General features: G+C 61.6%; 113 protein-coding genes, 1 tRNA gene and 2 pseudogenes (1 of these 116 running past the window's edge). 69 read left to right on the top strand and 47 right to left on the bottom strand.

The features are described from left to right. Positions 1-214, bottom strand: the 5' portion of a protein-coding gene (locus M5B96_RS00575; protein WP_248794580.1) for an MGMT family protein. The gene continues 137 nt to the left of window position 1, outside the view; the window shows 214 of its 351 coding nt (coding positions 1-214); the start codon lies at positions 212-214; its stop codon lies beyond the left edge, outside the window. Positions 215-288: 74 nt separating this feature from the next. On the opposite strand from M5B96_RS00575, the pseudogene M5B96_RS00570 reads away from it, so the two are divergent. The 8 genes and pseudogenes from M5B96_RS00570 to M5B96_RS00535 form a co-directional block, all read left to right on the top strand. Further along, a pseudogene (locus M5B96_RS00570) lies at positions 289-411 on the top strand (DUF481 domain-containing protein); the annotation flags it as partial. 87 nt (positions 412-498) lie between these two features. Next, the gene (locus tag M5B96_RS00565) at positions 499-1,224 is read left to right on the top strand and encodes a HugZ family protein (protein ID WP_248794579.1); all 726 of its coding nucleotides are present in this window, start codon (positions 499-501) and stop codon (positions 1,222-1,224) included. 71 nt (positions 1,225-1,295) lie between these two features. Next, entirely contained in the window at positions 1,296-1,763 is a 468-nt protein-coding gene (locus tag M5B96_RS00560; protein ID WP_248794578.1) for an FxsA family protein, read from the top strand. 251 nt (positions 1,764-2,014) lie between these two features. Beyond that, the gene (locus M5B96_RS00555; RefSeq protein WP_248794577.1) at positions 2,015-2,308 is read left to right on the top strand and encodes a co-chaperone GroES; all 294 of its coding nucleotides are present in this window, start codon (positions 2,015-2,017) and stop codon (positions 2,306-2,308) included. 49 nt (positions 2,309-2,357) lie between these two features. Continuing rightward, the gene (gene groL / locus M5B96_RS00550; protein ID WP_248794576.1) at positions 2,358-4,004 is read left to right on the top strand and encodes a chaperonin GroEL; all 1,647 of its coding nucleotides are present in this window, start codon (positions 2,358-2,360) and stop codon (positions 4,002-4,004) included. A 165-nt stretch (positions 4,005-4,169) separates the two neighbouring features. Then, a complete protein-coding gene (colR, locus tag M5B96_RS00545; RefSeq protein ID WP_248794575.1) occupies positions 4,170-4,853 on the top strand; it encodes a two-component system response regulator ColR in 684 nt (227 codons plus the stop codon). Then, the gene (locus M5B96_RS00540; protein WP_248794574.1) at positions 4,843-6,123 is read left to right on the top strand and encodes a sensor histidine kinase; all 1,281 of its coding nucleotides are present in this window, start codon (positions 4,843-4,845) and stop codon (positions 6,121-6,123) included. The genes colR and M5B96_RS00540 overlap by 11 nt, the downstream gene beginning before the upstream one ends. 175 nt (positions 6,124-6,298) lie before the next feature. Further along, positions 6,299-6,523, top strand: a complete 225-nt coding sequence (locus M5B96_RS00535; RefSeq protein ID WP_248794573.1) for a hypothetical protein — start codon at positions 6,299-6,301, stop codon at positions 6,521-6,523. A 507-nt stretch (positions 6,524-7,030) separates the two neighbouring features. Here the strand turns inward: M5B96_RS00535 and fdxA are convergent. Both fdxA and mutS read right to left on the bottom strand, forming a co-directional pair. Continuing rightward, the gene (gene fdxA, locus M5B96_RS00530; protein WP_191485389.1) at positions 7,031-7,354 is read right to left on the bottom strand and encodes a ferredoxin FdxA; all 324 of its coding nucleotides are present in this window, start codon (positions 7,352-7,354) and stop codon (positions 7,031-7,033) included. Between the two features lie 142 nt (positions 7,355-7,496). After that, the gene (gene mutS, locus M5B96_RS00525; protein ID WP_248794572.1) at positions 7,497-10,076 is read right to left on the bottom strand and encodes a DNA mismatch repair protein MutS; all 2,580 of its coding nucleotides are present in this window, start codon (positions 10,074-10,076) and stop codon (positions 7,497-7,499) included. Between the two features lie 187 nt (positions 10,077-10,263). On the opposite strand from mutS, the gene M5B96_RS00520 reads away from it, so the two are divergent. From M5B96_RS00520 to recX, 21 genes are all read left to right on the top strand, one after another. Then, entirely contained in the window at positions 10,264-11,007 is a 744-nt protein-coding gene (locus M5B96_RS00520; protein ID WP_248794571.1) for a helix-turn-helix transcriptional regulator, read from the top strand. Between the two features lie 603 nt (positions 11,008-11,610). Further along, entirely contained in the window at positions 11,611-11,958 is a 348-nt protein-coding gene (locus tag M5B96_RS00515) for a phage holin family protein (RefSeq protein WP_248794570.1), read from the top strand. Positions 11,959-12,117: 159 nt separating this feature from the next. Then, positions 12,118-12,702 carry a hypothetical protein gene (locus M5B96_RS00510; protein WP_248794569.1) on the top strand — a complete coding sequence of 195 codons (585 nt, stop codon included), beginning with the start codon at positions 12,118-12,120 and terminating at the stop codon, positions 12,700-12,702. Continuing rightward, positions 12,699-12,881, top strand: coding sequence for a DUF2635 domain-containing protein (locus M5B96_RS00505; RefSeq protein WP_248794568.1), 183 nt, complete (start codon positions 12,699-12,701; stop codon positions 12,879-12,881). Before M5B96_RS00510 ends, M5B96_RS00505 begins: the two co-directional genes overlap by 4 nt. Further along, positions 12,881-14,377: a phage tail sheath subtilisin-like domain-containing protein gene (locus M5B96_RS00500; protein ID WP_248794567.1), complete on the top strand. Its 1,497-nt coding sequence runs from the start codon at positions 12,881-12,883 to the stop codon at positions 14,375-14,377. Before M5B96_RS00505 ends, M5B96_RS00500 begins: the two co-directional genes overlap by 1 nt. A 66-nt stretch (positions 14,378-14,443) precedes the next feature. After that, positions 14,444-14,791, top strand: coding sequence for a phage tail tube protein (locus M5B96_RS00495; protein WP_248794566.1), 348 nt, complete (start codon positions 14,444-14,446; stop codon positions 14,789-14,791). Continuing rightward, on the top strand, positions 14,788-15,084 hold the full coding sequence (locus M5B96_RS00490) for a phage tail assembly protein (protein ID WP_248794565.1): 297 nt from the start codon (positions 14,788-14,790) through the stop codon (positions 15,082-15,084). The genes M5B96_RS00495 and M5B96_RS00490 overlap by 4 nt, the downstream gene beginning before the upstream one ends. Before the next feature lie 130 nt (positions 15,085-15,214). Then, the gene (locus M5B96_RS00485; protein ID WP_248794564.1) at positions 15,215-16,972 is read left to right on the top strand and encodes a phage tail protein; all 1,758 of its coding nucleotides are present in this window, start codon (positions 15,215-15,217) and stop codon (positions 16,970-16,972) included. After that, on the top strand, positions 16,962-18,248 hold the full coding sequence (locus tag M5B96_RS00480) for a DNA circularization protein (protein WP_248794563.1): 1,287 nt from the start codon (positions 16,962-16,964) through the stop codon (positions 18,246-18,248). The genes M5B96_RS00485 and M5B96_RS00480 overlap by 11 nt, the downstream gene beginning before the upstream one ends. A 3-nt stretch (positions 18,249-18,251) precedes the next feature. Next, positions 18,252-19,298, top strand: a complete 1,047-nt coding sequence (locus M5B96_RS00475) for a phage baseplate assembly protein (protein WP_248794562.1) — start codon at positions 18,252-18,254, stop codon at positions 19,296-19,298. A 166-nt stretch (positions 19,299-19,464) separates the two neighbouring features. Further along, positions 19,465-19,974: a phage baseplate assembly protein V gene (locus M5B96_RS00470; protein ID WP_248794561.1), complete on the top strand. Its 510-nt coding sequence runs from the start codon at positions 19,465-19,467 to the stop codon at positions 19,972-19,974. Beyond that, positions 19,974-20,372 (top strand): phage GP46 family protein, encoded by a 399-nt coding sequence (locus M5B96_RS00465; RefSeq protein WP_248794560.1) that lies wholly within the window; start codon positions 19,974-19,976, stop codon positions 20,370-20,372. The genes M5B96_RS00470 and M5B96_RS00465 overlap by 1 nt, the downstream gene beginning before the upstream one ends. Then, on the top strand, positions 20,362-21,402 hold the full coding sequence (locus M5B96_RS00460) for a baseplate J/gp47 family protein (protein ID WP_248794559.1): 1,041 nt from the start codon (positions 20,362-20,364) through the stop codon (positions 21,400-21,402). Before M5B96_RS00465 ends, M5B96_RS00460 begins: the two co-directional genes overlap by 11 nt. Then, on the top strand, positions 21,390-22,004 hold the full coding sequence (locus tag M5B96_RS00455) for a YmfQ family protein (RefSeq protein WP_248794558.1): 615 nt from the start codon (positions 21,390-21,392) through the stop codon (positions 22,002-22,004). Before M5B96_RS00460 ends, M5B96_RS00455 begins: the two co-directional genes overlap by 13 nt. 11 nt (positions 22,005-22,015) lie before the next feature. Next, positions 22,016-23,317, top strand: a complete 1,302-nt coding sequence (locus M5B96_RS00450; protein WP_248794557.1) for a hypothetical protein — start codon at positions 22,016-22,018, stop codon at positions 23,315-23,317. A 12-nt stretch (positions 23,318-23,329) separates the two neighbouring features. Further along, complete coding sequence (locus M5B96_RS00445) at positions 23,330-23,704, top strand: tail fiber assembly protein (RefSeq protein ID WP_248794556.1); 375 nt, start codon at positions 23,330-23,332, stop codon at positions 23,702-23,704. A gap of 59 nt (positions 23,705-23,763) precedes the next feature. Next, positions 23,764-24,327, top strand: coding sequence for a glycoside hydrolase family 19 protein (locus tag M5B96_RS00440; protein ID WP_248794555.1), 564 nt, complete (start codon positions 23,764-23,766; stop codon positions 24,325-24,327). Next, the gene (locus M5B96_RS00435) at positions 24,309-24,845 is read left to right on the top strand and encodes a lysis system i-spanin subunit Rz (protein WP_248794554.1); all 537 of its coding nucleotides are present in this window, start codon (positions 24,309-24,311) and stop codon (positions 24,843-24,845) included. Before M5B96_RS00440 ends, M5B96_RS00435 begins: the two co-directional genes overlap by 19 nt. A 128-nt stretch (positions 24,846-24,973) precedes the next feature. Next, a complete protein-coding gene (locus tag M5B96_RS00430; protein ID WP_248794553.1) occupies positions 24,974-25,474 on the top strand; it encodes a CinA family protein in 501 nt (166 codons plus the stop codon). 83 nt (positions 25,475-25,557) lie between these two features. Beyond that, on the top strand, positions 25,558-26,622 hold the full coding sequence (recA, locus tag M5B96_RS00425; RefSeq protein WP_103499726.1) for a recombinase RecA: 1,065 nt from the start codon (positions 25,558-25,560) through the stop codon (positions 26,620-26,622). Positions 26,623-26,630: 8 nt separating this feature from the next. Next, positions 26,631-27,098, top strand: coding sequence for a recombination regulator RecX (gene recX / locus M5B96_RS00420; RefSeq protein ID WP_103499725.1), 468 nt, complete (start codon positions 26,631-26,633; stop codon positions 27,096-27,098). 13 nt (positions 27,099-27,111) lie between these two features. On the opposite strand, the gene M5B96_RS00415 is transcribed toward recX, so the two are convergent. Next, positions 27,112-28,227, bottom strand: coding sequence for an LOG family protein (locus tag M5B96_RS00415; RefSeq protein WP_248794552.1), 1,116 nt, complete (start codon positions 28,225-28,227; stop codon positions 27,112-27,114). A 239-nt stretch (positions 28,228-28,466) separates the two neighbouring features. Continuing rightward, complete coding sequence (locus M5B96_RS00410; RefSeq protein ID WP_248794551.1) at positions 28,467-28,892, bottom strand: PA3611 family quorum-sensing-regulated virulence factor; 426 nt, start codon at positions 28,890-28,892, stop codon at positions 28,467-28,469. A 228-nt stretch (positions 28,893-29,120) separates the two neighbouring features. Between M5B96_RS00410 and M5B96_RS00405 the strand changes: the two genes are divergently transcribed. The 3 genes from M5B96_RS00405 (at position 29,121) to M5B96_RS00395 (ending at position 30,974) form a co-directional block, all read left to right on the top strand. Next, the gene (locus M5B96_RS00405) at positions 29,121-29,831 is read left to right on the top strand and encodes a tRNA-uridine aminocarboxypropyltransferase (RefSeq protein WP_248794550.1); all 711 of its coding nucleotides are present in this window, start codon (positions 29,121-29,123) and stop codon (positions 29,829-29,831) included. A gap of 53 nt (positions 29,832-29,884) precedes the next feature. After that, on the top strand, positions 29,885-30,535 hold the full coding sequence (gene erdR / locus M5B96_RS00400) for a response regulator transcription factor ErdR (RefSeq protein WP_248794549.1): 651 nt from the start codon (positions 29,885-29,887) through the stop codon (positions 30,533-30,535). A 73-nt stretch (positions 30,536-30,608) separates the two neighbouring features. Continuing rightward, positions 30,609-30,974: a diacylglycerol kinase gene (locus M5B96_RS00395; RefSeq protein WP_248794548.1), complete on the top strand. Its 366-nt coding sequence runs from the start codon at positions 30,609-30,611 to the stop codon at positions 30,972-30,974. Here the strand turns inward: M5B96_RS00395 and M5B96_RS00390 are convergent. Beyond that, entirely contained in the window at positions 30,971-31,897 is a 927-nt protein-coding gene (locus M5B96_RS00390; protein ID WP_248794547.1) for a LysR family transcriptional regulator, read from the bottom strand. The genes M5B96_RS00395 and M5B96_RS00390 overlap by 4 nt on opposite strands. Positions 31,898-32,019: 122 nt before the next feature. Between M5B96_RS00390 and fpr the strand changes: the two genes are divergently transcribed. Beyond that, positions 32,020-32,799 carry a ferredoxin-NADP reductase gene (fpr, locus tag M5B96_RS00385; protein WP_047526369.1) on the top strand — a complete coding sequence of 260 codons (780 nt, stop codon included), beginning with the start codon at positions 32,020-32,022 and terminating at the stop codon, positions 32,797-32,799. A 212-nt stretch (positions 32,800-33,011) separates the two neighbouring features. Here the strand turns inward: fpr and tsaA are convergent, their stop codons facing one another. The 4 genes from tsaA to M5B96_RS00365 all read right to left on the bottom strand — a co-directional run bounded on the left by tsaA (position 33,012) and on the right by M5B96_RS00365 (position 36,940). Beyond that, complete coding sequence (gene tsaA / locus M5B96_RS00380; RefSeq protein WP_248794546.1) at positions 33,012-33,707, bottom strand: tRNA (N6-threonylcarbamoyladenosine(37)-N6)-methyltransferase TrmO; 696 nt, start codon at positions 33,705-33,707, stop codon at positions 33,012-33,014. Between the two features lie 10 nt (positions 33,708-33,717). Next, positions 33,718-35,331, bottom strand: a complete 1,614-nt coding sequence (locus M5B96_RS00375; RefSeq protein ID WP_248794545.1) for an NAD(P)/FAD-dependent oxidoreductase — start codon at positions 35,329-35,331, stop codon at positions 33,718-33,720. A gap of 108 nt (positions 35,332-35,439) precedes the next feature. Beyond that, positions 35,440-36,111 carry a COG3650 family protein gene (locus tag M5B96_RS00370; protein WP_248794951.1) on the bottom strand — a complete coding sequence of 224 codons (672 nt, stop codon included), beginning with the start codon at positions 36,109-36,111 and terminating at the stop codon, positions 35,440-35,442. Positions 36,112-36,340: 229 nt separating this feature from the next. Beyond that, the gene (locus tag M5B96_RS00365) at positions 36,341-36,940 is read right to left on the bottom strand and encodes a short chain dehydrogenase (protein ID WP_248794544.1); all 600 of its coding nucleotides are present in this window, start codon (positions 36,938-36,940) and stop codon (positions 36,341-36,343) included. A gap of 104 nt (positions 36,941-37,044) precedes the next feature. Between M5B96_RS00365 and M5B96_RS00360 the strand changes: the two genes are divergently transcribed. After that, complete coding sequence (locus M5B96_RS00360; protein ID WP_248794543.1) at positions 37,045-37,953, top strand: LysR family transcriptional regulator; 909 nt, start codon at positions 37,045-37,047, stop codon at positions 37,951-37,953. A gap of 150 nt (positions 37,954-38,103) precedes the next feature. Here the strand turns inward: M5B96_RS00360 and M5B96_RS00355 are convergent, their stop codons facing one another. The 10 genes from M5B96_RS00355 to M5B96_RS00310 form a co-directional block, all read right to left on the bottom strand. After that, positions 38,104-38,607 (bottom strand): DoxX family protein, encoded by a 504-nt coding sequence (locus M5B96_RS00355; RefSeq protein WP_248794542.1) that lies wholly within the window; start codon positions 38,605-38,607, stop codon positions 38,104-38,106. Further along, entirely contained in the window at positions 38,604-39,380 is a 777-nt protein-coding gene (locus M5B96_RS00350) for a DNA-binding domain-containing protein (RefSeq protein ID WP_248794541.1), read from the bottom strand. Before M5B96_RS00350 ends, M5B96_RS00355 begins: the two co-directional genes overlap by 4 nt. After that, the gene (locus M5B96_RS00345; protein ID WP_248794540.1) at positions 39,377-40,261 is read right to left on the bottom strand and encodes a DUF692 domain-containing protein; all 885 of its coding nucleotides are present in this window, start codon (positions 40,259-40,261) and stop codon (positions 39,377-39,379) included. Before M5B96_RS00345 ends, M5B96_RS00350 begins: the two co-directional genes overlap by 4 nt. 46 nt (positions 40,262-40,307) lie before the next feature. Beyond that, positions 40,308-40,616 (bottom strand): DUF2282 domain-containing protein, encoded by a 309-nt coding sequence (locus tag M5B96_RS00340; RefSeq protein ID WP_248794539.1) that lies wholly within the window; start codon positions 40,614-40,616, stop codon positions 40,308-40,310. Positions 40,617-40,832: 216 nt separating this feature from the next. Continuing rightward, positions 40,833-41,534 (bottom strand): ABC transporter ATP-binding protein, encoded by a 702-nt coding sequence (locus M5B96_RS00335; protein WP_248794538.1) that lies wholly within the window; start codon positions 41,532-41,534, stop codon positions 40,833-40,835. Next, positions 41,535-42,302, bottom strand: a complete 768-nt coding sequence (gene livG, locus M5B96_RS00330) for a high-affinity branched-chain amino acid ABC transporter ATP-binding protein LivG (protein ID WP_103496315.1) — start codon at positions 42,300-42,302, stop codon at positions 41,535-41,537. It abuts the gene before it with no gap. Further along, positions 42,299-43,552 (bottom strand): high-affinity branched-chain amino acid ABC transporter permease LivM, encoded by a 1,254-nt coding sequence (locus M5B96_RS00325; protein ID WP_248794537.1) that lies wholly within the window; start codon positions 43,550-43,552, stop codon positions 42,299-42,301. The genes livG and M5B96_RS00325 overlap by 4 nt, the downstream gene beginning before the upstream one ends. Beyond that, positions 43,549-44,472, bottom strand: coding sequence for a high-affinity branched-chain amino acid ABC transporter permease LivH (gene livH, locus M5B96_RS00320; RefSeq protein ID WP_248794536.1), 924 nt, complete (start codon positions 44,470-44,472; stop codon positions 43,549-43,551). Before livH ends, M5B96_RS00325 begins: the two co-directional genes overlap by 4 nt. Next, positions 44,472-44,654, bottom strand: a complete 183-nt coding sequence (locus tag M5B96_RS00315) for a hypothetical protein (protein WP_248794535.1) — start codon at positions 44,652-44,654, stop codon at positions 44,472-44,474. The genes livH and M5B96_RS00315 overlap by 1 nt, the downstream gene beginning before the upstream one ends. Positions 44,655-44,699: 45 nt before the next feature. Beyond that, the gene (locus M5B96_RS00310) at positions 44,700-45,818 is read right to left on the bottom strand and encodes a branched-chain amino acid ABC transporter substrate-binding protein (RefSeq protein ID WP_248794534.1); all 1,119 of its coding nucleotides are present in this window, start codon (positions 45,816-45,818) and stop codon (positions 44,700-44,702) included. A gap of 361 nt (positions 45,819-46,179) precedes the next feature. On the opposite strand from M5B96_RS00310, the gene M5B96_RS00305 reads away from it, so the two are divergent. Beyond that, positions 46,180-46,485: a DUF2288 domain-containing protein gene (locus M5B96_RS00305; RefSeq protein WP_248794533.1), complete on the top strand. Its 306-nt coding sequence runs from the start codon at positions 46,180-46,182 to the stop codon at positions 46,483-46,485. 189 nt (positions 46,486-46,674) lie between these two features. On the opposite strand, the gene M5B96_RS00300 is transcribed toward M5B96_RS00305, so the two are convergent. After that, the gene (locus tag M5B96_RS00300) at positions 46,675-48,849 is read right to left on the bottom strand and encodes a hypothetical protein (protein WP_248794532.1); all 2,175 of its coding nucleotides are present in this window, start codon (positions 48,847-48,849) and stop codon (positions 46,675-46,677) included. A gap of 353 nt (positions 48,850-49,202) precedes the next feature. After that, entirely contained in the window at positions 49,203-49,571 is a 369-nt protein-coding gene (locus M5B96_RS00295) for a YkgJ family cysteine cluster protein (RefSeq protein ID WP_248794531.1), read from the bottom strand. A gap of 265 nt (positions 49,572-49,836) precedes the next feature. Between M5B96_RS00295 and M5B96_RS00290 the strand changes: the two genes are divergently transcribed. Then, the gene (locus M5B96_RS00290) at positions 49,837-51,183 is read left to right on the top strand and encodes a spinster family MFS transporter (RefSeq protein ID WP_248794530.1); all 1,347 of its coding nucleotides are present in this window, start codon (positions 49,837-49,839) and stop codon (positions 51,181-51,183) included. A gap of 146 nt (positions 51,184-51,329) precedes the next feature. Here M5B96_RS00290 and rapA read toward each other — a convergent pair whose 3' ends face one another. After that, positions 51,330-54,176, bottom strand: coding sequence for an RNA polymerase-associated protein RapA (rapA, locus tag M5B96_RS00285; RefSeq protein WP_248794529.1), 2,847 nt, complete (start codon positions 54,174-54,176; stop codon positions 51,330-51,332). Positions 54,177-54,422: 246 nt separating this feature from the next. Between rapA and M5B96_RS00280 the strand changes: the two genes are divergently transcribed. The 3 genes from M5B96_RS00280 (at position 54,423) to ccoM (ending at position 55,302) form a co-directional block, all read left to right on the top strand. After that, positions 54,423-54,764 (top strand): aspartate-semialdehyde dehydrogenase, encoded by a 342-nt coding sequence (locus M5B96_RS00280; RefSeq protein WP_248794528.1) that lies wholly within the window; start codon positions 54,423-54,425, stop codon positions 54,762-54,764. 115 nt (positions 54,765-54,879) lie between these two features. Continuing rightward, positions 54,880-55,041 carry a hypothetical protein gene (locus tag M5B96_RS00275; RefSeq protein ID WP_248794527.1) on the top strand — a complete coding sequence of 54 codons (162 nt, stop codon included), beginning with the start codon at positions 54,880-54,882 and terminating at the stop codon, positions 55,039-55,041. Between the two features lie 144 nt (positions 55,042-55,185). Beyond that, complete coding sequence (gene ccoM, locus M5B96_RS32580) at positions 55,186-55,302, top strand: cytochrome c oxidase subunit CcoM (RefSeq protein WP_007906619.1); 117 nt, start codon at positions 55,186-55,188, stop codon at positions 55,300-55,302. A gap of 183 nt (positions 55,303-55,485) precedes the next feature. Here the strand turns inward: ccoM and M5B96_RS00270 are convergent, their stop codons facing one another. Together M5B96_RS00270 and M5B96_RS00265 are read right to left on the bottom strand one after the other, a co-directional pair. Then, positions 55,486-56,961 carry an inorganic phosphate transporter gene (locus M5B96_RS00270; RefSeq protein ID WP_248794526.1) on the bottom strand — a complete coding sequence of 492 codons (1,476 nt, stop codon included), beginning with the start codon at positions 56,959-56,961 and terminating at the stop codon, positions 55,486-55,488. A gap of 215 nt (positions 56,962-57,176) precedes the next feature. Then, entirely contained in the window at positions 57,177-57,377 is a 201-nt protein-coding gene (locus tag M5B96_RS00265; protein ID WP_040064907.1) for a hypothetical protein, read from the bottom strand. A gap of 621 nt (positions 57,378-57,998) precedes the next feature. On the opposite strand from M5B96_RS00265, the gene pcaR reads away from it, so the two are divergent. The 7 genes from pcaR (at position 57,999) to M5B96_RS00230 (ending at position 65,320) form a co-directional block, all read left to right on the top strand. Further along, on the top strand, positions 57,999-58,841 hold the full coding sequence (pcaR, locus tag M5B96_RS00260; protein ID WP_248794525.1) for a pca regulon transcriptional regulator PcaR: 843 nt from the start codon (positions 57,999-58,001) through the stop codon (positions 58,839-58,841). Positions 58,842-59,150: 309 nt separating this feature from the next. Beyond that, entirely contained in the window at positions 59,151-60,008 is an 858-nt protein-coding gene (locus M5B96_RS00255) for a CoA transferase subunit A (RefSeq protein WP_248794524.1), read from the top strand. Beyond that, complete coding sequence (locus M5B96_RS00250) at positions 60,005-60,787, top strand: CoA-transferase subunit beta (RefSeq protein ID WP_248794523.1); 783 nt, start codon at positions 60,005-60,007, stop codon at positions 60,785-60,787. Before M5B96_RS00255 ends, M5B96_RS00250 begins: the two co-directional genes overlap by 4 nt. Further along, a complete protein-coding gene (pcaF, locus tag M5B96_RS00245) occupies positions 60,784-61,989 on the top strand; it encodes a 3-oxoadipyl-CoA thiolase (protein ID WP_248794522.1) in 1,206 nt (401 codons plus the stop codon). The genes M5B96_RS00250 and pcaF overlap by 4 nt, the downstream gene beginning before the upstream one ends. Before the next feature lie 128 nt (positions 61,990-62,117). Then, the gene (locus M5B96_RS00240; protein ID WP_248794521.1) at positions 62,118-63,413 is read left to right on the top strand and encodes an MFS family transporter; all 1,296 of its coding nucleotides are present in this window, start codon (positions 62,118-62,120) and stop codon (positions 63,411-63,413) included. Between the two features lie 83 nt (positions 63,414-63,496). Continuing rightward, positions 63,497-64,291, top strand: coding sequence for a 3-oxoadipate enol-lactonase (gene pcaD / locus M5B96_RS00235; protein WP_248794520.1), 795 nt, complete (start codon positions 63,497-63,499; stop codon positions 64,289-64,291). 129 nt (positions 64,292-64,420) lie between these two features. Further along, positions 64,421-65,320 (top strand): polysaccharide deacetylase family protein, encoded by a 900-nt coding sequence (locus tag M5B96_RS00230; RefSeq protein WP_248794519.1) that lies wholly within the window; start codon positions 64,421-64,423, stop codon positions 65,318-65,320. 12 nt (positions 65,321-65,332) lie between these two features. On the opposite strand, the gene M5B96_RS00225 is transcribed toward M5B96_RS00230, so the two are convergent. The 4 genes from M5B96_RS00225 to M5B96_RS00210 all read right to left on the bottom strand — a co-directional run bounded on the left by M5B96_RS00225 (position 65,333) and on the right by M5B96_RS00210 (position 72,650). After that, positions 65,333-66,595 (bottom strand): OprD family porin, encoded by a 1,263-nt coding sequence (locus tag M5B96_RS00225; RefSeq protein ID WP_248794518.1) that lies wholly within the window; start codon positions 66,593-66,595, stop codon positions 65,333-65,335. A gap of 287 nt (positions 66,596-66,882) precedes the next feature. Further along, positions 66,883-68,334: an AdeC/AdeK/OprM family multidrug efflux complex outer membrane factor gene (gene adeC, locus M5B96_RS00220; RefSeq protein WP_248794517.1), complete on the bottom strand. Its 1,452-nt coding sequence runs from the start codon at positions 68,332-68,334 to the stop codon at positions 66,883-66,885. Next, complete coding sequence (locus M5B96_RS00215; RefSeq protein WP_248794516.1) at positions 68,331-71,483, bottom strand: efflux RND transporter permease subunit; 3,153 nt, start codon at positions 71,481-71,483, stop codon at positions 68,331-68,333. The genes adeC and M5B96_RS00215 overlap by 4 nt, the downstream gene beginning before the upstream one ends. Positions 71,484-71,486: 3 nt before the next feature. Beyond that, a complete protein-coding gene (locus M5B96_RS00210; protein ID WP_248794515.1) occupies positions 71,487-72,650 on the bottom strand; it encodes an efflux RND transporter periplasmic adaptor subunit in 1,164 nt (387 codons plus the stop codon). 254 nt (positions 72,651-72,904) lie between these two features. Here M5B96_RS00210 and M5B96_RS00205 point away from each other — a divergent pair, with 254 nt between their 5' ends. After that, positions 72,905-73,537, top strand: a complete 633-nt coding sequence (locus tag M5B96_RS00205) for a TetR family transcriptional regulator (protein WP_248794514.1) — start codon at positions 72,905-72,907, stop codon at positions 73,535-73,537. 159 nt (positions 73,538-73,696) lie between these two features. Beyond that, positions 73,697-74,581: a DMT family transporter gene (locus M5B96_RS00200; protein ID WP_248794513.1), complete on the top strand. Its 885-nt coding sequence runs from the start codon at positions 73,697-73,699 to the stop codon at positions 74,579-74,581. 93 nt (positions 74,582-74,674) lie between these two features. Here M5B96_RS00200 and M5B96_RS00195 read toward each other — a convergent pair whose 3' ends face one another. The 4 genes from M5B96_RS00195 to M5B96_RS00180 form a co-directional block, all read right to left on the bottom strand. Continuing rightward, entirely contained in the window at positions 74,675-75,193 is a 519-nt protein-coding gene (locus M5B96_RS00195) for a DUF4523 domain-containing protein (protein ID WP_248794512.1), read from the bottom strand. A 272-nt stretch (positions 75,194-75,465) separates the two neighbouring features. Then, entirely contained in the window at positions 75,466-76,515 is a 1,050-nt protein-coding gene (locus tag M5B96_RS00190) for an alkene reductase (RefSeq protein WP_248794511.1), read from the bottom strand. 37 nt (positions 76,516-76,552) lie between these two features. After that, the gene (locus M5B96_RS00185) at positions 76,553-77,719 is read right to left on the bottom strand and encodes an MFS transporter (protein ID WP_248794510.1); all 1,167 of its coding nucleotides are present in this window, start codon (positions 77,717-77,719) and stop codon (positions 76,553-76,555) included. A gap of 15 nt (positions 77,720-77,734) precedes the next feature. After that, positions 77,735-78,037: an ArsR/SmtB family transcription factor gene (locus M5B96_RS00180; RefSeq protein WP_248794509.1), complete on the bottom strand. Its 303-nt coding sequence runs from the start codon at positions 78,035-78,037 to the stop codon at positions 77,735-77,737. A 156-nt stretch (positions 78,038-78,193) separates the two neighbouring features. On the opposite strand from M5B96_RS00180, the gene M5B96_RS00175 reads away from it, so the two are divergent. Then, positions 78,194-78,787: an ACP phosphodiesterase gene (locus M5B96_RS00175; RefSeq protein WP_248794508.1), complete on the top strand. Its 594-nt coding sequence runs from the start codon at positions 78,194-78,196 to the stop codon at positions 78,785-78,787. A gap of 135 nt (positions 78,788-78,922) precedes the next feature. On the opposite strand, the gene M5B96_RS00170 is transcribed toward M5B96_RS00175, so the two are convergent. After that, the gene (locus tag M5B96_RS00170) at positions 78,923-79,714 is read right to left on the bottom strand and encodes a lysophospholipid acyltransferase family protein (protein WP_248794507.1); all 792 of its coding nucleotides are present in this window, start codon (positions 79,712-79,714) and stop codon (positions 78,923-78,925) included. Beyond that, a complete protein-coding gene (gene olsB, locus M5B96_RS00165) occupies positions 79,714-80,469 on the bottom strand; it encodes an L-ornithine N(alpha)-acyltransferase (RefSeq protein ID WP_248794506.1) in 756 nt (251 codons plus the stop codon). The genes M5B96_RS00170 and olsB overlap by 1 nt, the downstream gene beginning before the upstream one ends. 361 nt (positions 80,470-80,830) lie before the next feature. On the opposite strand from olsB, the gene M5B96_RS00160 reads away from it, so the two are divergent. From M5B96_RS00160 to M5B96_RS00120, 9 genes are all read left to right on the top strand, one after another. Then, positions 80,831-81,931, top strand: a complete 1,101-nt coding sequence (locus M5B96_RS00160) for a serine hydrolase domain-containing protein (protein WP_248794505.1) — start codon at positions 80,831-80,833, stop codon at positions 81,929-81,931. Beyond that, the gene (locus M5B96_RS00155) at positions 81,928-82,257 is read left to right on the top strand and encodes an amidase (protein WP_248794504.1); all 330 of its coding nucleotides are present in this window, start codon (positions 81,928-81,930) and stop codon (positions 82,255-82,257) included. Before M5B96_RS00160 ends, M5B96_RS00155 begins: the two co-directional genes overlap by 4 nt. A 64-nt stretch (positions 82,258-82,321) precedes the next feature. Next, positions 82,322-82,900, top strand: coding sequence for a YceI family protein (locus tag M5B96_RS00150; RefSeq protein ID WP_248794503.1), 579 nt, complete (start codon positions 82,322-82,324; stop codon positions 82,898-82,900). A gap of 1 nt (position 82,901) precedes the next feature. Beyond that, positions 82,902-84,059, top strand: a complete 1,158-nt coding sequence (locus tag M5B96_RS00145; RefSeq protein WP_248794502.1) for a phospholipase D-like domain-containing protein — start codon at positions 82,902-82,904, stop codon at positions 84,057-84,059. A 40-nt stretch (positions 84,060-84,099) separates the two neighbouring features. Beyond that, complete coding sequence (locus M5B96_RS00140) at positions 84,100-84,738, top strand: LysE family translocator (RefSeq protein ID WP_248794501.1); 639 nt, start codon at positions 84,100-84,102, stop codon at positions 84,736-84,738. Positions 84,739-84,820: 82 nt separating this feature from the next. Beyond that, entirely contained in the window at positions 84,821-86,098 is a 1,278-nt protein-coding gene (locus tag M5B96_RS00135) for a diguanylate cyclase domain-containing protein (RefSeq protein WP_248794500.1), read from the top strand. 104 nt (positions 86,099-86,202) lie between these two features. Beyond that, on the top strand, positions 86,203-86,634 hold the full coding sequence (locus tag M5B96_RS00130; RefSeq protein ID WP_248794499.1) for a hypothetical protein: 432 nt from the start codon (positions 86,203-86,205) through the stop codon (positions 86,632-86,634). Positions 86,635-86,779: 145 nt separating this feature from the next. After that, positions 86,780-87,589: an alpha/beta hydrolase gene (locus tag M5B96_RS00125; RefSeq protein WP_248794498.1), complete on the top strand. Its 810-nt coding sequence runs from the start codon at positions 86,780-86,782 to the stop codon at positions 87,587-87,589. A 264-nt stretch (positions 87,590-87,853) separates the two neighbouring features. Next, entirely contained in the window at positions 87,854-88,978 is a 1,125-nt protein-coding gene (locus M5B96_RS00120; protein ID WP_248794497.1) for an HPP family protein, read from the top strand. On the opposite strand, the gene M5B96_RS00115 is transcribed toward M5B96_RS00120, so the two are convergent. The 7 genes and pseudogenes from M5B96_RS00115 to M5B96_RS00085 all read right to left on the bottom strand — a co-directional run bounded on the left by M5B96_RS00115 (position 88,979) and on the right by M5B96_RS00085 (position 94,175). After that, positions 88,979-89,842, bottom strand: a complete 864-nt coding sequence (locus tag M5B96_RS00115; RefSeq protein WP_248794496.1) for a LysR family transcriptional regulator — start codon at positions 89,840-89,842, stop codon at positions 88,979-88,981. A 118-nt stretch (positions 89,843-89,960) separates the two neighbouring features. Then, positions 89,961-90,089, bottom strand: a pseudogene (locus tag M5B96_RS00110) (transcriptional regulator); the annotation flags it as partial. A gap of 84 nt (positions 90,090-90,173) precedes the next feature. Beyond that, positions 90,174-90,247, bottom strand: a tRNA-Gly gene (locus M5B96_RS00105). 294 nt (positions 90,248-90,541) lie between these two features. Further along, entirely contained in the window at positions 90,542-91,429 is an 888-nt protein-coding gene (locus tag M5B96_RS00100; RefSeq protein WP_248794495.1) for an alpha/beta fold hydrolase, read from the bottom strand. Positions 91,430-91,746: 317 nt separating this feature from the next. Further along, positions 91,747-92,439, bottom strand: coding sequence for a pseudouridine synthase (locus M5B96_RS00095; protein WP_248794494.1), 693 nt, complete (start codon positions 92,437-92,439; stop codon positions 91,747-91,749). Between the two features lie 34 nt (positions 92,440-92,473). Further along, positions 92,474-92,692 carry a cysteine-rich CWC family protein gene (locus tag M5B96_RS00090; protein WP_248794493.1) on the bottom strand — a complete coding sequence of 73 codons (219 nt, stop codon included), beginning with the start codon at positions 92,690-92,692 and terminating at the stop codon, positions 92,474-92,476. Then, positions 92,685-94,175 (bottom strand): sensor domain-containing diguanylate cyclase, encoded by a 1,491-nt coding sequence (locus tag M5B96_RS00085; RefSeq protein WP_248794492.1) that lies wholly within the window; start codon positions 94,173-94,175, stop codon positions 92,685-92,687. Before M5B96_RS00085 ends, M5B96_RS00090 begins: the two co-directional genes overlap by 8 nt. Positions 94,176-94,344: 169 nt before the next feature. Here M5B96_RS00085 and M5B96_RS00080 point away from each other — a divergent pair, with 169 nt between their 5' ends. After that, entirely contained in the window at positions 94,345-95,193 is an 849-nt protein-coding gene (locus M5B96_RS00080; RefSeq protein WP_248794491.1) for a cache domain-containing protein, read from the top strand. Positions 95,194-95,218: 25 nt separating this feature from the next. On the opposite strand, the gene M5B96_RS00075 is transcribed toward M5B96_RS00080, so the two are convergent. Together M5B96_RS00075 and M5B96_RS00070 are read right to left on the bottom strand one after the other, a co-directional pair. Beyond that, positions 95,219-96,736, bottom strand: coding sequence for an MDR family MFS transporter (locus tag M5B96_RS00075; protein WP_248794490.1), 1,518 nt, complete (start codon positions 96,734-96,736; stop codon positions 95,219-95,221). A gap of 158 nt (positions 96,737-96,894) precedes the next feature. Then, complete coding sequence (locus tag M5B96_RS00070) at positions 96,895-97,800, bottom strand: LysR family transcriptional regulator (protein WP_248794489.1); 906 nt, start codon at positions 97,798-97,800, stop codon at positions 96,895-96,897. A 112-nt stretch (positions 97,801-97,912) separates the two neighbouring features. On the opposite strand from M5B96_RS00070, the gene M5B96_RS00065 reads away from it, so the two are divergent. Together M5B96_RS00065 and M5B96_RS00060 are read left to right on the top strand one after the other, a co-directional pair. Then, complete coding sequence (locus M5B96_RS00065; RefSeq protein ID WP_248794488.1) at positions 97,913-98,797, top strand: MBL fold metallo-hydrolase; 885 nt, start codon at positions 97,913-97,915, stop codon at positions 98,795-98,797. A gap of 107 nt (positions 98,798-98,904) precedes the next feature. Further along, the gene (locus tag M5B96_RS00060; protein WP_248794487.1) at positions 98,905-99,519 is read left to right on the top strand and encodes an NAD(P)-dependent oxidoreductase; all 615 of its coding nucleotides are present in this window, start codon (positions 98,905-98,907) and stop codon (positions 99,517-99,519) included. On the opposite strand, the gene M5B96_RS00055 is transcribed toward M5B96_RS00060, so the two are convergent. Then, complete coding sequence (locus tag M5B96_RS00055) at positions 99,513-100,457, bottom strand: LysR substrate-binding domain-containing protein (protein WP_248794486.1); 945 nt, start codon at positions 100,455-100,457, stop codon at positions 99,513-99,515. The genes M5B96_RS00060 and M5B96_RS00055 overlap by 7 nt on opposite strands. 142 nt (positions 100,458-100,599) lie before the next feature. Between M5B96_RS00055 and M5B96_RS00050 the strand changes: the two genes are divergently transcribed. From M5B96_RS00050 to M5B96_RS00025, 6 genes are all read left to right on the top strand, one after another. Then, positions 100,600-102,237 carry a 5-guanidino-2-oxopentanoate decarboxylase gene (locus M5B96_RS00050; protein WP_248794485.1) on the top strand — a complete coding sequence of 546 codons (1,638 nt, stop codon included), beginning with the start codon at positions 100,600-100,602 and terminating at the stop codon, positions 102,235-102,237. Beyond that, entirely contained in the window at positions 102,237-103,685 is a 1,449-nt protein-coding gene (locus tag M5B96_RS00045) for an aldehyde dehydrogenase family protein (RefSeq protein WP_248794484.1), read from the top strand. Before M5B96_RS00050 ends, M5B96_RS00045 begins: the two co-directional genes overlap by 1 nt. 322 nt (positions 103,686-104,007) lie before the next feature. Continuing rightward, positions 104,008-105,111: an extracellular solute-binding protein gene (locus tag M5B96_RS00040; protein ID WP_248794483.1), complete on the top strand. Its 1,104-nt coding sequence runs from the start codon at positions 104,008-104,010 to the stop codon at positions 105,109-105,111. 194 nt (positions 105,112-105,305) lie between these two features. Further along, positions 105,306-106,214 carry an ABC transporter permease gene (locus M5B96_RS00035; RefSeq protein ID WP_248794482.1) on the top strand — a complete coding sequence of 303 codons (909 nt, stop codon included), beginning with the start codon at positions 105,306-105,308 and terminating at the stop codon, positions 106,212-106,214. After that, entirely contained in the window at positions 106,211-107,059 is an 849-nt protein-coding gene (locus tag M5B96_RS00030) for an ABC transporter permease (protein WP_248794481.1), read from the top strand. The genes M5B96_RS00035 and M5B96_RS00030 overlap by 4 nt, the downstream gene beginning before the upstream one ends. Before the next feature lie 18 nt (positions 107,060-107,077). Then, the gene (locus M5B96_RS00025) at positions 107,078-108,136 is read left to right on the top strand and encodes an ABC transporter ATP-binding protein (protein WP_248794480.1); all 1,059 of its coding nucleotides are present in this window, start codon (positions 107,078-107,080) and stop codon (positions 108,134-108,136) included. 3 nt (positions 108,137-108,139) lie between these two features. Here M5B96_RS00025 and M5B96_RS00020 read toward each other — a convergent pair whose 3' ends face one another. Beyond that, positions 108,140-109,069, bottom strand: coding sequence for an AraC family transcriptional regulator (locus M5B96_RS00020; RefSeq protein WP_248794479.1), 930 nt, complete (start codon positions 109,067-109,069; stop codon positions 108,140-108,142). Between the two features lie 342 nt (positions 109,070-109,411). On the opposite strand from M5B96_RS00020, the gene M5B96_RS00015 reads away from it, so the two are divergent. Together M5B96_RS00015 and M5B96_RS00010 are read left to right on the top strand one after the other, a co-directional pair. Further along, on the top strand, positions 109,412-109,777 hold the full coding sequence (locus M5B96_RS00015; RefSeq protein ID WP_248794478.1) for an antibiotic biosynthesis monooxygenase family protein: 366 nt from the start codon (positions 109,412-109,414) through the stop codon (positions 109,775-109,777). A 42-nt stretch (positions 109,778-109,819) separates the two neighbouring features. Then, on the top strand, positions 109,820-110,059 hold the full coding sequence (locus tag M5B96_RS00010; RefSeq protein WP_248794477.1) for a hypothetical protein: 240 nt from the start codon (positions 109,820-109,822) through the stop codon (positions 110,057-110,059). Between the two features lie 134 nt (positions 110,060-110,193). On the opposite strand, the gene M5B96_RS00005 is transcribed toward M5B96_RS00010, so the two are convergent. Next, positions 110,194-110,817 carry a flavin reductase family protein gene (locus tag M5B96_RS00005; protein ID WP_248794476.1) on the bottom strand — a complete coding sequence of 208 codons (624 nt, stop codon included), beginning with the start codon at positions 110,815-110,817 and terminating at the stop codon, positions 110,194-110,196. Between the last annotated feature and the right edge of the window lie 269 nt (positions 110,818-111,086).

The following is a 111,086-nucleotide window of genomic DNA, read 5'->3' as shown; positions in this document are numbered from 1 at the left end:
CGCCGGCACCCAGCACCCGGTGCCAGGGCAGCCGGGTGTCGGCGGGTAATTGGCTCAAGGTCCGTCCGACCCAGCGCGCGGCGCGTCCGAGACCGGCCAGCTCGGCGAGTTGGCCGTAGGTTACGACCCGGCCTGCGGGGACTTGCGCCAGGGTCAGGTAAAGCGCCGTGCGGCGCATCTGCGCGGGGCTTTCGGCGGCGCTGTCTTCTGTCATCGTGGGCAATCCTGTTCAGGGATTTGGCTGTAGATGCAGGTTCCCTCGCGCAAACCCGAATCCTCTTTCTGCTTATATTATCCAGAACCTTGCCGTATCTTGCGATTTTCAGCGCCTCGACGGCGTTGCTGGTCGATAGTGTCTGGTTGAAGAACGGTGATCGCCTGGGCGCGAAGATCCGTCTTGCCAACCCTGGCATCCGTCGCGGATAACGTTTATTTTGTCATTGATTTTCATTCGCGGGTCTCAGGGCTTGTCGACGGTTTCAGGCGAGGAGTCAAAAGGTGAGTGTTGAAGTTGCCAAGAATGCCCGCGAGCTGTTGCTCAAGGAGTACCGGGGGGTGTTGTCCACGCACTCCAAGGCCATGCCCGGTTTCCCGTTTGGCTCCGTGGTGCCTTATTGCCTCGACGACCAGGGCCGGGCGCTGATCCTGATCAGCCGGATCGCCCAGCACACCCATAACCTGCAGAAGGACCCCAAGTGCTCCTTGCTGGTGGGCGAACGCGAAGCCGAAGACGTGCAGGCGGTCGGTCGCCTGACCTACCTGGCCGAAGCCGAAAAGCTCTGCACTGCCGAGGCGATCGAAGCCGCGGCCGAACGCTACTATCGCTACTTCCCCGACTCGCAGAATTACCATCAAGTCCACGATTTCGATTTCTGGGTGCTCAACCCGGTGCGGCATCGCTACATCGGCGGTTTCGGCGCGATCCACTGGCTCGATCAGGTGACCCTGGCCAATCCGTTCGCCGGCAAGGCCGAGACCAGCATGGTCGAGCATATGAACCACGATCACGCCAAGGCCATTGCCCATTACGTCGCCCTGGCCGGGTTGCCGGATGCGCTGCCGGCGCAACTGGCCGGTATCGACAGCGAAGGCATGCACCTGCGTATCGGCCAGGCACTGTACTGGTTGCCCTTCGAGTTACCTTGCAATACGCCGACACAAGTTCGCGAAGCCTTGGTTTCCCTGGCTCACGCCGAGCATTGGCCAAAAAACCAGGTGGCTTGAGCTTGAATTCACCAACTGCCGACGTCATCTATGGTGAAGTGGAAGGCATTCTTCCGTAGAGGAACCATTTGATGCGCGCTTTTCTATTGCTCTTTCTGCTGTTTCCGGTGCTAGAGCTGTATGTATTTTTCCAGGTCAGTACCGCGATCGGGTTTTTCCCGGCCCTGGCGCTGATCATTCTCGGCTCGATGCTGGGGGTGCTGGTCCTGCGGATCGCCGGGATCGCCACGGCATTGCGGGCGCGGGAAAGCCTGAACCGCGGCGAGCTGCCGGCGCAGACCATGCTCGAGGGGCTGATGCTGGCCCTGGGGGGCGGCCTGCTGCTGCTGCCGGGGTTTGTCAGCGATATTATCGGCCTGCTCCTGCTGCTGCCGATGACCCGCCGCCTGCTGGCCGATCGGATGCGCCGGCGCGTCGAAGAGCAGGCGTTGCGCCAACGCGCCTTCGCCGACGACGTGCAGGCCCGTGGTCCATCGGCGCCGGCCAATAGCCGGCAACCCCAGGTCATCGAAGGCGAGTTCGAACATCGCGATTCCTGAGGCGCACGGCGTTGACACGGCACCTTCGGGTGCCGTGTTGGTTTTCGGCACTCCCAGGTAAAAAAAACGTCACCTTGCCCTTGAAATCGCCTTTGGCGACCTTATGTAACGGTCACCGCAAGGTTTTTGGCGAAAATCGCCAGACAGTCTTTCGCGGTTCGCTTGGCGAGCCGCAACCGGCAACGCCGGATTTGCTAAACCGGTCGGTATCGACATCGGCCCTTGAAAACCATAATTAGGAGAGATCGACAATGAAGCTTCGTCCTCTGCATGACCGCGTCGTCATCCGTCGCAGCGAAGAAGAGAAGAAAACCGCGGGTGGCATCGTGCTGCCTGGTTCGGCCGCCGAGAAAGCCAACCACGGTGTCATTCTTGCTGTGGGTACCGGCCGCGTGCTGGACAACGGTGAAGTCCGTGCGCTGGCCGTGAAAGTGGGTGACAAGGTGGTGTTCGGCCCTTACTCCGGCAGCAACACTGTGAAAGTAGACGGTGAAGACCTGCTGGTAATGGCTGAGAACGAGATTCTCGCTGTTATCGAAGGCTGATTCCCGCTCATTTTTCCCGCTACGACAAAGTATTCAAGGAATTACGATCATGGCTGCTAAAGAAGTTCTGTTTGGCGACTCCGCCCGCAAAAAAATGCTCAAAGGCGTCAACGTCCTGGCTGACGCGGTAAAAGCCACCCTGGGCCCGAAAGGCCGTAACGTGATCATCGAGAAGAGCTTCGGCGCTCCGACCATCACCAAGGACGGCGTTTCCGTTGCCAAGGAAATCGAGCTGGAAGACCGTTTCGAAAACATGGGCGCGCAGCTGGTCAAGGATGTTGCTTCCCGTGCCAACGATGACGCCGGCGACGGTACCACCACCGCCACCGTACTGGCTCAGTCGATCGTCAACGAAGGCCTGAAGGCTGTCGCTGCCGGCATGAACCCGATGGACCTGAAACGCGGCATCGACAAGGCGACCATCGCCATCGTCAAAGAGCTCAAAGCCCTGTCCAAGCCTTGCGCTGACACCAAGGCTATCGCTCAGGTCGGCACCATCTCCGCCAACTCCGACAGCTCCATCGGCGACATCATTGCCGAAGCCATGGAAAAAGTCGGTAAAGAAGGCGTGATCACCGTCGAAGAAGGCTCGGGCCTGGAAAACGAACTGTCGGTTGTAGAAGGCATGCAGTTCGACCGTGGCTACCTGTCCCCGTATTTCGTCAACAAGCCGGACACCATGGTCGCCGAGCTCGACGGCCCGCTGATCCTGCTGGTGGACAAGAAGATCTCCAACATCCGCGAAATGCTGCCAGTGCTGGAAGCCGTTGCCAAAGCCGGCCGCCCACTGCTGATCGTGGCTGAAGACGTTGAAGGCGAAGCCCTGGCGACTCTGGTTGTGAACAACATGCGCGGTATCGTCAAAGTCGCAGCCGTCAAGGCACCGGGCTTCGGCGATCGTCGCAAGGCGATGCTGCAGGACATCGCAGTCCTGACCGGCGGTACCGTGATCTCCGAAGAGATCGGCCTGAGCCTGGAAAGCACCACCCTGGACCACCTGGGCAGCGCCAAGCGCGTGACCCTGTCCAAGGAAAACACCATCATCGTCGACGGTGCTGGCATTCAAGGCGACATCGAAGCGCGTATCACCCAGATCCGTGCCCAGGTTGCCGAGACTTCCTCCGACTACGACCGTGAAAAACTGCAAGAGCGTCTGGCCAAGCTGTCCGGCGGCGTTGCGGTGATCAAGGTTGGCGCCGGTTCCGAAGTCGAAATGAAAGAGAAGAAAGCCCGCGTTGAAGACGCCCTGCACGCGACCCGTGCAGCCGTTGAAGAAGGCGTGGTCCCTGGCGGTGGCGTGGCGCTGATCCGTGCCCTGCAAGCGATCAGCGAACTGAAAGGCGACAACGCCGATCAGGACGTCGGTATCGCTGTACTGCGTCGCGCGGTTGAAGCACCGCTGCGCCAGATCTCCGCGAACAGCGGTGACGAGCCAAGCGTCGTGGTCAACGAAGTCAAGAACGGCAAGGGTAACTTCGGTTACAACGCTGCGACTGGCGAATACGGCGACATGATCGAAATGGGCATCCTGGACCCAACCAAGGTGACTCGTTCGGCACTGCAGGCTGCTTCCTCGATCGGCGGTCTGATCCTGACCACCGAAGCGGCAGTGGCTGAAGCGCCGAAGAAAGACGGCGGTGCTGGCGGCGGTATGCCAGACATGGGCGGCATGGGCGGTATGGGCGGCATGATGTAAGTCGGCCCCACCTGCTACAAAGAAACCCCGCCTTGTGCGGGGTTTCTTTTTTTCCGGCATACCCTTTTGGTGCTGCTTTTGTCATGCGGCTTGTAGCTGCCACAGGCTTGCCCTTAAGCTGCGCGGGCCAAGACACGGCCGTTACCGCGTACAGAGAGAGTACCCATGCGAATTCTACTGGTTGAAGACAACCGCGATATCCTCGCCAACCTGGCCGATTACCTGGGACTTAAAGGTTATACCGTGGACTGTGCGCAGGACGGCTTGTCGGGCTTGCATCTGGCCGCCACCGAGCATTACGACCTGATCGTGCTGGACATCATGTTACCCGGGATCGATGGTTTCACCTTGTGCAAGCGCCTGCGAGAAGATGCCCGGCGCGACACTCCGGTGATCATGCTCACCGCCCGCGACCAACTGGATGACCGTCTGCAGGGCTTCAAATCCGGAGCCGATGACTACCTGCTCAAGCCGTTCGCGCTGTCGGAGCTGGCGGCGCGGATCGAAGCTGTCCTGCGCCGGGCCCAGGGCGGCGGTCGAAGGGCCCTGCAGGTCGGCGACCTGAACTACGACCTCGACACCCTGGAAGTGACCCGCGAAGGGCGCTTGCTCAAGCTCAACCCCGTAGGCCTGAAACTGCTGGCAGTGTTGATGCAGAAAAGCCCTCATGTGTTGCGCCGGGAGGTCCTCGAGGAGGCGCTGTGGGGCGACGATTGCCCGGACAGCGACAGCCTGCGCAGTCATGTCCACCAACTGCGCCAGGTGATCGACAAGCCCTTCGAAAAGCCTTTGCTACACACCGTGCATGGTGTCGGCTATCGCCTGGCCGAAGGCCGCGATGGAGTTTAGACAGAGCCTCGCCCAGCGGATCATCATTGCCTTTGCGCTGATGAGCGCCTTGGTGGCGGGGGCCTTTGCCATGGGCATCGTCGCCACGGTTCACCTGGTTGAGGAAAAACTGATTTCCGCAGGCCTGGGCGGCGATCTCCAGCGTCTGCTGCTGATGGACAGCGTCAGCGACTGGAACCACCGGCCCGAACCCGACCAACTGTTCTACTTCAGCGGCGGCCCGGGCGATTTCGCCTTGCCCGGGGATCTTCGCCACCTGGACGCCGGCTTCCATGAAGTGTTTCGCGAGCAGGTGTCCTACCACGCCATGGTCGAGGTGGTCGACGGTCGGCGTTACGTGCTGCTGCAGGACCAGAGTGATTTTGAAGAGCGTGAGCGGGTGCTGTTTGCCGTGGTGCTGGTGGGATTCGTCCTGGCCCTGGTCCTGGCAGTGTTCCTTGGCTGGATCCTGGCCCGGCGGGTGATGGCCCCGGTGGTGCGTCTGGCCCGCCAGGTGCGTCATCGCGATCAGTTATTGGGGCTGGCGCCGCCCTTGGCTCCCGATTACGCCGCCGATGAAGTGGGTGAGCTGGCGGTGGCGTTCGATGCCACCCTGGGTCGGTTGCGCGATGCCTTGACCCGCGAGCGCCTGTTCACCAGCGATGTCAGCCATGAACTGCGCACGCCGTTGATGGTGCTGGCGACCTCCTGTGAACTGTTGCTGGAGAACCCGGCCATCGACACGCGCGGACGCAATCAGGTTGCGCGTATTGCCCGGGCCAGCGAGGAGATGCGCGAGCTGGTGCAGACCTTCCTGATGCTGGCCCGGGCGCAGCGCGAGGATGCGAGCATGTCGCCGCGGGTTTCCCTGAGCACGGTGGCGGAGGATCTGCTCGCGTTGTGGCGCGACCCCATTGAAGAGAAAGGCCTGAGGTTGATCGTCGATCCTGGCAAGCCTCTGGATATCCGCTACAACGCTATCTTTTTGCACGCGGTGATGGGTAACCTGCTGCGCAATGCCTTGCACTACACCGACCAGGGCTTTATCCGCTTGAGCCTGGAGCCTGCCGGGTTCGTGGTGGAAGACAGCGGCGTGGGGATTCCTGAAGAAAAACGCGAAGCCATGTTCCAGCCTTTCGTTCGCGGTAACGAAAAGCGCGGTGAAGGCCTCGGACTCGGCCTCTCGCTGGTCCAGCGCATCTGCGAGAACCAGGGTTGGCATGTCAGCCTGACCACCACGCAACCCAACGGCTGCCGTTTTCATGTCGATCTGCGCGGGCCTGATGCCTGATCGGAGCGGAAATTTTCACCTGGGACGCTTAGTTTTTGTGCCCCAGGCAAGCGCTGAGACACGCAGGATGATCTCAAAAGGCTACGACGCCATTCGTCGTTGAGTGCCACGGCCCAAGGAAAACTCAGCTACTTTGAGGATAGGTGTTCAGCAGTATCATCAAAGGCTTATGGTAATGAAGTTAGAAGTCGCTCGAGGTTTGTTTCTGGTCAGCGCGCTGGCGGTGGTATCCCTGGCCCTGGTGGCCTGGGAGCAGCCAGGTCCTAAGGTGCTGACCGCGGCTGTGGGGGCTGGGCATTGTCCTCTGCCCCGTGTCTCCAAGGCGACCGATGCCAAACCCGACCACGACCTGCTGTTGTTCATGTTCGGCCTTTCCCAAGGGCTCAAGCCGCAAAGTTGAAATCGTCCGGCTCGCCGCGCAGGCCTCGCATTGATCGAGGCCTTTTTTATGGGCGCCGTTTGCTCGGCTCCGCACATGCTCCAGGCGTGGATTGGATCCAGAAGTTCTTTTTTATCTGCTTGAGCGTGTAAGCCATTGCTTACATCTTGCGTAAGCGATCGAGGATAATTTGCCGTCTCAATTACTGGGTATTTATATTAACTAATTGAAATATATGGATTTTATGTATCTTCATTGGATCCAATCATGAAGAAATGGCCTTTTGGATCCTGTTGCGGCGACTCAGAAAGTCTTTAATATCGCCCCTGTGTCGACGGATAGACACGGCGATCAAGGACAGATTGCTGGAAGGAACATCGCAGGATGCGATTCATCAGGACGATGAAAGGGAAAAAAGGGACTAGGGAAAAAATGTGGGCGGGTCATACCGCCCCTTTTTTTTGCCTGTAGAAAAGTGAAAGCATAAAAAAAGGCCCGCAAGGGGCCTTTTCGTCGAGCACGCTGCAATCAGCGTTCGAGATCCTTGAGCTTGCCTTTGACACCGTCCCACTCTTCGGCGTCCGGCAGCGACTCTTTCTTTTCAGTGATGTTGGGCCAGATCTCGGCCAGCTCAACGTTCAACTGAATGAACTCCTGCATGTCCTCCGGGACTTCATCCTCGGAGAAAATAGCCACAGCAGGGCATTCCGGCTCGCAAAGCGCGCAGTCGATGCACTCATCCGGGTGAATGACCAGGAAGTTCGGGCCTTCGTAAAAGCAGTCCACCGGACAGACTTCTACGCAGTCGGTGTACTTGCACTTGATGCAGTTGTCGGTGACGACGAAGGTCATTTCTAGTTCTCTCCTCAGGCGGCGGCAGCGAAACCCTATCAGAATGGGCTCGCCAGGTTTGGGAGCGATAGTCTGCGAACCAGGCTAATCGTTCACAGCATCCCAAACCGCGCGAGATTCTAGCAGCTTGTCGTCCGTTACGTTAGATCCGTGTCTTTAATGTATAGAGCATTTCCAGCGCACGACGCGGCGTCAGGTCGTCGAGGTTGAGCTTGGCCAGTTCATCGAGGACCGGATGCGGCAGGCTGGCGAACATGTCGCTCTGCATTGGCGCGGCCGGTTTCCCTGGTTTGGCGACCGGCTGTTCGTGGGGCAGGCTGGTGGTTTCCAGGCGGCTCAGGTGCTCGCGGGCCCGGCTGATCACATCGCTCGGCACGCCGGCCAACTGTGCCACTGCCAGGCCGTAGCTCTGGCTGGCCGGACCGGGCAACACGTGGTGGAGGAAGACGATCCGCTCATTGTGCTCGGTGGCATTGAGATGCACGTTGGCCACCAGGGGCTCGCTTTCCGGCAGCACGGTCAGTTCGAAGTAGTGGGTGGCGAACAGGGTGTAGGCCCGCAGGTGGGCGAGACGTTCCGCCGCCGCCCAAGCCAGGGACAGGCCGTCGAAGGTGCTGGTGCCGCGACCGACTTCGTCCATCAGCACCAGGCTGCGCTCACTGGCATTGTGCAGGATGTTGGCGGTTTCGCTCATTTCCACCATGAAGGTCGAACGCCCGCCGGCCAGGTCGTCGCTGGAACCGATCCGGGTGAAGATCCGGTCCACCAGGGACAACTCGCAGCTGGCCGCCGGCACGAAACTGCCGATATGGGCCAGCAGCACGATCAGGGCGGTCTGGCGCATGTAGGTGGATTTACCGCCCATGTTGGGACCGGTGATCACCAGCATGCGGGTGTTGTCGTCGAGCGCCAGGTCGTTGGCCACGAACGGCGTGGTCAGTACCTGCTCGACCACCGGGTGGCGTCCCTGAGTGATGCGCATGCACGGCTCGTCGACAAAGCGCGGGCAGTTCAAGTCGAGGTTCAGGGCCCGTTCGGCAAGGTTGCTCAGCACGTCCAGCTCGGCCAGGGCCGCGGCGGTGTCCTGCAGTGGCGGGAGTTCGCCGATCAGGGTTTCCAGCAAGGCTTCGTAGAGCATCTTCTCCCGGGCCAGGGCGCGACTCTTGGCCGACAGGGCCTTGTCCTCGAATTCCTTGAGTTCCGGGGTGATAAAGCGCTCGGCGCCCTTGAGGGTCTGGCGCCGGATGTAGTCCGCCGGGGCCGATTCCGCCTGCTTGCTCGGCAACTCGATGAAGTAGCCGTGGACGCGGTTGTAGCCGACCTTGAGGTTGGCCAGGCCCGTGCGGGCTTTTTCCCGGGCTTCCAGGTCGATCAGGAACTGCCCGGCGTTTTCGCTCAGCGACAGCAGTTCGTCCAGTTCGGCGTCGTAGCCGGTTTTCAGGACGCCACCGTCGCGGATGATCGCTGGCGGGTTGTCGATGATGGCGCGCTCCAGCAGGATCGCCAACTCCGGGTAGGTCTTGGTGGTGACGGCCAGTTGCTTGAGGTGCGGGGCGTCCAGTTCGAGCATTGCATCCTGAAGCTGTGGCAGGGCGCCGAGGGCATCGCGCAGGCGGGCCAGGTCGCGAGGACGGGCGTTGCGCAGGCCGATCCGGGCGAGGATCCGCTCGATGTCGCCGATCTCCTTGAGCTGCGGTTGCAGTTTTTCGAAGCGGTAGCTTTCCAGCAGGCAAGTGATGGAGCTCTGGCGGGCCTGCAGGACACGCAGGTCGCGCAACGGGCGGTTCAACCAGCGGGTCAGCAGGCGGCTGCCCATGGCGGTCTGGCAGCGGTCGACCACCGATTGCAGGGTGTTTTCGCGGCCACCGGCGAGGTTGGTATCCAGTTCCAGGTTACGGCGGCTGGCGCCGTCGAGCACCACGGTGTCGTCCAGGCGTTCATGACGCAGGCTGCGCAAATGCGGCAGGGCGGTGCGCTGGGTTTCCTTGGCGTAGCTGAGCAGGCAGCCGGCGGCGCCGATGGCCAGGGTCAGGGTTTCGCAGCCGAAGCCCTTGAGGTCCTGTACGGAGAATTGCTGGCAGAGGCTTTTGAGCGCGGAGTCCCGTTCGAAATCCCACGGCGCGCGCCGACGTGTGCCACGACGCTTTTCCGCGGGCAAGCCCTGTGGCCAGTCGTCCGGAATCATCAACTCGACCGGATTGATCCGCTCCAGCTCCGCCAACAGGTTTTCCCAGCCCTTGATTTCGAGGACGGTGAAGTTGCCGCTGGTGATGTCCAGCACGGCCAGGCCGAACAGGCGCTCGTCGCCGAGCACGGCGGCGATCAGGTTGTCGCGGCGCTCATCGAGCAGGGCTTCGTCGCTGACGGTGCCGGGAGTGATGATCCGCACCACCTGGCGTTCGACCGGCCCCTTGCTGGTGGCCGGATCGCCGATCTGCTCGCAGATCACCACCGACTCGCCGAGCTTCACCAGCTTGGCGAGATAGCCCTCGAGGGAGTGGTAAGGAATCCCACACATCGGAATCGCCTGTCCGGCCGATTGCCCACGGGCGGTGAGGGTGATATCGAGCAGCTTGGCGGCCTTCTTCGCATCTTCATAGAAGATCTCGTAGAAGTCGCCCATGCGGTAGAACATCAGCTGGTCGGGGTGCTGGTTCTTCAGGCGCCAGTACTGCTGCATCATCGGGGTGTGGCTGGACAGATCGGGGCTATTTTTACTCATCGGATACTTAGGCGGATTCGTTTTGAGTGGAGTGCGAAGTCGAGCGCCTGGCGCGGGACTTTTCGATGGCGGCAAGGTTAACACGGGCGCTCCGGCGTCCGCAGGCGTGGCCTTTTGAAGCTTGTGCAAATGTATATGCATAAAATATGCAAATCAGCATTTGCCAATCTCAAAAAGCCCAAGCAATATGCGCGTTATGCAAATACGCAACGTTTCTACTGTCCTACGAGCACTGCTCGATCGCCACGGGATCTCCCCCACGGAGCTTCACCGTCGTACCGGCGTGCCCCAATCCACCCTGTCGCGGATCCTCAGCGGGAAGATCGTCGATCCTTCGGACAAGCACATCTCGAAGATCGCCGGGTACTTCGGCATCAGCACCGACCAACTGCGCGGACGCACACCGGTTGCTGTTGCCCGGGATCAGGAGCAGGGCACGCCGCACTCCGAACTCAAGGATATAAGCCTGTGGGACGACGATACGCCCGTCGATGAAGACGAAGTGTCCGTCCCCTTTCTTCGCGAGGTTGAATTGGCTGCTGGATCAGGAAGATTCGTCATAGAGGAAAGCGAGAAGGCCAGCCTGCGCTTCGGCAAGCGCAGCCTGCGCCACAATGGCGTGCAGTTCGACCAGGCCAAATGCGTGACCGTGCGCGGCAACAGCATGCTGCCGGTGCTGCGCGATGGGGCCACGGTCGGGGTCAACGCCGGCAAGAGCGCCATCGGCGATATCGTCGACGGCGACCTTTACGCCATCAACCACAACGGTCAGCTGCGGGTGAAGCAGCTCTATCGCCTGCCGACCGGGATCCGCCTGCGCAGCTTCAATCGCGACGAGCATCCGGATGAAGACTACAGCTTCCAGGAGATCCAGGAGGAGCAGATCACCATCCTCGGTCACGTCTTCTGGTGGGGCATGTACGCCCGCTAACCCTTCCTGATCCGAAAAAACCCACAGCGATGTGGGTTTTTTTACGCCTGTAACAAAGCCCAAACCCTTGAACGACGTGGTCTCCATGCGTGAGCGCATTACAAATGCATAAATAAATGCATTTGTGCATTGACTGTATATGCATACATGCATATTCTTTGTCTCAAGCCGGCCAGAAAGGTCGGTGACAGGCAGAGATGCCAGGGGCAACCCACCGCTCTTTAGTGGCACCGCTTCAAAGAACAGGCAGCGATGAACCGGCCTTGACGGTTCAGAGGGTTGGCAACTGACCCGGGTGTGCAGCGTAAAGCACCGTAAGCAGTTATCCGGCGGACAGGGTCGCGGTCGGAGGAACAATTTGACTCGATCCGTACCGCGCCAGTAGCGCCGAAAGATCAGGTGTCCGGCCAGGAACCGCCATCGCCGAAAACGCGAGCGGCTCCGGGACCGGGCATCAGGACCGCATTACTGAAAAGCCTGGGTGACCGGGCTTTTTGGAATGCCCACCGAACGCGGGCTCTGAAGAGAACCCTTCACCTTGAACGACAAGCCCAAACCATCACCGGCCAATGAATGGCCCTTTTTTATTGCAGGAGGCGTGACATGACGAGCGAGCAACAAGCGTTGGTGGACATGCCTATCTGGCTGGTCATCTTGCTGGCCGTGGTCGGCGGGGTTTCCGGCGAAATGTGGCGCGCCGACAAGGACGGTGCCCGTGGCTGGGTACTGCTGCGCCGGCTGGTACTGCGCTCCGGGGCCTGCATGGTCTGCGGCGTGTCGACCATCATGCTGCTGTATGCCGCCGGGGTGTCGATCTGGACCGCCGGCGCCTTTGGCTGCCTGACCGCCATGGCCGGCGCCGATGCCGCCATCGGCCTTTATGAGCGCTGGGCGGCCAAGCGTCTGGGGGTGGACGAAACGCCTCCCCCGGAGACCCGGCCGGAGCAATAGCCGGACTAAGCGCTCATGAGCACCTCGGATATCACCAAAGGACTGGAGCTGGCGGGCCCGAGAGCAGGACCCAGCCCGCAAGGACGCGGGCTTTCTGGAGGCGAATGATCGTCTGTCGAACCCGTCAATCGACGGGTTTTCAATTACCCGGTGAACCCCATGAACATCACCCCGATTCTCACGCAACTGCGTGCTCAATGCCCCAGTCTTGCCCAACATATCTCGACCGGCCTTGATCTCGACCTGCTGCAAAGCAACACCACGCTGCAAACCCCGGCGGCCTTCGTCACCGTGATGACCGACCTGGCAAGCAAGGACGCCTCGCAAAACGTCACCCGCCAGACCCTGACCGATCGCCTGGAACTGATCCTGGTGCTCGACGCCAGCAACGGCGCCCAAGCCTTCGACCAACTCCACAGCCTGCGCGCCGAACTCTGGCGCGCGCTGGTCGGCTTCAAACCCGACACCTATTACAACCCCATCGAATACGACGGTGGCGAACTGATCTCGATCAGCGCCAGCCGCCTGCTCTATCGCCTGCATTTCTTCGCCGAGTTCCAGTTGGGGCGCAATCGCTCCACGGATCCGGCCGAAACCTGGCACGAGCGTGAATTGGACGGCTTGCCGTCTTTTACCGGGGTCACGGTGAAGGTCGATGCCATCGATCCCGCCGATCCCAATCTGCACCGCCCAGGCCCCGATGGGCGCCTGGAGCTGACTTTTTCAGGAGACGTAACGCAATGACCCAACGCATCACCGTAGTGCCGGCCCCGGGCCGCGCCGTACCGGATCCGGAAGCCGGCGACCTGCTACCGCTCGAAGGCCGTGAAGTCGCCGACGGCGCCTGGTGGCGCCGTCGTCTGGCCGATGGCGATATCACCCTCAATGCCGTGCAAGCGGCACAACCACAGGATGCCCAATAATGGCTATCGGATTCAGCAACATCCCCGCGGACCTGCGTGTTCCGCTGTTCTACGCCGAAATGGACAACTCGGCGGCCAATAGCGCGTCGTCGACCCTGCGGCGCCTGATCGTCGCCCAGGTCAACGACAACGCCACCAGCACCGAAGTCGGCAGCCTGGTGCTGGTCTCCAGTGTCGCCCTGGCGAAAAGCATCGGTGGTCAGGGCTCGATGCTCGCTTCGATGTACGACACCTGGCGCAAGACCGATCCGGTCGGCGAGATCTGGTGCCTGCCGCTGCGCAGCAGCGTGGGCAGCATCGCCAAGGCCGACCTGAAACTGACCGGCACCGCCACCGAAAGCGGCGCGCTCAACCTGTATGTCGGTGGTGTGCGGGTCCAGGCTGCCGTGGTCAACGGGGCGACCGCCGCTCAGGTTGCCACTACCCTGGCGCTGCAAGTCAACGCCGCGACCGACCTGCCGGTCAGCGCCGTGGCCGTCGACGGCACCGTGACCCTGACCTGCAAATGGACCGGGGACAGCGGCAACGATATCAGCCTGCAGTTCAATCGCCTGGGCAAGAGCAATGGCGAGCAGACCCCCGCCGGCCTGACCATCGTCTCCGCGGCAATGGCCGGCGGTGCCGGGGTGCCGGATCAGGTTGCCGCACTCGCGGCACTCGGTGATGAACCGTTCGAGTTCATCTGCCAGCCCTGGTCCGATGTGGCCACCCTGAATGCCTGGCAAGCGGCGATGGACGACAGCGTCGGTCGCTGGTCCTGGTCCAAGCAGCTGTTCGGTCATGTCTACAGCGCCAAGCGCGGCACCGTCGGTACCCTGGTGGCCGCCGGCCAAACCCGCAACGACCAGCACATGACCCTCCTGGCCATGGAGCCGGGTGTGCCACAACCGGTCTGGGTCCAGGCCGCGGCCCTGGCCGCGCGGACTGCGGTGTTCATCTCCGCCGACGCCAGCCGTCCGACCCAGAGCGGCAGCCTGCCGGGTATCGATCCGGCTGCCGCCAGCGAGCGTTTCACCCTGACCGAACGTCAGTCGCTGCTCAGCTACGGTCTCGCCACCGCGTACTACGAAGGCGGTTATGTGCGCATCCAGCGGGCGATCACCACCTACCAGAAAAACGCTTACGGCCAGGCGGACAACTCCTACCTGGACAGCGAGACGATGCACCAGTCGGCCTTTATCGTGCGCCGCCTGCAAAGCGTGATCACCAGCAAGTACGGTCGCCACAAGCTCGCGGCCGATGGCACCCGCTTCGGCGCCGGCCAGCCGATCATCACCCCGAGCACCATCCGCGGCGAGCTGATCGCCCAGTACGCCAAGCTCGAACTGGAAGGCCATGTGGAGAACGCCGAGATGTTCGCCGAGCACCTGATCGTCGAGCGCGACAGCCAGGACCCGAGCCGGGTCAACGTGCTGTTCCCGCCGGACTACATCAACGGCCTGCGAGTATTCGCGCTGCTCAACCAGTTCCGCCTGCAGTACGACGCGGCGGCCTGATCGCCTGCCCACACTGCGTAACCCCAGCCCGCTCGATGCGGGCTTTTTATTGTAAGGAGATACACCATGGGTCAACTGATTGCGGGCACCTGCTACGTCAAAGTGGACGGCGCTCAACTGACTATCAACGGTGGTTGCGAAGCGCCGCTGATGTTCGTCAAACGGGAAACGGTCGTGCCGGGTTTCTACAAGGAAACCGACGTCGCTCCGACTTTCGCGGTAACCGCGCTGTACACGCCGGACTTCCCGCTCAAGCAACTGGTCGCCGGCACCGACATGACCGTCACCTGCGAATTCAGCAATGGCAAGGTCTACGTCCTGGCCGGTGCCTATCTGACCGATACACCGTCCGCCAAGGGTGACGACGCGACTATCGCGCTGAAATTCGAAGGCATCAAGGGGACCTGGCAATGACTGATCCGGTGAAGTTGCAGGTGCCCATCGAGGCCCACGGCGAACCCCTGGGCGAACTCACCCTGCGCCGTCCGACGGTGCAGGAAGTGCGGGCGATCAAGGCGCTGCCGTACAAGATCGACAAGGGCGAAGACGTCAGCCTCGACATGGACGTCGCGGCCAAGTACATCGCGGTCTGCGCCGGCATCCCGCCGTCGTCGGTCAACCAGCTGGACCTGTCCGACCTCAACACTTTGAGCTGGGCGGTGGCGGGTTTTTTCATGAGTGCGGCATCGCAGCCATCGGCGAGCTGATTGCGGTCGCCTATGACCTGGCCTGGTTCTGGAAGGTTGACCCCGAACAGATGATGGCCAGGCCACTGGATGTGCTCCGGGAATCCCTGGAGCACGCGCAACGGATCAATGCGATGCAGCAGGTGCAGTGATGGCTACGACCAATAATACGCTCACGGCGAATACCCAGACGGTTGTGAACATGGCCCTTGTCGTGAATGGTGTCCAGAAAATGGACGACGACCTGTCAGGGGTCAGCAAGAAAGTCGAAAGTTTCAAGAAGAGCCTGGAGGACAGCGGTCTGGGCGAGCTGGATCTCTCGGCGCTGTTCAAGGGCGAAGGCCTGGCGGCGCCTTTTGTCGAGGGCGTCAAGTCAGCGATCGAGGCGGAAAACAAGCTGGCCGAGGCCCGCAAGGGCGCCGAGGGATCTGATTCAGGGCCCACGGCAAAAAATCTGGCGAGCTTGAGTGAGGCGGTCGACAAGGTTTCCCTGAAGTTCGGCCAGGGCTTGTTGCCTGTGGTGAATTCCGTAGTGACGGCGTTGGTGCCGCTGGTGAGCCGAGTCGCCGAGTTCGTGGCGGCCAATCCGAATCTGGTCCAGGGCCTGGCGGCGGGGGCGGTGGCGTTCACCGTCCTGCAAGGTGCGGTGGCCGGGGTGGCAGCGGTGGTGGGTGTGCTCGCTTCGCCGATCGGTTTGGTCGTGGTGGGCTTTGCCCTTGCCGCGGCGCTGATCGTTGCTTACTGGAAACCGATTTCAGGCTTTTTCAGTGGGCTTTGGGACAGCATCAAAAGCATGGCGGCCAGCTTCATGTCGGGATTGCAGGCGGTGCTCGACTGGTCGCCGATGCCGATGATCAGCGCGGGCTGGGAGACGATCAGTGTGTTTTTCGCCGGCTTTTGGCAGTCGATCAGCATGGCAGCCGCCTCGGTATTCGACTTTTTCAAGGCGTTGTTTTCCTGGACTCCGCTGGGCCTGGTCATCGACAACTGGGGGCCTGTAACGGGACTCTTCGATTCGATCTGGCGATTGCTCAAGGCACTGGCCGTGCCGGTGATGGACTTTCTCAAGGGCGTGTTCGACTGGTCGCCGCTGGGGTTGATTGTCAATAACTGGGGGGCGATTAGCGCTTTTTTCGAGGAGACCTGGAACACGATCAAAGTACTGAGCGCACCGCTGGTTGACTTTCTCAAGGCACTGTTCGACTGGTCGCCGGTAGGGTTGGTCGTCAACAACTGGGGCGCTATCAGTGCCTACTTCGAGACGATCTGGGCCGCACTGCAAGACCCGGCGCAAATGCTCAAGGAGTTCTTCCAGACCTTGTTCGACTGGTCTCCCGTCGGGCTGATCGTTGCCAACTGGGAGCCCATCAGCAAGGTCTTTTCTGCCTTGTGGGAGGTACTGCAAAGCCTGGCGGCCCCGGTCATGGACTTTTTCCAGACGATGTTCGACTGGTCGCCGCTGGGGATGATCATCAAGAACTGGGATCCGATTGTCGCCTGGTTCGCCGGCTGGTGGAGCAAGTTGCAGAGCTTTATCACGCCGATCAAGGAGTTGTTCAGCGGTGGTTTCGGTGACTTTGTCGCCAAGGTCACCGGCAAGGTCGATGGCCTGGCGCAGCAGCAAGAGGCCAGTAATGCCAAGGCAGCCAATGGCGGCGCTTCTTCTTTCTGGAGTTGGAGCGACCCGTCGGGCAGTACCGACTCCGGTCTGACCAGCAACGCCAACGGCCTGGTCCAGCAAACGGCCGCGAATAACCGCACGCAACTTGAAGGCGGCTTGACCGTGAGCTTCAAAGACGCGCCAGCGGGCTTGCGCGTCGACCAGGCGCAAACCAACCAACCGGGCCTGGACCTGACGCCTCGCGTCGGCTATCGCTCACTTTCCCTCGGAGGTGTCTATGGCGACTAACTGGCGTGATCGGTTGTTGCCGGCGTCGTTTCGCGGCGTGCCATTCTGGGTCGACCAGGCGAAAAACCCGGTCGGCCAGAAAGGCCAGTTGCATGAATACCCGCAGCGCGACCGAGCGTTTTTTGAAGGGCTCGGCCAGCAGTCGAAAATCTATGAACTGACGGCCTTCATCGTTGGCGCCGATTGCCTTGAGAAGCGTGACGCGCTGCTCAAGGCCCTGGAGGAGGGCAGCGGCGAACTGGTTCACCCGTGGCAGGGACGGTTGCAGGTCAAGGTCGGCGAATGCGAGATGACCCAGACCCGCAAGGATGGCGGGTTGGTCACCTTCAGCCTGAAGTTCTATCCGGATGAACCGCTGCAGTTCCCCAAGGTCGTCGTCGACACCCAGAAGCAATTGCAGGTGGCGTCGGACAAATTGCTCGACGCTTCGGTGGCGCGTTTCGATGGGGCGATGTCGCAGATCAACCAGGCGCGGATCGGCCTGGAAAACCTGCGCAAGGGGATTACTCTGGCGTATCACGTGATCGAGCAGGAGTTGCAACCGCTGATCGAGACGTACGCGAACATCTATGCCCTGGTTCGCACGGTCAAGGAGTTCCCCCGGCAAGTGAGTGCCGCGGTTAAAAGCGTGCTGGGCGAATTCAACGGATTGGTCGGTGAAGTCAAAAGCGTTGTGGGCGAAGTTCGGGGCCTGAAGGACTTTGCCGTCCAGGGCTATCACGGAATGCTGGCGGACCTCTCGAAACAGGTCGAGGACGCCAAGTCCCTCGACGCGTCAAAACTGACCATCGGCAAGGACTCCGCCGCGGCTTCGCAGGCCACGGTGAACCTGATCCAGGATGCCTTGCTGGTCCAGATCTCCCAGTTGGTGTCAATGATACCGGTGGCGACGCCGGCGGTGAAACTGACGACCACACCGTCACTGGCCCAACAAGCCCAGCAGCCGGTGCAACGCGCCGATGTGCCGGTGGTCGACGATGTGCTGGCGCTGCGTGACAGCCTCAACGATATGATCTGGCAGGCGGCGCTCAAGGCCGACGCGGTGCAGTACCAGGCCCTCAGTAGCGTTCGTCAGGCGTTAACGCAGCATCTCAATGCGGTGGCGTCCAACGGGGTGCGTCTGGTTGACCTGACTCCCAAGAGCACCCAGCCGGCCCTGGTCGTGTCTTACCAGAAACTCGGCGATGCCACGCGAGTGGGTGAGGTGGTGCAGCGCAACCGGATTTCGCACCCCGGTTTCATACCGCCGGTGCCGTTGCAGATCTCCCAGGAGTAAGCCATGAACGACATCGACAATGCTGTCGTCCTGTTGGTCGATGGCCTGAGTTATGAGGGCTGGAAGAGCATCGAGATCAGTGCTGATCTCGAGCGTCAGTTCCGTACCTTCAAGCTCGGTATCACCTGGAAATGGCCGGGACAGACCGTGGCCGTGCCGATCAAGGCCGGCGCCCGTTGTTCGGTGCTGATCGGCTGCGACCTGGTGCTGACCGGTTACGTGTTCAAGGCGCCCATCAGCTATGACGGCAATCAGATCAGCCTGACCGTCGAGGGCAGTTCGCTGACCCGGGACCTGGTGGATTGCGCGGCCGTCAACCAGCCAAGCCAGTGGCGTGAACAGAGCCTGCTAAAGATCGTCGAGGCGCTGGCCAAACCCTACAAGGTCAATGTGCGCAGCGAGATCCCGGAAACCACCAAACTGCAAACCCACAGCATCGTGCCGGGTGAGACGGTGTTCAAGTCCATCGATCGGTTGCTGACTTTGTATCGGGTATTTTCCACCGATGACGCAAGCGGCAACCTGGTACTTGCCAAACCTGGCAGTGCCGGGCGGGCGACTGATGTACTGGAGCTGGGCAAGAACATTCTTTCGGCCAATACGCCGAGGGACTACAGCGCGGTATTTTCCGAGTACCGGGTGATTGGTCAGCACAAGGGCAGCGACCAGAACAGCGGTAGCGCGGTGAGCGAGGTTTCCGGGGTGTCCAGCGAGGTCAATCCGGATCGCAAGCGGGTCACGGTGATCAGCGAAAGCGCGCAGATCACTCCGCTGTTGGCCCAGCAACGGGCCGACTGGGAGCGGGCGACGCGTGGCGCCAAGGCCCTGACGACCACTTACAGCGTGCAGGGCTGGCGACAGTCCAACGGTGACCTGTGGCGACACAACCTGACCGTGCGGGTGAAGGATCCGGTGCTGGACGTGGACCAGGACATGCTGATCTCCAAAGTGACCTGGTCGTTGTCCGCCCAGGGCTCGATCACCACCCTGGTAGTGGCGCCGCCGCAGGTCTTCGATGCCACGCCGGCACCTGCGAAGGCCACGAAGTAGTTATCCCCATCTTATTCGGATGCTGTTCCACCGCCTTCGCGGGCAAGCTCCGCTCCCACAATGTCCGTGTTTGGCCGAAAGTTCGCGGCGTGACATCAACCCTGTGGGAGCGGAGCTTGCCCGCGAAGGCGGCCTCCCTGACACACCGCTTGCCCAAGGACCCCTTATGAGCCTACTGACACGCCTGCTGGCGCGCGGCACTGTCGTGCTCGCCAATTCGGCCAACAAACTGCAATCGCTGCAAATGCGCCTGACCGCCGGTGAAGTGAGCGACGACATGGAGCACTTCGAGCCCTACGGTTTCACCAGCAACCCGCTGGCTGGCGCCGAAGGCATCGCCACCTTTCTCGGCGGCGACCGTTCCCACGCTATCGTCCTGGTGGTCGCCGACCGCCGCTACCGCCTGCAGAACCTCGCCCCCGGCGAAATCGCCCTCTACACCGATGAGGGCGACAAGATCCACTTCAAGCGTGGCCGGATCATCGATATCGAAACCGGCACCCTGAACATTCGCGCCGGTACCGCGGTGAACATCGACACACCGAGCCTGACCCAGACCGGCAAGATCGTCTCCCAGGGCGATCAGGTCGCCGGCGGCATCAGCCAGATGAAGCATGTGCACGGCGGCATCCAGCCGGGCAGCGGCCAGACCGGCACGCCGACGGGAGGTGCCTGATGTTCGTGTCCAACGACCTGAAGACGGCGCTGACCCGTTCGGTACTGATCAGCCTGTTTACCTGGCGTCGCGCCAACAGCGATGACCCGATCGATGACGATGAGCGTTTCGGTTGGTGGGGCGACAGTTTCCCCTCGGTAACCGACGACCGTATTGGCTCGCGGCTGTGGCTGTTGCGGCGGGTCAAGCTCTCCGCGCAGACCCAGCTCGACGCCGAGTTCTATGCCCGCGAAGCCTTGCAATGGCTGCTCGACGACGGTCATTGCAGCGCCATCGAGATTCAAACCGAACGGCTCGACGCCCAGCGACTGAACCTGCGCACGGTTCTGACCCTGGCCAGCGGCGAGCGCCTGGATATCAACCCGAACCACAGTTGGCAGGTGACTTATGCCGTTTGAAACCCCTTCGCTACCGGTGTTGATCAACCGCACCCAAGGCGACCTGGCCGGCGATTCGCTGCGCCAGTCCGATGCACAGGTCCTGGCCCGCACCCTGAGTGGCGCGGCCTTCGGCCTCTACGGTTACCTCGACTGGATCGCCGAGCAGATCCTGCCCGACACCGCCGATGAAACCACCCTGGAGCGCATTGCCGCGCTGCGTTTGCATCAACCACGCAAGGCCGCGCAATCGGCCAGCGGCAGTGTCAGCTATACCGCTGCGGCCGGTGCGGTGCTGGATGCCGGGACCCTGCTGCAGACCAGTGACGGGCGCAGCTACACCGTGACGGTTGGTGGCACCACCAACGGTGGGACCAATACCGCGCAGATCCAGGCGCTGGATGCTGGCAGCCTGGGGAATGCCGATGCGGGGTTGACGCTGTTTCCGGTGCAGCCGGTGCAAGGGATCGGCAATACCTTCACGGTGCTGGACCCGGGCTTGAGCGGTGGTGTCGCGGCGGAAAGTGTCGAATCGTTGCGGGCCCGGGTGATTCGTTCCTATCGCATTATTCCCAATGGCGGTTCGGCGGCCGATTACGAAACCTGGGCGCTGGAATGTCCGGGGATTACCCGGGCCTGGTGCCGTGGCAGCTACCTGGGGCCGGGTACCGTCGGCTTGTTCGTTATGCGCGACGACGATCCGGTGCCGCTGCCGGACGATGGGCAACTGGCGCTGGTCCAGGCCTATATCGACCCACTGCGTCCGGTGACCGCCGAGTTGCATGTGCTGGCGCCGGTGTTGGTCCCGGTGACCTACACCCTGCGCCTGATTCCGGATACCAGCGCCATCCGCGCCGCCGTCGTGGCCCAGTTGCAGGACTTGCACGACCGTGAGGGCGGCCTGGGTGAAACCTTGTTGCTGACCCATATTGCCGAGTCCATCAGCAGTGCCGGCGGCGAGCAGGATCACCTGCTGGTCTCGCCGTCCGCCGATGTGCCCGCCGCCACCAATCAGTTGCTGACCTTCGGAGGTTGCGTATGGCTGCAGTAAGAACCGCCGCGCAATACCAGGAGCAACTGCGCAGCCTGCTGCCGGCGGGCCCGGCCTGGGACCCGGAGCAAGTGTCGGAGATACAGCAGGTGTTGCTGGGTATCGCCCAGGAGCTGGCGCGGGTTGATGCCCGGGCCGTGGACCTGCTCAACGAAGTCGACCCGGTGACGGTCAGTGAACTGGTGCCGGATTGGGAGCGGGTGATGAATCTGCCCGACCCGTGCCTGGGGCCTAATCCGTTGTTTGATGATCGCCGTGTGGCGGTGCGTCGGCGGTTGCTGGCGGTGGGTGATCAGAGCATCGGTTATTTCATCGATATCGCCCGCAGCCAGGGCTATCCGAATGCCAGCGTGACCGAACTGCAGACCCCGCGCATGGGCCGGGCGCGGTTCGGCAAGGCGCGCTTCGGCAAGGCGCGCTTCGGCACCTGGCAGGCGCAGTTCATGTGGACGCTGAATACCGGTGGGCGACTGCTTATGGGGCGGCGTTTCGGCGCGAGCTATTGGGGAGAGCGGTTTGGCGCTAATCCCGGCAGCGCCCTGGAATGCCTGATACATCGTGCTGCACCAGCGCACACGCTTGTACACATCAATTATGACTAGAGGATAGAAACGTGGATTACCCAAAAAGCGTGCCCAGCGTTGGGCTGGTGAATGGCAAGTTTGTCGATGAAAACCTGGTGAATGGAACGCCGGGATCGTTGATTCCTTCCAGTTGGGGGAATGCGGTGACTGACGAAATTTTGTCGGTCATTCGTTCAACCAATGCTGTTCCGACGGAAAGTAATAATGCGCAGCTGACAGATGCCATTGTCAGCATTGCTGATCTGCGAGCCTCTCAAGCGGTTTCAAAAGCCGTGGCCCAAGCCACTGAAAGCGCTTCAGGTGTGGCGAAAGTTGCAAGTCAAGCTCAGACCAATTCAGGTGTTGATGATACGACCATCGTCACGCCCAAAAAAATGGCTGGAGCAGTCCAAGGCCAGGCTCTGGTTGCTTTCACGACTGCTGGCACTGCGCCCTTGTTCACGTTAACCCCAGTGCCGCCGATCACCGCCTATACGGCAAACCAGCGGTTTCAGGTGAAGTTCCACTCGGGTGGCGCGGGTTCTGACAAGATGAACATCTCGGGCCTCGGCGCGAAGAGTATCCTGCAATACGATGGCAACGGCAACAAAGTTGCTGCGGTCATCCAAAGCCAACTGACGGATGCTGTATATGATGGTACTGACATCGTTTTGCTCGATCAGTTGCCAAGTGCGTTTGGTGTAACCCCATCACAATTCGACAACTCAACCAAGCTTGCAACCACTGCATTTGTTCAAGGGGTTGGACTTCAGTTTAGCTCTGTTGTCGCTATCGGTACGAACACCGCACTGACTGTGGCTCATGCGGGGGCACTCATTATCGGTAGTAGTACAGCTGCATTTAATGTGAGCTTGCCGTCAACGTCTAGTGTGCCGTTAAGGACGGTTATAAAGCTTTGGAATTATGGTATCGGAACAATGAGTTTAATCTGCGCTGGGGCGGAAAATCTCGCAATTCCATACAGTGTGGCAGCGTATTCTGTTCAAACCGGGGCTTCAATAACACTGGTTAGCGGTAACGGGATTTGGTACGCCATTGATATGCCAAGCATTGGGCGCTGCCAGACGTGGCAGAACGTCACTGCCAATCGGGTGTCGGGAACCACTTATACAAATACAAGTGGTAACCCCATTATGGTTTTAGTCAGTGTTTCGGGGCAGCCTTATCAGGTTTTTTCCATGGGGGTCAATGGTGTTACAGTTTCGACAAGTAACTCTGGGGGGGTTAACTATAGTCAGATCGGGTGTGTTTCTATCGTTGTGCCGGCGGGTTCTAATTATGTCGCTAACGTTAATGCTGGCAGTATTATTACTTGGTTTGAACTTCGTTGAGGGTATAAGTTGATGAAATATTATATAAGGCGGGCGACTGGTGAAGTATTTGCCTATGAGTCTGACGGCTCGCAAGACTCGTTTATCAGTCCTGACCTCGAATTGCTCGACGACAAGGGCTTGGCTGAGGTTCGTGCCGCTCAGGAAGCGGCAGCGGCTCCGACACCTGAGCAGGTTTTGCAGTCTGCCAATGCTCAGCGTGATGCGTTGCTGGCGTCCGCCGGGCTGCGCATTGCACCGTTGCAGGATGCCGTCGACCTGGACGTCGCGACCGGCGCCGATACGGTCAACCTGAAACTCTGGAAACAGTACCGGGTAGCCATCAACCGTGTATCCGAGCAACCTGGCTTCCCCGCAACCATTGATTGGCCCACACCGCCGGCCTGATCAAAACCCAGACCAACACACGCCGCCATCGAGCGGTTTTTTTGTGCTCGGAGAAAGCCATGCCGATTACCCAGCAGCAGTTGCTACAGATCCTCCCCAGCGCCGGCCTCAACGCCGGCGTTTTCGTATCTCCCCTCAATACCGCCATGTCCGATCACCAGATCAACACCCCGAAACGCATCGCCGCATTCCTGGCCCAGGTGGGCCATGAATCCGCGCAGCTGCGCTACGTACGGGAACTGGGCAGTGATCAATACCTGAGCAAATACGATACGGGGCCTCTGGCCCTCCGCCTGGGGAACACCCCGGATGCCGACGGCGATGGCCTGCTCTATCGCGGTCGCGGGCTGATCCAGATCACCGGTCGCAGTAACTATCGCCAATGCAGCCTCGGGCTGTTTGGCGATGAACGCCTGTTGCAGCAACCGGAACTGCTGGAGCAACCGCAATGGGCCGCCGAGTCGGCGGCCTGGTTCTGGGAGCAACAAGGGTTGAACGCACTGGCCGATGCCGATCAGTTCAACAGCATCACCCGCAAGATCAACGGCGGCCTGAACGGCCTCGAGGATCGACTGCAACTCTGGGCCCGGGCGAGGGCGGTGCTATGCGCCTCCTCGACCTGATCCCGGCGCCCTGGCGCCTGGGCGTTGTCGTCGCACTGCTGGCCTTGCTGGCTGGTGGTGCGGCGGCCAGCGCCTGGCATATTCAAGACTGGCGCTACGGTCAGCAACTGGAGCACCAAGCCCGGTTGCAGGCCGACACACTCAACCAGATTTCCCTCGCCGCGGCCGCGCAACAGCGCGCCGAGCAGGATAGACGCCTGGCCCTGGAGCAACGGCTCCAGGTCAGCGACCAAACCCATTCCAAGGAGCTGAACGATGTGCAACAGGATCAAGCTCGCCTGCGTGATCGTCTTGCCACTGCTGATCTGCGGCTGTCAGTCCTTATCGACGCCAACGATCCCGCCAGTGGCTGTGATGTGCCAGCCGCCACCGCCGCCGGCGGCGTGGTTCATGCAGCCCCAAGAGCCCGACTTGACCCGGCGCATGCTCAACGAATTATCGCCATCACCGACGACGGCGACCGCGCCCTGATTGCCTTGAAGGCCTGCCAGGCGTATGCCGGGGCGGTTTCTCGCTGACATCCGGATGCAATCTCGTGTCTTGAAAGTGTGATCTGCTCGTGTAGGGTGTTCATTTTGATCCAATACAGATTGGCCTGCGCCGCCTACAGGGTAGGTGCGGAGGGCTGCCTAACCCGGAGAGGAACATGGATGAAATCACCCGGCTTGCCGCCGAACTCGGCAAGCGCTTGCAGACGCTCAAGACCGATGTCACCACCGCCGAGTCCTGTACCGGCGGCGGCATCGCCGAGGCGATCACCCGGATTCCCGGCAGCTCGGCCTGGTTCGAAGCCGGCTATGTCACCTACTCCAACCGGCAGAAGAGCCTCCAGTTGAAGGTGCCCGAGAGCCTGTTCGACCAGGTCGGCGCCGTCAGCCGGGAAGTGGTCGAAGCCATGGTCCGCGGCGCCCAGGCCCACAGCAACGCGCGCTTCGCCGTGGCGGTCAGTGGCGTGGCCGGGCCGGATGGCGGCTCTGCCGAGAAACCGGTAGGCACCGTCTGGCTGGCCTGGGGGTGTGGCGACGACGTGAGCGCCGAACTCCGGCACTTCCCCGGCGACCGCGACGCCGTCCGTCGACAGACGGTGCAGGCCGCGCTGGAAGGCCTGTTACGACGGGCGGATGCAGAAATCGCAAATCAGGGGTAGGCGATCCGCCAACGCTGTGGAATAATACTGGCTACTTATACAGGTGTTGGCCGTCAGGCCTTATTGATTACGTGAGGACTTTAATGGACGACAACAAGAAGAAAGCCTTGGCTGCGGCCTTGGGTCAGATCGAACGTCAATTCGGCAAGGGTGCCGTAATGCGCATGGGCGATCATGACCGTCAGGCGATCCCTTCGATCTCCACCGGTTCCCTGGGCCTGGACATTGCGCTGGGCATCGGCGGCCTGCCGAAAGGCCGTATCGTCGAGATCTACGGTCCGGAATCCTCGGGTAAGACCACCCTGACGCTTTCCGTTATCGCCCAGGCGCAAAAAGCCGGTGCAACCTGCGCTTTCGTCGACGCCGAACACGCCCTGGACCCTGAATACGCCGGCAAGCTGGGCGTGAATGTCGACGACCTGCTGGTATCCCAGCCGGACACCGGCGAACAGGCCCTGGAAATCACCGACATGCTGGTGCGCTCCAATGCGGTGGACGTGATCATCGTCGACTCCGTGGCCGCCCTGGTGCCGAAAGCGGAAATCGAAGGCGAAATGGGCGACATGCACGTCGGCCTGCAAGCCCGTCTGATGTCCCAGGCCCTGCGCAAGATCACCGGTAACATCAAGAACGCCAACTGCCTGGTGATCTTCATCAACCAGATCCGCATGAAGATCGGCGTGATGTTCGGCAGCCCGGAAACCACCACCGGTGGTAACGCGCTGAAGTTCTACGCCTCGGTACGCCTGGACATCCGCCGTACCGGCGCGGTGAAGGAAGGCGACGAAGTGGTCGGCAGCGAAACCCGCGTCAAGGTCGTGAAGAACAAGGTCGCTTCGCCGTTCCGTCAGGCCGAGTTCCAGATCCTTTACGGCAAGGGCATCTACCTCAACGGCGAGATGATCGACCTGGGCGTGTTGCACGGTTTCGTCGAGAAGTCCGGTGCCTGGTACAGCTACAACGGCAGCAAGATCGGTCAAGGCAAGGCCAACTCGGCCAAGTTCCTGGCGGACAACCCGGAAATCGCCGCGACCCTCGAGAAGCAACTGCGTGACAAGCTGCTGACTCCAGGTGTCGACACCAAGGCCAACTCCGGTGCGGCCGCTGTCGTCGCAACCGAAGACGACCTGGCTGACGCTGATCTCTGAGTAAGACGATGACCGCCGTACTGGATACCCCGGTCGCCGTACGGCGCACTGCCATGGACCTGCTCGCGCGACGCGAGCACGGTCGAGTCGAGCTGACGCGTAAACTGCGTCAGCGCGGCGCCTCCCCTGAAATGATCGACACCGAACTCGACCGCTTGACGGAAGAGGGGCTGCTGTCCGAATCCCGTTACCTCGAAAGCTTCGTGTCCTACCGTGCCCGTTCCGGCTACGGCCCTTTGCGTATTCGCGAAGAGCTGGGCCAACGCGGTCTGCAACGTGCCGATATCGAGTTGGCCCTGCGTGAAAGCGGTTTCGACTGGCAAGCCCAGCTGGAAGACACCTGGCGCCGAAAGTTCGCCGGGCATTTGCCCACCGACGCCCGTGAGCGTGCCCAACAGGGACGCTTCCTGAGTTATCGGGGTTATTCCATGGAGATGATCGGCCGCCTGTTCAGCGGCCGAGGGCTGGATGACTGAGGCTGGGTGGTAATCACGTCGCCTTGATGGGCTCGCGGGTGCGCTCCTGCGCCGGCACCTTGGCCTTGCTCCAGTTTTCCGAGCGGTTGATAAAGTCCACCAGCTCCCGCAGGCGCCCCTGGTCCCGAGCGGTGAAGGCGAACGACAAGCGCGTCAGGTGACTGAACTGGGGTTCATCGTGTTCCGGTTCGCTGCAGGGGCCCTGATAGAAGTATCCACTGAGGCACAGGTCGGCAAAGTCCTTTTGCATCTGCTCCATCGCGTGCTCATTGAGCGGATGATTCATGCGGATCACGAACTGCTTCTTCAGCCAGCGGCTGGAGTGGAAGTTGCTGTAGAACTGCTTGATCTCTTCCACGGCCTCGTCGGCACTGTAGACCAGGCGCATCAGCTTGAGGTCGGCAGGCAGGATGTAGTGGTGGGCCTCCAGTTGATTGCGGATAAAGTCCAGCGCGCCCTGCCAGAAATTGCCTCCCGGGGCATCCAGCAGAATCACCGGAACCAGCGGACTCTTGCCGGTCTGGATCAGCGTCAGTACTTCCAGGGCTTCATCGAGGGTGCCAAAGCCGCCCGGGCAGAGCACCAGTGCGTCAGCCTCCTTGACGAAGAACAGCTTGCGGGTGAAGAAGAAGTGGAAGGACAGCAGGTTGTGCGTGCCGCTGACGGTTGCATTGGCACGTTGCTCGAAGGGCAGGGTGATGTTGAACCCGAGGCTGTGTTCCAGGCCGGCACCTTCGTGGGCCGCGGCCATGATGCCGCCACCGCCACCGGTAATGACCATCAGGTTGGACTGGGCCAGCGCGGCTCCCAGCGCGCGGGCTTGTGCGTAGAGCGGGTGTTCGGCGGGCGTTCGCGCCGAGCCGAACACGGTGACCTTGCGCCGGCCCTTGAACTGGTCGAGCACGCGAAAGGCATTCTCCAGTTCACGCAGGGTCTGCAGGACGATCTTGGCATTCCAGCGGTTGCGGTCATCCTGGGCCATGCGCAGCACGGTCAGCATCATGTCACGGTAAAGCTCAAGATTCGGACTATTGGGCGCAACCTGCTCAAGTTGCTCTTCGACCCGGCTGAGGTCGATCCCTTTGCTCTGGAAATGACGGGACAGCAAGTCATTCGGTTCGTAAGGCATTCAACGTCTCCTTCTGCACGGAACCCTTGGCTTGGCCGAAAGAAAAGTTCGCCAAGGCCGCGTCACTGCATGTGTCGCATGCGTGCCATGTCGATTTGATGATGAGCCTATAAAGTCATGGCTGGCAACCGCTTATTGCCCTTTTGCAAAGGACTTTAGCAGCTCGTCAGAGGCGCTGCGCGGGCGCTGAGGGAGGAACTGCGCGCCGATCATGAGCGGCGGCGCGCGACGCGATAAGATTACTTTTTCTTCGCTGGTGTTTCTTTCGGGCAGTCGCTTTCCACGAACCGGGCGGAGGTGACAGGGCGGTTGCTCTTGTTCTCGGTGAACTCGTAGCGCATCACCGCACCCTTGGCCATCAACTTGCGGTAGTTGGCATTACGGCAGACGCTGGCCCCCAGTTGCAGATAAACCGCCTTGGCGTTATCGCGCATGGTCGGTGCGTAATCGGCCTGGACGCTCAGGTGGTCGATCAGTTCGTTGCCCTCAACGGTGTAGCCGACATCGAGGATATTCTCGTCGAGTTCGTGGGGCAGGCCTTCGTTGCTCTGCTCGGCCACGTCCTTGAGCATCTTGTTCAGTTCGAAATCCTTCAGCGACGCCGCCTGGGCACTGAAGGGCAGGGCCAGCAAAAGGGCCAGGGACGGTACGATAAGGCGCAGCATGCAACTCTCCTGATTCGGTAACTGGTGCTTCGACCCGTTACCGGGGCGAGCGTTCAGTGGTCGCGAAGTATAGAGGGCAGCTGTAGGCCCTACTAGGGTGAGGCTGACGGAAATGTCGACGGATGAAGGCTCAAACGCAGCCTGGCTCTCTGGTAGACTCCGCGCACTTTTGCTCTTGCGAGTCGTATTGTTCGTGTTCAGCCCTTCCTCCCGCCGGTGTCTTTCACGATGAGCCACGCCGTCTCCCGCTTGCGTGCCGAGCGCCTGGCCCGTGCCAAAGCGCCTTTCGTCGCGCGCGGCTCACGCGCCGAGCGCTGCCCGGGCTGCCGTGTGATTCCACAGTATTGCCTGTGCGCCTGGCGCCCGAGAGTGGCGTCGCATTCGGCCATGTGCCTGCTGATGCACGACGTCGAACCGATGAAACCGAGCAATACCGGCTGGCTGATCGCCGATGTGATCGCCGACACCAGCGCCTTCAGTTGGTCGCGGACCGAAGTCGATCCGCAGCTGCTGGCCTTGCTGGATGACCCGCAGTGGCAGCCGTTTATCGTGTTCCCGGGGGAGTTCGTCGCGGCGGAACGGGTGGTGACACAGGTACCGTCGGTGCCGGGCAAGCGCCCGTTGTTCATCCTGTTGGACGCGACCTGGACCGAGGCGCGCAAGATGTTTCGCAAGAGCCCTTACCTGGAGCGTTTCCCGGTGCTGAGCCTGGAATCGGAACAGTTGTCCCGCTACAAGCTGCGTCGTTCCAAGCGCGATGATCATTTCTGCACCGCGGAAGTCGCGGCCCTGTGCCTGGAACTGGCCGGGGATAGCCGCGCGGCCCAGGGGCTGGATGCTTTACTGGATGTGTTTACCGCGCATTACCTGGGTGCCAAGTTTCAGTTGCCGATCAACACTGCAGATGAAGCCCACGAGCATCTGAAGACTTTCCTGTAATCTAGTGGCCGCATAGCGTCTAGCCTGACGCATAAAACAGGATCATTGGAAAAATGACCATGTACGAAATCCTGATTGCCGACGACCATCCTCTGTTTCGCAGTGCCTTGCATCAGGCACTGACCCTGGGCCTGGGGCCCGACGTCCGACTGGTGGAGGTGGCCAGCATTGCCGAGCTGGAAACCCGCCTGACCGAGAAAGCCGACTGGGACCTGGTCCTGTTGGACCTGAACATGCCGGGTGCCTATGGCTTTTCCGGCCTGGTGCTGCTGCGCGGGCAATACCCGCAGATTCCGGTGGTGATGGTCTCGGCCCAGGAGGAGGCTTCGGTGATGGTGCGCTCCCGTGAGTTCGGTGCCAGCGGCTTCATCCCCAAGTCGAGCTCCCTGGAAGTGATCCAGCAAGCGGTGCGCAGTGTCCTCGAAGGCGATGTCTGGTGGCCGCCGCAGGCGTTCGAAGCGGTCAGCGTGTCCGCCGAGGCCAAGGCCGCCAGTGCTGGCCTGGCCAGTTTGACGCCCCAGCAGTTCCGGGTGTTGACCATGGTCTGCGAAGGTCTGTTGAATAAACAGATTGCCTACGAGCTGAGCGTTTCCGAGGCGACCATCAAGGCCCACGTCACGGCGATTTTTCGTAAGCTGGGAGTCCGCACCCGAACTCAGGCCGCGCTGCTGTTGCAACAACTAGAGTCAATTTCGAGCCAGTAACCCTGGCTCTTTCATCTTTGTTTGATACTGGTTGGGTTAGATTTCCTACTCCATTTAGCGCAGTTGCCTACCTATGCCGTCGCCTTTCAAAGGTCAAACCGGTTTTAAACGCATGCTCAACGCCGCGGGTTACTCTTTCGATGGCCTGCGGGCGGCTTTTCGCGGCGAGGCGGCGTTTCGCCAACTGGTCTGGCTCAACCTGGTATTGATTCCGCTGACGTTGTTTTTCCAGGTCAGCCGGGTCGAGCGCGCGTTGTTGATGGCCGTGTGCTTGCTGGCGTTGATCGTCGAATTGCTCAATTCGGCGATCGAAGCGGCCATTGACCGTATCTCCCTCGATCGTCATCCCTTGTCCAAGAATGCCAAGGACATGGGCAGTGCCGCGCAATTCGTGGCCCTGAGCATGATTGCCCTGGTCTGGGCGGCGATTCTGCTTTAAGCAATATTCGGCAGGACGATCTCGTCGCTGCGCTGCACCCCGGCAGTGAAGGAGCGGCATAGTTCAAGGAACTCACGCATGGCCGAGGTCTGGTATTTCTGCTTGTGCCAGATGAAATAGAACTGTCGCGACAGGTCCAGGTCCGGGGTTTCCAGCGCCACCAGGCTGCCCCGACGGAACGCATCGCGCAGGGCCAGGCGCGAAATGCAGCCGATCCCCAGGCCCGACTCCACCGCACGCTTGATCGCCTCGGTGTGCTCCAGTTCCAGGCGGATATTCAGCGCGCTGCGATGATGGCGCATCGCCTGGTCGAAGGTCAGGCGCGTGCCGGAACCCTGTTCGCGCAGGATCCAGGCTTCATGGGTCAGTTCCTCCAGGCTCGCCTGGCCGCGCCGGGCCAGCGGATGCTGGGGGGCGCAGAACACCACCAGTTCGTCCTCGACCCAGGTTTGCACCTCGATGTCCGGGTGGCCGCAATCGCCTTCGATCAGACCCAGGTCAATTTCGTAGTGCGCGACCTGTTGCACAATATTGGCAGTGTTCTGCACATGGAGCTTGACCTGGCTTTCCGGGTGCGCCTGCATGAAGCTGCCGATCAGCAGGGTTGCCAGGTAGTTGCCGATGGTCAGGGTGGCGCCCACGGCCAGCGAACCGAAGCCGGACTTGCCGTTGAGCAGGTCCTCGATTTCCTTGGCTTGGTCGAGCAGGGCCACGGCCTGGGGCAACAGTTGTTTGCCCAGGGCGTTGAGGCTCAGGCGCTTGCCGGCGCGGTCGAACAATTGACAGCTCGACTGGCGTTCCAGCTCGGTGATCGAGGTGCTCGCGGCGGATTGTGACAAGGCCAGCAGCCCGGCAGCCCGGGACACGCTTTCCTGCTGGGCGACGGCGACGAAGACCTGAAGTTGACGGAGAGTAAATCGCATATCTATATAACCGATAACCCTTATCTTGATAATTCAGTTAACAGATATTGTCGCCGCCATTAGAATGCTATGCAATTGCGCTCACTGACGGCGCAGGCCAAATTTCCAGGAGCCCTATCCCAATGAGCAACATGAATCACGAGCGTGTCCTCAGTGTTCACCACTGGAACGACACTCTGTTCAGCTTCAAGTGCACCCGCGACCCGGGCCTGCGCTTTGAAAACGGTCAGTTCGTGATGATCGGCCTGCAACAGCCCAACGGCCGACCGCTGATGCGCGCTTATTCGATTGCCAGCCCGAATTGGGAAGAGCATCTCGAATTCTTCAGCATCAAGGTGCCGGACGGTCCGCTGACTTCCCAGTTGCAGCACCTGAAGGAAGGCGACGAGATCATCATCAGCAAGAAGCCTACCGGCACCCTGGTGCTTGACGACCTCAAGCCGGGCAAGCATTTGTACCTGCTCAGCACCGGTACCGGCCTCGCGCCGTTCATGAGCGTGATCCAGGATCCGGAAACCTATGAGCGTTTCGAGAAGGTGATCCTGTGCCATGGCGTGCGCTACGTCAACGAAGTGGCTTACCGCGAGTTCATCACCGAGCATCTGCCGCAGAACGAGTTTTTCGGCGAAGCCCTGCGTGAGAAGCTGATCTACTACCCCACCGTGACCCGCGAGCCGTTCGAGAACGAAGGCCGGCTGACCGACCTGATGCGCAGCGGCAAGCTGTTCCGCGACATCGGCCTGCCACCGATCAACCCGCAGGACGACCGTGCCATGCTCTGCGGCAGCCCGAGCATGCTCGACGAGACCAGCGAAGTACTCAACAGCTTCGGCCTGAAGGTTTCGCCGCGCATGCGCGAGCCGGGCGATTACCTGATCGAGCGTGCGTTCGTCGAGAAATAGGCCTGTCTGATTCGACTTCGTGGCGAGCGGGCTTGCCCGCGTTCGGCTGCGAAGCAGTCGTAAACCATGCTCTTGGTTGTTTCTGATAGACCGCGATTGCAGGTTTTCAGGGGCGCTTCGCACCCCAACGGGGGCAAGCCCCTCGCCACGGAGTTACGCAAAAGCCCGCGTTGTCTGAGAAGGCAGCGCGGGCTTTTGCGTTTCTGGCGTTTCTATCGGGCCGGGATCACTTCCAGTACGCGTATCGTTCCGGTTTCGGGGTAATGCCAGCGCACATCCAGGTCCCAGAACTGGGCGCCGTATTCCCGTTCGGGTTTGGGCGCCTGGTAGGCCGGACGCGGGTCCTGGGCCAGGCATTGCTCGATCAGTTCGACCAGGGGTTCTGCCAGGCGCTGGGCATGTTCATGAGCCTGTTGCAGGGCGTTGTCCGTCCAGAGCACGGGAATCAGTGCCGGCGCAGCGCTGGCGATGCCATTGACGGCGCCAGGGATGATGTCGGCGTAGGGCACGTACGGCTTGATATCGAGAATCGGCGTGCCATCCAGCAGGTCTATTCCGGAAATCCACAGGCGCTGGGCCTCGACCCGGTCCAGCTTGACCACCGACTGGCCGATACCGTTCGGCCGGTGGGTCGCCCGGGTGGCGAAGACCCCCATGGACTGGTTGCCGCCAAGGCGCGGCGGGCGCACCTTCAAGCGTGGCTTGTCTTCCAGGGCCTGATGGAACAGGAACAGCAGCCAGACATGGCTGACCTGTTCCAGCCCCTGCACCGCCTCGCCCTGGTTGAACGGCGCGACCAGTTCCAGTACGCCGCGCGCGGCCGGCGCCAGTTGTGGCTGGCGCGGGATGGCGAACTTCTCCTTGAAGCAGGAGCGCACGAAACCGATGGGCGAGACGCTATAGCTCATGGTCCGGCCCTCAGGCCCCGAGCCCCAGCATGTCCCGGGCCACGGCTTCGGCAATGCGAATGCCGTCGACACCCGCCGAGAGGATCCCGCCGGCATAACCGGCGCCTTCGCCCGCCGGGAACAGGCCCTTGACGTTCAGGCTCTGCATCGACTCGTTACGGGTCATGCGCAGCGGCGAGGAGGTGCGGGTTTCAATCCCGGTCAGCACCGCGTCATGCAGGGAATAACCCTTGATCTGCCGTTCGAACGCCGGCAAGGCTTCACGAATGGCTTCGATGGCGAAGTCCGGCAGCGCCAGGGCCAAGTCACCGAGGGCCACGCCTGGCTTGTAGGACGGCTCCACACTGCCGAGGGCGGTGGACGGCTTGCCGGCGATAAAGTCGCCGACCAGTTGCGCCGGGGCTTCGTAGTTGCTGCCGCCGAGGACGAAGGCGTGGGACTCCAGGCGCTCCTGCAGCTCGATACCGGCCAGCGGACCGCCCGGATAGTCGACTTCCGGGGTGATGCCGACAACGATCCCGGAGTTGGCGTTGCGCTCATTGCGCGAGTACTGGCTCATGCCGTTGGTGACTACCCGGTTCGGTTCGGAAGTCGCCGCTACCACGGTGCCGCCCGGGCACATGCAGAAGCTGTAGACCGAACGGCCGTTCTTGGCGTGGTGCACCAGCTTGTAGTCGGCCGCGCCGAGTTTCGGGTGCCCGGCGTACTTGCCCAGGCGCGCCCGGTCGATCAGCGATTGCGGGTGTTCGATACGGAAACCCACCGAGAACGGCTTGGCTTCCAGGTACACGCCACGGCCGTGGAGCATACGGAAGGTGTCGCGGGCGCTATGCCCGAGGGCCATGATCACGTGCCGGGAGTGGATCTGTTCGCCGCTGTCGAGCTGCACGCCGGTCAATTGGCCGGCGTCGATCAGCACGTCGGTGACCCGCTGCTGGAAGCGCACTTCGCCGCCCAGGGCTTCGATCTGCCGGCGCATGTTCTCTACCACGCCGGTGAGGCGGAAGGTGCCGATATGCGGTTTGCTGACGTAGAGGATTTCTTCCGGCGCGCCGGCCTTGACGAACTCGTGCAGAACCTTGCGGCCGTGGTGGTTCGGGTCCTTGATCTGGCTGTAGAGCTTGCCGTCGGAGAAGGTCCCGGCGCCGCCTTCGCCGAACTGCACGTTGGATTCGGGGTTGAGCACGCCTTTGCGCCACAGGCCCCAGGTGTCCTTGGTGCGTTCGCGCACTTCCTTGCCGCGTTCGAGGATGATCGGCTTGAAGCCCATCTGCGCCAGCAACAGCCCGGCGAAGATCCCGCAGGGGCCGAAGCCCACGACCACGGGACGTTCCGTCAGGTCCGCGGGCGCCTGGCCGACCACCTTGTAGCTGACATCCGGAGCCGGGTTGACGTTGCGGTCCTCGGCGAACTTTTTCAGCAGGGCCTCTTCGCCACGGGCGCAGAGGTCGATGGTATAGATGAAGCAGAGTTCGGAGGATTTCTTGCGGGCGTCGTAGCTGCGCTTGAACAAGGTGAAATCGAGCAGGTCATCGCTGGCGATGCCCAGGCGCTGGACGATGGCCGGGCGCAGGTCTTCGTCGGGATGGTCGATCGGCAGCTTGAGTTCGGTGATTCGTAACATGACAGGGTCCAGTGTGCGGGCCACGCGGGCGCGCCGGCTTTACATCAAACCGGTGATTATAAGCCCCAACGGCCGGATTCCGTGAGGCTAAAACAGCAGCTCGTCGAATCAGTCGTTGCGGGCGCCGCCGAAATAGCCGCAGCCGCGCTGGACCTGGCCGTTGACCCGCAGTTCGGCGCTCAGGTGACGGACGCTGCCGGTGCTGCTGTCGACGCAGGACTGCGGCGCGACCCACAGCTCGATGCGCTGCGAATTGGCTTCGCTGCTCAGGCTGAAGCGCCCGTCACCCAGTTGTTCTTCCAGGTAGGGCAAGGCCAGGGGCGGCTGGTTTTCGCGTTGCAGGATCATGCCGTTGCCGCCGACCTTCAGGCTCCAGTCCGGGCCGTGGCCGCTGGCGATCACGGTCTGGAATTTGAAGTCGGGTTCGTTGCAACTGCCGGTGCCGCGTTCCAGGCGATAGTACTGCTGCAGGTCCAACTGGCCGTCGCCAGCATTGGCCGGGCTGGAGGAGAAGCGCCCACGCAGGTCGGCGAACAGCTTGCCCGATGGGCCGGAGAGGCTGGCGGCTTGCTGCAGGACGCTGGTGTTGCCGCTGTCGCTGACGACAAAACGGCGTTGTTCCTGGCAGGGCTGGAACATCAGCTTGCCATCGACGCTGGCGAGTTCGCCTTGCATCCGGCTCAGGCCCGCCGTGGGCTGCGAGGTGGCTGGCGCAAGCATCTGGCAGCCGGCGGCGAACAGCGGCAAGGCGAAAATCATCAAGGAACGGGCGGCGCGCATCATGGGGTCTCCTGGCAAGTGCCGCCACGTTACTCAGGCCGGGAGAGCTGCACAAGCCTTGGCGCCAGTCTCCACGTTTTGCACGAGCCTTTGGGGGCCTCTTCGCGGGCAAGCTCCGCTCCCACAGTCGTTCGCGTCGAACCTCAAGTCGGTGTACGACCGAGAATCTGTGGGAGCAGAGCTTGCTCGCGAAAGGCCCCTGAAGGCCGACAAAAAAACTCGTGGGCATTCAACCGACGTAATAGGTCTGACCGGTTTGCAAACCTTCCACGCTCTTGGCGTAGGCCAATGCCACATCCGCCGCTGGCACCGGCTTGAATCCGCGGAAGTAGGGGGCATAGCTGCCCATGGCTTCCACCAGCACGTTCGGGCTGACGGAGTTGACCCGCAGACCGCGTGGCAGCTCGATGGCGGCGGCCTTGACGAAGCCGTCGATGGCGCCGTTGACCAGGCTGGCCGAGGCGCCGCTGCGGATCGGGTCGCGGTTCAGAATACCGCTGGTCAGGGTGAACGAGGCGCCATCGTTGGCATACTCACGACCGATCAGCACCAGATTGACCTGGCCCATCAACTTGTCCTGCAGACCAAGGACAAAGTCCTTTTCGCTCATGTCGGCCAAGGGCACGAAGTTCACGTTGCCGGCGGCGCAGACCAGTGCATCGAACTTGCCGGTCTGTTCGAACAGCTTGCGAATCGACGCGCTGTCGCTGATGTCCACATGCAGGTCACCGCTGCTGCGGCCGATCTTGACGATCTGGTGACGCTGGCCCAGTTCGTCTGCCACGGCCGAGCCGATGGTGCCATGGGCGCCAATCAATAGGATTTTCATGCTGCGGTTCCTCCGGTGGGTGATTGAACCTTCAGTCTAGAGTGGATTTTTCCATTGATAAGCGCACTAATAGGCAACCTTTGGTTTTCTTTTGGAAACAATTCATGAGTGAGATGGATGATCTGGCGGCCTTTGCGGTGCTGGTAGAGGCCGGCAGCTTTACCCTGGCCGCCCAGCAATTGGGCTGCAGCAAGGGACAATTGTCCAAGCGTATCAGCCAATTGGAGGCACAGTTTGCCGTGGTGTTGTTGCACCGCACGACGCGGCGCCTGAGTCTCACCGCCGCCGGTGCGGCTTTGTTGCCCCAGGCCCAGGCGCTGGTGGTGCAAGTGGAGCGGGCGCATCAGGCCCTGGCCCGGCTCAAGGACGATATCGCCGGGCCCGTGCGCATGACGGTGCCGGTGTCCCTGGGGGAAACCTTCTTTGACGGCCTGCTGCTGGAGTTTTCCCGGGATTATCCCGATGTGCAGATCGAACTGGACCTGAACAATGGTTTCCGCGATCTGGCCCGGGAAGGCTTCGACCTGGCCATTCGTACCGAGGTCGGTAGTGACGAACGGCTGGTGGCGCGGCCATTGCTGGTGATGAACGAGCTGACCTGTGCCAGTCCGGCTTATCTGGAACGTTACGGTGAGCCGCGCACGCCCCAGGACTTGGCCAATCATCGTTGCCTGCTCAACAGCCATTACGGTGGTCGCGAGGAATGGCAATACCACCGGCAGCATGAGCTGCTGCGGGTGCGGGTGGGCGGCCCCTTCGCCAGCAATCACTACAACCTGCTGAAGAAAGCGGCGCTGGTGGGGGCCGGTATCGCCCGCCTGCCGTCCTACGTCCTGCCCGCGGAGCTGGCCGATGGTCGCCTGCGCTGGTTGTTGCGCGACTACCGCACCCGCGATATGCCGTTGTACCTGGTGCACCCTTACCAGGGTGGCCTGCCGCGCCGTACGCAGGTGCTGGCGGACTATCTGATCGGCTGGTTCATGCGTAGCGGCGAGGCGCTGGAGCGGCTGTAGGTTCCAATCTTGAAAGTGCCGCGAACCCTTGTGGAGCCTGGCTTGCCAGCGATGAGGCCCTTGAGCCTTATGCTGTCTGTCTGGAAGCCATCGCCAGCAAGCCGGCTCCAAGGACCGCGTCAGGCCTTGATTGACGAGGGGCGCAACCGATCAGCGATAACGCTTGGCGATCAGGTGATCGATGGAGAACACACCCGGTCCCTTGGCCATCAACAGCAACAGGATTGCCATCCAGGTGCCATGGGTCGGGTAGGCGCCCGGGTAGACGAACAGCTGGATGGTCAAGGTCATGCCGAACAGCCCCAGCGCCGAGAAGCGCGTGGCGAACCCCAGTAGGATCAGTATCGGGAAAAAGTGTTCGCCAAACGCCGACAGATGGGCGGCAATTTCCGGCGACAGCAGCGGCACCTTGTACTCACTGGCGAACAACGGGACGGTGGAGTCCGCCAGGCGCGGCAGGCCGATATCGAAAGTGCCGGAGATCAGGTCCACGGCAAAGCCCTCGACCTTGGTCTGACCGGATTTCCAGAACACCGCGGCGATGGAGAACCGTGCGATAAAGGCGATCAGGCTGTAGGGGATCATCTCGAAGAGCTGGATGATTCGCCCTATCAGGCGCGCGATGGGGTTCTGCGATTCAGTATGAGTGTTCATGGACGGGCCTTTTCTTCTGGGTGCAGGTGGATGATGGCGCTGTAGCGAATCAACAGGGCCAGGGCATGGCTCGGCTCGAATGCCGCGCTGGCGTCACAGGCATAGGCTATCGCCAGTTCCAGCGGACAGTGGTTTTGCAGGCTCTGGATAAACATCAGGGTACCGAAATCGATCCTGAATACCTCGACCTGCCAGTGCCGGCGCAGGACCAGCGCGGCCTCGCCCTGTGTTGGGTCGACCTGTTCCAGCTGGCCTTCACCTTGATGGGCGCTCCATAACGACACGACGGCATGGGCCGAATTGAGTACGGCGAGGCTGGGGTGCAGGCGAACCTGCAGGCGGCCGAGGGCCTCGGGGTCAGCCAGGTGAGCGCCAATCTGTTCCGGGCTCAGCGGGGGCGCATCGGCAGCGTGATAGGCATTGATCCGCAAGCGCTCGAGCCGGGCCACGTCGGCCAGGTAAGGCACGTTCGCCGCCGGGGCGAAGCCCTGGATAAAACCGCCGAAGTCCCGGCCGTACTCGTTGAGGATCGGGCTGACCGGCGGGAAGTGCTGGACATACAGGCCGGCCATGGCGCGGAAGAATTCCTCGCCGACCAGAGCCATGACCACCGGATAGCTGTCCGCCAGGGCATTGATCAGCGAGCTCTGGACATTGTTGCGATACACCGCGAAACGACTGGCCGGGTCGGCCCCGTTGGCGCTGCATAGACCGGGCGGGCAGGGTTGCTCGGTGTCGAGCAGGGCGGCGCTGAAGCTGGCTTGATCGCTCATGGTCGCTCCCCGGCTTGCTGCAGGAGGTGTTGGGCCTGCTCGGCTTCGGCGTGAAGGACCGCGAAGGCAGGCACTTGATTGTCGCGTTCGATCAGCGTGGCGACCGGGCCGATTTTCGCCAGGACCTGGCGATACAACGCCCAGACCGCCTGATCGACCGGCGCACCGTGATCGTCGATCAGCAGGCGGTCACCGAGGTTGTCGGCATCTTCGGCAAAGCCGGCCAGGTGGATTTCGCCCACGGCGCGCAGCGGCAGGGCCTCGATGTAGGCCAGCGGATCACGCTGGTGGTTGATACTGGAAACATAGACGTTGTTCACGTCCAGCAGCAGCCCGCAACCGGTGCGGCGGATGATTTCACTGATGAAGTCCGCCTCATCCAGGGTCGAGCACTGGAATTGCAGGTAAGTCGCTGGGTTCTCCAGCAGCATTGGACGCTTCAAGGTGCTTTGCACCTGGTCGACATGCTCGCAGACCCGCTGCAAGGTGGCCTGGTCGTAGGCCAGCGGCAGCAGATCGTTGAGAAACACCGGGCCGTGGGTCGACCAGGCCAGGTGTTCGGAAAAGGATTGGGGTTGATAGCGCTCGATCAGTGTCGCCAGGCGCTTGAGGTGTTCGCTGTCCAATGGGCCTTCGGCACCAATGGACAAACCGACGCCGTGCAACGACAGCGGATACCGTTCGCGGATCAAACCCAGGTAATGATGAAACGGCCCGCCGGCGACCATATAGTTTTCGGCGTGGACCTCGAAGAAACCGAGGTCGGGGCAGGTTTCGAGTATCGTCTGGAAATGTTCGGTCTTGAGCCCCAGCCCTGCACGGGGCGGGAGCCCGGGCCCGAGGGCCTGAGCGCGGTGAAGAGGGGGAGGTTGCAGTGACATGGGCATCTTCGGCGCTCAGGCTGACGGGTGGCAGGGCTCTGGTTGATCAGGCCTTGGGGGTGAAGGCTTCCAGCTGACCCTTGCCGGTGGGCGAGGTCTCGCTTTTCGTGCTCAAGCAGGTGCCTTTTGGCACGGACTTCCAGGAGTTTGCCTGGTAATCCTTGGTCGAAGTGCCTGCACAGGTGGTGCCGGCACCTGCGGCGCAATCGTTTTTGCCGGCCATGGCGACGCCGAAGCATTTTTCCATGCTGTCGGCGGCGTGGGCGCTCATCGGCAATGCCGCCATGCTCAGGGCAGAACCCAGGGCCAGGGCGAGGGTGGCGGCGGACAGGGCGCGGGTGGTGGAAGTGCTCATGGTCGATCTCCGATGTGTCTTCAATGATGAAAGCAGGGGTTGGTTGGGTTGCATTGCTTTCTTGCTTTACTTGAGCCCCGGGGCCAGTGGTTGTTACAGCCTTGCGGCCAAAATAATCGATTATTTTTCGTCACGGTACCCGGCCAGGCTTTCCCGATGTTTCACGGTCAAAGAAAAGCCCCGATAAATCGGGGCTTTGCGGGTTTCGCCGGGGCATCAACCGCCCAGATACGCCTCACGTACTTTCGGATCGGTCAGCAGGTCGTTGCCGCTGCCCTCCATCACCACCCGGCCGTTTTCCAGCACGTAGGCCCGGTCGGCGATTTTCAGCGCCTGGTTGGCGTTCTGTTCCACCAGGAACACCGTCACACCGTCCTTGCGCAGCTGTTCGATGATATCGAAGATCTGCTGGATGATGATCGGCGCCAGGCCCAGGGACGGTTCGTCGAGCAGCAAGAGTTTCGGCTTGCTCATCAGCGCCCGGCCAATGGCGAGCATCTGCTGTTCACCGCCGGACATCGTGCCGCCGCGCTGGTTGAAACGTTCCTTGAGACGTGGAAACAGTCCGAGGACCTTGTCCATCTGCTCCTGGTAATCGCCCTTGTCGGTGAAAAAGCCACCCATTGAAAGGTTCTCTTCCACGGTCAGGCGGGAGAACACCCGACGGCCTTCCGGCACCACCGCGATGCTCTTGCGCATGATCTGCGAAGACTCCTGGCCCACCAGTTCCTCGCCCATGTAGCGGATGCTGCCGCTATGGGCCTGCGGTGAACCGCACAAGGTCATCAGCAGGGTCGATTTGCCTGCGCCGTTGGCGCCGATCAGGGTGACGATTTCACCCTGGCGAACTTCCACATTGACGCTGTGCAGGGCCTGGATCTTGCCGTAGAAGGTGGAAACGTTTTCGAATTGCAGCATTTACGCTTCCCCCAGGTAGGCTTTGATCACATCGGGATTGTCGCGGATCTGTTGTGGCGTGCCGTCGGCCAACGGTGTGCCCTGGTTGATCACGACGATATGGTCGGAAATGCTCATGACCAGCTTCATGTCGTGCTCGATCAGCAGCACCGTGACGTTGTGCTCTTCTCGCAGCACACTGATCAGCGCCTTGAGGTCGTCGGTCTCCCGCGGGTTCAGGCCGGCCGCGGGCTCGTCGAGCATGAGGATCCGCGGACGGGTCATCATGCAGCGGGCGATTTCCAGGCGCCGTTGCTGACCATAGGCCAGGGTGCCCGCCGGGCGGTTGGCGAACTCGGTCAGGTTGACCTTGTCCAGCCAGTACTCGGCGTATTCCATGGCTTCACGTTCGCTCTTGCGGAACGACGGGGTCTTGAACAGGCCGGCGAGAAAGTTGGTGTTCAGGTGCCGGTGCTGGGCGATCAGCAGGTTTTCCACCGCAGTCATGTCCTTGAACAGACGCACGTTCTGGAAGGTCCGCACCACGCCCTTGCGGGCAATCTCATGGCCGGCCAGGCCCTGGATCGGCTGGCCGTCGAGCAGGATGCTACCGGCACTCGGCTTGTAGAAACCGGTCAGGCAGTTGAACACCGTGGTCTTGCCGGCGCCGTTCGGGCCGATCAAGGCCACCACTTGTTTTTCCTGGACGGTCAGGGCCACGCCATTGACCGCCAGGAGGCCGCCGAAGCGCATGCTCAGGTCGGTTACTTTCAGGATCTCACGGCTCATTTACGCAGCTCCATGTGAGGACGTTGCATGGGCAGCAGACCTTGTGGACGCCAGATCATCATCAGCACCATCAGGGCGCCGAACATCAACATGCGGTATTCGCTGAAGTCGCGCATCAGCTCCGGCAGCAGGATCATCACCACGGCGGCGAGGATCACCCCCAGTTGCGAGCCCATGCCACCCAGCACGACGATGGCGAGGATGATCGCCGACTCGATGAAGGTGAACGACTCCGGCGTCACCAGGCCTTGGCGAGCGGCGAAGAAGCTGCCGGCGAAACCGGCGAAGCAGGCGCCCAGGGTGAAGGCCGAGAGCTTGATTACGGTCGGATTCAGACCCAATGCACGGCAGGCGATTTCGTCTTCGCGCAGCGCTTCCCAGGCACGGCCGATAGGCATGCGCAGCAGGCGATTGATCACGAACAACGCCAGCAAGGCCAGCAACAGGGCCACCAGGTACAGGAACACCACCTTGCTCACCGGGTTGTATTCCAGCCCGAAGAACTCGTGGAAGGTCCGCATGCCTTCCGCGGCGCTACGTTCGAACGACAGCCCGAAGAACGTCGGCTTGGGGATGTTGCTGATGCCGTTGGGGCCGCCGGTGAGGTCGGTGAGGTTACGCAGGAACAGCCGGATGATCTCACCGAAGCCCAGGGTCACGATGGCCAGGTAGTCACCGCGCAAGCGCAGGACCGGGAAGCCCAGCAGGAAGCCGAAGGTGGCCGACATCAGGCCGGCGAGCGGCAGGCAGATCCAGAAGCTCAGGCCGAAGTAGTGCGACAGCAGTGCGTAGGTGTAGGCGCCTACCGCGTAGAAGCCGACATAACCCAGGTCGAGCAGGCCGGCCAGGCCGACCACGATGTTCAGGCCCAGGCCCAGCAGCACGTAGATCAGGATCAGGGTGGCGATGTCGACCGCGCCGCGCGAGCCGAAGAACGGCCAGATCAAGGCGGTCACGATCAGTGCGATGATGATCCAGCGCTGGGTGCGCGGCAGGGTCAGGAACTGGCCGACCTTGGGCGAGACCAGCGGGCCACGGGACGACTTGAACAGCGCGTTGAACTGCTGGCTGAAGAGCACCCGCAGGAACATCAGGACCGAACACAGGGCGATGATGCCCAGGGTGACGGGACCTGTTCCCTCCACTGCGAGGTTGATCCCGACGATGCTCAGCTTGAGCCCGAGCACCGGGAAAGCCACGGCCCACACCAGCAAGGCACTGAACAGTGCCGATTTGAGATATCTAGTCATACTTTCTCAACCTCCGGACGGCCCAGGATGCCGGTCGGCCGGAACAACAGCACCAGAACCAAAAGACCGAATGCCACCACGTCCTTGTACTGGTCGCCGAAGATGTCGGCGCCAAAGGCTTCGGCCACCCCCAGCACCAGCCCGCCGAGCATGGCGCCCGGAATACTGCCGATGCCGCCCAGGACTGCCGCGGTAAAGGCTTTCAGGCCCACCAGGAAGCCGGCGTTGGGGTTGATCACGCCGTATTGCATGCTCAGCAGCACGGCCGCCACCGCCGCGAGGGCGGCGCCGATGACGAAGGTCAGGGCGATGATGTTATTGGTGTTGATGCCCAGCAGGTTGGCCATCTTGATGTCTTCGGCGCAGGCGCGACAGGCGCGGCCCAGGCGTGAACGGGAGATGAACAGCGTCAGCCCGGTCATGGCCACCAGGGTGACGACGAATACCAGGATCTGCATGTAGGAAATCAGCACTTCCTCTGCGCCGCCTGGACCGAAGGAGAAACTCCCCGGGATCAGGTTGGGGATGGACTTGTCCTTCGAGTCCTGGGACAGCAGTACAGTGTTCTGTAGGAAAATCGACATGCCGATAGCTGAAATCAGCGGGATCAGGCGGTTGCTGCCACGCAAGGGACGGTAGGCAACGCGCTCGATACTGTAGCCATAGGCACTGGTCACGACGATCGTCGCGACGAACGCGGCGGTCATCAACAGCGGCAGTGAATGGATACCTAGCATGGCCAGCCCGGCAAGGGCAATGAAGGCCACGTAGGAACCAATCATGTATACCTCGCCATGGGCGAAGTTGATCATTCCAATAATGCCGTAAACCATTGTGTAGCCAATGGCAATCAAGGCATAGGTGCTGCCAATGGTCAGACCATTAACCAGCTGTTGGAAGAAGTGATAGATCTCAGGCATTACAGCGCTCCTAAAAACCCGATACGCATTTCACTGGTGGAGTCATGTTCCGGCCCGGTGCCGTGGTCTGTGGCCACGTCGGCACGAGCGTTTGCCAGCGAACCGCTGGTGACGGTTTTAAGATTTTCAGGTGAGCCAGCTCCCGGATCGCGGGTGTCGGGCTCATAAACCTCGTAAAACAAAGCCCACTGCTTGCACAGTGGGCTTATTGACCGGTCAGGCCTGACTTACTGAGGGGATGCTTCGGTTTTCGGTTTGCCGAAGTGCCATTGGTAGACCACGAACTTGAAGTCCTTCAGGTCGCCCTTCGCGTCGAAGCTGAGGTCGCCGGTCGGAGTCTTGAAGGTACCGGCGTGGATGGCGGCTGCCACCTTGGCGGTGTCTTCGCTCTTCGCGGCCTTGATGCCTTCGGCGATGACTTCCACAGCCGAGTAGGCCGGGAACACGAATGGACCGGTCGGGTCCTCTTTCTTGGCAGTGAAGGCATCCACCAGGGCCTTGTTGGCCGGATCCTGGTCGAAGGACTTCGGCAGGGTCACCAGCAGACCTTCGGAAGCGTCCTGGGCGATCTGCGAGATGGAGTCGTTGCCGACGCCTTCCGGACCCATGAACTTGGCGTTCAGGCCTTTTTCCTTGGACTGACGCAGGATCAGGCCCAGTTCCGGGTGGTAGCCGCCGTAGTAGACGAAGTCGACGTTGGCTTGCTTGAGTTTCTGGATGATCGAGGAGAAGTCCTTGTCGCCGGCGTTCAGGCCTTCGAAGACGGCAACCTTCACGCCTTTCTTCTCGAGGGTCTGCTTGACTGCGGTGGCGATGCCTTCACCGTATTGCTGCTTGTCGTGCAGGACAGCAACGATCTTCGGTTTGACGTGATCGGCGATGTAGTTACCGGCGGCAGGGCCCTGGGCGCTGTCCAGGCCGATGGTACGGAACACCATCTTGTAGCCGCGAGCGGTGATTTCCGGGCTGGTGGCGGCCGGAGTGATCATGATCACGCCTTCGTCTTCGTAGATATCCGAAGCCGGCTGGGTAGAGCTGGAGCAGAGGTGACCGACTACGAACTTGACGCCGTCGTTGACCACTTTGTTGGCCACGGCTACGGCCTGTTTAGGGTCGCAGGCATCGTCGTATTCCTTGGCCTCGAGCATCTTGCCGTCGACGCCGCCCTTGGCGTTGATCTGTTCGATGGCCATTTTCGCGCCCATGAACTGCATGTCACCGTACTGGGTCACAGGACCGGTTTTCGGGCCGGCGATGCCGATCTTGATGGTGTCTGCAGCGAAAGAATGGCTGGCAATACCGGCCAGAACCATAGCGGCGAACAGTTTGGAAATCTGCTTAGTCATTAGTGCTCCACTCTTGCTGTTGTAGTTTTTAGAGTCCTACGGCCGAGGCTGTGGGACCGGGTCAGATTCAACGCCGATATCCCGGTTCTTGCCCCGGCAACTGTACCGATACAGTTTAGTGTGCGCCCTCATCGATTGGATAGCGGGCAGCCGGAGGCAAAATCGAGAAATGTCGCTTAAGTGAAAGAAAAAGACAGAATAGCGGCAGATTGTCATGCAGATTTTTATCTGGATGTTGCTGGCTTTCAGCTGCAATCCCTGGCGCCTTCCATCCCCTCGATCACCCCTTCAGTTTCATCTGGGTGTTTCCACGCGAGTCTCGACGTTATCATTGCGCCGATTTTTTCTCAGGTGGACCCCCATGATTCAAGAACCTAGCACCCTCTATGCCAAGCTGCTTGGTGAAACCGCATCTATTCGCTGGGAAGAGCTGCAGCCGTTCTTTGCCCGGGGTGCCCTATTGTGGGTCGAACCGGCACTGGATCTGATCGCCGCCGCCGAGGCCGTAGCCGAGAACCAGGCCGCGAAAGTCAGCGCGTGGCTGGACAGCGGGGAGCTCGCCAAGGTGTCTGAATCGCGGGCGCTGGATCTTTTCGAACGCGATCCGGAGCTGTGGGCGGTGGTGGTTTCGCCTTGGGTGATGATCCAGGAAAGGGCAACAAAATAATTCAATGCACTGTGATTGTGCATAAGCCTTGTGCGTTTATAGCCTAGCGGTGTGTAGGTCCGTAACTGCGTTGCGCAGTAATGGCAGTTTGCCCGTAGAGAAAATCTACAGTCTTCCGGGCATTGCGGATTTTCTCGAATACGATGCCGTACTGTGGGAGCCGGCTCGCCGGCTCCCACAAGATCATGCTCAGTACTCGGTCTTGCCGGTGTGGTTGTTCAGCGAAATGACCTTGGTCTTGCCGATGCGGTGACGGTAGATCTCACGCAGGTACTTGATGGCCTTCTTCACGCAGTCGCGGGACAGACGGATATCGTTGATCGAGACGAACTTTTCCTTGTCGTTGATCAGCTCGCGGTACTTCTTCTCGTACATCGGCTTGATCGCGTACCAGTTGGTGTCGAGGATCTTCGCCGGGTTTTCGAATTCGTTGAGCAACTCGTCGAGGCTGTCTTCATCGAACTCGTCACGGGTGATGAAGTCCAGCATCGAGTTGTCCAGCGTATCGTCGAAACGGTACGGGTTGCGCGCGAAGCAGCGCTTGATAAAGGCCACGATCAGCGTCAGGAAGTCGTCCGACAGGCACGGGCTCTTGGCGATCAGGGTGGTCAGCGACAGGTTCGCCGAGGCGCCGATCACCAGGGCGTAGCGCTTGAGCGTAGTGTTGGGGAACAGGCTGTTGAGGTGGGTCTTGAGCCGGTTCAGGTCCATATAGGACAGTTTGTAATCCTTGGGCAGGGAAACGATCGAGACCACCGACGAGCAGTTCTTGAAGAAATGCAGGTCGTGCAGCGCCGCCGCGTCGTAGCCCGAGGTCTTGTACTGGTCGAGGGCTGCGCGATAGCGCTTGGACTCGATCGGCAGCAGGCTGATGCCTTCGATCGCCTGGGTCACCTTGTTGAAGTGCGGCAGGTCGATGGAACGGAAGAACAGGTCGTCGATGTTCAGCCGCTGGGGCTCTTTCTCGAACACTTTGAACTTGTCGCCGGTTGGCGTCGGCTGTTCCGGTACCACGGATTCAGCATAGGCAATGGCCACCGGACCGGCCAGGCTCATGAACAGGTCGTTGGCATCCAGGCGAATGGTCTCGCCGATGTCGATGCCGGCCCGTCGGAAATAGTTCTGGTCGTAGTCGGTGGTCACCGCCTGGGCGGTGAGGATGTTGAAGATCTGCTGGGAGATGTACTGGTTGGCGTGCTTCTCCATGGCATTGACATCGATGTTCTGGATGTTGCCGTCATCGCTTTCTTCGGCATAGCGCATGATGTCGTTGGAGATCAGCATCATCGCGTTCCACGGGCGAATGCGGCCCATGACGCTGGCTTCGCTGCTGTCGTCATTGTCGAAGTTGTACGAGAAATCCCATTCTTCGGACAGGTACTTACAGAGCAGGCGGCCGGCGTTGATGTGCAGTGCTTCGGACATTTCACTGCGGTGATCGGAAATGTTCGGCAGTACGCAGATACCGCTGGTGAAGATCGGCTCGAAGACGAAGGAGTGGCCGCTCTTGCTGTCGTGCTCGTCGGCCGGCTTGGTATCGAAGGTCTTGTTCATGTAGGAATATTGCTGGGCCAGGCCGAACTCCGAGGCCATGCCCGAACCGGTACCGCCACCGGCGCTGAAGATCGAGAAGTACAGGCGCGACTGGTTGGCCTTGATCCCGCAGGAGTCGATCAGGTACGAGTGGATCATCTTCCAGTCGGGGCTGGAGAAGCGCTGGGTGTCCTTGTTCAGGATGATCTTGGCCAGGTACTGGCCGAGGATCGGCGCGTTGCCCGCACCACCGGCATGGACTTCCGACAGGTCCATGATCTTCATCTTGCTGTAGTCGCGGATAAAGCCGCTTTTTTCGCCCTTGCGCGAGAAACGGATGCGCCCGGCGATGTCCTTGTCCAGGTCGCCGAGCATCACCAGCGGTTCCACCAGGAACACCGGCTTGGCCGATTTGTTCTGCACCAGGCGCAGGTTGTTGCGAATCCACTGCGCGGGACGGTAGCCCTTGTCGCTGACCTTGTCGTCGTTGTTGAACTCGTTGAGGTAGAACTTACGCGCGTTGTACACCAGTTCCGCGACGTCCAGCGCAATGTTCGAACCGCAACGACCCAGGCCGATCAGGCACACCGAGGGGAATTCCTGGTCGCGACGCGCCTCACTTTCACCTTCGGTATGGGCTGAACGGGGGAATACCATGTCGCGCAGGCCGTCGAGGTTGTCGAGGATGCGGTCGGTGTTGGTTTCGGTGAAGTACAGATACTGCTGAGTCGACAGCGGCCGGGGAGTGGAATAGGCCTTGTAGGTTTTTTCCGCGACCGGGGGCAACGTTAGATCGGATACTACGTTGGCTGGAGTATTTTTAGAGGTCATTGTGCGCCATTTGCCTGGTCTGGTTCGGCGGTCGAAAGGATATCAACGCGCCATCACGGAGTGAGAGATCGCGACTGTACCTCGCGATATTGGCCTGAGCGATAGGGTTTATCCCTAGGCTGCCCTAGGGGGGATCCTTGTTTGTCTTACAGATGGATCGGCCAAAAAATGGCGTTCTTTAATTGGCGGGGAACTTTTTATGAATTTTGTACTACCAGCGGATGGAACGCGGTGCTGGGGAATTGCCGGCGCTGGTTGAGTTGACGCGGCACCGAGCAACGCGTTGGAGTATAGAGGTTCAGCCCAGGCTGCAAGGGCTCACGGCAGAATGATGCCGATTATTTGCCAATGATCTAAATAGCGATTGGTACCAAGAGCTCGGCCGGTTCCGGCTCAAGGGGCGGCAGCCCGAAAGCGGCGCGCGCCTTGTCGCAGTGCTCGTTGTGTACACTGTCGACCCATGAAGCCTCGAACTCCCGGCAGGTGCTCGAACGCTGATGGTAGATCGAGCAACTGACCTGCTGGCCGACTTCACCCTCCAGGGCCGTGCAGCGCGGGGCGCGGCGTTCGGTGCCGAGCATGGCCACGTGGTTGGGACTGACCTGGGTGACCAGTTCGTCGGGCACCAGGCCACCGGCCGAGGCACATTCTCCCCAATAGAAAGACACGCGGAAATACGCACAGCAGGCACCACAATTCAGACACGGATTAGCGTCGGGCATGGAAGGTCACGGAGAAAGTGGGGAGGAGGTGATCGGCGACTATTCTAGGCTTCGGCCCGGGCTTTGGAAGGTATTTTTTTGCCTGACCGTCACCGGAGCCCCGGCATCGTGGTGATCGGGCCCCGGGGCAGGGCGCGCAGGGCATTGCCGGGTATCAGCGTCACGAATGGTGGCAGACAGTCCGGGCGCCGCTCACTAGATTGAAGGTTCCGGGCTCAACGCGTCTGGCGGGCCAGCCCCTATAACAATAAAAGAGACGGACCCCATGCAGAACTCGACCCAAGCGGCGAATGCCTGGCGCATTCTGTTCCTGTTGTTCCTCGCCAACCTCTTCAATTTCTACGACCGCACCCTGCCGGCGATCATTATCGAGCCGATCCGCATGGAGTGGCACCTGAGCGACTTCCAGATCGGCATCATCGGCACCGCCTTCACCATTGTCTATGCCATTGCCGGCCTGCCGTTGGGACGACTGGCCGACAACGGCTCGCGCAGCAAGCTGATGGGCTGGGGCCTGGCAGTCTGGAGTGGGTTGACGGCGGCGAACGGCCTGGTGGGCAGTTTCGCGACCTTCCTGCTGGTGCGCATGGGCGTGGGCATCGGTGAGGCCGCTTATGCGCCGGCGGCCAACTCGCTGATCGGCGATCTGTTCCCGGCGCACCGTCGGGCGCGGGCCATGGGGATCTTCATGCTTGGCTTGCCGCTGGGGCTGGTACTGGCGTTCTTTACCACCGGCGCCATGGTCAAGGCCTTCGACAGCTGGCGCGCGCCGTTCTTTATCGCGGCGGTGCCAGGGCTGCTGCTGGCGGGTTTCATGTTCCTTATCAAGGAGCCGAAGCGCGGCGCGGCGGAAACGGTGAGGGTGTCGCAGGAGCGGATTGACCGGCCGGTGCGTCGGCTGATGGCGATCCCGACGTTTCTCTGGTTGGTGCTGGCGGGGCTGACCTTCAACTTTGCCACCTATGCCTGCAACTCGTTCCTGGTGCCGATGCTGCAGCGTTATTTCCTCATGCCGTTGCAGGAAGCGGCGGTGGCGACCGGCTTTATTGTCGGGGTCACCGGGCTGCTGGGGTTGACGCTGGGGGGCTGGGTTGCGGACAAGCTGCACCAGCGCATCGCCAATGGTCGACTGTTGTTCGCCGCGGTGAGCCTGGTGATCTCGACGTTGACCACGGCCTGGGCACTGCATGCCGGGCGGATCGAGATTGGGCTGTTTGTCGTGGTGTTCAGTGTCGGTTGGCTGTTTGCCTACAACTTCTACACCTGTGTTTATACGGCGATTCAGGATGTGGTCGAACCGCGGCTGCGGGCGACGGCGATGGCCGTGTATTTTGCCGGCTTGTATTTATTGGGTGGTGGCTTGGGGCCGGTGGTGGTCGGTCTGCTGTCCGATCATTTCGCCCATGCGGCGATGCTGGCGGCGGGGGCCGAGCAGATGAGCGAGGCGTTCAAGGCCGTCGGTCTGCATGATGCGATGTACCTGATCCCGGGCGCCTTGTTGTTGACGTTGGCGTTCCTGTTCCAGGCGGCGCGCTGTTTCAGCAAGGATGCGCAGCGCATGCGCGAGGGGATGGCGGCGGATGCGCCGGGTGCGGCGCCTGTGACCGCTTGAGGCCGAGTCGCCTGCTTCGCGGGCAAGCTCCGCTCCCACAGTATTGGGGGCGTTCTTCTATTTTGTGTACGGCATAAAACTGTGGGAGCGGAGCTTGCCCGCGAAAGAGCCCTCGAGCACGCCGACTCCCACAGCGACGGGTTAGATCAACCCGCCACCAACACCCGAATCGCTTCCAGGCGCAGCGCGGCCTTTTCCAGCATGGCCAGGCCCTGTTCACGCTGTTGACGCAAGGCCGCCAGCTCGCTGTCACGCACGCTTGGGTTGACCGCCTGCAACGCGGTCAGGCGTGCCAGCTCTTCATCGGTATCCGCCGCCAGGCGCCGTTGGGCCTCGGCCACGCGCTCGGCGTGACGCGGTGCGATCTTGGCTTCGCCAGCGTTGATCTTCGGCGTCAGGCTGTCGCGCTGGGCCTGGATGAACTTATTGGCGCTGGCCCGTGGCACGCTTTCCAACTGGTCGTTCAGGGTTTCGAAGGCCACCCGGGTCGACAGGTCGTTGCCGTTGGCATCCAGCAGGCAGCGCAGCGCCGCTGGAGGCAGGTAGCGGCCCAGTTGCAGCGAGCGCGGCGCGACCACTTCGCTGACATAGAGCAGCTCCAGCAAGACGGTGCCGGGCTTGAGCGCCTTGTTCTTGATCAGCGCCACGGCGGTGTTGCCCATCGAGCCGGATAACACCAGGTCCATGCCGCCCTGCACCATCGGATGTTCCCAGGTGATGAACTGCATGTCTTCGCGTGACAGCGCCTGGTTGCGGTCGTAGGTGATGGTCACGCCTTCGTCGTCGCCCAGCGGGAAGCTGGCGTCGAGCATCTTCTCGCTCGGCTTGAGGATCAGGGCGTTTTCCGAATGGTCCTCGCTGTCGATACCGAAGGCGTCGAACAGGGTTTCCATATAGATGGGCAGGGCGAACTGGTCGTCCTGCTCATGGATCGCCTCGACCAGCGCATCACCCTCGCCGGCACCGCCGGAGTTGAGTTCCAGCAGGCGATCGCGACCGGTGTGCAACTCGGCTTCCAGGCGTTCGCGCTCGCCACGGGCTTCGTCGATCAGCGCTTGCCACTGGCCATCGTCGGCATTTTCCAGCAGCGGCAGCAGGCGCGGGCCGAACTGGTGCTGCAGGGCGTTGCCGGTCGGGCAGGTGTTGAGGAAGGCGTTCAGCGCCTCGTGGTACCACTGGAACAGGCGCTCTTGCGGGCTGGTTTCCAGGTATGGCACGTGCAGTTCGATCACGTGTTTCTGGCCGATCCGGTCGAGACGGCCGATGCGCTGCTCCAGCAGGTCCGGGTGGGACGGCAGGTCGAACAGAACCAGGTGGTGGGAGAACTGGAAGTTGCGACCTTCACTGCCGATTTCCGAGCAGATCAGCACCTGGGCGCCGAACTCTTCGTCGGCGAAGTAGGCGGCGGCGCGGTCACGCTCGAGGATGTTCATGCCTTCGTGGAACACCGTGGCCGGAATGCCGGAGCGCACGCGCAGGGCATCTTCCAGGTCCATGGCGGTTTCGGCATGGGCGCAGATCACCAGGACCTTGGTGCGCTTGAGCATTTTCAACTGGTCGATCAGCCACTCGACGCGCGGGTCGAAGCGCCACCAGCGGGCTTCGTCATCGGTGTCCGGCTGGGCCTGGAAGCTGACTTCCGGGTACAGCTCGGCGTGATCGGCCAAGGGCAATTCGAGGTATTCGTCCGGGCACGGCAGCGGGTAGGCGTGCAGCTTGCGCTCCGGGAAGCCCTGCACCGCGGCGCGGGTGTTGCGGAACAGCACGCGACCGGTGCCGTGGCGGTCGAGCAGTTCGCGTACCAGGCGGGCGCTGGCATCGCTGTCGCCGGCGTTGACGGCGCTCAGCAGGGCTTCGCCTTCGTCACCAAGGAACCCCAGGATGGTTTGGTGCGCGGCAGGCGACAGGCGGCCTTTGTCCAGCAGTTCCTGGACGGCTTCGGCCACCGGGCGATAGTTCTCGCTCTCGGCGCGGAAGGCCTTGAGGTCGTGGAAACGGTTCGGGTCGAGCAGGCGCAGGCGGGCGAAGTGGCTGTCCTGGCCCAGTTGCTCCGGGGTCGCGGTCAGCAACAGGACGCCGGGAATGGTTTCGGCCAGTTGCTCGACCAGGGCGTATTGCGGGCTGACCTGGTCTTCGTGCCAGACCAGGTGGTGGGCTTCGTCGACCACCAGCAGGTCCCAGCCGGCGGCGAACAGCGCGTCCTGGGCCTTCTCGTCTTCCACCAGCCACTCCAGGGCGACCAGGGCCAGCTGGGTGTCTTCGAACGGGTTGCTGGCATCGCTTTCGATAAAGCGCTCGGCGTCGAACAGCGCGACCTGCAGGTTGAAGCGCCGGCGCATTTCCACCAGCCACTGGTGCTGCAGGTTCTCCGGCACCAGGATCAGCACACGGTTGGCGCGACCCGAGAGCAGTTGGCGATGGATCACCAGGCCGGCTTCGATGGTCTTGCCCAGGCCCACTTCGTCGGCCAGCAAGACCCGTGGCGCGATGCGGTCGGCGACTTCACGGGCGATGTGCAACTGGTGGGCGATCGGTTGCGCACGCACGCCGCCCAGGCCCCAGAGCGAGGATTGCAACTGGCGGCTGGTGTGTTCGAGGGTGTGGTAGCGCAGCGAGAACCAGGCCAATGGGTCGATCTGCCCGGCGAACAGGCGGTCGCTGGCCAGGCGGAACTGGATGAAGTTCGACAGCTGGGTTTCCGGCAGCGTGACGGCTTCGTTCTGCGTGTTGAGACCGTGGTAGACCAGCAGTCCGTCGACGTCGTCGACTTCACGCACAGTCATCTTCCAGCCTTCGAAGTGGGTGATGGTGTCACCCGGCGAGAAGCGCACGCGGGTCAGGGGCGCATTCCGTAGCGCATACTGGCGGGTGTCGCCAGTCGCCGGGTAGAGCACGGTCAACAAGCGGCCGTCCTGTGCCAGAACGGTGCCTAAACCCAACTCCGCTTCGCTGTCACTGATCCAGCGTTGCCCCGGTTGATACTGCTGCGCCATGCTGCCTGACTCCCGCCTTGAAAAAGCCGACTATGTTAACGGAATCGACGCTTTCAGGCTAAAAGAAGCTCACAAATACCGCGCTTTTAGCGAGCATCCCGCTTTTTTACAGGTGTGAGACCTGCAAGAAAGGTTAGCTCATCGGCGTCGCGGCACCTTTGTCTGTTAATCCGGTCACAGTTTGACCATCCTGGGCTCAAGTCGCCGAGCGCGCCGCCGACAGCCTGACGACAGGAGAATGCCATCATGCTGCCACCGATACTGCCCCTGAGTGTCGTACCGATTACGTCCCAGACGGATCCGATTCGACCGCGACCGGACATTCCCCCCGTGGTGCCGGTGCAACAAAGCTCCAACGAGAGCACCATTGACCTGCAAAAACGTGACCCGGACGAGGCCGGCTGGCTCCTGCGCGAAGAGCAGCGGCGACAGCAGGAGCAGCAGCAACGCCGTCGCGAAGCCGACGATGACCCCGAGCTGCATCTGGCCGTCCCGGGGGATGAGTTGAATGCCGACAACACCGTACCCGTGGTGGCGCTGATGGAGGATCAACCGCGCCAGGGACTGCTGGTGGACGTCGAGGTCTGACGGCGTCCGTTTGCCTGCGTGCCCGCTTGGCTGCATTATGAGTCCATGGCACCTGTCGAAGACGGCCGACAGTGGCCCTTCGATGGAACTCGACGGATAGCGATGTAATCTGACCATGAACCAAGATGACAAGTTGATCGACCTTAATAGCGAAAGGGCCAAGCGGGTCCACGATCTCAATGAAAAGCGCCTGAATGAAGTTCGCCAGGCCTTCGAGCAGGCCCTGCCGCTGGGCAAGGGCAAGAAAAAACCGAAGAACAAGCCGAAAAAACGCTGATACCCCCACTGATTCTTGATATGGATCAGTTATTCCCCTTCTCCCGCGCCCTGCCTTGGGCGGCATTGACCCTGGTCAATTTTTCACTGTGCCTGCTGGGCTAACTTAGCTCCATCGCAACAAGGCAAGTGCAGGAGGCCAGTCATGTTTTTCGATAACGTGGTGATCGCCGGAGTACTGACAGTAGGTCTCATGGTGCTGTTCTTCGCCGGTTTTGGATTTTTTATCTGGAAAGACTCACATAAACGGAAAAAACCGTAGAGCTTCCAGGGAACGAGCACGCAAGGCATTTTGGGCGACTTCGGTCGCCCTTTTTTTTGCCTTTGTTTTATGGGCGTGGGCACTGTCGAGGCGGGTACTGGCGTTCGAGCCCAGTCATACCTGGAAATAAAAAAAGGTGCGGTCCTGGACAGGAACGCACCTTTTTTTGTTATCCGCCCGGGATCAGCTGCCGAGCACTTTCGTCGCCAACCAGAACAGACCGGCGGACAGGCCGATGGTCATTGGCAGGGTCAGCAGCCAGGCCAGCAGGATGGTCTTGATGGTGCTGCCTTGCAGGCCGCTCTTGCTGGCAATCATGGTCCCGGCCACACCCGATGACAGCACGTGGGTGGTCGAGACGGGCAGGGCGACGATATTCGCCAGGGCGATCAAGCCGGCGGTGGTGATTTGCGCCGACATGCCCTGGGCATAGGTCATGCCCTGTTTGCCGATTTTCTCGCCGATGGTCAGGACCACGCGCTTCCAACCGATCATGGTGCCCAGGCCCAGGGCCAGTGCTACCGCCATGATCACCCAGAACGGCGCGTATTCGGTGGTGGCGGTCAGGTCCTTGCGCAGTTTTTCCAGGTCGGCCTTTTCACGGGAGTCCAGGCCCGGCAACTTGCCGACTTGCTTGGCGGTGTCATCCAGGCAGAGCAGGTCGCGACGCACTTCAATGCGTTTTTCCGCGGACAGCGAATGATAGTCGGTCACGCCCGTGAGGTTGCTCATCAGCGCGTTGATGTTGGCTTCGGTCCGCTGCGGGTTGCAACGGAATTTGCCGGGCATATCGTCGGTGACGTTTTTACCCAGGGCGAGGAACTCGCTCAGGGTTGCGTTGTTACGCTGATAGAACTGGCTCAGGTGCAGGGTCGCGTCGCGGGTGCGTTCGATCTGATAAGTTGTGGTGCTCAGGTCGAGGACGAACTGCGCCGGAACGATACCGATCAGCACCAGCATGATCAGGCCGATACCTTTCTGGCCATCGTTGGAACCGTGCACGAAGCTCACGGCCATGGCGGACAGCACCAGCACCAGGCGGTTCCAGAACGGCGGGTGTTTCTTGTCGTCGATCTTGCGCCGTTGTTCCGGTGTCTTGTGCATCTTCGACAGCGGTCGCCACCATTTCAGGCCGACCAGTATCAGGCCTGCCACCAGCAAGCCGGCAATCGGCGAAAAGATCAGCGAGGCGCCGATGTCCACGGCTTTCTGCCAGTTCACCCCTTCGCTCACGGGAATCCCATTGAGCAGGGCATTGGCCAGGCCGACACCGAGGATCGAGCCGATCAGGGTATGGGAGCTGGAGGCCGGGATACCGAAGTACCAGGTGCCCAGGTTCCAGGCAATGGCCGCCGCAAGCAATGAAAACACCATGGCCAGGCCGTGTCCGGTGTTGACGTTGATCAGCAGCTCGACCGGCAGCAGGTGGACGATGGCGTAGGCGACGCCGACCCCGCCCAGCAGCACGCCGAGGAAGTTGAATACACCGGAAAAGAACACCGCCAGATGCGGCGGCATGGCTTTGGTGTAGATCACAGTGGCCACCGCGTTAGCGGTGTCATGAAAGCCGTTGATGAACTCGAAGCTGAGGACAAAGGCCAGGGCGAGCACCAGGCTCACAAGCACCCAGGCATCCAGTCCGCTGAATAAATCGATCATGAAGGTTTTCTGACCCGGTCATAAGGGGGCGCGATTATGCCAGAAAACTTTCAGGTGAGGGCCTGCCTGACGCCATTTGACCCGAGCGGCTGGTCAGCGCCGACGGTTGACACGCGGATGGCGTAAGTCTTGGCGTCCAGCGGGCCTGGTGTTGTCCGGATAGGAAAGACCAGGCGACGAAGGGCAGGGCCCGGCAAGGTTCAATAGCGATAAGCCTAAGGCTCTTCGGCCTTGAGTTCCTTTTCCATCTTTTGCAGTTCCTGGGTAAACGCCTGGTCCAGAAGACTGGCTCGTTTGCGCCAGGGTTTGCGTTCCGGATCGGGTTGTGCGGCGTAGGTGGTGACAGCCCCGCCGTAAACATCCTTGTAACGTTGTTCCTGGCGCTCAAGTTCCGCGCGCAGTTCGTCTTTCGTCACAGTACTACCTAATTTGAGTTGAGTGATTGTGTTCCATTAAACACAACCGCCCTGGCGAGACGTTCAATCCCGGGATTGAGCGCTGACAGTCGGAACCCCTGTCGGGCCAGACGGCCTTGAGGTCGTACAGGGAGTTATAGCGGTTGGTTTGACTGATACTATCGCGAAGATAAGGGAGTTCGTCAACTTTGTCGGTGAGTTTTGTGATGTAGGAGTTTTTAACTGTACTTTGAGGGCGGGCTAACCACCGCCTATTTTTTGGCGACAGTTATCAATTCAAGTTGCATTGCAATAAGCCCGATACTTGGAAATAGAATCCGGATGCGCTGAACAACGGCGGTTCAACTTATTGATCGCCGCGCTTTGCCATGATCCCAGGGGGGGTAAAAAAAACGGCCTCACTTCGTGGGTGAGGCCGAACCGGCGGAGCTCCCGGTGGGTACCTGACCAGTATCCCGGGAAATCCGCAGCGGCGCGCCCAAGGTATAAGCTGCGACGATCAGGGTCAATTGCGATTATCGGTCATTGGTTCGATAATCGCCCAAAGTCGAGCGGCCCCGGCTTGTCTATTCGCCCGGGCTCGGCTTGTAATGGGGCTCCACGGCAGACAAGGAATTTGTAATGAACGACCAATTGCGTGATGCCTTCGCCTCCGTGGCGCCGCCCATCGTGGCCTCGCCGGCCAAGCGTATCCAGGCGTTGACCGGCGACCCGGACTTCATGACGTCGCTGGCCCGTGGCCTGGCGGTGGTGCAGGCGTTCCAGGAGCGCAAGCGGCACCTGACCATTGCGCAGATCAGTCACCGCACGGAAATTCCCCGTGCGGCGGTGCGCCGTTGCCTGCATACCTTGATCAAGCTTGGCTATGCCACCACCGACGGCCGCACTTATTCGCTGCTGCCCAAGGTCCTGACGCTGGGCCACGCGTACCTGTCGTCCACGCCCCTGGCGGTGTCGGCGCAACCCTATCTCGACCGTATGAGCGAGCAACTGCACGAAGCCTGCAACATGGCGACCCTGGAGGGCGACGACATCCTCTATATCGCCCGTTCCGCCACCACCCGGCGGCTGATCTCGGTCGATCTCTCGGTGGGCGGCCGGTTGCCGGCCTATTGCACGTCCATGGGCCGAATCCTCTTGGCGGCGCTGGACGATGCGTCCTTGCACGAGTACCTCGAACACGCCGACTTGCACGCCAAGACCAGCCGGACGCTGCATACCCCGGAAGCCTTGCTCGAATGCCTGCAACAGGTTCGCCGGCAGGGTTGGTGCATTGTCGACCAGGAACTGGAGCAGGGCTTGCGCTCGATTGCGGTGCCGGTCTACGACGCCTCCGGGCAAGTGCTGGCGGCGCTGAACGTCAGTGCCCATGCCGGGCGTGTCAGTTGCAGCGAACTGGAGCAGCGTTTCCTGCCGAGCATGCTCAAGGCCAGTCGCGAGCTGAGCGCGCAGCTGTTTTCCTGAGTTGTGGTTCTGCTGGCAGGAGACCGCGTTATCGTTCATCGCGAGCAGGCTTGCTCGTATATTTCCGTGTCGCGCGCATAACCTGTAATCGACGCGAAACCTGTAGGCGCAAGCTTGCTCGCGATGCGGTTTGCCAGGCGCCGAATGACTTGGAGGGAAAACGATAGCCTACAAACAATTTGTTCGATTATCGAACGGTTAATCGATTATCGGATTGTTTGGCGGCCGACCCCCGGCTTACCCTGAGCTCATCACGGCGCTGAATCTCGCGCTGTCCCTCAGGTCTGTTGAAACCGGGAGTCTGCACCCATGGCTGAAATCCTTTCGCTGCATGACGCGGTGAAGCAGTTCGTCAACGACGGTGATACCGTCGCGCTCGAAGGCTTTACCCATCTGATTCCGACGGCGGCGGGTCATGAAATCATTCGTCAGGGTAGGAAAGACCTGACGCTGGTGCGCATGACCCCCGACTTGGTCTATGACCAGCTCATCGGCGCCGGTTGTGCCCGCAAGCTGATTTTTTCCTGGGGGGGAAACCCTGGCGTAGGTTCGTTGCACCGTCTGCGCGATGCCGTCGAGAAACACTGGCCACAGCCGCTGGAAATCGAAGAGCACAGCCATGCCGACCTGGCCAACGCCTATGTGGCCGGTGCCTCTGGCTTGCCGTTCGCAGTCCTGCGGGCCTACGCCGGTTCCGACCTGCCGAAGGTCAACCCGCTGATCAAGACGGTCACCTGTCCGTTCACCGGCGAAGTGCTGGCCGCCGTGCCTTCGGTACGCCCGGACGTCACCGTGATCCATGCGCAGAAAGCCGACCGCAAGGGCAATGTGCTGCTCTGGGGCATTCTCGGCGTGCAGAAGGAAGCGGCCTTGGCGGCGAAACGCTGCATTGTCACAGTCGAGGAAATCGTCGATGACCTGCAGGCGCCGATGAACGCCTGCGTCCTGCCGACCTGGGCCCTGAGCGCGGTTTGTCATGTCCCTGGTGGTGCCCATCCGTCCTACGCCCATGGCTATAACGAGCGCGATAACCGCTTCTACCAGGCCTGGGACCCGATTGCCCGCGACCGCGCGACCTTTACCGCCTGGATCGATGAGTACATCCATGGCACCGCGAACTTTGCCGAGTTCCAGCGCAAACTGGCCCACGCTTCGGAGGTTAAGTGATGACCTACACCACCAATGAAATGATGACGGTGGCCGCTGCCCGTCGGTTGAAGAACGGTTCGGTCTGCTTTGTCGGCATCGGCCTGCCCTCCAAGGCCGCCAACCTGGCACGGCTGACTTCTTCGCCGGACGTGGTACTGATCTACGAATCGGGCCCGATTGGCGCGAAGCCCAGTGTACTGCCGCTGTCCATCGGCGACGGCGAGTTGGCGGAAACCGCCGACACCGTGGTGCCGACCGGCGAGATCTTCCGCTACTGGCTGCAAGGCGGGCGCATCGATGTCGGTTTTCTCGGCGCGGCCCAGGTCGACCGTTTCGGCAATATCAACACCACCGTGGTCGGCGATTACTTCTCGCCCAAGGTTCGCCTGCCCGGTGCCGGTGGTGCCCCGGAAATCGCCGGTTCGGCGAAAAGCGTGCTGATCATCCTCAAACAGTCGGCGCGCTCCTTTGTCGACAAGCTGGACTTCATCACTTCGGTCGGTCACGGCGAAGGCGGCGACTCGCGCAAACGCTTGGGCTTGCCGGGTGCCGGTCCCGTGGGGATCATCACTGACCTGTGCGTCATGGAGCCGGAAGCCGGCAGCCACGAGTTCATTGTCACGGCGCTGCACCCGGGGGTGACCCGTGAGCAAGTGATCGCCGCCACCGGCTGGCCCGTGCGCTTCGCCGAACAGGTCGACAGCACGGCGGCGCCGACCGAGCTCGAGCTGAGCGCCTTGCGCGACCTCGAAGCCCGTACCGCCGCGGCCCACGGTCAAACCCCCGGAGAAGCATGATGCGCGACGTCTTTATCTGCGATGCCATTCGTACCCCCATCGGTCGCTTCGGTGGTGGCCTGTCCGGTGTGCGTGCCGACGATCTGGCGGCTGTGCCGATCAAGGCGCTGATGGAGCGTAATCCGTCGGTGAACTGGGACGCGGTCGACGAAGTGTTTCTCGGCTGCGCCAACCAGGCCGGCGAGGACAACCGCAACGTCGCGCGCATGGCGCTGTTGCTGGCGGGGTTGCCGGAGACGGTGCCCGGCGTGACCCTCAATCGCCTCTGCGCCTCGGGCATGGACGCGATCGGTACGGCGTTCCGCGCCATTGCCAGCGGCGAGATGGAGCTGGCGATTGCCGGCGGCGTCGAGTCCATGTCCCGTGCGCCCTTTGTGATGGGCAAGGCGGACGCGGCGTTCTCGCGCAACATGAAACTGGAAGACACCACCATCGGCTGGCGTTTTATCAACCCGCTGATGAAGGCCCAGTACGGTGTCGATGCGATGCCGCAGACCGCCGACAACGTCGCGGACGACTATCAGGTGTCCCGCGCCGACCAGGATGCTTTTGCCCTGCGCAGCCAGCAGCGCGCGGCTGCCGCCCAGGTCGCGGGTTTCTTCAGTGAAGAAATCGTGCCGGTACGTATCGCCCAGAAAAAAGGCGAAACCCTGGTCGAGCACGATGAACATCCACGGGCCGACACGACGCTGGAGACCCTCGCCAGGCTCAAGCCCGTCAACGGCCCGGACAAGACCGTGACCGCAGGGAATGCCTCTGGTGTCAACGATGGCGCCGCCGCACTGATCCTGGCCTCCGCCGAGGCCGTGAAGAAGCATGGCCTGACCGCCCGGGCCCGGGTGCTCGGCATGGCCAGTGCCGGAGTCGCGCCGCGGGTCATGGGGATCGGCCCGGTACCGGCGGTGCGCAAGTTGATCGAGCGCCTGGGACTGGCGGTCAGCGACTTCGACGTCATTGAACTGAACGAAGCCTTTGCCAGCCAGGGCCTAGCGGTACTGCGTGAACTGGGCATCGCCGACGATGCGCCGCAGGTCAACCCGAACGGTGGTGCCATAGCCCTCGGCCATCCTCTGGGTATGAGCGGCGCACGCCTGGTACTGACAGCGCTCCACCAGTTGGAAAAGACCGGCGGCAGCAAGGGCCTGGCGACCATGTGTGTCGGCGTCGGGCAGGGGCTGGCGCTGGCGATCGAGCGGATCTGAGATCCACGGGCAATAAAACAGGCGCCCGAATGATGGCCACGTACTGTCATTCGGGCGATTGTTCTTGCAAAGCAGGTCTGTTGCAAAGTATGTCTAAACTGCAACTTACCTCCTTCGAGTGATGAAATATGACAACAACAACGATGCCGTACACCCCCGAAGAACGTAACAAGAGGATTTTTGCGATTGTCGGTGCTTCTTCCGGCAATCTGGTCGAGTGGTTCGACTTCTACGTCTATGCCTTCTGCGCGATCTACTTCGCCCCGGCGTTTTTCCCCTCCGGCGACCCCACGGCGCAGTTGCTCAACACCGCCGGGGTATTCGCCGCCGGCTTTCTGATGCGGCCCATCGGTGGCTGGCTGTTCGGCCGCGTGGCGGACAAACATGGCCGCAAGAACTCGATGATGATCTCGGTGCTGATGATGTGCGGCGGCTCGCTCGTCATCGCCTTTTTGCCCACCTATGCGGCCATCGGGGCCTGGGCGCCGTTCCTGCTGCTGGTGGCGCGACTGTTCCAGGGCCTGTCGGTGGGCGGTGAATACGGCACCACCGCGACCTATATGAGTGAGGTGGCCCTGCGCGGCCAGCGCGGCTTCTTTGCTTCGTTCCAGTACGTGACCCTGATCGGCGGCCAGTTGCTGGCGGTGCTGGTACTGGTAATCCTGCAGCAGTTCCTCAGCGAGCCGGAGCTCAAGGCCTGGGGCTGGCGGATTCCGTTCGTGATCGGTGCCGTCGCGGCGCTGATCTCGCTGCTGCTGCGTCGCGCCCTGAAGGAAACCACCAGCAAGGAAACCCGCCAGGACAAGGACGCCGGTAGCATTCGGGCGTTGTTCCGCGATCACAAGGCCGCCTTTATCACGGTGCTCGGCTACACCGCCGGCGGCTCGCTGATTTTCTACACCTTCACCACGTACATGCAGAAGTACCTGGTGAACACCGCTGGCATGACGGCCAAGACCGCCAGTTTCATCATGACCGCCGTACTCTTCCTCTATATGTGCATGCAGCCGTTGTTCGGCCTGCTCTCGGATCGGATCGGCCGGCGTAACAGCATGCTCTGGTTCGGCGCCCTGGGGACCCTGTGCACCGTGCCGATCCTGCTGACCCTGAAGACCGTGACCAGTCCGTTCCTGGCCTTTGTGCTGATCACCCTGGCACTGGCGATCGTGAGTTTCTATACCTCCATCAGTGGCCTGGTCAAAGCCGAGATGTTCCCGGTCCAGGTGCGCGCATTGGGCGTGGGCCTGGCCTACGCGGTGGCGAATGCGCTCTTCGGCGGCTCGGCGGAATACGTGGCCCTGAACCTGAAGTCGGTGGGGATGGAAAACGTCTTCTACTGGTATGTGACGGCGATGATGGCCATCGCCTTCCTGTTCAGCCTGCGCCTGCCTAAAGAGGCGGCCTACCTGCACCACGATCATTGATCGGTTCGCGCGTCCTTGAGGGGCGCGCCTGACCGCTGCAACCAGCGGGCAATACATTGGTTTATTACTTGAAGGGGATGAACGTGGGTTTCGTACGACTTGCCGAAGGTGAACTGCATTACCAACTGGAGGGTCCGCCAGGGGCTCCGGTACTGGTGCTGTCCAACTCGCTGGGGACCGATCTGGGGATGTGGGATACCCAGATGCCGGCGTTTACCGAGCACTTTCGGGTTTTGCGTTACGACACCCGCGGCCATGGCCGTTCGCTGGTGACGCCGGGGCCTTACAGCATCGAGCAATTGGGCCGTGACGTCCTGGCGTTGCTCGATGCGCTGGATATTGATCGGGCGCATTTCTGTGGCCTGTCCATGGGCGGTCTGATCGGCCAGTGGCTGGGCATCAATGCCGGCCAGCGCCTGTACCGGCTGATTGTCTGCAACACGGCGGCGAAGATCGGCGATGCGGCCGGCTGGAATCCGCGGATCGAGGCCGTCTCGACGGGCGGCCAGGCGGCGATGCTGGCCTTGCGCGATGGGGCGGTTTCACGCTGGTTCACCGCGGAGTTCGCCGCGGCGCACGCGGATCGGGTCAAGCCGATTACCGAGATGCTCGCCGCCACTTCGCCTGAGGGTTATGCGGCCAACTGCTGTGCGGTGCGCGATGCGGATTTCCGCGATCAGCTGGCGCGGATTCAGCTGCCGCTGCTGGTGATTTCCGGCAGCGAGGATGCGGTGACACCGCCTTCGGGCGGCCTCTTTATCCAGCAGCACGTCGAGGGCGCCGAATACGCCGAGTTCCATGCCGCGCACTTGTCCAATGTGCAGGCCGGCGATGGGTTCAGCCAGCGGGTGCTGGACTTTCTGTCCGCCGGCAGGTGAGAGCGTTCGAGCGAAACCCTTCTCTTTTAGATGAAAATTTCGCGTCGGCCTGAACGCCACTCGGCTGTTGTGCTCTGATGATTGCCATGGCTCTTCTGCCATGGCTTTGATCCGGACCTGACCAATCTCATGAAGTTGTTTGCCACACTGCTGTCGGGGTTCGTGCTTGCCACGAGCCTTGCCGGTTGCATCGGTCCGCCGATGCCCCTGACACCACAAACCGAACAAGCCCTGCGCTCGCAGCCGCCGATCCGTTTTCTGCTGAGTTTCGATGACGGTCCCAACGCCTCGAGTTTCTGGAACCCGACGGCATCGGTGCTCGACGACCTGGCCCACAACCCGATTCAACCGGGGATCAAGGCGATATTTTTCGTCCAGACCCGCGCACCCAGGGCCGGCAACAGCGACATCGGCCGGGCGCTGATGCGTCGCGAGCATGCCGAGGGGCATATCCTCGGCTTTCATACCGCGACCCACTGGCACACCAATCACCGTTCCTTGAGCCCGCAAGAGCTGGAGCAGTCGCTCAACGATGGCAGTGCGGACATTGCGGCGATCACCGGCGCGCCGCCGACGATCCTGCGTCCGCCGTTCTGGAACTACGACAAGCGCACCTTCGCCGCCTACCAGCGGCATGGCTTGCATGTGTTGCTGACCGATCTGAGTGCCAATGACGGCAAGGTCTGGGGCATCACCGCCAGCCCGCAGCGGCGGGCCAACCTGCTCAAGCACCTGGCCGAAGTCCGCGAGCAGATCGCCCGTGGCGAAATGCCGGTGGTCGATGGTGTGATCCCGGTGGTGGTGACCTTCCACGACCTCAATCGCTACACCGCCAGGCATATGCAGGAATACCTGCAGATCCTGATGGACTGCGCCCGGGACACAGGCGTGCGGACCGCCGAGCAACCCTTCTACACGGATCGCCCGGCCTTGTTGCGAGCCATCATGGCGCGCACGGTACATGACAGCGCGGTGCCGGTGCACCTGCCCGGATTCTGGAACTGGTGGTGGGACGGTGACTCTCACTAGGCTGTTGGAGGCCTACAGCAACGAAATCGGGTAGCTGATGATCAGGCGGTTTTCGTCGAATTCGTTGCTGTTGAACGTCTTGCGCAGACTGGAGTTGCGCCAGCGCAGGCTCAGGTCACGGAATGTGCCGCTCTGGATGGTGTAGGCCAGTTCGGACTCGCGTCCCCACTCCTTGCCGTTGCTGATGGTCCCGGTGTGCACATTGTCGCCGCTGATATAGCGGTTCATCAGGGTCAGTCCCGGCACTCCGAGGGCAGCGAAGTTGTAGTCGTGGCGCAACTGCCAGGACTTCTCCTGGGCGTTGTCGTAGCTGTTGTTGTAGCTGTCGTTGGCCAGGGTGCCGCCGCTGGTGCCGTTGACGCGCATCCAGGCGCTGTTACCGGTGAGTTTCTGCAAGCCGACATAGAAGGTGTTGCCACCGTACTTGGCCGAGAACAGCCCGGACCAGGTCTTGTTCTCCAGTTCGCCGGCCTTGGCGCTACCGTCGTCCTTGCCGTAGAAAAAGCCCAGGTTGGCGCCCAGGGTCCAATCGCCCAGCGGCTGGCTATGCAGCAGATTGAGGTACTGCTGGCTGTAGATGTCCTTGAGCTGGGCATTCCACACTCCGATCATCGTGCGATTGTCATTGAAGCTGTATTCGCCGCCCTGGAAGTTGAAGCGGTCGGAAGTAATGCCCGGCTTACCGTTCATGAACATGGCGGTCATGCTCGAGTCGTTGCGTGGGCTGTTGTCCTGGAACTGGCCGCCGTAAAGCGTCAGGCCAGAGATTTCCTTCGAGGTGATCTGGCCGCCACGAAAGGTCTGCGGCAGCGAGCGGCCGTCGTCCGAGCGCAGGATCGGCAACACCGGCATCCATTCGCCGACCTTCAGTTCCGTCTTCGAAATCCGCGCCTTGAGGGCTACGTCCAGGCGTCCGAAGTCGCTGGCCGGGCGCCCGTTGCCGTCCAGTGGCAATAACTGTGTACCGCCGGTGCCTTTGCCGCCGTCGAGCTTCTGCGAGTAGGTACCGAGCACATCGGCACCGAATCCCACGGTGCCCTGGGTGAAACCGGATCGGGCATCGAGGATGAAACTCTGTGTCCATTCCTCGGCCTTGCCTTGGGCGAAGGCCGGGTTGGTGAAGTTGCGGTTTATGTAGAAGTTACGCAGGTTCAGGTTGGCCTGGGCATCCTCGACGAAGCCATGCTCCTCGGCCATTGCCGACAGGCTGGCGCTGGCCATGGCGATGGCCAGCAAGGTATGGGAGAAAAGCTTGCTCGTGTTCAGTGGCTTCATGGATCGGTCTCTCTAATTGTTAGGGGTGCAGCAGGACGCCGCCGCAACCGGTGGTGGCAGACAAGCGCTTCGAACGGCGAACGGGGGGTGTGATCAGTCGCTGGGGGCGGGGTATCGAGACATGGCGGACGAACCTGTTGTTATGGCTATGGGGCTGTGCGGGGGATGGTGCGGGGAATTAACCAGGTAGTTCAATTGAGGTTTGTGGGTTCTGGGCGATTATCGAACGAAACAGTTCGGGCATAAAAAACCCGCCGGCGGCGGGTTTTCATCTTGCGTGAAAGGTCTCAGCCCTTCGGTGGTGTCTCGTCGATCGGACGAGCCTGAGCGCTTTGCTCGTACCAGCCACCGCCGAGGGCCTTGTACAGGTTGACCTCGCTGGTGAGCTGCGACAGGCGATCGCTGATCAACGATTGCTGGGCACTGAACAACGAGCGCTGGGCATCGAGGAAGGTCAGGTTGCTGTCGACACCGATGCGATAGCGCCGCTCGGCCAGGCGGTAGTAGTCCTGGTTGGCGGCGACCAGGTCGCGTTGGGCCTGCAACTGCTGGTTGAAGGTCTGGCGTGCCGCCAGGCCATCGGAGACTTCCTGGAAGCCGGTCTGGATGGCTTTCTCGTAGTTGGCGACGCTGATGTCTTTCTGGATTTTCGAGTAATCCAGGCTGGCTTTCAGGCTCCCGGCGTTGAAGATCGGAATGTTGATGCTCGGCGCGAACGACCAGGTCCCCGAACCGCCCTTGAACAGGCCGCCCATGTCCGGGCTCAAGGTCCCGGCATTGGCGGTCAGGCTGATGCTCGGGAAGAACGCCGCACGGGCGGCACCGATATTGGCGTTGGCCGCCAACAACTGGTGCTCGGCGCCGAGAATATCCGGACGCCGTTGCAACAGCTCGGATGGCAGGCCGGCCGGCATCTCGCTGAGCAGCTTGGCCGACAGCGGTTGGGCCGCCGGCAGGTTGGCCGGCAAACCACTACCGAGCAGCAATATCAGGCTGTTCTGGTCTTCGGCCACCTGGCGGGTGAACTGCGCCAGTTTGACCCGCGCACCTTCCACCGAGGTCCGCGACTGGCTCAGGTCCAGGGCGGAAGCCACCCCGACTTCATTGCTGCGGGCGGTCAGCTTGTAGCTTTCCTCGTAGGCCGCCAGGGTGTCCTGGGTCAGCTTGAGCAGTTCCTTGTCGGCCTGCCAGGTCAGGTAGGCGTTGGCCACACTGGCCACCAGACTGATCTGGGTGGTGCGGCGTGCTTCTTCGCTGGCGAAATAGGTCTGCAACGCTTTTTCGCTGAGGCTGCGGACACGGCCGAACAGGTCCAGCTCATAGGCACTGACGCCGAGGGTCGCCGAGTACTGGCCATTGATCGTTGCCTTGCCGGTACTCGAAACGTTGGCCGGCACCCGTTGCCGACTGCCGCTGCCAGTGGCGCTGACCGCCGGGAACAGGTCCGCGCGCTGGATCTGGTACTGGGCGCGGTAGGCGTCGATGTTCAGCGCCGCGACCCGCAGGTCGCGGTTGTTTTCCAGGGCCACCTGGATCAGCTGTTGCAGCGCCGGGTCGTTGAAGAACTGGCGCCAGCCCTGTTCGGCGGCCGCGACATTCGCCGCCTGGGCCGGCGAGTAGGCCGGTCCTTGCGGGTACTGTGCCGCTACCGGCGCGGCAGGGCGCTGGTAGTCGGGGATCAACGAGCAACCGCTGAGCACGAAGGCCGCGACCGCTACACTGAGAAGGGACTTGCTCATTGGCCAGCCTCGTTGCTTGGAGTTTCAGTAGTGTCTGACTGCTTGTGCTTCTTCTCGCCGCCGATGGACGACACCGACACGAAGAACAGCGGGACCCAGAAGATCGCCAGAATCGTCGCGGTGATCATACCGCCAATCACGCCTGTACCGATGGCGTGCTGGCTACCCGAACCGGCACCGGTGGAAATCGCCAGCGGCACCACGCCGAGGATGAACGCCAGGGAGGTCATGATGATCGGACGCAGACGCATCCGGCAAGCCTCGACGGCGGCATCGATCAGGCTTCGACCCTGCTCATGCAGTTCCTTGGCGAACTCGACGATCAGGATGGCGTTTTTCGCCGCCAGGCCGATGGTAGTCAGCAAGCCCACCTGGAAGTACACGTCATTGGACAGCCCGCGGAAGGTCGTTGCCAACAGCGCACCGATGATCCCCAGCGGTACCACCAGGACCACGGCGATTGGAATCGACCAGCTCTCGTACAGCGCGGCAAGGCACAGGAACACCATCAGCAGCGACAGGGCGAACAGCGCCGGCGCCTGGGAACCGGAGAGCTTCTCCTCGTACGACAGGCCGGTCCAGGAAATCCCGACGCCGGCCGGCAGTTTCGCGGCAATCGCTTCGACTTCCGCCAGGGCCTGGCCGGTACTGTAGCCAGGTGCCGGGGCACCGAGGATCTCGACGGCGGCGACGCCGTTGAAACGCGACAGTTTCGGCGAACCGTAGACCCACTCGCCCTTGGCGAACGCGGAGAACGGCACCATGACTCCGCTGCTGTTACGCACGTACCATTTCTGCAGGTCTTCGGGGCTCATCCGCGAACTCGGCTTGCCCTGCACGAACACCTTCTTCACCCGACCACGGTCGATGAAGTCGTTGACGTAGCTGGCCCCCAGGGCAATCGACAAGCTGTTGTTGATGTCCGAGAGGGACAGGCCCAGGGCACTGGCGCGCTCGTCGTCGATGCTCAGTTGGTACTGAGGTTCGTCGTTCAGACCGTTTGGACGCACCTGGGCGAGCACCTTGCTCTGCGCGGCCATGCCGAGGAACTGGTTACGCGCGGCCATCAGCTTGTCGTGACCGATACCGGCCTTGTCTTGCAGATAGACGTCGAAACCGATGGCGTTACCCAACTCCAATACGGCCGGCGGGGCGAAGGCAAACACCATCGCATCGCGGAACGAGAAGAAGTGCTGCTGCGCACGGGCGGCAAGGCTGAACACGGTGTTTTGGCTGGAGCGCTCATGCCATGGCTTGAGCATGATGAAGCCCAGGCCCGAGCTCTGGCCATTACCGGCGAAGTTGAAGCCGTTCACGGTAAACACCGAGGCCACGGTGTCGGATTCCTTGGTCAGCAGATACTCACGCATTTCATTGAGTACCGCCTGGGTCCGCTCGGCACTGGAGCCCGATGGCGTCTGTACCTGGGCGAACAGTACGCCCTGGTCTTCTTCCGGGAGGAACGAGGTCGGAATGCGCATGAACAACCAGATCATGCCGGCAAAGATGATCACGTAGACCAGCAGGTACGGCGCCTTGTGGCGCAGGATGCTGCCGACGGTGCGCTCGTAGCCGCGCACGCTACGGTCGAAGTTGCGGTTGAACCAGCCGAAGAAGCCGCGTTTGGCCGTGCCGTGGTCACCCTTGGCGATCGGCTTGAGCATGGTCGCGCACAGCGCCGGGGTGAAGATCAGGGCAACCATCACCGACAGGGCCATGGCCGAGACGATGGTGATCGAGAACTGCTTGTAGATCACCCCGGTGGAACCGGCGAAGAACGCCATGGGCAGCAATACCGCCGAGAGCACGAGGGCGATACCCACCAGTGCGCCCTGGATCTGGCCCATGGATTTCTTGGTGGCCTCCTTGGGTGACAGGCCTTCCTCGCTCATGACCCGTTCGACGTTTTCCACCACGACGATGGCATCGTCCACCAGCAAGCCGATGGCCAGTACCATACCGAACATGGTCAGGGTGTTGATGCTGAAACCGGCGGCGGCGAGGATCCCGAAGGTCCCGAGCAATACCACCGGTACGGTCATGGTGGTGATGATGGTGGCGCGGAAGTTCTGCAGGAACAGGAACATCACCAGGAACACCAGCACGATTGCCTCGACCAGGGTTTCAACCACGCCCTTGATCGATTCGGTCACCACCGGGGTGGTGTCGTACGGGTAGACCACTTGCATGCCCGGCGGGAAGAACGGCTCCAGCGTGGCGATGGTCTGGCGCAAGGCCTTGGCGGTGTCCAGGGCGTTGGCGCCGGCAGCGAGTTTCACTGCCAGGCCGGAGGCCGGCTTGCCGTTGTACTGCGCGTTGATACTGTAGTTTTCGCCGCCGAGGGCGACATCGGCGACATCCCCCAGGCGCACTTGCGAGCCGTCCTGGTTGACCTTCAGCAGGATCGCCTTGAACTGTTCGGCGGTCTGCAGGCGGGTCTTGCCGATGATGGTGGCATTCAACTGTTGGCCGGGCATGGCCGGCAGCCCACCGAGTTGCCCGGAGGCGACCTGGACGTTCTGCGCGGCGATGGCGGTTTTCACGTCCACCGGGGTCAGCTTGAAGTTGTTCAGCTTGGCCGGGTCGAGCCAGATACGCATCGCATACTGGGCACCGAACACCTGGAAGTCACCGACACCGGTGGTCCGCGAGATCGGGTCCTGCATGTTGGAAACGATGTAGTTGGCCAGGTCGTCGCGGTTCATGCTGCCGTCTGTCGAGACAACACCAATCACCATCAGGAAGTTCTTCACCGACTTGGTCACGCGAATACCCTGCTGCTGCACTTCTTGCGGCAGCAGCGGGGTGGCCAGGTTCAGTTTGTTCTGGACCTGGACCTGGGCGGTATCGGGGCTGGTGCCCTGATTGAAGGTCGCGGTAATGGTCATGCTGCCGTCGGAGTTACTCGACGACTCGATATAACGCAGGTTGTCGATACCGTTGAGCTGCTGCTCGATCACCTGGACCACGGTGTCCTGCACGGTCTGCGCCGAAGCGCCCGGGTAGGTCACGGCAATCGCGATGGCCGGCGGGGCAATGGCCGGGTATTGGTTGATCGGCAACTTGAGGATCGATAGAGCCCCGACCAACATGATCACCAGGGCGATAACCCAGGCGAAAATCGGGCGGTCGATAAAAAATTTCGACATGGTTTACTCCCCTTTGCTGCCTGCGGCTTTATCTGTGGCCGGGGCAGGTGCCGGGTTGGCTGCCTTCACGTTAGTGGCTTCGCTGGCCTTGACTTCAACGCCAGGACGGACGAACTGGAGACCTTCGGTAATCACGCGATCGCCGGCTTTCAGGCCGTCTTCGATCAACCATTGGTTGCCGACGGTGCGGCTGGCCTTGAGCTGACGCAGTTCGACCTTGTTGTCCGGGCCGACGACCATCGCGGTCGGGCTGCCTTTCAGATCACGGGTCACGCCTTGTTGCGGGGCGAGAATCGCCGCGCTGTTCACTCCGGCCTGCAGCCGGGCATGCACGAACATACCAGGCAGCAGGGTGTGATCCGGGTTCGGGAACACCGCGCGCAGGGTCACGGAGCCGGTGGTTTCGTCTACTGTGACTTCGGAGAACTCCAGCTTGCCGTCCTGCTTGTACTGGCTGCCGTCTTCCAGGGTCAGCTTGACCGAGGCGGCATTGTCGCCGGCTTTCTGCAGGCGCCCGCTTTCCAGCTCGCGCCGCAGTTGCAGCAGCTCGGCGGTGGATTGCGTAACGTCGACGTAGATCGGGTCGAGTTGCGAAATCGTCGCCATGGCAGTGGTCTGGCCACTGCTGACCAGCGCGCCTTCGGTCACCGAAGAACGACCGATGCGTCCGGACAATGGGGCGTAGACCTTGGTGTAGCGCACGTTGATCTGGGCGCTTTGCAGGGCCGCTTCCGATTGCAGGCGATTGGCCACGGCGGTGTCGTATTCCTGACGGCTGACGGCCTGTTCATTGACCAGCTGCTTGTAGCGATCGGCAATCGACTTGGTCGATTGCAGGTTCGCTTCGGCGCTTTTCAAGGTCGCCTCATAGACCGACGGGTCGATCTGATACAGCTGCTGGCCGGCTTTGACATCGCCGCCTTCCTTGAACAGACGCTTGAGAATGATGCCATTGACCTGTGGACGGACTTCCGCGATGCGGTAGGCCGTGGTGCGACCGGGCAGGTCGGAGGTCAGGGTAAAGGCCTGGGTTTGCAGGGTAACGACGCCGACCTGAGGCGCGGGAGGGGCGGCTGGCGCAGCAGCCTTTTCCTCTTTACATCCGCTGAGCAGCGATGCCAGGGCGACGGCAGTGACCAGAGCGGTAACAGCTGGCTTGAGTTGCATGAAGATCCTCGGGTCAGGCGCGCACGATGCGCACAAGAAAAGTGGAAGGGTAAGAAGGGTGATCCGGGTGGATAAATAGGTTGCTAATGAATATACTTACATTCATGGTTGTTTGTAAATACTTGCGCTTTGCGCAGAAATAGTTACAAAGCATGTAATTCAGCCCGGGAAAAGGCACAACGATCGCCTCCCGTCATTAAGTCCTGATGAAGCCCGGCATTGCTCCGTGGCACCCTGATTGAGGTTTTACTGCCATGGTCCGTCGCACCAAAGAAGAAGCTCAGGAGACCCGGAGACAGATACTCGAAGCTGCCGAAAAAGCCTTCTATGAGCGTGGTGTGGCGCGTACGACCCTGGCCGATATCGCAACCCTGGCGGGGGTGACCCGGGGGGCCATCTATTGGCATTTCAGCAACAAGGCCGAACTGGTCCAGGCGATGCTGGACAGCCTCCACGAACCCTTGGATGCGTTGGCCCGGGCGAGCGAGAGCGAAGAGGAAAGCGATCCGCTGGGCTGTATGCGCACGTTGCTGATTCATGTGCTTCGTCAGGTTGCGATGGACCCCCAGACCCGGCGAATCAATGAAATTCTGTTTCATAAGTGCGAGTTCACCGATGAAATGTGTGACCTGCGCCGTCAGCGCCAGGCCGCCAGTGTGGACTGCAATCTGAAGATCGGTCTGACCCTGCGCAATGCCGTTGCCCGCGGGCAATTGCCGGGAGATCTCGACCCGCCCCGCGCCGCCATCGCCATACACGCGTATATCCATGGGATCATTGCTCAATGGCTGCTGGTCTCCGACAGCTTTGAACTGCAATCGGAAGCGGAACGTCTGGTCGATACCGGGCTGGATATGCTGCGCTTGAGTCCCGGCCTGCGCAATTAAGTCAAAATGCGTAATTGATTCTAGTTGTATCAGGGTCGGACGCGAGTAGAGTTGACGCGTCGTGTCGACGGACAGCAGCGGGCTATTATCTACCCGAGCGCGCTATCTTGGTAGTTAGTAAGCTACGTATTTTGTAGCGAATGTGTTGCGAGTTTGTGAATGAGTGTGCCCGATTTGTTGCACAAGGGTTCCGAGCAGCCGCTCAAGGGCATTGCCCTGATCGGCCTGGCGGTGCTGATGTTTGCCAGTCACGATGCCTTGTCCAAGTACCTGTCCGGGTTCTATCCCATTGTCATGGTGGTTTGGGCGCGCTACGTGGTGCACACCTTTCTGATGCTGGTGATCTTTGTCCCCCGCAGCGGCTTCTCCGCCGTGGTCCGGACCAAACGGCCAGGCCTGCAATTGTTGCGGGCGTTGTGCCTGATCGGTACCAGCCTGTTTTTCACCACGGGACTGCGCTACATCCCCTTGGCCGAAGCCACGGCGGTCAACTTTCTCGCGCCCTTGCTGGTGACGGCCTTGTCCGTGCCACTGCTGGGTGAACGGGTCGGTCGCGGTCAGTGGGCGGCGGTGATTGCCGGTTTTGTCGGCGTGCTGATCGTGGTGCGTCCCGGTGGTGCCCTGTTCACCCCGGCGATAGCCCTGCCACTGTGTTCGGCGTTGTGCTTTGGCTTCTATCAATTGCTGACGCGGATGCTCAGTGGCGTCGACAGCCCGACCACCAGCAACTTTCTCACGGGTATTCTCAATAGCCTGATCATGACGGCTTTACTGCCGTTTTTCTGGAGTACCCCCACCTGGGGGCATGGGCTGTTCATGCTCGGCCTGGGCACCTGCGGCATGCTCGGCCACATGCTGTTGACCCAGGCGTTCCGACATGCGGCGCCAGCGATGCTGGCACCGTTCAGCTACGGGCAAATTCTCTTCGCGGGGATGTACGGCTATCTGGTCTTCGATCACATGCCGGATGCATTCGGCGTAGCGGGCATTTCGGTGATCTGCCTCAGTGGGCTCGCAGTGGCCTGGGGCCAGCGCAAGCGCTGAGAACCGGGCTGTTGGCGAGATTGGCGTTTCTCTTGGCAATGGCTGATCCAGCTCTTGGACGCAATGGTCATTTGCTGTGCCTGCTGCTCCCGCTCAACTCATGCTGAACTTGACGTTGTAGCTGTAGGGCGGTGCCTTGAGGGTTTTGCTCAAGCGTGCCCTGCAGGACGCTTGGCGTTCACCGATGGACTCGGCCTTCCTGATCCAGATGGGCAGGTAGTTCGGGCGCTGGGTGTGGGCGAAGCGTTCCTGCAGCCTGTGTTGGGCGACAAATCGGCACTTGCGCGGCCCGGCGCCGTAGATGAACCAGGCCCTCGGACCGTCCAGTACCAGTTCACGGCTCTCGCCGCTGGCAATGTTGAAACTTGACGGCGAAGCACCCGCCAAGTCGAGGCCGGTACCGAGGAGTTCGAGGGCCTCGGGGGAGTTGTTGCTGATTTCGATGGACGTGATTATTTTGGATAAGCCCGGTTTTGCCGGATCGGGTTCTGACGCACCAGAGCCGAAGTGCTCGGTGCCAGGGCTGCCCGTGGCGAAGGCGGTCAGTGAAATCAGGCCCGAGAGCATGGCGCAGAACAGGGCGAGGCTGATGGACTGCAAGAGGGGAGTCATCGGATTAATTCCTTTTAATGAGGTCTTTGAGGCAGCGTCATCCCATGACCCTGCGCGCCTGGCCGATTCCGACCCGGCATTGGGTAAGTATGGGGTTTGTTCCCGGAAATACGCGGAGCAAAGGGCAGTTCCGTGTGTAGGCTTATTCCTCAATATAGGTGGGTCGTATCAATAAGGCGGCGAGTTGAAGGCGCTTGCCTTGCCATCGTCCACGAAAAAGCCCCGACGCTTGCGGGCCGGGGCTTCTGCTGGCGGGTCTTGCCGGGTGCGGCTTACAGCGTCGGGTAGTCGATGTAGCCGACCGGGCCTTTGCCGTAGAAGGTTTCCGGGTGCGCCGGGTTCAACGGCGCATCGCTCTTCAGGCGGGCTGGCAGGTCCGGGTTGGCGATAAACGGCACACCGAAGGCCACCGCATCGGCCTTGCCGCTGGCCAGCCAGGCGTTGGCGCTGTCCTTGGTGAAACGTTCGTTGGCGATGTAAGGGCCGCCGAATGCCTCCTTCAGTTGTGGGCCGAGGCTGTCGTCGGCCTCTTTCTCGCGGGAGCAGATAAACGCGATACCGCGCTTGCCCAGTTCACGGGCGACGTAGGTGAAGGTCTCCGAGAGGTTCTCGTCACCCATGTCATGGGAGTCGGCGCGTGGCGCCAGGTGCATGCCGACGCGGCCGGCGCCCCAGACTTCGATCACCGCATCGGTCACTTCGAGCAGCAGGCGCGCACGGTTTTCCAGGGAGCCACCGTAGTTGTCGGTGCGCTGGTTGGTGCTGCTTTGCAGGAACTGGTCGAGCAGGTAGCCGTTGGCGCCGTGGATTTCCACGCCGTCGAAGCCGGCGGCCTTGGCGTTTTCCGCACCGACGCGGTAGGCATCGACGATGTCGGCGATTTCAGCGGTTTCCAGGGCGCGCGGGGTCGGGTAGTCCGACAGCGGGCGCACCAGGCTGACATGGCCCTTGGGTTGGATGGCACTCGGCGCGACCGGCAGTTCGCCGTTCAGGTACGAGGGGTGGGATACACGACCCACGTGCCACAGTTGCAGGAAAATCCGTCCGCCCGCCGCGTGGACGGCCTTGGTCACGTTGGCCCAGCCACGGACCTGGTCGTTGGACCAGATACCCGGGGTGTCCGGGTAGCCGACGCCCATCGGGGTCACGGAGGTGGCTTCGCTGAGGATCAGGCCGGCGGAGGCGCGCTGTACGTAGTACTCCGCCATCAGGGCGTTGGGTACACGGCCTTCATCGGCGCGGCAGCGGGTCAGCGGAGCCATGATGATGCGGTTCGGCAGTTGCAGGTCGCCGAGTTTGATCGAATCGAAAATAGTTGCCATGTGTACAAGCCTCGTGGGTAACAGTTGATAGCAGCAGTCAGTGGGTAGCGGGAGCGAGTTCGTCGTTGTCGTTCTGGCGAAAGGTGATCAGGGTCACCAGCAGTGCGAGGACCGCCAGTGCCGCGGCGGCCAGGGGCACGCTGGTGAGGCCGAAGCCGTGGGCGATGACGCTGCCGCCGACCCAGGCACCAAGGGCGTTGCCGACGTTGAAGGCGCCGATGTTCAGGGTCGAGACCAGGTTGGGCGCGGCCTGGCCGTAGGTCACCACGTTGATCTGCAGCGCCGGCACGGCGGCGAAGCAGGCCGTGGCCCAGAGGAACAGGGTGAGTTCGGCGGGGATCAGCAGCAGGCTGCTCCAGGTCAGCACGGTGGCCAGCACGGCCATGGCGATGAACACGCCGATCAGGGTCGCGGCGAGGTTCTTGTCCGCCAGCTTGCCGCCGATGATGTTGCCGACGGTCAGGCCCAGGCCCATCAGCACCAGGGTCCAGGTCACGCCCCGTGGCGAGACGCCGGTAACTTCGCCGAGCAGCGGTGCGATGTAGGTGAACAGGGCGAACACGGCGGCGGCGAACAGTGCGGTCATGCTCAGGGACAGCCAGAGTCCGGCGCCCTTGAGCGCGGCCAGTTCGGCGCGCATATCGAGTGTTTCCTCGTCGCGTTTGGCCGGCAGGTAACGGATCAGGCCGATCAGCGCGATCACACCGATCACGGTCACCGCCCAGAAGGTCGAGCGCCAGCCGGCCTGTTGGCCCAGCGCGGTGCCCAGCGGTACGCCGAGCACGTTGGCGAGGGTCAGACCGGTGAACATCAGGGCCACCGCCGAAGCACGCTTGTCCGGGGCCACCAGGTTGGCCGCCACCACCGAACCGATACCGAAGAAGGCACCGTGGCACAGGGCGGTGATGATCCGGGCGAACATCAGCACGTTGTAATCACTGGCGATGGCACAGAGCAGGTTGCCGACGATAAAGATCCCCATCAGCGCGACCAGGGCTACCTTGCGCGGTAGCCGCGCGGTGGCCATGGCCATGAACGGTGCGCCGATCGCCACGCCCAGGGCGTAGCCGGTCACCAGCCAGCCGGCGCCGGGAATCGACACCCCGAGGTCCGCCGCCACGTCGGGCAACAGGCCCATGATGACGAACTCGGTGGTGCCGATGGCGAAAGCGCTCAGGGCCAGGATGAGTAACGAAAGGGGCATCTTGTACCGTCCTTATTAGAGCTCTTGGCTCATGATGCGGAGGAACTCCTGGATGGTTTCCTCGTTGCGTTTGAAGAAGTGCCATTGGCCGGATTTCTGGCTGGTGATCAACCCGGCGCGCTGCAGGGTCGCCAGGTGCGCGGACACAGTGGATTGCGACAGACCGCAGCGCTGGTCGATCTGTCCGGCGCAGATGCCGTACTCATGGTTGTGGTACTGCTCGGGGAACTGGTTTTTCGGGTCTTTCAGCCAGCTGAGAATGTCTCGGCGTACTGGGTGTGCCAGCGCTTTTATTATTTCGTCGAGGTCAAGGGGCATGGTCGTTGCTCAGGGTGGGTAAAACGTTATATCGCGATGGAGCGAAATATATATCGGTATTTCGCGATACACCAATATGATTTTGATCTGATCTCAGCGTTGTTCGCTATATCGGGTTATAACGATATAGGCTGGCGGGGTGCTAAGCTGTCGCTCATGAATTATCTCGCACACCTGCATCTGGGCGGTCAGCGCCCGGAACAACTGCTCGGCAGCCTTTATGGCGACTTCGTCAAAGGTCGCGTGCAAGGGCAATTCACGCCATCGATCGAGGCGGCGATTCAGCTGCATCGTCACATCGATGTGTTTACCGATCGGCATCCCTTGGTGGGGCAGGCCTTGTCGCGGTTTTCCCAGACGCGGCGACGTTATGCCGGGATTGTCCTGGATGTGTTTTTCGACCACTGCCTGGCACGGGATTGGGCGCTCTATGCCGAGGGCGAGTTGGACAGCTTTACCGCCCAGGTCTATCGCGTGCTGGAGAGCGAGCGCAACCTGCCGGGGCGCCTGGCCGAGATCGCGCCCTATATGGCGGCCAATGACTGGCTGGGTTCCTACCGCGATTTCGAGGTGCTGGGGCCGGTGTTGCGGGGGATTTCGCGGCGCTTGTCGCGTCCCGAGGAGTTGGTGCACGCGATGCGCGAGCTGGAAGGGCTGTATGAGCCGCTGAGCGAGGACTTTCGGCTGTTCTACCCCGAGCTGCAGGCGTTTTCCCACGCTCATATCCTGAATGCACGCGATCCCCTGTAGGGAGCCGGCTTGCCGGCGATGGCGATTTTTCAAGCGACTACGATGTCGACTATCAGATAGCTATCGCCAGCAAGCTGGCTCCTACAGGTTACGCGGTGTTCGAGTATTCCAGTCGAGTGCGGGCGAACGCGTTGATCAGGCCGCCTCGGCCTGGCGCGGTACCGAACGCTTCACTTCCACCACCTCGCCGAACAACGCCATCTGCACCGCCTGCTGCGCCTGGAAGGCCAGTGCCGCACGTTCCTGGCCGTTGCAGGCGATCGGTTCGAGTATCTGGATTTCCACGTCGCCCTGGTCGTTGGAAAACAGGCGCATCAGGTGCGAGAGCAAATCGTCGTCGCCAATGAACGGGGCCAGCAGGTCGGGCTTGCCGTCGCGCAGATAACGAATGGCCACCGGTTGCAGCGCCACGTCCGCATCGATCGCCGCCGACAGCAGGCGACCATGGAAGGTGCGCAGCGAACGACCGTCAGTGGTGGTGCCTTCCGGAAACATCAGCAGTGGGTGCTCTTGCTCCAGATGACGGGTCATCTGCTTGCGGATCAGTTGGCTGTCCCCCGAACCGCGGCGAATGAACAGGCTGCCGGCTTTCGCGGCCAGCCAACCGGCTACCGGCCAGGTGCGTACTTCGGCCTTGGACAGGAAGGACAGCGGAGTCAAGCCGCCGAGCAAGGCGATATCGGTCCAGGACACGTGGTTGCTGACCCACAGCATCGGCTGGCTCGGCAGCTCGCCGCGCACGGTGACGCGAAAGGGCAGGGCATTGCTCAGGCGCGCCATGAAAAAGCGCGACCAGCGTTGCCGCCGGACCATGGAGTTGGCGATCTTCAGGCGTTCGAACACGCCGAAGATGCTGGCCATGCTCAGGCCGAGCGCCACCACCAGCAGCACCCGGGCTATCCGGGCGTAAACCCGTAGGCGGCTCATCAGACTGCCGCCTTGAAGTGCCGAGCGTAGCGCGGGCACAACTCGTCGCGCTTGAGCAGGATAAACACGTCGGCCACCTGGAAATCCTCATCCCAGCACGGCTCGCCGCAGATCTTCGCGCCCAGGCGCATATAGGCCTTGAGCAGCGGGGGCATTTCGGCGATGACGTTGCCGGGAATATCCAGTGACGGCAGCGGTTTTTTCGGTTCGGCGCGCAAGTGCTCGGTGCACAGGTAACGTTCGCGCAGGCGTTGCATGATCGCCTGGGCCTGGATCCCACCGTCCTGCATGGAGATGCTGGCGCAGCCCATCAGGTAGCTGTAGCCGCCTTCATTGAGGACTTCGGCCAGTTCGCCCCAGAGCACGGCGATGGTGCCGCCGTTGCGGTAGGCCGGATCGACGCAGGTACGGCCGATTTCCAGGATCGGCCCTTGCAGATGACCCAGGCCGTGCAGGCTGAATTCTTCTTCGCTGTAGTAGCGGCCCAGGGTGTTGGCGGCCTTGTGGTCGAGCAGGCGGGTGGTGGCCACCAGGCGGCCGCTGTTCAGGTCGCGCACGCCGATATGGGCGCAGTGCACATCATAATCATCCATGTCCAGGCCCAGTTCAGCGCCCTTGAGCTTGGCATTGAATTCGCCGCTGAAGACGTTGAAGCGCAAGGCCTGGGCTTCTTGCAATGCCGCGGCGCCCAGCAGGCGTTCGGCTTGCAGGCGGCGTTCACTGCCGGTGTCGCTGATGCGGGCGATCTGGGTCATTACGAGTCTCCGGTTGCCGGCCAGGGGTGCGGCCAGTCGACTTTGTTGTGCAAAGTCAGGCTATTTAGCCCCGGTGTCATCGCCATGAAGCTTTGGTGATGCTTATATGACAGGGGGCTCGGGAGCGGACACTCAAGGTGTTGATATCTTGAATACGCCACAAAACCTCTAGGAGCAGGGCTTGCTCCGGGCGGCGTTCCGACGAAGCTTTTGGCGTTCTCAAGGACGCCTTCGCGGCGGTGCGGTGATCAGACAAGCCCCGCTCCTACAGGATCTGTGTCCAGCCTCGGAGAATCCGTGCACCCGGATTGTCATCAAATGCGCTTAGGCTGGTGCGAGGCTATTTCCTCGAGCGGGCTCCATGTCCAAGGGTTCGACCTTTTTTCCTGCCTTGTTGTTGGCGTTGAGCATGACCGCGCGGGCCGAGGTCTGGCCGGCTGAAGATTGGTCCCAGGGGCCACAGGTGTCCGGGCCGGAGGTTGCAGCCCTGGAGTCCTACGCATTCCCAGCTCGCGACGATGACACGCGAAAAGGTGTTCGCAGTGATGCGCTGCTGGTGATCCGCCACGGCCAGATCGTCTACGAGCGTTATGCCGGTCCCACCGACGTCAATACCCCGCACCTCACCTGGTCCGTCAGCAAAAGCGTGATGGCCTGCGTGCTCGGCGTGGCCTATGGCCAAGGCTTGTTCCAGTTGCATGACTCGGCGGCACGCTTCTACCGCCCGATGCGCGCCCATCCCCATGTGAGCCTGGAACATCTGATGAATTGGTCCTCCGGTATCGATTGGCAGGAGGACTACGAATACGCGCCGCTGAAGTCTTCGGTGGTGGCGATGCTTTACACCCTGGGACACGCCGATATGGCCGGTTATACCGCGGCACATGGCGAGTACAGCCGGCCAGGGCGGGTCTTCCGTTATTCCAGCGGTGACAGCAACGTGCTGTCCGCCGCCTTGCGCCGGATTGTCGGCGCCAAGCGTTATCCGAACTATCCCTGGACCGCCCTGTTCGACCCGCTGGGCATTCGCAGCGCGGTCTGGGAACGCGATGCCAGCGGTACTTTCGTCGCATCGTCCTACGTCTATATGACGGCCCGGGACCTGGCGCGCATCGGCCTGCTGATGGAGCGCGAGGGACGTTGGGGAGAGCGGCAGTTACTGCCCAGGGCCTGGGTGAATTTCAACCGGCGCCCCTTCGCCGGCTATAAACCGGGCCAGGACGAAGCCGTGGGCGGCGGCCAGTGGTGGCTCAATCGTTCGCTCAAGGGCGCCGCCAAGCCCTGGCCGGATGCTCCTCCGGACACCTTCGCCGCCCTCGGCCACTGGGGCCAGGTGTTGTACGTGATCCCCAGCGCGGACCTGATCATCGTGCGCTACGGCGATGACCGCGACGGCAGCTATCGCCACAACGAACTGCTCAAGCGCGCACTGGCGGCGTTCGCGCCGACGGTGACGCCGTGAGTCTCCGGGGATTTGTACGCCGGCGTCCGTGGGTCAGCCTGCTGCTGGTGCTGTTGCTCGCCCTGGGCGCCTGGACCTGGCATGAGCGGCTGGCCTTGCAGGCTTTTCCGCGAATCATCAGCGCCTATACCGCCAAGGAGTACTGTTCCTGCCGTTATGTGATGAACAATTCGGCGGACTATTGCCTGGGCTACGTCAAACAATCAGTGCCAGTCAGTGACTTCCACGATGATCCCCAACAGCACCGGGTCACCGCCCGGGGGCTGGGACGGAGCAGCAGCGCTGTCTGGGTCGGCCCGCGCGAGGGCTGCCGGTTGGAGCCCTGATCGCTGGTTTGCCACCTCTATCCCGGGCGGGTAAGGTGGTGCCTACGTTCAATCAGGAGCTTGCATGCACCGATCCCGCCTGTTTCTGGCCCTGCTCGGGGTGCTCGCCCTACCGGCCCAAGCCAACTGGTACCTGGACAACGAGTCCTCGCGGCTGTCGTTTGTCACCACCCACAGCGCCGATATCTCTGAAGTCCACCGTTTCCTGACCCTGCACGGCAAGGTTGATCGCCAGGGCGTGGCGACCCTGGAAGTGGAGCTGGAGTCGGTCAGCACCGGCATACCCCTGCGTGACGAGCGTTTGCGTCGCGACCTGTTCGGGATCAAGACCTGGCCCGAGGCGCAAATCGTCGCACAGATCAATATCCAGCCCATCAACGACCTGGCCCCCGGCGCGCAACTGGAGTTGCGCCTGCCGCTGCTGGTGAAGCTGCGCGGCAAGGAGCACAGCTACAACGCCGAACTGCTGGCGACCCGCCTGGATGACCGGCGGTTCCAGGTGGTGACCCTGGAGCCGTTGGTACTGCATGCCGAGGACTTCGACCTGGTACCGGGGGTGTCGGTGTTGCGCAAGGCCGCCGGTCTGGCGGCCATCAGCTTGTCGGTACCGGTGGGCGCGGTGCTGATTTTCGCGGCGCGCTGACATGGCCGGCGCGATCTTCCCCTGGCGGGCCGACAACGCTTTCGAACTGTTGATCGACGGCCCGAATTTCTTCCCCTTGATGCTTGAGGCGATTGCCCGGGCCGAATGCCAGGTAGAGCTGGAGCTTTACCTGGTGGAGGCCGGCGCTTGCGCCGAAGCCATGGTCCGGGCGCTGGCCGAGGCGGCTGAACGTGGTGTGCGGGTGCGCTGCTTGTTCGATGATTACGGCAGCCTCGCGTTTACCCTGGGCCTGCGTCGACGCTTGGTCGAGGCCGGGGTCGAGTTGCGCTTCTACAATCGCCTGAGTTGGCAGCATTGGGTGCGCAATCTCTACCGTGATCACCGCAAGCTGCTGTTGGTGGATCAGTCCATGGCCGTGGTCGGTGGTACCGGCGTCACCGATGAGTTCTGGACCCCGGGTGAGGACGGCTTCGAATGGCATGAGGTCATGGTGCGGATCAGCGGCCCGCTGGTGCTTGACTGGCAACTGCTGTTCGACCGTCAATGGCTGGCCAACGAGCAGCGTGCCGCCTGGAAGCCCCTGGCGCCTTTCGGCCTGCCACGCCTGCCGCGGGTTCCGCCGGCCGGACAGGGCCTGGGCCGGGTGGCTTATGCCGATGCCCGGCAGCATCGCGACATCCTGCGTTCCCTGGTGCGGGCGCTGAACAGCGGCAAGCAACGGATCTGGCTGGCAACCCCGTATTTCCTGCCGACCTGGAAAGTCCGCCGCTCCCTGCGCCGGGCCGCCAACCGCGGCATCGATGTGCGACTGTTGTTGACCGGGCCGCGTACCGACCATCCGTCGGTGCGTTATGCCGGTCATCGTTATTACCCGCGTTTGCTCAGGGCCGGAGTGCGGATTTTCGAGTACCAGCCTTGTTTCCTGCATTTGAAAATGGTGTTGATCGATGACTGGGTCAGCATTGGCTCGTGCAATTTCGACCACTGGAACCTGCGCTTCAATCTTGAGGCCAATCTCGAAGCCCTCGACCCGCCGCTGACCCGGGCGGTGGAGGCCAGCTTCCTCAACGATTTCGCCCTCAGCCAGCCGGTCAGCTTGCAGGACTGGAAGGCCCGGCCGCTGTGGCGGCGGGTCAAGCAGCGGCTGTGGGGTTGGGTCGACCGCCTGGTAGTCAATGCGCTGGATCGGCGGGATTGATAGACTCCGATCCCGCACGCCCCGCGCCCAGGAACTGCCGATGACTTCTTCGTTGCTCATAGCTGTGCTCGCTTCCGGCTTTATCTATGGCATTACCCCGGGGCCTGGCGTGCTGGCGGTCTTCGGCATCGGTGCGGCACGCGGACGGGTGGCCGGTGCGGGGTTTCTCTGCGGGCACCTGTTGGGAGACGTGATCTGGTGTAGCACGGCGCTGGTGGCCATCGTCGGCGCTCGGGAAATCGGCAGCAGTGCGTTCGATATCCTCGGTGTGCTCAGCGGTCTTTACCTGTTCTGGCTGGGGCTGCGGGCGATCCGTACCCGCCGCTCCAGCGCCGAGGCGCCCCAGGGCGCGGCCCGGCAACCCTTCGTGCACGGCATCCTGTTCGGCCTGACCAACCCCAAGGCCTACCCGGTGGCGGTCGCGACCTTCACCGCCTTGCTCTCCAGTCGTGCCGAGCTGTTGCAGTGGTCAATGCTGCCGTGGCTGATTTTTCTCAGTTTCCTTGGCGGTGTCGTGGCATACGCTATTCTCATCGGTGTGGTCGGCGCTCGGCGGGTCAGGGCGTTTTACCAGCGGCATGAGTTGATAATCACCCGCTTATGTGGCGTGATGTTTATCGGCTTCGCCATCAATGCGCTGGTCCATGCACTGCCGGGGTTGATGCCGCACAAGGCTTGAATCTGCTGCAAGGGGAGGGCAGGAAGCCGGTATTTCCATGGATAGACGTTGACGCTTACTTTTTTTGGGCGATCTCTTTCTGATGGAATCCAAGACTGTCACACCGTTGGCCAGCTTTATCGACCTGTTGATGGACGCCGTGTGCGCGGTCGATATCGAAGGGCGGTTCGTTTTTGTCAGCGCCGCCTGTGAGCGGATCTTCGGTTACACCCAGGATGAGTTGATCGGCATGCCGATGATCAACCTGGTGCTTCCGGCAGACCGGGAGCGCACGTTGATGGCCGCCAGCGAAATCATGGGCGGGCAGCCCAAGCCGTATTTTGAGAACCGCTATGTGCGCAAGGACGGCCAGGTGGTGCATATCATGTGGTCGGCCCGCTGGTCCGAGGTCGACCAGTTGCGCATCGCCGTGGCCCGGGATGTCACCGAACGCAAGCTGGCGGAGTCCCGACAAGCTGCGCTCTACGCAATTTCCGAAGCAGCCCATGCCACCGAGGATCTGTTGGCGCTGTTCCAGCGGGTGCACCGGATCATCGGCGAATGGTTGCCGGCGGAGAACTTCTGCGTGGCGCTTTACGATCAGCAGCGCGACCAGCTGAGTTTCCCCTATCACATTGATGATCGACGCCCGCCGAATGCGCTCGACCATAATTGTGCCGAGGTCGTGCGCAGCGGCCAGCCACTGCTGTTGAACATCGAAGGCGCGCCTTCCTGCCTGGGTGTGCCGTTGAATTCACAGAACGGCACCATTGGTGCGCTGCTGGTGAAAAGCAGCGGCGGCGAGCGCTACACCGAACACGACCAGGAACTGCTGCAATTCGTCTCGGCCCAGGTTGCGGCGGCTATCGAGCGCAAGCAACTGCAGGCGCGTCTGGAGTACATGGCGCGCTACGATCAACTGACTCACCTGCCCAACCGGGCGTTCCTTCAGGAGCGTCTGAAGGCTGCGTTGGTCCGGGCTCGGCGCGAGGGCGGGCTACTGGCGTTGCTTTATGTCGATCTGGACAAATTCAAACAGGTCAATGACAGCTTCGGGCATGCGGTGGGCGACTTGCTGTTGCAGGAAGTGGCTCGACGCCTGCAACAATGTGTCCGGGATACCGACACCGTGGCGCGTATTGGCGGCGACGAATTTGTCATCCTGCTGGAACATTTGCAGCAGCCGGAGCATGCGAGCCGAGTGGCCGACAAGGTTCGCCACCTGCTTGGCGAGCCCGTGCCAGGGGCGGTTTTCGACCTGAGCATCGTGGCGAGTATCGGGATTGCGCTGTATCCGGAAAATGGCGAAGAAGCGCAGCAACTGTTCAAACATGCGGATGAAGCGATGTATGGCGTCAAGCGGGGTGTGGTGACGCACTGACGGCGGCGATTGCCGGTGGTTGTATCTGGATTTGTACAATATCGCTAAAGTTCGTTGATTTCAGGTCGATGTCTTGGAGACACAAACCTGAATGAGTTCTGGTCATGGTTTCCATCAGCAGCGTCAACATCAATACTCCCAGTGTCGTCCCCGCGCCGTCCCCGTTCGATACCGAGCCGTCCAAGGGGGCTGATAAGGACAGCAAGGTCGAGGCCGGCAGCTCGGCAGGGGTCAAAGTCAACCTGTCCGGTGCCGGAATCAGCGCGTCCAAAGCCGACCAGGCCCAGGCGGCCAGTTCGGAGCCGGAACATATCAAGCAACTGCGCAAGCAGATCGAGCGGTTGCAGAAGATGATCGCCGAGAAACAGGCCCAATTGCAGCAGCTTCTGGCGAACAAGAACATGAGTCCGGAGCAGAAGGCGCAGCAAGTCACCGCGCTGAATGGTGAGTTGTCGACCCTCTACGGGTCGTTGGCCACGATAAATGGCGCGTTGATCTCGGCCTTGAAGAAGCAGGCTGAAGGCAACAAAGGCTGATTCAGGCGGCAAGGCTTGATCACGATCTTGTGTTGGTATGCCCTTTGGGGGACGACCTTTCTTTGTTCAGTTTTGTGTCTACTCTCAAGAGTGGTCACTTTGCCATTACTCCCACCAAAGGATCTGAACAGGTCAGAGGTCGTTCATGGCATTCTTCGCAAAGCTCACCCGTTTCGCTGTCCTGCTGCGCCTGTCTTGGATTGTCAGAGTACTACTGATCAGCTGCGTTGCCGTTCCGGCGTTGGCGGCGATGACGACAACCACAAATACCCTGGCTACGCGGCCAGGGGTGACGGAACGATTTATTCTAATAACACCAGAGCACCCGCTAGCCAGTTTGATTTTGTTTTCTGGGGGGGATGGTCAACTTGGTATCAGTGATAATGGGGATATCCGCACGGGCAAGAATAACTTTCTAGTCCGGACGCGCGATCAATGGGCGGCTCAAGGGTTTCAAGTTGCAGTCGTCGATATGCCCTCAGACGGGCTTGCGCGGGACAGTTATAGATACGCTCAGGATATTCGTTATGTCGCCGAGTTTCTGAAGAAGAAATCCAATATCCCGCTATGGCTGGTCGGTACGAGTCGTGGAACGACTTCCGCAGCATCGGTCAGCGTAAAGTTTGCATCGGATGGTTTATTTAATGGCGTGGTTCTGACGTCAAGCATTCTCGAGGGGGAGGGCAGCGTCACTGCGCTTGATCTGTCTCGTATCAAGGTGCCGGTGTTGGTTGTGCATCATCGTGATGATGGGTGCCGTGTTACCCCCTATGAATTGACGCAGGGGCTTCTTGGCCATCTTTCTTCTGCCCCGGCCAAGGAACTGATCACGATAGAGGGTGGGGACGACTCCGGTAAACCTTGTGAAGCCATGGCGCATCATGGTTACAACGGAGTCGAGAGCGTCGTGGTGCAAAAGGTGAGTGACTGGGTCAAGGTTCACTCGGCCCACTAGCCTCACTCCTCGGAAAAGGCCTTCTCCATCAGGTGGTAAGAGCCTGTTCGTGGCGGCCGCGGGTACTCGAAAAAAGTTAGGGCGGATGAAAGTATTGATTTTTTATATCAAAAAAAATGCATTCATATAGCAATATTTTGCGTTTGTCTGTTGGTTTCAGTGTTGCCAAAATGGCGACCTGATTCTCCAGGGAATGCTCTTTTCGTGCCTCCCCCGGTACACAGGCTCATTGATATCAATGAGCCTTTTTATTAAGCGTGAAAAATGCTCAAGTCTGTCTTCTCGGGTTTTTACCCGGCATCATCCAATACCAAGCCCAGGGAGTGGTTGCGCGCGTCAGTCGGAGCGTGTGCGGGGGTTCTTGTCACGTCGCTGGTGTGCCAATACTTCTATGGGCTGGAGTTGACACTTCATCTTGTCGGGCCAGTCGGCGCATCGGCTGTTTTGTTGTTCGCGGTTTCTACCGGCACGCTGGCTCAGCCCTGGTCGATAGTCGGCAGCTATTTTGTCGCCACGGTGGCTGCATTGATTACGGTGCCGCTACTCGGCCATTCTTTTTTAAGCGCCAGTGTCGCGGTGGGGTTGGCGATTGGGGCGATGTGTGTTCTGCGCTGCCTGCACCCTCCCGGCGGGGCTGTTGCGCTTTGTGTGGTCTTGTCTCAAGCCGATCTGGCACCCTTGGGCCTGCAGGTCTTTTATCCGGTGATGCTCAATGCCGCGACGCTCTTGGGATGCGCACTGGTATTCAATAATCTGACCGGCGTGCGTTATCCCAAGGCCCATATCAATCCAGCGGCAGAGATCAATCACACCCGGGATATCCCTCCGTTCGAGAGGGTCGGTTTCAATAGTGATGACCTTGACGCAGCTTTGGCGGATGTTGACGGATTTGTTGACGTAACGAGAGAGGACCTGGAAAGAATTATTCGATCCACTGAAAAGCACGCGTTAAGACGAAGCATGGGGGATATCCAGGCCTCGCAGATCATGTCGAAGGATGTGCTGTCAGGGACGTCGGAAACCACGATCAAAGAAGCGGTGCGGATCCTGATGCATCACCACATCAAAACCTTGCCCGTGCTGAATGAGGAAAAACATATCGTCGGTATCATCAGCCTGACGGATATTATCAAACACCCGGCAACCAGTCGGAGCAGCGGGTTGCCAGGTGTGTTCGGGGTCAAGAAAAAAACCTTGTTGAAAGACATCATGCACGCCCCGGTGACCTGCGTGACGACAACGACCCACATTGTTGAGCTGATACCGTTATTGTCAACGCAGGGCTTGCACTGTATCCCGGTTCTGCAAAATGACCTGTTTGTCGGGGTGATTACACAGACGGACTTGATCGCGGCCTTGCACCGCGACCTGATCGTGCACCTGCATTAGTCAGATCAGCGGGTCCCAGCGTTGAGACCAATCGCTATCGCGAGTGACAATGTCTTTCAACAGCTTTATGGCGAGCTGCAGTTCGACGGATGATCGGCTACGGGAGTAGACCAGGAAGGTCGGGTAGCTGAACTCAGGAGCGCAGCTGACGCGCTCAAGAATGCCGCTTTCAATATAGGATTGCACCACTCGGGTTCTGAAGTAGCCCGATCCGCCATTGTCGAGAATATATTGCAGGGCCACCGGTCCCAGGTTGAAGGAAAGCGCCGCCTTGGCCTTCTCCGGCAAGGCCGCATCGTGGGCTTGCCGAAAACCATCGCCCCAATCGATGTAGACATAAGGTTCAGGCTTGGCGATCAGGCGGACCAGGATCAATTTCTCTTCGAGAATCTGCTCGACTTGCAGATCGGGCCAGTAGGCCGGTTGATAGACCAGGGCCGCATCCAGAAGGCCAAGCTCCAATTGCCGCAATAGCGTTGAGCCGTCCCGGATTTCTGTTTTGATGGCATGCGTCGGTATGGATTTCTGGATTTCACCAACCCAATCCAGAATCAGCGGATTGCATAAACTGACTTCGCCACCGATATGCAACATTTTATGAAAGCCTTCGGGCAAGGGTAGATCCCTGACCGCGGCTTCCCAGGTGTGTACCAGCTGGTTGGCATAGACAACGAAGGCTTCCCCGTCCGCGGTCAGTTTGGCACCGGCTTTATTGCGTACGAATAACCTGCTGTTGAGACTGCTTTCGAGCTTTTGCACGCGGGCGGTTATCGCCGTCTGGGTCACATGCAATCGCTGCGCGGCGGCAATCAGACTGCCGCATCTGACGATTTCCAGGAAGGTTTTAGCCAGCTCGATATCCATGCGTATGCGCCCAAAAATACCTTATGGAGCCACGCGGGGGCGGGCCTTGTAAAGGTGAGTCTGGGTGAGCTTTTCAGATCCGGTGCAGGTTCCTGCCTAGAGGGACGCCCTCCGGACTAATCGCTTCAATCGAGTCGGAAGGTGGCATTGGATAATGCTCGTCTTCGTATTTTTCGATGAGCAGCGCAAGAGCTTCCAGCTCATCCCCTTCAGGTGAGCCGATTTCTGCACCCCATAGCTGTTTCATACCCGCCCATAAAAAAACCGGCCACCAGGGCCGGTTTTCTTTTGTCTTCGTCGCGCTGTTCAGCAACGTCAGACTGGATTCGATTGGAGCGGGTGAAGGGAATCGAACCCTCGTTATCAGCTTGGGAAGCTGGAGTAATGCCATTATACGACACCCGCTCGGACGGCTGACTTTGTACCAGATGTCGCCGAGGATTTGAAGTTTTTCTTTGAAAATCTGTGTTTTAACAAGCATGTCGGGGTGGCGCTGGCGCACGCAAGAGCAATACCCGTCAGCAAGGCCGAGCGCGGTTTCCGACGGGGCGGGGCTTGCCTGCGAGACTTCTGACGGCCGCTCGGGCCTCATCGCTGCGATGCGGCGTCCCGACAAGTCAGGTTCCTACAAGGGGTTGGCGTCCATCACGGGATTTGTGTTCGTTCGCCAGAACTCTGCAAACCCGTGACGGCCCTCGTTCACATGGCTTGTGCATGGTGCTCCTGAACGTGTCGGTAATAGCGCGATCGGCTTTCCTGGTGTGTCGGCTTGAGGAACTCCAGCAACGCGTGGCGGCTGTCGCGGCACGCGGACTTGTGTTCCATGTCGAGAAAATGCCCGGTGCTGCGGATCGTGGTGAAGTGGCTATGGCGCACATGCTGGCCGAATTGCAGCGCATCGTGTGGCGAGGTGTATTCGTCCCATTCGCCATTCATGAACAGCACCGGTACCTCGATCCGTTTCGCCGCCGTCAGGTAGCACAGCCGGTCACTGTTGAGCACATGGCCGATATGGAAATGCATCTGCTCGTATTCATGCTCGGCCAGGCTGCTGACATGCCGGTAGTTGTAGCGCTTGAACAGCGACGGCAGGTGCTTGCCGATGGTGCTGTTGACCAGGTGGCCCATGCGGTCGCGGTCGCAGGCGCTGAGGTAGTCGACGCCCCGTTCCAGGTAATCGCGCATCGGTTCGCTGAGCACCGGCGAGAAGGAGCTGATCACTGCCTTTTCGATCCGTCGTGGCTGGTGCGCCAGGGCCACCAGGGTCGCCGCGCTGCCCCAGGAAAAGGACATCACGTGCTCGGCGGCGAAGTGGTCGATCAGCTCCAGGAGGATCTGTCCTTCGACTTCTTTGGTCAGCATTTTCTCGTGACGGTTGTGGGCCTTGGACTTGCCCGCGTAGGGCTGGTCATAGCACACGACATTGTATTGCGGGTGCAGATTCTTCACGGTCTGTGCAAACGACGCAGTGGTGGCCATCGAGCCGTTGACCAGGATGATGGTCTTTTCTGCGGCATCTGCGCGATAGAACTCCGTGTAAACCCGATACTGCCCCTGTATATCCAACACAGCGATTTCTGGCCTCATGTCAAAAGACTCCTGGCTAGCGGGTATGCGCGCAACGAACTGTGCACGAGCTATATGACAGGTAGGCATTCGCCTGGAATTTTGCAGGCCCATGTCGGTCCGTTGAAGCCTGGCCGACGGGTGTTGTTATAGGCGGGCAATCTGCCGGAAAGCGAGAGCCGGTGGGCCTCGCAGCCGACAAAGAGTTTCTTGGAATGATGGTGTGACTTGTCAGTCATATTTCGGCTGACGGTCTGATTCAAGCAGGCGTCAGGCGATTGCGCAAGGAACGATTTGTCATAAGTCGGTGACTTCTGCCCAGCGGTCGTCGTCGCGGCTCAGATCAGCCCGATTTCTTCGGCGCGCAGCGGGCGGTATTGCCCCGGGGCCAGGTGCTCGTCCAGCACCAGTGGGCCCATGGCTTCGCGGTGCAGGCGCAGGACCTTGTTGTCGAAGTGGCCGAACATGCGCTTGACCTGGTGATAGCGGCCTTCGACGATGCTCAAGCGGGCGCTGCGCGGGCCGAGCAACTCCAGCGTGGCGGGCAGGGTGGTGAGGTCCTCGAAGGCGAAGTACAGGCCGCGGGCGAAGGTCTCGGCGTATTCGGCGCCTATGACCTGCTCGGTCTCCACGTAGTAGACCTTGGGCAGTTTGGTCCGTGGCTGGGTCAATCGGCGCGACCACTGGCCATCGTTGGTCAGGACCATCAGCCCGGTGGTGTTGAAGTCCAGGCGGCCGGCGATGTGCAGCTCAAGGGCGTCGGGTTCGTCGATCAGATCGAGGACCGTGCGGTGCTGCGGATCGCGGGTGGCACTGACGCAGCCCTGGGGTTTGTGCAGCATGAAGTAGCGCGGCGGGCGGCCTGCCTGCAGCACTTCGTCATCGACTTCGACCTGGCTGAACTCGCGGACTTCGTGATGGGGATCGGCGATGATCAGGCCGTCGACCCGGATCCGTCCTTGCACCAGCAACAGGCGCACCTGTTGGCGGTTGAAGCGCGGCAGGTTGCTGAGGAAACGGTCAAGGCGCATGGCTGAAGGCTTCGGGGTGGGCAGGCAGTTTACGTCATGGCGTCGATCGTGGGGGCGTCTTCAGTTGCTCATCCACTTGCGCGCAACGCGGACACAGGCAGGCGGCGTTGCGCAGTTCGTCGGGCAGCGCTTGGAGTCGCGCCGGGTCGATGCTGACGCTGTAGCACCAGCAGGGCCGGTCGGCGCTACGCGGGTCGGCCAGGGCGCAGTCGTTTTGCGCACCGCAGGCCGGGCAGCGGCTGGGGTCATGCATGGGCGGATTTCAGCAGGTCGCTGCAGACGCGGTTGCGTCCGCTCTGTTTGGCCCGGTACAGCGCGTGATCGGCCCGGGCCAGCAGGCTGTGCAGGGTGTCGTCCTGTTGCAGTGAGGTCAGGCCGATGCTGACGGTCAGTTGCAGGCTCTGGCCGTTGTAGCTGTAACGCTGTTGCTCGATATGTCGGCGAATTTTCTCGGCGATCAGTTGGGCATTGGCGCCGTCGGTGTCCTTGAGCAGGACAATGAATTCCTCGCCGCCCCAGCGGCAAATGATTTCCGACTGACGCAGGCAGTTCTCCAGGTCTCGGGCAAATCCGCTCAGCACGGCATCGCCGGCAAGGTGGCCGTGGCTGTCGTTGAGTTGCTTGAAGTGGTCCAGATCCAGCAGCAGCGCGGTCAGCGGCTTGGGTTCGCGTTGGGCTTCATGCAGGGCCTGGGCCGCCAGCAGGTCGAAGCCTCGGCGGTTGGGCAGGCCGGTGAGGCTGTCGAGCGTCGCCAGGGCCTGGATCCTGCGCTGGTAGCGATGCACCACGCGGTTGAGCAGGGCCAGCACGATCAGGCTGACCAGCAGGCAGATCAGCAGGTTCAGGTACAGCGACTGGCGAATCCCGCTGAGGGCACCGTCTTCACGCTTGTCGACGAACAGGTACCAGTTCAGCTCCGGAATGAAGCGTACGTTGAGGAAATGCCCCTTGCCGTCCGGTTCCGCGTATTCGTAGCTGCCATCATGCGGTTTGGGCAGCTTGGCCTGCAGGTTCTTCATGCTCGCCAGCTCGTTCAGCGACTGTCCGGCCCGGGCGCCTTCGGGGCCGCCGTCGGCACCGGTCAGTACCAGGCGGCCGAAAGTGTCGACGAAGTACACGCTGCGCTGGTAGCGCTGCTGGTACTTGTCGATCAGCTTGACCACCGCGTCCACGGTCAGACCGACACCGGCGGCGCCGATGAAGTGCTCGTCGTAGTCGAAGACCTTGTAGTTGATGAAGAAGGTCAGGCGGTTATTGTTGGCGGTGTCCGGGTCGACATTGATCTCATAGGGCGCTTGCATGTCCCGCACGCGGAAGTACCAGAGGTCATTGGGCTCGTCGATACGGATTTTTTTCAGCACGCCCTTGGCCTGGTAATAGGTCAGGTTGCTGTTGGAGACGAAGAAGGCGGTGTAGGCGCCGTAATGGGTCATGACTTCGTTGAGGTAGCGGGTCATCTGCTGCGAATCGCGCTCGCCGGCCACCACCCAGTCACGCATGAAGGTGTCGCGGGCCATCATCGAGGAAATCAGCACCGGGCGGACCAGGTCCTTCTGGATTTCCGAATAGACCGTGTCGGAAGTCAAGGGCAGTTCGGTGTTGACGATACCGTCGCGGATCGAGGCGCGTGAGGCGTAGTAGCTGAGCAGGGAGGTCGCGAGGAAACCGCTGGCCAGCAAGGCGATCAGCGTCAGGATCAGCGAGCGTTGCGAGTAGAGCACTGAGCGAAGCGGCATGACGATTCCGTAGGCGGGTTCCCGATGGACGCATTCTAGTGGCGCGGATAAAAAATGCCTGCACATTTTGCGCGGATGTTGCGCTGCGCCACCCTGGCTTGCTGAATGCTTCCGTATAGGCCGTGTAGGTCTACGCTTCTGTGAGACCAACAAATACGAGGGGTGCACCATGGGGTTTGGCATAACACGGGCCTTGTCAGGCTTTTTGCTGGCGTTTTTTCTCGGGCCGGCGCTGGCGGCGAGCGCGCCGACCGATGAAGCATCAGCTGCCAGGGCACTGCTGGAAAATGCCGTGGCCTATTACCACGATCAGGGCGACAAGGCCTTCGCCGCGTTCAGTCGCCAGGGGGAGTTCGTCGATCAGGACCGTTATGTGTTTGTGGTCGATACCCGGGGGGTGATGCTGGCCAGCGGTGGCCCGTCTTCGGCGTTGATCGGACGTGACGTGTCCGAGACACTGGGCCCGGATTTGCACAAGGCGTTCAAGGACGTGCTCAAGACGCCGGAGGGTAGCGGCATCCAGGAAGCCGAGTATCGCTGGCAGAACTGGAGCGACGGCAAGGTCGAGCGCAAACGGGTGTTTTTCCAGCGGGTCGGTGAGCGCATCCTGGCGGTCGGTTATTACCTGCCCCGGGCCTCGCCGGGGCAGGCCAAAGCCCTGCTGGCGAGGGCCGCGAACGATCTGGGCAAGGACCAGCGGGGCACCCTCGAAGCGATCAATAGTCTTCAGGGCGGCTTCCTGGAGGACGACCTGTATGTCTTCGTGGTGGATCTGAAAACCCATCGCTACCTGGCCCACGGGACCAACCTGCGACTGTTGGACACCGACTTCAGCAAGGTCAAGGACCCTGACGGCAAGCCGGTGGGGGAGCCGATCCTGGCGTTGATGGCCAAGCAGGAGCTTGGGGAGTACGAATATCGCTGGAAGAACCCGGTGACCGGAAAGGTCGAGGACAAGCATGCCTACCTGAGGAAGGTCGGGCAGTACCTGGTGGCGGTCGGGTATTACAGCCCTTGACCACCCGACCGGGGAAGGCTGTCGATCAGTGGGCCTTGTCGTCCCGCCCGCGCAACACTTTGTTCGGCATCGCCAGTGCCGCCGCCAGTCCCAGCAGGGCGACGGCGGCGCTGATCAGCAGCAGGTGGCGGAAGGTCAGCAGCAGTTCCCCGCGCAAGGCGTCGCGCGCCGGACCTTCGGCGCTGTTCAGGCCTTCGAGCAGGGCATTGCCCGAAGAGCCTTCGGCGACCACCGAAGCCCCGGCCAGGTGGGTCAGGCTGGAGTCCTGCAAGAGCGCCAGTAGCAACGCCGACATCAGCGCCACACCCATGGCGCCGCCGAGGGAGCGGAACAGGTTGGTGGTGCTGGTGGCGACACCGATATCACGCTGTTCCACGGAGTTCTGCGTGCCCACCAGCGAGGTCGGGAACTGCATACCGCCGGCGATTCCGCCGAGCAGCATGAACAGGCTGCTGAGCAGCACCGCCTGGGGTGGGGTAAACGCCATGCCGAGGATCGCCAGTGGCATCAGCAGCGCGCCGCTGAGGATCAGCGGTTTGTAGTAGCCGGTCACCGAGGTCCGTCGCCCGGCGAAATAGGCGCCCATGGGCAGGCCCATTGCCAGCGGCAGCAAGTGCAGGGCCGCACTGTCCGCTCCGGCACCGGTCACGCTCTGGAAGCGCAGGGGCATCAGCACCGTGAGCGAGATCGCCTGGAAGCTGGTGAAGAATATCGTGCACCAGCACAGCAGGGCGTTACGGTTGAGGAACAGATGCATCGGCAGCAAGGGTTCCACGCTGCGTCGTTCATGCAGGACAAACAGCCAAAGGGCGATCAGCGCCGTGACCAGCAGGCCCAGGACCTGGCTGTCGTTCCAGTGGCGGCCCTGGCCGATGAAGGTGATGCCCAGCAGCAGGGCGGTCAGGCCGATGATCATCAGCACGGTGCCGAGGTAGTCGATGATCGGCTTGCGCTGCGGTAGCGGCAGGCCGACCAGGGTGCGCTGGGCCACCAGCCAGGCCCCCAGGCCCAGCGGCAGGTTGATCAGGAAAACCCAGCGCCACGACAGGTATTCGGTCATATAGCCGCCGAGCACCGGTCCGGCGACGCTGGCCACCGCGTACATGCTGCTGAAATAGCCCTGGTAACGGCCGCGTTCGCGGGGCGGGATGATGTCACCGATAATTGCCTGGCTGACCGAAATCATGCCGCCGGCACCGATGCCCTGGATGATCCGCGCCAGCACCAGTTGCTCCATGCTCTGGGCCATGCCGCAGAACAGCGAGGCGAGGGTGAACAGGCCCATGCCGAACAGCATCAAGCGGCGTCGACCGTAGAGGTCGCCGAGCTTGCCGTAGATCGGCACGGCCACGGTCATGGCCACCATATAGCCGGAAATGACCCAGGCCAGCAGGCCCAGGTCCTTGAATTGGGCGGAGATGGCGGGCATCGAGACGGCGACAATGGTCTGGTCCAACGCACCAAGGAAAATCGCCAGCATCAAGGCGATCAGGATACTGCGAATCGCCGGCTTCGTTTGGCCGGACTGATTGAGATTGGTCACGGTAGAACCTGCAAGCAGTGGTTGACCCGCTCACCAGGCAAGTACGCGGGGATGTTTGCCAGTGTACTCGATAGCCTGCTATTCGATAGTCTCGTAAGTTAAGGCGGGCGAGATATCTCAGTGCACTCAGGCTGGCCGTGTGCGGCACGCAGCGTTGCTCATAACCCCTCATCCCAGAGCGGCGTTTCGGGAAAGCGCCGCACCAGGAAGTCGAGCATGCTGCGCAGCGTGGCCGGCATGTGTTTGCGCGAGGCGTACACCGCATAGATGTTCATCAGTATCGGTTCGGCCTGGGGCAGCAGTCGTACCAGTTCGCCACGCTTGATATAGGCGCCGGCCTGGTAGGTGGGCAGCATCGAGATACCGGCCCCGGCGATCACCGCTTGCATCAGAGTGCTGGCCTCGTTGGCGCTGATATTGCCCTGCACCGGCACTGAGATCTGTTCGCCGTCCTGCTTGAAATGCCAGAGGCTCTTGCCGAAGTACGAGTGGGTCAGGCAATTGTGCCGGCTCAGGTCCTCCACCCGTTGCGGCGCCGGATGTTCGCGCAGGTAAGCCGGGGAGGCGCAGATCACCGAGCGACAAACGGTCAGTCGCCGGGCGATCAGGTTCGGGTCCAGTTCGGTGCTGGTGCGGATCGCCAGGTCGATGCGCTCGTCCACCAGATTCACCGTGCGATCGAGCATCTGCAGGTCGACGCTGACACCCGGATGGTGCCTGACGTACTCGGCCATGGCATCGGCCAGTTGCGCCAGGCCGAAGGAGGTACTCACGCTGATCCGCAGCAGCCCGCGCGGCGCCTCGTCCGGTACGCTGACGGCGGCCTGCAGGTCCGCCGACAATTCCAGCAACTGCCGGCAGCGCGGCAGGGTTTCGTTGCCGGCGGCGGTCAGGCTCAGCTTGCGAGTGGTGCGGTGCATCAGTCGGGCGCCAACCCAGTCCTCGAGTTCCGCGAGATAGCGTGACACCACTGGCCGCGACAGGTCCAGATGATCGGCCGCCGCCGACTGGCTGCCCAGGTCGACTACCGTGACGAAGACCCGCATTGCCGTAAGACGATCCATGATTTGCCCACTTTCAGAAACAAACTATGTTCCAGCATCGCATTTTTTGTATTGGTTCGGGCAACTAAGCTCTGTTCATTGCCATCACGGCCAACAGATCTCGGAGTTGCACATGATCGGATTGTCTTTATTTCGTCGTCTCTTGCTCGCCACCGCGACCCTGGGCTTTGTCGCACACGCGGCGGCGGCCCCGTCGGCCCTGACCCTGGATGTCTACAATCCTGGCACCTCGGCGATTTTTCCGGTGAGTTCGGTGCTGGTCAGCGGTGAGAAGGAGGCGATCCTGGTGGATGCCCAGTTCGGCAAATCCCAGGCCGAACAACTGGTGGAAAAAATCCGCGCCAGCGGCAAGCAACTGAGCACCATCTACATCAGCCATGGCGACCCGGACTACTACTTCGGCCTGGACACCATTACCCGGGCATTCCCCAAGGCCAAGGTGCTGGCGTCGGCGCCGACCGTGGCGCATATCAAGGCCACTGTCGACGGCAAGCTGGCTTTCTGGGGGCCGAAGATGGGCGCCGATGTACCGGCGCACACCGTGGTGCCGCAGGTGCTCAAGGGCGACCGCCTGACGCTGGAAGGGCGTGAGCTGGAAGTTGTCGGTTTGAACGGCGAGCAAGCGGATCGCACTTTTGTCTGGATTCCGTCGATCAAGGCGGTGGTGGGCGGTGTCGTGGTGGCGGACAACATCCATGTGTGGATGGCTGATACCCAGACCGCGCAGTCCCATCAGGCCTGGCTGGCGACACTGCAACGCATCCAGGCGCTGCAACCCATGACCCTGGTGCCTGGTCACTACCTCGGTGATAGCTCGCGCGCTCTCGCGGCGGTGCAATTCACCGCGGATTACATCAAGGCCTTCGACGAAGAAACCGCCAAGGCCAAGAATTCCGCCGAATTGATTGTGGCGATGAACAAGCGTTATCCGGGCCTCGGTGAGGAGTCCTCGCTGGAACTCAGCGCCAAGGTCGCCAAGGGCGAGATGAAGTGGTGAGTTCGCTCGCCGGCTGATTAGACGTATCTGTAGGTCGGTCTTCCTGCCCCAGGCTGGGAAGGCCCCCCTCGACGCACCGCGTCATTCGATTGGAACTGGAGAGTGTCATGAGCAAGATTGCAATCATTGGTGCCACCGGACGTGCCGGTAGCCAGTTGCTGGAAGAGGCCCTGCGTCGCGGCCACAGCGTGACCGCTATCGCCCGCAACCCGGCGAAGATCGCCGAGCGTGCCGGCGTGCTGAAAAAGGCGGTCGATGCGCTGGATGCCGCGGCGCTGGAAGCGGCGGTTGCCGGTCACGACGTGGTGATCAGCGCCGCGCATTTCGCCACCCTGCCGGCCGCGGCGGTGATCGGCCCGGTGAAGAAGGCCGGGGTCAAGCGCCTGCTGGTGGTCGGCGGTGCCGGTTCGCTGTTGTTGCCAGGTGGCGCTCGGGTGATCGACAGCCCGGGCTTTCCGCCGGAGTACAAGACTGAGGCCGCCGCGGGGGCGGAGTTCCTTGAGGCCTTGCGTCAGGAAAAGCAACTCGATTGGAGCTTCCTGTCGCCGTCGGCGGAGTTTGTCGAAGGTCAGCGTACCGGGCACTTCCGCCTGGGCAAGGATGACCTGCTGGTGAGTGCCGAGGGCCGTAGCTGGATCACCTTCGCCGACTACGCCATCGCCCTGTTGGATGAAGTCGAGAAGCCTGCGCACTCGCGTCAGCGGTTTGCCGTCGGCTATTGAGTGATTGTGGGCTGCTTGAAATTTGAGGTCGAACGCGGTCCTGTGGCGAGCGGGCAAGCCCGCTCCGCCGCCTGTGCCACCAGCCACTCCATCAACTCCCGCAACTCCGGCGCCGTCCCGGCCCGCTCCGGGTAGACCAGGTAGTACGCCTGCCCGGTGCGCACCCGCAAATCGAACGGCATGACCAGCCGCCCGGCGCTCAGGTCCTCGCCGATCAACGCCCAATCGCCAATCGCCACGCCCGTGCCCTGGGACGCCACGCTCATCGCCAGGTCCAGGGTGTCGAAATGCTGTCCCTTGCCGATATTGCTGACCCGCGCACCCGCCACCTTGAGCCAGGCTTCCCAGTCCCGCTGGTCGCGCGTGGGATGCAGGAGCATGTGCTGCTCAAGGTCGGCGAAGCTGCTCAACGGCACCGGACCTGCCAGCAGTTGTGGCGAGCAAACCGGCGTCAGTTGCTCATCGAACAGATGGTGAGAGGCCACCGAAGGTCCCGGCGCCGCGCCATAGACCACGGCGGCATCGAATTCCTCGCGACGGAAATCCACCGCATGCTGCACCGTGGTGGTCAGCTCCACGGGCACGTCCGGGCGCTCCTTCTGCCATTGCAACAGGCGCGGTAGCAGCCAGCGCATCATGCAGGTCGGGGCCTTGAGTTGCAGGGCCTCGCGACGGGCGCCGAGCTGATCCACGGCCTCGTCGATCAGGTTGAACACCTGCTGGATCCGTGGAAACAGCTCACGACCCTGGGCCGTCAGGCTCAGGCCACGGGCCTGGCGCTGGAACAGCGCATAACCGAGGTGGCTCTCCAAGCCGGCGATCTGCCGGCTCACCGCCCCCTGGGTGATGTGCAGCAACTCGGCCGCACGGGTGAAGTTGCAGCACTGGGCGGTGACCAGGAAGGTATGCAGAGCGGGCAGCGGTGGTGGACGTTTCATGGCGGGGCAGCTCAGGCATGACGACAGGACATGCCTAGTATGACTATTTTTGCCTTGTGCCCGCCATCGGCCAAACGCTCCAATAACCCTATCGCCGTGCTCACCGGCAGCATGGCTTATACGAACAAGAAGGGCGGGACAGATGGCGACGTGCGGCGAAGTATTGGTCAAGTTACTGGAAGGCTATGGGGTCGAGCAGGTGTTCGGCATTCCCGGCGTGCATACCGTGGAGCTCTATCGCGGGCTGGCGTCGTCGAGCATCGAGCATGTCACCCCGCGCCACGAACAGGGTGCCGGTTTCATGGCCGACGGCTACGCCCGTACCAGCGGCAAGCCAGGGGTGTGCTTTATCATCACCGGTCCCGGCATGACCAATATCACCACGGCGATGGGCCAGGCCTATGCCGATTCGATCCCGATGCTGGTGATCTCCAGCGTGCAGTCGCGCAGTCAGTTGGGCGGCGGGCGCGGCAAGCTGCACGAGTTGCCGAACCAGGGCACGCTGGTGGCAGGCGTCGCGGCGTTCTCCCACACGCTGATGTCGGCAGCCGAGCTGCCGGCGGTACTGGCCCGGGCCTTCGCCCTGTTCCAGGCCGGGCGGCCACGTCCGGTGCATATCGAGATTCCCCTCGATGTGCTGGTGGAAAACGCCGATGCCTTGCTCGATAGCCGGCCGGTGCAGATTAGCCGTGCCGGCGCCGCCCCCGCGGCGGTCGCGCAAATGGCCGAACTGCTGGCCAAGGCCCGGCGTCCGCTGATCCTCGCCGGTGGCGGCGCCATCGATGCCGCCGCCGCGCTGACCCGCCTTGCGGAGCGCCTGGAGGCCCCGGTGGCGTTGACCATCAATGCCAAAGGCATGCTGCCGTCGCGCCACCCACTGCTGATCGGCTCGACCCAGTCCATGGTCGCCACCCGCGCCCTGGTGGCGGATGCCGATGTGGTCCTGGCCATCGGCACCGAGCTGGCGGAAACCGATTACGACATCACTTTTGCCGGCGGCTTCGAGATTCCCGGCACCCTGCTGCGTGTCGATATCGACCCGGACCAGACCGTGCGCAACTATCCGCCCAAGGTCGCGCTGGTGTCCGACTCGCGGACCGCGGCCGAGGCGCTGCTCGCCGCCGTCGAAGGCCTGGTGCTGGCTGACCGCCAAGGCGATTGGGGGGCACAACGCGCCGCGGCCTTGCGCGTCGAGCTGGATGCGCTCTGGGATGCCCCGACCCGCGCCCAGACGCAGTTCCTCAACACCGTTCTCGAGGTGCTGCCGGAAGCGGTGCTGGTAGGTGACTCGACCCAGCCGGTGTACACCGGCAACCTGACCCTGAACCCGGAGCAGCCGCGGCGCTGGTTCAACTCGTCTACCGGCTACGGCACCCTTGGTTATGCCTTGCCGGCCGCCATCGGCGCCTGGCTGGGCGGGGCCAGCGAACGCAGCCAACGGCCCCCGGTGGTCTGTCTGATCGGTGATGGCGGCTTGCAGTTCACCCTGTCGGAACTGGCCAGCGCAGTGGAAGCGCGGACTCCGATCATCGTGTTGCTGTGGAATAACCAGGGCTACGAAGAGATCAAGAAATACATGGTCAATCGCGCCATCACCCCGGTCGGCGTGGATATCTACACCCCGGACTTTATCGGTGTGGCCCGGGCCCTGGGTTGTGTGGCCGAGGCCGTCGCTGGCGTCGAGACCCTGCGTGGCGCCCTGGAGGCCGCCGCGGATCGCCAGGGGCCGACCCTGATCGAAATCGACCAGCAACTGTGGATGGACGGGGGGGCCTGGTGATGAAAGCGCAAATGAATCAGGACGGTCTCTACATCGACGGCCAGTGGCGCTCCGGCAGCGCACAGCTACGGCTGATCAATCCGGCCACCGAGGCTTTGCTCGGTAGCGTTTGCGCTGGCGATGAGCAGGCCGTGGAGCAGGCGGTGAGCGCGGCGAGCCGGGCTTTCGTCGCTTGGTCGGCGACCACCGGGGCCGAGCGTGGAGCGGTCCTGCGCAGGATTGCCGAGGGTGTGCGCGAGCGCCGCGAAACCCTGGTCCAGCTGCAATCGAGCAACAACGGCAAGCCGCTGTTCGAGGCGGCTATCGATGTCGATGATGTGATTGCCACCTTCGAGTATTACGCGGGCCTGGCCGAGAGCCTCGACGGCCAGCAGGACAAACCGGTCGAGCTGCCCAGCGACGCCTTCGCCGCCCGTGTGCGTCGCGAGCCGTGCGGGGTGGTGGGGCTGATCGTGCCGTGGAACTTCCCGATGGTCACCACCGCCTGGAAGCTGGCCCCGGCCCTGGCCGCCGGGTGTTGCGTGGTGCTCAAGCCGTCGGAAGTCACGCCGCTGCCGGAGTTGGAGCTGGCTTCGATCATCGCCGCCAGCGGTTTGCCGGCCGGGGTCTTCAACCTGGTCTGCGGCACCGGCCTGGCCGTCGGCGCGCCGCTGGCGGCCGACCCGCGGGTGGCGAAGATTTCCTTCACCGGCAGCAATGCGGTGGGGGTCCAGGTGATGCAGCGGGCGGCGGAAACCGTGAAAGGCGTAAGCCTGGAACTGGGAGGCAAATCCGCGCTGTTGGTGATGGCTGATGCCGACCTCGATCTCGCGGTGGAGCTCGCCAGTGGCGGCGGTTTCTTCAATGCCGGACAGATGTGTTCGGCCACCAGCCGGGTACTGGTGGCCGAGGAGATTGCCGATGAATTCCTGCTGCGCCTGACCGCGCGGGCCGAAGCCATTCGCGTGGCGGACCCGTTCGACCCCGAGGTGGAAATGGGCGCGCTGGTCAACCAGGCGCAATACCAGCGTGTGCTCGGCCATATCGACCGTGGCCTGAGCGTCGGCGCACGGCTGGTTTGTGGTGGCGGGCGTCCACCCGAACTGACTCGCGGTTATTTTTTGCGGCCGACCATCTTCACCGAAGTGCCCCTGGACAGTGCGTTGTGGCGTGAAGAGATTTTCGGCCCGGTGCTTTGCGTGCGCAGTTTTGCCAGCGAAGCCGAGGCGCTGGCGCTGGCCAACGATAGCGAGTTCGGCCTGGTGGCCAGTGTGGTCAGCCGCAGTGATGAGACCGCGCAGCGGCTCGCCGATGCCCTGCAGGCCGGGCTGGTGTGGATCAACGCGCCGCAGGTGATCTTTCCGCAAACCGCCTGGGGCGGCTACAAGCAGAGCAGCCTGGGCCGTGAGCTGGGGCCCTGGGGGTTGCAGGCGTTCCAGGAGATCAAACATGTGATTCGAGCCCTGTAGCGCGAGCGGACTTTAACGACAGCGCACACCCTGTAGATGCCGGCTTGCCGGCTCCTACGGGGTTTTGTCGTGCCTGTGTGTTTTGTGTCTGGACCTGGGACCGGTCTGGTCCCTGACAGGGCAGCGCATGCCTCGAAATGAGGCATGCGCCGGGCGCATGGCTTCAATGACAAACTTTCGATTGTTGCCGGTTCCGGGCGACCTCAGGATGAACCTGCCGACTCAGCCTCGACCCACGGTCCTCGGGGGCTCCAGCGAGATCGGAGACCGGCTGCACGCATTGCGACCGACCTCATATCTAAAAAAATAAAGGGAGTCCGAAATGGGCCAGTACGACCTGAACAGAAGACAGTTCATCAAGACCGTGGGTGTCGCTTCGGTGGCCGCGGCCGCCATGAGCATGCCGTTTATCCGGGCCAATGCCAGCGACACCCGCTTCCAGGGCAAGACCCTGAAGTTGCTGACCTGGTCCGATGACACCGGCCTCGCCGCCCTGCGCAATATCGCCGCGACTTTCGAGGCCAAGACCGGCGCCAAGGTCATCGCCGACCGCACCGGCAGCACCTCGGAAATGGTCGCCAAGCTCAAGGCCGGCGGTGATCGTCCGCAGTACGACATCATCACCCTGGCCGGTGTCGGCGCCGAAGGCTTGGCCGCCGCCGGGCTGCTGGAAAAACCCGATCTGAACCGCATCCCGAACCTGGTCGACGTGCCGGAAAAATACCGCACCGGGGCCAACGGCCACGGCATCGGCTATCTGCTCTGGTGCAACAGCCTGGTCTACAGCACCCGCACCGTGAAAGAGGCGCCGGACAGCTACGCGGCGCTATGGGACAAGGACTTCGCCAGCAACCTGTTCCTGCCGCCGCCGAACTGGACCGAGGCCATGGACCTGATCATCATCGCCGCCAAGCTGGCCGGCGGTGACGAACACAACATCGAGCCGGGCTTCAAGAAGCTCGCCGAGCTCAAGGACCGCGTGGTCACCCTCGGGGAAAACCCCAACCAGATCGCCGAACTGTTCCGCACCGGTTCGCTGGACCTGGGTGGCCTGTATGCGCCGGCGTTCTTTCCGAAACAGATCCGTGATCCGGCCTACGGCCTGGGTGCCACCTTCGGCATGAAGGAGGGCTTCTACACCGACCTGATGCTCTCGGTGATGCCGAAGAATCGTCCTGGCGATACCGACCTGGCCTACGCCTTTATCGACCATTCGCTCGACCCGCTGGTGCAGGGCAAGATGGCCGAAGACATCTTCAATGGTCCGGTCAACGCCAAGGCGATCATCTCCGCCGAGGCGCGCAAGAGCCCGTACATCCTGACGCCGGAACAGATCGCCGAGAAAGCCATCATGCACGACAACGCCTTCCTGGCGACGGTGCATGACCAGTGGATTCGCCGCTATACGGAAATCTTTTCGTCCTGAGGTTGCGGTAGCGCCAGGTCTGATCGCCGCACAACCTTGTGGGAGCCTGGCTTGCCGGCGAAGGCGTCCTTGAGGACGCCAAAAGCTTCGCGGGCAAGCTCCGCTCCCACAAGGGCCGCGTTTAATCCTGATGATCAAGCGCGTCCTCCTGGCGCCTGGCTTGTTGATGATTTCTCTCAGTCGAGACTCTTTCTATGGAACACCAACCTCTGGCCCGACCGGTCGGCGTGGCTTTGCCGCGTCCTCGAACGGGTATTTCGCCCACCGCCCGGGCCTGGCTTTTCCTCTCGCCGTCGATGCTGTTTCTCGCCGTGCTGATTCTTGCCAGCCTGCTGGTGCTGCGCATGAGCGTCGGCACCAAAGGCGCCGAATGGACCGGCTTCAGCCTCGCCAGCTATGCGCAGCTACTGGAACCCTACTACCTCAAGTCGCTGCTGCTGACCTTGCGCCTGGCGCTGTTCAGCGCGGTGATCGCGGTGCTGCTGGCGATCCCGGTGGCCTACACCATGTCGCGCCTGACCTCGCCGTTTCTGCGGCGGATCTTCCTCGCCGCGGTGCTCCTGCCGCTGCTGGTCAACCTGTTGCTGCAAAGCTACGGCTGGCTGGTGATCCTCGGTCCCGGCGGCATGCTCAACCAGGCACTGATGGGCCTGGGCCTGATCAAACGCCCGATCATGCTGTTGTACAACCAGAACGGTGTGCTGATGGGCTTGGTGCAAACCGCTTTTCCCCTCGCGGTATTGCCGATCGCCAGCGCCATGCGCGGTGTCGCGCGCACCTATGAAGAGGCCGCCGCAACCCTTGGCGCCAGCCGTTTCCAGGTGTTTCGCCAGGTGGTCTTGCCGATGAGCCTGCCGGGCATCATCACCGGCGCGACCCTGGTGTTCGCCTACAACGCCAGCAGCTTTGTCGTGCCCTTGCTGCTGGGCGGTCGGCGCGTGCCGATGCTGGCGGTGATGGTCCATGACCAGATCGCCCCGCTGATGAACTGGCCGGCGGCCTCGGCGGCCGGCGTGGTGCTGATCATCACCACCCTGGCGATCATGACCCTGTCCGAATACGTCACCGGCCGTCGGCGCCGGATGCTGGAGTCCTGCCAATGAGCCTGTTGTCGCACAAACGCCTGTCGATCCTGCCGGGGGAGACCGGACGCTTCGCCGGGATTCTTTCGGGGATCATCCTGCTGCTGGCGGTGCTGCCGATCCTGACCATGATCGTCATGTCCTTCAGTGGCGCCTCGAACCTTGACTTCCCGCCCAGCAGCTACAGCCTGCAATGGTATCGCGCGGCCTGGCAGACCTTCGTCTCACCCGATAGCAGCGATGTGCTGAGCCTGGGCAAGGCGATGACCACCAGCCTGCTGGTGGCTTGCCTGACCATGGTCTTCGCGACCCTGGTGGCAGTGCCCGCCGCCTATGCGCTGGTGCGCTGCGAGTTTCGTGGCAAGGCCGTGGCGCTGCAACTGATGTCCCTGCCCCTGGTGTTTCCGATGGTGGTGCTGGGCTTGGCCTTGCTGCTGGTGTTCGACAGCCTGCCGTTCCAGATGAGCTTCTCGCGACTGGTGATCGCCCATGTGATCCTGGCCTTGCCCTTCGTGGTGAAGAACTGCACGGCGGCCATGCTGTCCATCGGCAGCGAGGTCGAGGAGGCCGCGCAGATGCTCGGCGCTTCACCGCAGCGGGCGATCCTCGATGTGGTGGTGCCGTTGATGAAGTCGGGGATTCTCGCCGGGATGCTGTTGGCGTTCATCGTCTCGTTCAACGAATTCACCGTGACCTATTTCCTCTACACCATCGACGTGATGACCGTGCCGATCTGGATGTACAGCCGCACCGTCTCGTCGCTGGACCCCACTGTTTTTTCCTTTGCCGTGCTGATCGTGCTGATCGACTTCGTCCTGATCTGGGCGTTGGAGAAGCTGGTGGGCGAAGGCGGCGTTTCCTTCTGATTTCTTGAGGTAAGCAACATGACTGGACTGATTCTGGAAAACGTCGAAAAGCACTACGGCATGGCCTGTGCGGTAAAGGACGTCAATCTGCACCTGCCCGAGGGCAAACTGGTGTGTTTCCTCGGCCCTTCGGGGTGCGGCAAGACCACCTTGCTGCGGATGATCGCTGGCCTGGAAACCCTCAGTGGCGGCGAGATCCGCCTGGATGGCGAGGACATCGGCCAGACCCCGGCGCATCTGCGCAACTTCGGCATGGTGTTCCAGTCCCTGGCGCTGTTTCCGCACATGACCGTGGGCGAAAATATCGCCTATCCGCTGAAACTGCGTGGGGTCGGCAAGGCCGAACAGCAGGCGCGGGTGGTCGAGCTGCTGCAACTGATTCAACTGAGCGAGATGCTCGACCGGCCGGTGTCCAAGCTCTCCGGTGGGCAGCGCCAACGGGTGGCGATTGCCCGGGCGATTGCCGCGCGGCCCAAGCTCCTGTTGCTCGATGAGCCGCTGTCGGCGCTGGACGCCAAGTTGCGCGAATCGATGCAGGTGGAAATCCGCCAACTGCAACAGCGTCTGAACATCACCACCATCATGGTCACCCACGACCAGCGTGAGGCCATGACCATGGCCGATATCGTGGTGGTGCTGGGCGAGCACCGGGTGCAGCAGGTGGGCACGCCCATCGAGATCTATCGGCACCCGGCCAACGAGTTCGTCGCCGACTTTATCGGCTCGGGCAATATCTTTCCGGCCACCGTGCTGGGCGGCGGGCGGGTCGGGCTACCGGGGGGCGAGAGCATCGAGGTGCCGGGCAGTGCCGCTGTCGAGACCGGCAAGCAGGTGCGGATGCTGGTGCGTCCGGAGGACCTGCAACTCTCCGCGCCCGAGGCGACTGCAGGCAGTAATCGCCTGCTCGGCACGGTGATCTTCGTCCGCGATATCGGCTCGACCATTGAAACCATTGTCGAGTGCTCCGGCGTGTCGTTCACGGCATTGAGCACGCCATGCCAGGGCAGCGGCGTGGGAGTGGGGCACAGGGTCTCGGTGACGATCCCGGCAGAGGCCTGTCGTGTACTGGCCGCCTAGCGCCTAGACACTCAGGCGCAATCGCGCCAGGTCGCGCAGCGGCGGCGCGCCGAACAGCCGGCTGTATTCGCGGCTGAACTGCGAAGGGCTTTCATAGCCCACGCGGTAGCCCGCCGCCGAGGCGTCCAGGCCTTCGAGCAGCATCAGCCGCCGCGCCTCTTGCAGGCGCAGTTGCTTCTGGTACTGCAAGGGGCTCATGGAGGTCATCGCCTTGAACCGGTGGTGCAGGGTCGACACGCTCAGGTTGGCCTCGCGGGCCAGGCTGTCGATGCGCAGCGGTTGCTCGAAATGACCGTTCAACCACTTGATCGCCTGGCTGACCCGATGGCTCTGGCTGTTGGCGATGGCGATCTCATACAGCCGGTAACCCTGCGGGCTGCGCAGCAATCGATAGAGAATTTCCCGGCGGATCAGCGGCGCGAGCATGTTGATGTCTTTCGGGCTGTCGAGCAGGCGGGTCAGGCGCAGCAGGGCATCGAACATCTGCGTGTCCAGGCGCTCCACATACAAGCCGCGCCCGGTCGGCCGGCTGGGCACGCCCATGGGCCCGGCCTCGGCAATCAAGGCACTGATTTCGGCCGGATCGATATCCACGCGCAAGGCGAGGATCGGGTGTTGCGGCGAGACACTGGCGATCCGCCCGCAGATCGGCATGGAAACCGAGACCACCATGTAGTTCAGCGGGTCGTAGACAAAGTTCTCGTCCCCCAGGCGCACTTCCTTGCGACCCTGGGCCATGACGCACAGGGCCGGCTGGGCCAGTACCGGGGAGAACTCGTGGGGCTGGCTATGGCGCGACAGGTGCAGCGAGCCTACCGCAGTGGCGTAGCTACCGTCTTCACCGGTGTTGCGGCAGATGATCTCGGCCAGTTCCGCGCGCAGCTTTTCCATTTCGACCGGCAGGGGGACTTGGGGTTGATCGAGCAAGGACATGGCGGGCCCTGGAGGTGATTGCGAATGCGGCAAGCTTAAGTTTGGGCAATCCGCAACGCCAGGACAATACTGCGCAATTCTTGCCTGATTCTGCCGTCTTTTCATATGACGCTCATGTTACAGGCGCTTGGCGGCCGTGAAGTTGCTCAAAACGCCGTGGGCAGGGGCAGGGCCGGCCGCAGGTATTGGCATTCGCGGGAATCGCTGGTGCGGCAGGATTGTGCAATAAGGCGGCAGGAATCGACTAACGACCCCCTCGGCAAACGCTCTAATCTCTGTTCCTGTCGCCGTCAGTCCCCGCACTGATCGAGCGAGTACAATTTCTCTTCGGGAGCGCCGCGCATGTCCAAGCCTATCCCCGTCAGCCACATGGCCTTCGTTCGTGCACGCCCTGGGCGTTCCGCCGAACTGGGCGCACGGCTGAGCAGCCTGATCGAACCTTCCCGCGAGGCCCCTGGTTGCCTGCAGTTTTCCCTGCAACACTCCCTGGCCGATGCCGACCTGTGGTTGGTGTCCGGGTTCTGGGTCAACCAACCGGCCATGACGGCCTACTTCAATACCCCGGTAATGCAGGTCTTTGCCGAGCTGATCCAGGAACTGGTGGTCGACAGCTTCGACTTCCATACCTTCAGCGATGTCAGCGCCGCCCGCGCCCAGTGTGATTTTCATCTGTCCAGTGCCGGTGCCTTGCAGCAGTTGGCCAGCTGAAGGTTTAGAATGCCGGCCAATCAATTGGCCGGGATAACAGGCATGGCACGTAAAGCATTCACACACTTCGAAGCCGTTTCGGCGGTGGTTCCCGGTGAGGGCGGTTATAGCGCGGCGATTGCCGTGAAAGCCCTGGACGGTTCCGGTGCGCCACGGTTTCACAAAATACTCGATGAACAGAAGTTCAAGACCGCCTTCGAGGCCGACGAGGCTGCCGCGCTGGAGCTTGCGCGACTGGCCGATGTCGACGAAGAGGCTGAGTTGTGCTGGTCTGTCGCCTAGGTTTGCAACTGATCCTCTGCGGGGCACGGTTTTTGTAGGCGCCGGCTTGCCGGCGATGGCATGCGGATGGGCGCGGCAAGGCTCAAGGGCCTCATCGCCAGCAAGCTGGCTCCTACAAGGACGTGCGCGGGCCGCTAGGCGCGTGGGCGGTACATCTTGAACAGGGCTTCCGGGCCCAGCTGGAAGTAATCCGCCGGACCACCGCCGCGCAGAATCGGCTCGGCGGCGCCGGTGTCGTAGATCCCGTCCTTGAGCAGCCACTTGGCGATATGCACGGCGACCACTTCGCCGAGCACCAGCCAGGTGGGCACCAATTCCCGATCCGCCCGTTGCAGTTGAATGATCTGGGTGACCTTGCATTCGAATGATACCGGGCTTTCCTGTACCCGCGGTACCTTGATGATTCGCGAGGCGGCAGGCGTGAGGCCGGCCAGTTCGAACTCGTTGACCTCGGCGGGCACGGCCGCGCAACTCTGGTTCATGGCTTCGGCCAGGGGCCGGGTGGCGAGGTTCCAGGCGAACTCACCGGTTTGTTCGATGTTGTTCAGGCTGTCCTTGCGGCCGACGCTGGCGAATCCGACGATCGGCGGAATGTAATTGAACGCGTTGAAAAAACTGTAGGGCGCCAGGTTCAGGTGACCTTGGGCATCCTGCGAGGAAATCCAGCCGATGGGCCGCGGGCCGACGATGGCATTGAACGGGTCGTGGGGCAGGCCGTGGCCGTTGGCGGGTTCGTAGTAGTGGATAGCGTCGGACATGGTTCGAGGTTCCGCGGGCAGGATGGAAGTGCAGGTGCACAGTGTGCGTTGCCGGGTTTTGAAATGCGATAGTTGGATAGCCGCGCACTTGTGGCGAGCGGGCAAGCCCGCTCGCCACTTGAGTTCTTCATCGCCTGGAAGCTTTGTATTTCTGCCCGCCAGAAATGACTAAGCCCGGCCGAAGCCGGGCTGCAAGGCTAACGGACGGGTTAGCTGATGGCAGCAGCGCCAGGGGTCTTGTCGTAGCCGTCGGCAGCAACGGCGTTGGC

It is taken from the genome of Pseudomonas sp. MWU13-2105, assembly GCF_023242315.1.
GTDB lineage: Bacteria > Pseudomonadota > Gammaproteobacteria > Pseudomonadales > Pseudomonadaceae > Aquipseudomonas.
Note: the sequence above shows the minus strand (reverse complement) of the source record. Positions and strands in the feature narration are given on the sequence as shown.

Bases quoted from the DNA above. Each gene is read 5' to 3' on its own strand.
- M5B96_RS00560 (WP_248794578.1), top strand. From the start codon at position 1,296: ATGCGCGCTTTTCTATTGCTCTTTCTGCTGTTTCCGGTGCTAGAGCTG.
- M5B96_RS00555 (WP_248794577.1), top strand. From the start codon at position 2,015: ATGAAGCTTCGTCCTCTGCATGACCGCGTCGTCATCCGTCGCAGCGAA.
- groL (WP_248794576.1), top strand. From the start codon at position 2,358: ATGGCTGCTAAAGAAGTTCTGTTTGGCGACTCCGCCCGCAAAAAAATG.
- colR (WP_248794575.1), top strand. From the start codon at position 4,170: ATGCGAATTCTACTGGTTGAAGACAACCGCGATATCCTCGCCAACCTG.
- M5B96_RS00540 (WP_248794574.1), top strand. From the start codon at position 4,843: ATGGAGTTTAGACAGAGCCTCGCCCAGCGGATCATCATTGCCTTTGCG.
- M5B96_RS00535 (WP_248794573.1), top strand. From the start codon at position 6,299: ATGAAGTTAGAAGTCGCTCGAGGTTTGTTTCTGGTCAGCGCGCTGGCG.
- fdxA (WP_191485389.1), bottom strand. From the start codon at position 7,354: ATGACCTTCGTCGTCACCGACAACTGCATCAAGTGCAAGTACACCGAC.
- mutS (WP_248794572.1), bottom strand. From the start codon at position 10,076: ATGAGTAAAAATAGCCCCGATCTGTCCAGCCACACCCCGATGATGCAG.
- M5B96_RS00520 (WP_248794571.1), top strand. From the start codon at position 10,264: ATGCGCGTTATGCAAATACGCAACGTTTCTACTGTCCTACGAGCACTG.
- M5B96_RS00515 (WP_248794570.1), top strand. From the start codon at position 11,611: ATGACGAGCGAGCAACAAGCGTTGGTGGACATGCCTATCTGGCTGGTC.
- M5B96_RS00510 (WP_248794569.1), top strand. From the start codon at position 12,118: ATGAACATCACCCCGATTCTCACGCAACTGCGTGCTCAATGCCCCAGT.
- M5B96_RS00505 (WP_248794568.1), top strand. From the start codon at position 12,699: ATGACCCAACGCATCACCGTAGTGCCGGCCCCGGGCCGCGCCGTACCG.
- M5B96_RS00500 (WP_248794567.1), top strand. From the start codon at position 12,881: ATGGCTATCGGATTCAGCAACATCCCCGCGGACCTGCGTGTTCCGCTG.
- M5B96_RS00495 (WP_248794566.1), top strand. From the start codon at position 14,444: ATGGGTCAACTGATTGCGGGCACCTGCTACGTCAAAGTGGACGGCGCT.
- M5B96_RS00490 (WP_248794565.1), top strand. From the start codon at position 14,788: ATGACTGATCCGGTGAAGTTGCAGGTGCCCATCGAGGCCCACGGCGAA.
- M5B96_RS00485 (WP_248794564.1), top strand. From the start codon at position 15,215: ATGGCTACGACCAATAATACGCTCACGGCGAATACCCAGACGGTTGTG.
- M5B96_RS00480 (WP_248794563.1), top strand. From the start codon at position 16,962: ATGGCGACTAACTGGCGTGATCGGTTGTTGCCGGCGTCGTTTCGCGGC.
- M5B96_RS00475 (WP_248794562.1), top strand. From the start codon at position 18,252: ATGAACGACATCGACAATGCTGTCGTCCTGTTGGTCGATGGCCTGAGT.
- M5B96_RS00470 (WP_248794561.1), top strand. From the start codon at position 19,465: ATGAGCCTACTGACACGCCTGCTGGCGCGCGGCACTGTCGTGCTCGCC.
- M5B96_RS00465 (WP_248794560.1), top strand. From the start codon at position 19,974: ATGTTCGTGTCCAACGACCTGAAGACGGCGCTGACCCGTTCGGTACTG.
- M5B96_RS00460 (WP_248794559.1), top strand. From the start codon at position 20,362: ATGCCGTTTGAAACCCCTTCGCTACCGGTGTTGATCAACCGCACCCAA.
- M5B96_RS00455 (WP_248794558.1), top strand. From the start codon at position 21,390: ATGGCTGCAGTAAGAACCGCCGCGCAATACCAGGAGCAACTGCGCAGC.
- M5B96_RS00445 (WP_248794556.1), top strand. From the start codon at position 23,330: ATGAAATATTATATAAGGCGGGCGACTGGTGAAGTATTTGCCTATGAG.
- M5B96_RS00440 (WP_248794555.1), top strand. From the start codon at position 23,764: ATGCCGATTACCCAGCAGCAGTTGCTACAGATCCTCCCCAGCGCCGGC.
- M5B96_RS00435 (WP_248794554.1), top strand. From the start codon at position 24,309: ATGCGCCTCCTCGACCTGATCCCGGCGCCCTGGCGCCTGGGCGTTGTC.
- M5B96_RS00430 (WP_248794553.1), top strand. From the start codon at position 24,974: ATGGATGAAATCACCCGGCTTGCCGCCGAACTCGGCAAGCGCTTGCAG.
- recA (WP_103499726.1), top strand. From the start codon at position 25,558: ATGGACGACAACAAGAAGAAAGCCTTGGCTGCGGCCTTGGGTCAGATC.
- recX (WP_103499725.1), top strand. From the start codon at position 26,631: ATGACCGCCGTACTGGATACCCCGGTCGCCGTACGGCGCACTGCCATG.
- M5B96_RS00415 (WP_248794552.1), bottom strand. From the start codon at position 28,227: ATGCCTTACGAACCGAATGACTTGCTGTCCCGTCATTTCCAGAGCAAA.
- M5B96_RS00410 (WP_248794551.1), bottom strand. From the start codon at position 28,892: ATGCTGCGCCTTATCGTACCGTCCCTGGCCCTTTTGCTGGCCCTGCCC.
- M5B96_RS00405 (WP_248794550.1), top strand. From the start codon at position 29,121: ATGAGCCACGCCGTCTCCCGCTTGCGTGCCGAGCGCCTGGCCCGTGCC.
- erdR (WP_248794549.1), top strand. From the start codon at position 29,885: ATGACCATGTACGAAATCCTGATTGCCGACGACCATCCTCTGTTTCGC.
- M5B96_RS00395 (WP_248794548.1), top strand. From the start codon at position 30,609: ATGCCGTCGCCTTTCAAAGGTCAAACCGGTTTTAAACGCATGCTCAAC.
- M5B96_RS00390 (WP_248794547.1), bottom strand. From the start codon at position 31,897: ATGCGATTTACTCTCCGTCAACTTCAGGTCTTCGTCGCCGTCGCCCAG.
- fpr (WP_047526369.1), top strand. From the start codon at position 32,020: ATGAGCAACATGAATCACGAGCGTGTCCTCAGTGTTCACCACTGGAAC.
- tsaA (WP_248794546.1), bottom strand. From the start codon at position 33,707: ATGAGCTATAGCGTCTCGCCCATCGGTTTCGTGCGCTCCTGCTTCAAG.
- M5B96_RS00375 (WP_248794545.1), bottom strand. From the start codon at position 35,331: ATGTTACGAATCACCGAACTCAAGCTGCCGATCGACCATCCCGACGAA.
- M5B96_RS00370 (WP_248794951.1), bottom strand. From the start codon at position 36,111: ATGCGCGCCGCCCGTTCCTTGATGATTTTCGCCTTGCCGCTGTTCGCC.
- M5B96_RS00365 (WP_248794544.1), bottom strand. From the start codon at position 36,940: ATGAAAATCCTATTGATTGGCGCCCATGGCACCATCGGCTCGGCCGTG.
- M5B96_RS00360 (WP_248794543.1), top strand. From the start codon at position 37,045: ATGAGTGAGATGGATGATCTGGCGGCCTTTGCGGTGCTGGTAGAGGCC.
- M5B96_RS00355 (WP_248794542.1), bottom strand. From the start codon at position 38,607: ATGAACACTCATACTGAATCGCAGAACCCCATCGCGCGCCTGATAGGG.
- M5B96_RS00350 (WP_248794541.1), bottom strand. From the start codon at position 39,380: ATGAGCGATCAAGCCAGCTTCAGCGCCGCCCTGCTCGACACCGAGCAA.
- M5B96_RS00345 (WP_248794540.1), bottom strand. From the start codon at position 40,261: ATGTCACTGCAACCTCCCCCTCTTCACCGCGCTCAGGCCCTCGGGCCC.
- M5B96_RS00340 (WP_248794539.1), bottom strand. From the start codon at position 40,616: ATGAGCACTTCCACCACCCGCGCCCTGTCCGCCGCCACCCTCGCCCTG.
- M5B96_RS00335 (WP_248794538.1), bottom strand. From the start codon at position 41,534: ATGCTGCAATTCGAAAACGTTTCCACCTTCTACGGCAAGATCCAGGCC.
- livG (WP_103496315.1), bottom strand. From the start codon at position 42,302: ATGAGCCGTGAGATCCTGAAAGTAACCGACCTGAGCATGCGCTTCGGC.
- M5B96_RS00325 (WP_248794537.1), bottom strand. From the start codon at position 43,552: ATGACTAGATATCTCAAATCGGCACTGTTCAGTGCCTTGCTGGTGTGG.
- livH (WP_248794536.1), bottom strand. From the start codon at position 44,472: ATGCCTGAGATCTATCACTTCTTCCAACAGCTGGTTAATGGTCTGACC.
- M5B96_RS00310 (WP_248794534.1), bottom strand. From the start codon at position 45,818: ATGACTAAGCAGATTTCCAAACTGTTCGCCGCTATGGTTCTGGCCGGT.
- M5B96_RS00305 (WP_248794533.1), top strand. From the start codon at position 46,180: ATGATTCAAGAACCTAGCACCCTCTATGCCAAGCTGCTTGGTGAAACC.
- M5B96_RS00300 (WP_248794532.1), bottom strand. From the start codon at position 48,849: ATGACCTCTAAAAATACTCCAGCCAACGTAGTATCCGATCTAACGTTG.
- M5B96_RS00295 (WP_248794531.1), bottom strand. From the start codon at position 49,571: ATGCCCGACGCTAATCCGTGTCTGAATTGTGGTGCCTGCTGTGCGTAT.
- M5B96_RS00290 (WP_248794530.1), top strand. From the start codon at position 49,837: ATGCAGAACTCGACCCAAGCGGCGAATGCCTGGCGCATTCTGTTCCTG.
- rapA (WP_248794529.1), bottom strand. From the start codon at position 54,176: ATGGCGCAGCAGTATCAACCGGGGCAACGCTGGATCAGTGACAGCGAA.
- M5B96_RS00280 (WP_248794528.1), top strand. From the start codon at position 54,423: ATGCTGCCACCGATACTGCCCCTGAGTGTCGTACCGATTACGTCCCAG.
- M5B96_RS00275 (WP_248794527.1), top strand. From the start codon at position 54,880: ATGAACCAAGATGACAAGTTGATCGACCTTAATAGCGAAAGGGCCAAG.
- ccoM (WP_007906619.1), top strand. From the start codon at position 55,186: ATGTTTTTCGATAACGTGGTGATCGCCGGAGTACTGACAGTAGGTCTC.
- M5B96_RS00270 (WP_248794526.1), bottom strand. From the start codon at position 56,961: ATGATCGATTTATTCAGCGGACTGGATGCCTGGGTGCTTGTGAGCCTG.
- pcaR (WP_248794525.1), top strand. From the start codon at position 57,999: ATGAACGACCAATTGCGTGATGCCTTCGCCTCCGTGGCGCCGCCCATC.
- M5B96_RS00255 (WP_248794524.1), top strand. From the start codon at position 59,151: ATGGCTGAAATCCTTTCGCTGCATGACGCGGTGAAGCAGTTCGTCAAC.
- pcaF (WP_248794522.1), top strand. From the start codon at position 60,784: ATGATGCGCGACGTCTTTATCTGCGATGCCATTCGTACCCCCATCGGT.
- M5B96_RS00240 (WP_248794521.1), top strand. From the start codon at position 62,118: ATGACAACAACAACGATGCCGTACACCCCCGAAGAACGTAACAAGAGG.
- M5B96_RS00230 (WP_248794519.1), top strand. From the start codon at position 64,421: ATGAAGTTGTTTGCCACACTGCTGTCGGGGTTCGTGCTTGCCACGAGC.
- M5B96_RS00225 (WP_248794518.1), bottom strand. From the start codon at position 66,595: ATGAAGCCACTGAACACGAGCAAGCTTTTCTCCCATACCTTGCTGGCC.
- adeC (WP_248794517.1), bottom strand. From the start codon at position 68,334: ATGAGCAAGTCCCTTCTCAGTGTAGCGGTCGCGGCCTTCGTGCTCAGC.
- M5B96_RS00215 (WP_248794516.1), bottom strand. From the start codon at position 71,483: ATGTCGAAATTTTTTATCGACCGCCCGATTTTCGCCTGGGTTATCGCC.
- M5B96_RS00210 (WP_248794515.1), bottom strand. From the start codon at position 72,650: ATGCAACTCAAGCCAGCTGTTACCGCTCTGGTCACTGCCGTCGCCCTG.
- M5B96_RS00205 (WP_248794514.1), top strand. From the start codon at position 72,905: ATGGTCCGTCGCACCAAAGAAGAAGCTCAGGAGACCCGGAGACAGATA.
- M5B96_RS00200 (WP_248794513.1), top strand. From the start codon at position 73,697: ATGAGTGTGCCCGATTTGTTGCACAAGGGTTCCGAGCAGCCGCTCAAG.
- M5B96_RS00195 (WP_248794512.1), bottom strand. From the start codon at position 75,193: ATGACTCCCCTCTTGCAGTCCATCAGCCTCGCCCTGTTCTGCGCCATG.
- M5B96_RS00190 (WP_248794511.1), bottom strand. From the start codon at position 76,515: ATGGCAACTATTTTCGATTCGATCAAACTCGGCGACCTGCAACTGCCG.
- M5B96_RS00185 (WP_248794510.1), bottom strand. From the start codon at position 77,719: ATGCCCCTTTCGTTACTCATCCTGGCCCTGAGCGCTTTCGCCATCGGC.
- M5B96_RS00180 (WP_248794509.1), bottom strand. From the start codon at position 78,037: ATGCCCCTTGACCTCGACGAAATAATAAAAGCGCTGGCACACCCAGTA.
- M5B96_RS00175 (WP_248794508.1), top strand. From the start codon at position 78,194: ATGAATTATCTCGCACACCTGCATCTGGGCGGTCAGCGCCCGGAACAA.
- M5B96_RS00170 (WP_248794507.1), bottom strand. From the start codon at position 79,714: ATGAGCCGCCTACGGGTTTACGCCCGGATAGCCCGGGTGCTGCTGGTG.
- olsB (WP_248794506.1), bottom strand. From the start codon at position 80,469: ATGACCCAGATCGCCCGCATCAGCGACACCGGCAGTGAACGCCGCCTG.
- M5B96_RS00160 (WP_248794505.1), top strand. From the start codon at position 80,831: ATGTCCAAGGGTTCGACCTTTTTTCCTGCCTTGTTGTTGGCGTTGAGC.
- M5B96_RS00150 (WP_248794503.1), top strand. From the start codon at position 82,322: ATGCACCGATCCCGCCTGTTTCTGGCCCTGCTCGGGGTGCTCGCCCTA.
- M5B96_RS00145 (WP_248794502.1), top strand. From the start codon at position 82,902: ATGGCCGGCGCGATCTTCCCCTGGCGGGCCGACAACGCTTTCGAACTG.
- M5B96_RS00140 (WP_248794501.1), top strand. From the start codon at position 84,100: ATGACTTCTTCGTTGCTCATAGCTGTGCTCGCTTCCGGCTTTATCTAT.
- M5B96_RS00135 (WP_248794500.1), top strand. From the start codon at position 84,821: ATGGAATCCAAGACTGTCACACCGTTGGCCAGCTTTATCGACCTGTTG.
- M5B96_RS00130 (WP_248794499.1), top strand. From the start codon at position 86,203: ATGGTTTCCATCAGCAGCGTCAACATCAATACTCCCAGTGTCGTCCCC.
- M5B96_RS00125 (WP_248794498.1), top strand. From the start codon at position 86,780: ATGGCATTCTTCGCAAAGCTCACCCGTTTCGCTGTCCTGCTGCGCCTG.
- M5B96_RS00120 (WP_248794497.1), top strand. From the start codon at position 87,854: ATGCTCAAGTCTGTCTTCTCGGGTTTTTACCCGGCATCATCCAATACC.
- M5B96_RS00115 (WP_248794496.1), bottom strand. From the start codon at position 89,842: ATGGATATCGAGCTGGCTAAAACCTTCCTGGAAATCGTCAGATGCGGC.
- M5B96_RS00100 (WP_248794495.1), bottom strand. From the start codon at position 91,429: ATGAGGCCAGAAATCGCTGTGTTGGATATACAGGGGCAGTATCGGGTT.
- M5B96_RS00095 (WP_248794494.1), bottom strand. From the start codon at position 92,439: ATGCGCCTTGACCGTTTCCTCAGCAACCTGCCGCGCTTCAACCGCCAA.
- M5B96_RS00090 (WP_248794493.1), bottom strand. From the start codon at position 92,692: ATGCATGACCCCAGCCGCTGCCCGGCCTGCGGTGCGCAAAACGACTGC.
- M5B96_RS00085 (WP_248794492.1), bottom strand. From the start codon at position 94,175: ATGCCGCTTCGCTCAGTGCTCTACTCGCAACGCTCGCTGATCCTGACG.
- M5B96_RS00080 (WP_248794491.1), top strand. From the start codon at position 94,345: ATGGGGTTTGGCATAACACGGGCCTTGTCAGGCTTTTTGCTGGCGTTT.
- M5B96_RS00070 (WP_248794489.1), bottom strand. From the start codon at position 97,800: ATGGATCGTCTTACGGCAATGCGGGTCTTCGTCACGGTAGTCGACCTG.
- M5B96_RS00065 (WP_248794488.1), top strand. From the start codon at position 97,913: ATGATCGGATTGTCTTTATTTCGTCGTCTCTTGCTCGCCACCGCGACC.
- M5B96_RS00060 (WP_248794487.1), top strand. From the start codon at position 98,905: ATGAGCAAGATTGCAATCATTGGTGCCACCGGACGTGCCGGTAGCCAG.
- M5B96_RS00055 (WP_248794486.1), bottom strand. From the start codon at position 100,457: ATGAAACGTCCACCACCGCTGCCCGCTCTGCATACCTTCCTGGTCACC.
- M5B96_RS00050 (WP_248794485.1), top strand. From the start codon at position 100,600: ATGGCGACGTGCGGCGAAGTATTGGTCAAGTTACTGGAAGGCTATGGG.
- M5B96_RS00045 (WP_248794484.1), top strand. From the start codon at position 102,237: ATGAAAGCGCAAATGAATCAGGACGGTCTCTACATCGACGGCCAGTGG.
- M5B96_RS00040 (WP_248794483.1), top strand. From the start codon at position 104,008: ATGGGCCAGTACGACCTGAACAGAAGACAGTTCATCAAGACCGTGGGT.
- M5B96_RS00035 (WP_248794482.1), top strand. From the start codon at position 105,306: ATGGAACACCAACCTCTGGCCCGACCGGTCGGCGTGGCTTTGCCGCGT.
- M5B96_RS00030 (WP_248794481.1), top strand. From the start codon at position 106,211: ATGAGCCTGTTGTCGCACAAACGCCTGTCGATCCTGCCGGGGGAGACC.
- M5B96_RS00025 (WP_248794480.1), top strand. From the start codon at position 107,078: ATGACTGGACTGATTCTGGAAAACGTCGAAAAGCACTACGGCATGGCC.
- M5B96_RS00020 (WP_248794479.1), bottom strand. From the start codon at position 109,069: ATGTCCTTGCTCGATCAACCCCAAGTCCCCCTGCCGGTCGAAATGGAA.
- M5B96_RS00015 (WP_248794478.1), top strand. From the start codon at position 109,412: ATGTCCAAGCCTATCCCCGTCAGCCACATGGCCTTCGTTCGTGCACGC.
- M5B96_RS00010 (WP_248794477.1), top strand. From the start codon at position 109,820: ATGGCACGTAAAGCATTCACACACTTCGAAGCCGTTTCGGCGGTGGTT.
- M5B96_RS00005 (WP_248794476.1), bottom strand. From the start codon at position 110,817: ATGTCCGACGCTATCCACTACTACGAACCCGCCAACGGCCACGGCCTG.